This is a genomic window from Rhizobacter sp. SG703 (genome assembly GCF_012275445.1).
Lineage (GTDB): Bacteria > Pseudomonadota > Gammaproteobacteria > Burkholderiales > Burkholderiaceae_C > Rhizobacter.
Genome location: NZ_JAAZQK010000003.1, coordinates 230,687 through 346,029, shown reverse-complemented (window position 1 = coordinate 346,029; position 115,343 = coordinate 230,687). Strand labels below are relative to the sequence as shown.

Below are 115,343 nucleotides of genomic sequence, written 5' to 3'. Positions count from 1 at the left end.
GTCGCACTCGCGCATGGTGCAGCACATGCAGGGCCAGGCCTACTTCAAGCCCGAAGCGGTCAATTCCGCGGTGATCTACGTCAGCGCCTACCGCGAACTGGAACAGCAAGGCCTGAAGGCCGTCGTCGACCTGGTGCGCGGCGAACTGGCCCGGCACAAGGCCTCGCTGTTCGTCGTCGACGGCCTGGTCGTCGAGAACCAGGAACTGGGGCCCGACGAGCGCATCCGGCAGTTCGTCCATGGCTTGCAGAGCGTGGCGTCCGCGATGACCTGCACCGGCCTGCTGCTGACCAGCGGCGGCAACCGCTCGCTCAACGCCGAGCAGACGATGGTCGACGGCATCTTTGCGTTCGAGGACTACGTCTACCAATGGCGCGCCGAGCGACGGATCCAGATCCGCAAGTTCCGCGGCAGTGCGGTCGAGCGGGGCAAGCACACGTTTTGCATCACCGACGAGGGCCTGCGCTTTTTCCCGCGGCTCGAGGGCCTGCCCTGGACCCCGCGCGCCGATGCGCACGCAGACGAGCGGCCTGTGTCGTCGGGGATGGCGGCGCTGGATGACGCCTGCCTGCACGGCGGCTTCGTTCGCGGCAGCAGCACGGTGGTGGTCGGCGACAGCGGCGCCGGCAAGACCTTGTTCGCGTTGGCCTTTGCCGCGCAGGCCAGCCTGCAGCAGCGGTGCCTGCTGCTGACGAGCGCCGACGCTCCCGGCGATCTCGTCCGTTTCGGCGAAGCCTTCTCGCTGCCCATTGCCGACGGTATCGACAGCGGCGCGCTGGAGATCCAGTGGGAGCCGCAGGAAGACGAGGGCATGGACGAGATCGGGCACAAGCTGCTGCGGCTCGTCGACGAGTTCGGCTCGAAACGACTGGTGATCGACGGCCTGGCCGCACTCGCCGACACCGTCGCGTTTCCCGAGCGGGGCTATCGGTTCATCGGGCGCCTGCTTCGCGAATTGAAGGCCAGGGGCGTCACGTCGGTGTTCACATTGGATCCGGCTGCGCTCGGATCGGCGGCGGGCAGGTCCTCGGCCGAGGGCTTGAAGGCCTGGTTCGACAATGTGCTGGAGATTTCGCAGGCTGTCCGGGCGGAGGAGGGTCGCGAACTGGCCATCCGCAAGATGCGTGGGGTGCGCGTGACTCGCACCAGGTTTCAGTTCGGGTGTGGCGCATCCGGGCTGACGGTGTCGTAACTTTTCGGGAGCGCCATGCCGATGAAGTTGATCCTGATAGTCGAAGACGAGTACGGAAACGCCGAAGTGCTGCAGATGCTGCTGGAGGCGGAAGGCTACCGGGTGGCCGCGGCAGCGAACGGCAAGGCCGCGCTGGACTTGTTGGCCGGCGAGAAGCCGGCCGCGATTCTTTCGGATTTCATGATGCCGCACATGACCGGCAGCGAACTGGGCCTCGCGTTGCGCGCCAATCCTGCGCTCGCCGACATCCCGTTCGTCTTCGTCAGCGCCAGCGACGAGGCCGTCGTTCACGAGCTGTTCAAGGACTACGATGCCTTCGTCAAGAAGCCGATCGAGGCCGAGAGCCTGTTGCAGCTGGTGGCGCACTTCGTCGCGAACGGACGGCCGGCGGAGCAGGACAGGCGAGACCCCGAAGTCGATCGCTCGATGCGACTGCTGCTGCGCGGCGTCAAGTTTCCGCCGGCCTGAACGAGGTCGGCCGGCGTCGGGTCGCCCGACGCCTCCACGACGAAGAGCCACCACCAGCTGGTGGCTCCGCATGGCACGGCCCGCCAAAAAAATCCAGCCTCATTTCGATAATCCTCGTATAGTCGCTCAGATGAACCAGGACGAAATCATCGCCGCCCTCGCCGCCCTTGCCCATCCGGTCCGCCTGGACGTCTTCCGCGCGCTGGTGGTGGCCGGACCCGCCGGCCTGACCCCCGGCGTGATGAGCGAAGGACTGGGCATCGTCGGCACGACGCTGTCCTTCCACCTGAAGGAACTGGTGAATGCCGGTCTCGTCTCGCAGGAGCGCGTGAGCCGGCACCTGGTCTACCGCGCGGCCTATGAGCGCATGAACGGCGTCATCGGCTACCTCACCGAGAACTGCTGCGCGGGCGAATCCTGCGCAGTCCCTGCCGCAGCCACCGGCTGCGGATGCTGATCCACCCTCAGGAGTCCCCATGAAGCGTTTCCATGTCCACGCCCACGTCCAGGACCTGCAGGCGAGCATCGCCTTCTATTCGAAGATGTTTTCCGCGGAGCCCACCCGGGTCGAGAGCGACTACGCGAAGTGGATGATCGAAGATCCTCGCATCAACTTCGCCATCTCGACGCGAGGCGGCGCGCCGGGCGTCGACCACCTCGGCATCCAGGCCGACACCGAGGAAGAGCTCGCCGCGCTGAAGGCCAGTGCCGAAGCCGCCGACATGACGCTGCTCGATGTCGGCGAAACGAGTTGCTGCTACGCGCGCAGCGACAAGTACTGGGTGACCGATCCGCAGGGCATCGCGTGGGAGCAGTTCCGCACGCTCGGCAACATTCCGGTGTTCAGCGAGAAGCCGCAGGCGGCGGAGTCCAGCTCGGCCGCCTGCTGCGCGAGCAACACGCCCCGAGGCAAACCGTTGAGCATTCCGGTCAGCGCAGCGCCCTCGCCCTCCTGCTGCTGACCTTCGACCGCAATGCACAGCCTGACCCGACGGGCCTGCGCCGAGCTCCTCGGCACGGGCCTGCTGCTGGCGGTGGTCATCGGCTCCGGCATCATGGCGGAGCGCCTGGCCGGAGGGAACGTCGCCATCGCATTGCTCGCGAATGCACTGGCCACCGTCGGTGGGCTGTACGTGCTGATCGAGGTGTTCGGCCCGGTGAGCGGCGCGCACTTCAATCCGGCGGTGTCGGGCGTGATGGTCGCCCTGGGCCGGCTGTCGCGCGCAGACCTCGCCACCTACGTCGGGGCCCAACTGCTCGGTGCGGCCTGCGGCGCATGGCTCGCGCACGGCATGTTCGACCTGCCGCTGCTGCAGCTCGCGGCCAGGACACGCAGCAGCCCCGGACAGTGGCTCGCCGAAGGCGTTGCGACCTTCGGCCTGCTGCTGGTCATCCTGCGCGCGCCGCCCTCCCGCACCCCCGCCGCGGTCGCCGCGTACATCGGTGCCGCGTACTGGTTCACCGCGTCCACCTCGTTCGCCAACCCTGCGGCGGTGGCGGGACGCATGCTCAGCGACAGCTTCGCAGGCATCGCGCCGAGCAGTGCTCCCGCCTTCATAGCGGCCGAGGTGGCTGGCGCGGCGCTGGCCGTGGCTGCGCACCGCTGGCTCCTGCCACCCGAGCCTGGTTCAGCCAAACCTTCTTCGACGCAGCACCATGAGTGACATCACGATCTTCCACAACCCGGCCTGCGGAACCTCGCGCAACGTGCTCGCCTTGATCCGGCATGCCGGCATCGAGCCGACCGTCATCGAGTACTTGAAGAACCCGCCCTCCAAGGAACGTCTGCGCGAGCTGGTCGCTGCCACAGGGCAGCCGGTGCGCGCGCTGCTGCGCGAGAAGGGCACGCCGTTCGCCGAGCTGGGGCTGGACAAGCCCCACTGGACCGACGAGCAATTGCTCGACTTCGTGGTCCAGCATCCCATCCTGTTGAACCGGCCGATCGTTGCCACGCCCTTGGGGACTGAGCTGTGCCGCCCCTCCGAGGCCGTGCTCGCACTGCTGCCGGTCGAGGCGCTTCCGCCGTTCACGAAGGAAGACGGCGAACTGGTGCTGGACGACGGGGTGCGCCGTGGCTAGCACAGCGGCCCTCCGTCCGGCGCTGTCGATGGACTGGCCGGCCATCACGGACTTGCTGACCCAGTCGAAGCTTCCGACCGACGGCGCTCATGAATGCCTGCAGCACTTCGTCGTCGCCGAGGAGGCGTCGACGGTAGTGGGCTGCGCGACGCTGGAGCGGTGTCCCTCGACGCCCATGGCGAAGTAGACGGCTGTGCGAACCCGTGGGCACGTTCCGCGAGGTCGGCTTCAAACTCGGCGCATGGCGGGACGTAAGTTGGTGGCAATGCCAACTGCAAGACAACGAAGCCCCGCTGCGGATGCCGAAAGGCTTCGCTTGACTGCGCCGCATCGGCGCAAGAATCACAGTCAAATTCCAAACTTGGAATTTGAGCAGCTGCGATGCTCAAACTTTAGGCAAGCCTGGAAGCGGAAAAGCCCTTGTAAGTCGTTGACTCACAAGGGCTTTTTGTTGGCGGAGTGGACGGGGCTCGATATCGGGCCCCGGAACCCCTACGGAATACTGACCTGCTTTGTGCATCGGTGTCGCTGAAGCCTACCGTAGACAGGGTAGCGGCGCAAGGCCTTGAGTATCTGCCGGTGGTTCTAGTCTTCTTTAAATACTCGGCGAACACGGGCCAAATCGGCACCAGCTGGCATTGTGTTTTTATATCCAAGACGGCGAAAAAGATACCGTCCGCCCGACGCAGAATCGCCGGCCAAGATTTCCACCAGAGCCAGATGCCGCAGGCACTTGGCAATCGTGCCGTAGCTACCGCGTGCCAGCTCCAGCCTCAAGTTGCGCACACCGACTGCTCTACCTTGACGCTTCAGCTCGACGCATGCCGTCACCACGTCAATCGACGTGACCCCTTTTCGTCCCATAGTTCCTCCAATTTAAATGAGTGCAAACTAAAGTGCACTGTCTGTATAGGAAGAATTCAGGACTCGATTTCGTAACAGAAACTCGTTGTTCGCTTGACCGTATAAATCAACAATGGCGTCTTCAACCTCGCAAAGGAGTCGACGATGCAAGTCGCAAACAAACCGTCACAGCCAGGGGTCCGTGTGATATTTCATATCTCTCCGAGCGTTTATATCACCGGAATCCTCAGCGCGCAGCGACGAGGTTTGAAGCTGGACGAGTTCCTGGACGCGGCCATCACGGCGGCAGCCTCAGCGGAACCGACCGACCCCACACATGAGTTGCCATGGAGCAGGCACTCGATGGAGCTCTTCCTGTTGCTTGCCGACACGCTCCCCGAGTCCCTGCACGGCCCCTGGCGAGTCTTGTACGCCAAGGTGCTTCAGGAGCCGGACCTTTGGAAGGCACCAGAGGCATCACTTGATGAGGTCGAGAGCGGCACGGCCGACGATGAGTGGCGTATCAACGAGACGGCGCTTGCGAAGGCATGGCCTCGCTTGGTCAGCTCGGTTTTCGCGTGCTAGCTATCGGCGGCCCGCTGGCCCCGAGTTTCAACGTTGAAATTCTATGGTCAAGGGCGGTAGCCTTGCTGAACAGTCAGCGGCGCCCATGTACCCCAAGCCGCGCCATCGCCTGACTCCACGGGTACAGGTGACGCGGCCGAGCCGCCAAAGTTAGCTTTCACTAACTACATTCGCTATAAAGCCGCTCCGGGCTTGCTTCGCGGGCCTCACGCATACAAAAGCATGGCCGCCGGTATGCGGGCCTCCCGCCGCAAACACAGCAACGTTATGCACCGGCGCGCTCTTTCTTCGGCACCGGCTCACCCTTTCGCCAAGCGCGTCCCTCCACGATGACCTGATGCTTCAAGCCGGACCAGCCGCCAGGCCGATAGAAGCAGTCTCGACTCCGCAAAGCTTCAACCATTGCCTGAACGAGGAACCAAGAGCGCTGGAACTCAATCGCTGCGGCTGGCGGTGGTTCTTCGCCCTTCGCCAGTTGACGGTACGCAGTCTGGACCTCGACCGCCGCGCCGTTCAGTTGTTGCATCGCTGCAAGGAGCCGGTCGCCCGCGTTGGCTTGCGTACTTGATGCCGACGGCTGCAAATCTGTCGCGGTCATCGGGACCGCACCAAGGTCTGCAATGCGCGACGCAGACTGGGTGAGCAGCGTCTGCACAGTCGCGCACATCAGCGGATTGCTGCGAGCGAGAGCTTCCACTTCGGAAATCGAACGCCGTGCTCGAATAGAGATGACCTCATCGCGGTGCTCGGCAGCCAAGCGAGCCAGCGTTGGCAGACGACCATTGACGTACTCGAGTTGCACTTCAGTCAAGCCAAGCTCACGAAGTGCTTCGACGTCCCTTTCGGACAAAGCGGTGGTGCCGGACGCAAGGCGGAAGACTTCTGTGTCGTCTGAACGGCCAAACGTTCGGCCGTCGTCGCCCTTGGTAGTGCGCCACACGCAACGCAAAATGCGCACGGCCTGAGGCACCTTCCCTTTCGGGCGTGACTGCGCGACCGCGATGCTACCGGCGAGGAGTTTCGTGTCGTCGAGGTCCCGCATCGTGCGTTCTCCGTTTTGAGTTGAGGGGGTCGTCTCAACGTGTAGTCACTGAGTTCCGCGCGAGAGACCTCTCCTTTTCCAGTTCGGGCTGAGGAGGTCGGCCGATTCGAGATATTGAGAAGCGCTCGCGACGAAACGTCGGTGGGTCCATTGCGGGAAGGGAGCCCGCGTACTGGGCATCAGCCCGTCGTCGCGATTTGCGTTGTCGCCTGCGTCATGACCTTGAGAGTGTTCCCCTCTGCAAAGACGGCCAACTTCTTGTCGACGACAGAGCCAAGATTGCGTAGGTTCAGACTCGAGTGGAACGGTGCTGGGATGTCAGCACCAAGCACCAGCTCCCGCTTCTGCCGGTTGATGCCGTGAAAGCCGGGAACCTTGCGCAAATACTCGACCTGCTGCACCAGGTAATCGGGCTTGCGCTCCTTGCTGGAGCGAACGCGCCCGGCCGCCTTCTTCAAGCGCTCTTGCCAAGCCTCGTAGCTGGCGCGTGTGAGGACCCAGGTCCAGACATGATGAATCGTGCCCGAGCGGCGCCGAACGGGACGTCCAACCAGTTCGTACTGGTCGGCCCAACGGAGCCGCGTTTCGGGGTTGCGCGCATCAAACGAGTTCGGCGCGACCGGCAAATCCCCTTCGCCTTCGGTTGCCAGAAGCCAAAAGTACCAAGTCCCCGTCGCCGGCTCGCCATCCTTCGGAAACATGACCAGCCGCGCGGATGAGCGACCGCGCAAGCGTGCATGGTCCCGTGCACCGCGCGATGCCAACACGCGATAGCGGTCATCGAATTTCTCGAGCAGTGCTGCCGCCTTGTCGGAAGGAACCTCGCCATGCTGGAACAGCACGTATCCGTGCCCGGCCTGCTCGGCGAGGTACCTCATTGCGGCGGTCTTGGTGGCAGGGACCGCCAGGTCCCGCGGCGTGGTCTGGCCCACTTCTCGGGCCTCGTTGGGCGTTGTCATGCAACGTGTAGGCACCGGGAACCACGTGGACACGGTGAGCGGGCCGACAGGCCCGCGAGGCGTGTTTCTCAGTGGCTCCAGCCTGGAGCCACATAACTTCAATTGCGGTGGCGAAGCCACCTATAAAGAGGCCAGCGCGAATCGCGCTGGTGCCTATACGAAGCTGAGGACTTCTATAAGTTCGGAATTTGTAGGGGGAACGCCAACCCCGAGCCACAGCGATGCGGCTCGAGGGGGCGCCAAACCCCTCGAGCCATGAACACAGTTGGATGCCCTGCTGCTCGTGCTAGTCACACGAAACGCAGAAGCGTCGGAACCGCCGGATGCACGTAATGGTGCCCGTCCGGCGATAACGGGCAGCAGGGGTAGTGCCTCTCCCCTGCTGACCCACACCACGCTTACGCGAGCGCGCAAAGTGAGGCGCGAACGATGAGAGGGCGCGACTGTCTCAAAGGGCCGCCTCGTGAGAGTGCGGTTTGGGGGGATGACCAGGTGTTCCATGTGAGCTCCCTGCGTCTGAAACTCGATTCAGACTTCAATCTGAAACCGAAACTATGGAGAGACCACCACGGCGCTTCGGCGCTGACCGGTGGACTCGTATCGGCGGCGGGAAACCGTCCGCGAGCTACCCACACCTGGGACCCTGCCAGCTACCCGCAAGGGACTGGTGCACTTCGCGCAAGCGACATGTCCGTGCGTCCGGAAACGGAAGCGGCATCAACAGTGGGGCACTGGGCGGCGCAAGCCACTCAGGTCCGGGGAGAGCTTAAGGGTGTAATTGCGGCTAAAGCCGAGCGGTCAGGGATGACCGCCGGCCAGGCATTGCTGCATTGGGTAGAGCTGGGAAAGGGACCATGAGGTCCTTGCCGTGAGTCGTAGGGTTGGTACCCCAATGACTGTGCGAACCGTTGGCACTTGAAGGAAGCGTAGGCGTTTGGGCCTCTTGGCTACGCGACGGGGCACCCCACAAGGGAGCTCGCCGGCTGGAAACCGGACTTCATGATGCTTAGGCGCGGCTACTTGCTCGCAAAAACTCCATGGTGAAGACAGGAAGGTTGACCAAGTTCAGATGATTGCGTTAATCGAGGAGTGACTTCCCCGAGCAACATCGAAACTTGAGTCGTGGGTAACCACGGCGTGTCGACGGCTGCAGGATGACTAGGTTTGGCGCAAGCCAGACGACGGGAGGGTTCGCACGAAAACCCCGCTCGTTCGCTCTCGCAAGAGAGTGGCCCGAAAGTCCTAACCGACGCGAAATGCGTCCGACTGTGTTTGTTCGATGGCTGATGGCCCAAGTTGCTTGGCGGCGACGAAGGGCTGTGCTCTTCCCTTGGCGGGGAAGGCACGTGGAAGCTGGCTTGGCAGCCGGCTGTGACGTGAGGTGTTCTCGATTTGCTTTCGGGGGAAGGTTCGCCAACCCCATTTCGGAAGCAAGACTTGTTCATTCATCATTCACAGAGGGGGCGGCTCGCCCGTCCCCTCTTCTTTCGATGATGACCAAGTGCGAGTGTGTGTTAATGCCCAGACCCATGCGCTTGAGAACAACGAAATGGTCCCCTGTGCAGGGGACCATTTCTCTTTATCGGAGCGCGGTGGCGTACAGCAAGACAGTCCAGCAAGCCGCAACGCTACGCGAGCACTCGGTACCACGGCACTCGTTGGCCGCTATCGGTATACCGGTATTCAAGCCGAAAGCTCCTCGACTCGCTCAGCACCTGAGGCCATGACCTGCAGCCGTATCTGTGCGGCATTTGCTCGGGGTGGTGCTCGGCTATCCAGGCCGTAGCGTCAGCCAACTTAGTCCAACCTCCGGCGGCTGCGCTCGCCCTTGCAGCCTCACGTAGCACGCGGACGATACCTGTGTGTGGCCAGTCAGACGTTCCATCCGGCGCGATGCCGTTGAGCACCATGTCCAGAAACACCTCGCTCTGCGCGAAAGATGTTGCATGGGTGCGGGCATCGTCCATGCTCTCGGCCCACTTGCGCAACTCCTCATAGTGGCGGTCGATGCGCTCGTAGCTCCGGTTGAGGTGCTCCACCGCGGCGACGCACCCTACATCCGTCCAGACATCAAAACGCTCGATGAGGTGGTGGACAAGTTCGTTGCGCATGAGCACGAGGTCGTCGATGGCGGCCTTCACCTCGGCACGCCGCTCCTCTGCCATCTCCATACGGAACTGGAAGCTCATCGAAATTCGGTCTGTCGGAATCTTTGCATCGTCCAGCACGGGCTTCTCGGTACCCTTAACGACAACGTAGTTCTCGAACAGCGCCTTGACCAGCGTCCCGAGGCTCTTGTCCGAAAACTTCTCGACACGAGCCGCCCGTTGCGCTTCAAGTTGGTCCATGGGACCGCCGAGCTCTTGGTGAGCAAGCATCGCCTTCATGAGGCGCTCGTATTGCTGGAGGCGTAGCAGGCAACGGCCCATCAAGCGCTGAACGTCGCGTTGAAGTTCGGGGCGTGAGCTATCGGCCAACCGTGGGGCTCCTTCTAAACTGTTTGGTCAACGAGACCGACGAAATTGATGGAGCCTGTGAAATGCGAGGTACTGGCAGTGCTCTGGCCTAAGGAGCTTCGCACACCAGTGCGTCGACACCGAGAGCCGTGCTTGCGCCTCACCGAGCAACGCGTCCGAGACCAAGACGCGTCCATCGTCCGCAAAGGAAACCCAGCCGCCATCGAACAGTGCGTCTACATGGGGTGCGAGCAGCAACCCATTGAACACGTCGAGCCGCTCATCATCGCCGTCGCATGACGCCCAGGGTTTGATGTGCGAAGCACGCAGAAGCTCCGGAACGTCAAGACCAGTGACGCAGCACTGGCCCTGCCAATAGTCGAGCAACGCCGAACGGAACAAATTCTGACCAACACGCTGAACAACTAAGCGCTCTGCTTCGGTGGAACGCGGCATGCCTGCAGTGTCACGACGAAAGGCGTCGGCAACACGGTTGGGCAGCGTCCGAGCGTGCGCTGCAGCGGTTCTCAGTACGTCGTACAGAGCTCCATAGCCCTGCACCTCGACCGCAGCGGTGCCATCGGGGGCGTCCACCATGAGCGCATTTGCGGCTGTGACCTCGAAGGTCGACAGACCAACCGAACGGACCAAAATCGACTCAGGGAACGTGGCCGACCTGAGTTTTAGACCGTCGCCATGCTCAGTCGGCGTCATCTCAAAGCCACAGTCCGCCGCAGCCTTTTCGATGCGGAGCCGGTCGAGCGGAGTCATGCAGCAATATCGGGCAAGCCGATTCGGCCAAGTTCAATGTCGTTTATGAGCCCGCTGAAGTGTAGCGGACTTCATTGAACAGTGCGTCGGTCATAGGTGTCGAATCTCTTTTCAACCAAGCACTCGGAATCACAATGGCCGCCCCTTGTAGCCGGCAGGCGGCGCTTTCAGTTCCTTGCCGACCTTGGCGGGTGCCGTGGACTTGAACAGCGACGGGTCAACTTCGAAAACGCTCACGGCAACTTGGTGGCCCCCATGCACATGAGCAATGAGGCGCTCGTGCTTCGGCAGAGGAACTTGCGCCGTGGACCCTCCGAACTCCCCAGAATTGGCCAACACCACCGGCTGGTACATGTGAAAGTGCAACGCCGCAATCATGTTGTCGAAGGTCTGCACGTCTTGGTTCAGGGCAGCAACCATGAACATGTCTGACCGGTCGCGGAGGTCTGCGACAAGGTCAAGGTCAGTGGCGTCGTAACAGATGGCGGCCGCAATTCGTGTCCGCGTCTTCGCTCCGATAGGCAGTTCTACCAACGTCAGATGAGGGCGGTAGCCCTTGACACCCATTTTGGCTTCCAACTTCATCGGATGGAGCTTGCCTTGCCAAACGTATTGAAAGCTGCGTCCATGCGCAGTAGACTCGGTTCGGATGAGCCACAAACCTTGGTTCACGGTGCCGCCAGCCTTGGCCGAGTGAAGGAAGGTCAGGCCGGTGAATATGCTGGCCCGTAGGTTGTCCGCCAGCCTCCTCAACAGAAAGGTATGTTCAGGGTGAACGGCCAATTCCGGGAAGAGGACGACATCGACAACGGGACCTCCATCGTCCGAATCGAATGACCCGGCAGCCCCTGCGGATGCCCAGGTCTTCAGCTTCTGGTGCGTCAATCGGCAAACCTCTGCCAAATGACGTCGATGTTCGGCAAGCACCCCTGGCGTCCAATGTGTCGGGTCCTTGACATCAAATTCATCACGTCGAGGCCGCATCGGCTGGACTATGGCCACACGCAACGGTCGGTCCTGTAATGGTGCGCGGTCATCAACCGGCACCACGTACATCGGCGTGTTGCTTCGGCTGCCATACAGTGCACGCTGCACCGCGATGCGCTGTTCAAACAGAGCCAGCAGTTCCCCGGCCGTTCGCGCAGTGCCGGCAGCGGCAGCATCGTTGGCCCGGAACTCAACGCCGGGCCATTGCAATAGGGTGGACAACAATCCCGACACCCACGGCGACACCGGCCCCGGCTCGTCTAGCAGCCCTCGTCCGGAATTCAACAGACCGAATCGGCGCTTGAACCACGTGCTTCTCAGGCCCGTGTACCTCCCCACCTCTTCAGTGACCAGAAAGCGGCGGCTAGTGAAATCAAACTCCCCGGTCAGGGCCGCGCGCAGAATTCGCCCGAGTCCGTACAGCCACGCGCTCGCCTCGGCCACCCACGGCGGGTTCGCATACAAGGGGTTTGCCGAGTCGCTTGGCACAATCGACTCAATCGAAAGGAAGTTGTCAGGCCCTGGCATCGCATGGATGCGCGACCAATCCTCGCACCGCAGCACGATGTCATTGGCGGTCAGGGCAGACGAAAGATGAGCTTCGATGCCAGGGTGCCGTAGCAAGGCCGCGGCCAACATCAGCAAACCATTCTCCTGGCCGAACAGATTGTCTGGCTCGTTCATGAGTTGCAGAAGAGGCCGAACCTTCCTGCCCGCCCCCACGGCCCGGCGCGAAGAGCCTGGCCGCCGCCCCGACTCCACCAGCGCGCGGGGAACAAACTGGCGCCATGCAGGCGCCTTGCGTCCATGCAATGCGGCCAGCACTAACTCGGGCCGGTTTAGCGCGACGGTTCGCACAACCTCAGCCTGCGTTGTCTCCGAGGCGGTGCGTCGGAGACCGTCCGCCAACCATGCGCCAAACCTTCGAGCGTTGGGATGGAGTTGCTGCGCCACGAGCGCCAAAGGCATGACACTTTTCAAGTCACTGTCTTGAACCGGCTCATACATCGCGGCGCGTTGAAGCGCCACATAGGGCTGGAGCGGTGCAGCGTGCTCGGTCGTCACTGCAAGCGACACGTCTCCGATGGAAGCCAAGTACAGACGAGCCTGCTGGCGGAGGTACCACGGCGAATCCATGCGTTCGTTCAGCACTCTCCGAGCCAGTGACCCCAAGTCTTCTCGGTATCCAGCAATGTCGACTGCCTCCGGATACTCCTCGGAGTCGCGGAAACCGGTCTCAACGGCTCCAGCGCGCAGGAGGTCTGCAACGACGTACTCGGCCACCTTGACCTCTCGCTTCTGCGCAGAATCCGGGGCCTGCGGCGGCGAAAAGAGTTTGACGCCCAAAGCCTCGGCCACTGGAGCGAGCAGGCGCGGATGAGGAAACAGGTCCAAGCCGCATCGCAGAAGCAGCACGAGGGCTGGGTTCTCCGCCCAACACTTAATGAGCTTTCGCGCGGTCGACTCGAACTCGTGCGACAAAACCATGCCTTGTGTTATGCGCTCGCTGAGCGACTCTTCGGCCCCCGCCCGACTTTCGGTGTCTGTCATCGCGAGGCGATGGCGCATTAGCTGAGCAAGGCGCGTTGCGACGAAGCGTTTAACCGTGTCGTCCCGCACATCAGTGTTTGGCACAGCCACGGTTGCCAGTCCCAGGCGTGACGGCCTGGGTTCGTCAGCGCCTTCAATTTGCTCCGACATCCAGAGCATGCCGTCTAATCCCCCTGCCGCCTGGGCCAGCGACTCAAGGTCGAAAGTTCCACTCAGTTCCGCGTTTAGCATCTCCATCAAAGCCGACATGTGACTTTGAGCAGAAATCGCACGGTACGGGGTCACGACAGACTTGTCGGGCGACAGTTCCAAGGCCCGCTGAGCGCCGATGCGTTCGCAGTGGGCGCTCAGCACGTTCTTCACGTACTCCTGGACATGGGCCAACACGGCGCTTTGCCCCAGCCCACCCGGGCCACTCCGGGCCTCGACAACCAATCGCATGTCGTCCACGTAGCGGCAATAGTCCAGCAACCGGACGTCGTCGCCGACATTGGCACCCTGTGTCGCAGCCAGATGCAGGTCGCGGTCAAACCGAATCAGATAAGCGTTTGACAGGAACCCAGATGCCACCAGCCCTTGCGGCAAACCAAGCTCGAGCTGGCCCTGACCGTCGCCGCCTGTCAATTCGGCCAGCTGGTGGTCATCGTTCCGCCATTGCCAGTCGAAAACGCGAGCCAAGCGCTGCCAGAATACATCGTCGGCGGAAAGACGGTCCGGCAAGCCGTGCACAGTTCGATGCTCTTGTTCCGCCCCGCGCAATTCGTTCAGCAGCGCGCTTCGGTCCACTCGGTCGAAGAACGATTTGATATCGAGCGACACCACGAAAAGTTCGCGCCGAGTACCAAGTTGCGGCATGAGTTCCGCACAGACCCGTCGCGGACGCGCCAAGAACGTCCGGTAGTCCTGGAAATACTGACGATAGGTTCGACTATTGCCCCATGAGAACTTCGCCCGAGGTCGTGTGTTGGGCCTCGTCTCCCAAGAGCATTGCAGACGATTGCCGTAGCTCACCACGCCTTGAGCGCGCATTGCCAGGACGTCAGTTCCCGTCGTGTCCCCCTGCGCTGACTCCACGGCTTCGGCCAAGCACATCATCGCTGCGGTGGCCAAGGTCTGGTCACGGATGGAAAGGTGGGCCAGCGGGCGCAGCTTCTGCAGCGGAGCGGCGGCCCTACCACCCGACATCAATGGCTCGCTTTGCGCCGATGGTCTTGGACCCCAGTCGTCAAAGGTCGCCTCGGAACCCAGGCTGTCAAGGTCGACATTTAGGAGGTCGTCGAACGACGTGATGGTAGGCGCCGGCCGGAACGTCCAACGAGCATTCTTCGGTGCCGGGACGAGCATCATTTCCTGTGGTCGAAAACCCTCCTGACTGACTTCCGAGGCCCAGCGCACCAAGCGGTCCTCCAGGTCGACAGTCGATGCGTCCAGTTCGAGCACGTCCGCGTACCAGTTGTGTCGGCGGATGAAGGTATGCGACTTCTTCCAAGCTTGCGCGAGAACGACCACATCGGCGAGCTTCTCGCCTCTTGGTGGAAGGTCTTGGTATTCTTCTTTGACAACCGACACTCTGTTCCCCTTTCAGACTTGGCTTGGTCTGCTCGCGAAGTTCGCTCGCGGCAGTTGACGTTCACGCCGAATCGAAACCTGGCAGTTCCGGCGCCAGTTGCCGTTTGAATAGGAGCGCTTGGTCTGCGCCCGGAGCTAGTTCTAGGACGACGTGAGGCGCCGCCGATAGCTTGTCAGGTGGCGACGAGGTCGTCGTCACAATGAACTGAAACGGCACAGCGCCATCCTTGGAAAGTTGCTCCGCAGCTTCTGCCGCTGCGAGGAAGAACTCCCGATACAGACGCTCGCTCATGTCGGCTTCTCTCGGGCAGTCATGAACCAGGAAGCCCGGGTGGTTGCTGACATCCGACACGGCGGAGTCGAGCAGGCACACGATGTCGCCAAGCAGCACTTCTAGAACCTGGTAGGCCTCACCGCCACGTGCAACCTCGAAGGGACGAACCTCGTGTCCTCGCACAAACCGCGCGTGTCCTGCTGCACCAAGGAGTCTGGTCGAGACGGCGGCAGTCAGGGTCTTGATGGCATCCACTCTCGACGACTGCTGAGACCTTCGACTGACCTCGGCGGCTCGGAGGGAACTCAACGCCGTCTCGAACTCTTGGAGTCGCTTCCGCGCCTCGACCAGTTCAGCTGTATCGCCGCCCTGGGCCCTTTGCGTGTGCTGCACCTGAAGCTGGTCCCAAGACTGCTTCAACAACGCTCGCGTGCTCTCACTTGTGGCGACACGGACTCGCAACCGGCGCAATTCCACTTTCTTCTCGGAGATGCGCTGCACTTGGTCGGACTTGGCCTTCACGAGCCTTTCGAACTCCACCGTCCGAGCCTCGTAGCGTGCAGCCAGCTCCGGTGCCGTTGCCTTGGCCTGTCGACCGTCCTGAAACCACGTCATGTTGACCGCGCTCTTACGTTCCTGGATGTGCTGGCACTCGTTGAACTCGACATTTCCGTGGTCGCATCGCCCCTCAAGGCCTTCCAGTTGGTCCCGAACCTTGGTCAGCCGCTCGAAGTCCGCTTGGTTCGCATCGACCAGGGACTTGGCGATGCCCACCGCGAGTTCCGCCAGTGCCTGGGCCTTGGTCAGCTCATGCAGGTGGAGCTGCGCCTTTGCCAGGGCATCTTCTGCCTGCTCCACGTCGCGCTCCCATCCGCGCTCGTCCCGTTCGGCAGCTTGCAAGGCGTCTTGAACACGTGACTCGACGGACTCGCCGACCGTGGTCATGAAGACGGGCTCGTCATCTTCCGCTCGCACCCGCAAACGCAGTTGGCGCTCGGCGTGGACTAACGCAAAGGCAGGTGCCCGTTCGAGTTCAGGAATGCCCTCCTTGCATTCTTCGAGCTGTTTCTGCTTGGCCTCGATGTCACGCAGCAGCCTGTCCAACTCCAGGTCTACCAGGCCCAGCACCGAGCCGACCAACAGCGGCGGGTCGCGACGTGACCGCTTGAAGCCCAGGCCTTCGCCCTCGCGCCAGTGGTAGAAACCGTCAAAGCGAGTTCGTTGCTCCCGAATGCACCAGGCCAGCAGATGGCGCCACTCAAGCGCTTGATTTGTTCCTGGCAGAGACCGGGCCGCAAGGCGACCAATAGAGAACTGCTCCAGCGCGTCGCTGTAGCCTCTGAAGTCGTTCGCCGCCGTTCCCTGGAGCAGTTGCTCTAACGCGTCGCATCGGGCAGCCATGGAGTGGCTGTACGCGCCATACGGTCGGAAGACCAGCCAGACGGCGCCGTCCACATGGACCTTCACAGCCACCCCGCCTTTGGGGAAGCTCCCAGCGGCCTTGCCGCGCAGAGTGGCGATGGCCGGGGCATCGTCACCCAGGACATATCTCAGCAGCAGGCACAACGACGTCTTGCCGACCCCATGACCTGCGCTTGACAAGCCCGAGGCCTCGCTCGAGGTGGACTCCTTGGCCCAAACGATGTTCAGCCCGGCGTGCAATTCGATGGTGCGCGTGAACACAAGCGGTTCACGGGATTCGACGAGCCACAGGGTCTCGACCCAGAGCCTAGGTTGAGCGCGAACCCGTTCATATGCCTTGAGCCAGGTTGCCATCGCTCCCCCTTATTGCGTGCCTGTCGCCTTAGAGCTTGAGAGCGCGGTAACGCTCTTCGCTCCCTCTGATTCCATACGCCGGCCCTCGGCTCGCCACAGCAGTCGAGCGACTTCGAGATGTTCCGGCAGTTGGATGACGTCGCTAAGTGGCGTCCCTGAGCTACGCGTGAAGATAGGCTCGCCCCCACGTGTCGAACGCACTAGCACATCAATGCTCGACAGGCGCTGCACGATGGGCAGGATGCGGCTCAGCAACGACGCCACATCTGCAATCCCAAGCGAACCCCGCAGAGCATCGAAGCGCGGCCCATCGACCGGACCCAGGTGGTGTGTCGCCGTCACCAAGGCGCCCACCACTGACTGGATTTCGACCAGCGAACTTCCTTCCGTTCGCTCAGCAACCAGCGCAGTCACGAGGCCAGCCAGCCGACCTTCCTCGGCATTGCGAATCATCCCCTGTTCGGAGTACGAAACCTGCGCCGGCTGCGTCGCAGGTGACATGTTGGCCTGCTGGTCCCATGCCTCCAGCACCAGCCGCCGAGTGCGGTACTCGCCGAAGGCTCGCATTTCGACATCCTTGAGTACGCGGAAGGTCTCGCTGGGGTAGTCCTCGCCCATCACCTCCTTTGGGTCGAGGATGTAGCGCAGTTCGTCGCGGGTGAGACCGTAGAGATGGGCGTAGCAGGCGTCCAGTTCGGCGCGAAGTTGGGCGCGCCGAACAGCATTCCAGGTAAAGGGCTGGCCACGTTCAGTGGCTGGGCGCGCGTCAAATTCGGCTAGGTCATCGGCCCAGGGCTTTAAATCGTATGCGGTATAGGTCAGTTCAAGTACGCGCGAAACGATGAGCCGAGCTACACGAGGGTCATACGCGTCAGGTCGAAGCAAAGGCAGTTGCCGCATATGGAACAGCTTGAGGTGGGCGCCACCGACCTTCTGACGGGCCACATAGTCAAGTGGGAGGGCATTTAGGTTGGCCAGCAATAGAGCTGCCTGTGCAGGTTCAATGTTGGATTCAACGAAGATGCAAGGGAAGTCACCGACGATGGCAGCCCTAGGCGCAACGCCAGCAATGAGCGTACGTATGTCAGTGCTTCGGCATATGTCCCGCCAACCCATGAGCCAGCGCGGACTGCGTTGGTCCATCCAAGCGTCTAGCAGTACACGCAGCGCGGCCGAGAGCGTGGCGGCGAGCAACGCGTCAGCCAAGGCAGCCAGTTCATCATCACGAAGGCGTGCGTCGGTGTTCTGCATCGCCCACTTTGGAAACTCGACCAGCATCTTCTTCGTCGTCAGGCCGTCCCCGCGCAGCACATCTCCCAGAACCGGAAAACGCGTATTCAGCTGCGCCTCCACGGCCGCTATGTACGGCTGAGCCTGACTCGGCGTCCACCCCTTTGCAGTAGTGGGCACGCCTGCCTTACGGCGAAACAACTCTCCAGCCACCCATTGCGCGAGCGCCTGCAGCAAGTCCGCGACTGCGATGTCCAACGCTTCCTGCAACCCGTCGTCCTGCGCCGCATGAAGCGCAAGCCAAGCGCGAGATACGCGCGTGGGAACGTTTGCAATACGTGCCAGCACTTCACGCGCGCTCACCCAGTAGCGAGGTCGTACGGCAAAGGCGGGGTCGCCCTTCTGCTGCTCGGTTAGTTCCGTGGTTTCAACCTTGCCCGAGGCACCGCTAGCATCCGCGTAGGTAGCCCACCGATGGTCGTACTGGTGAAGCATCTTCGCCTCGTACAGCGGTAGATGCTGAGGCTGGCCGAGGCTGGTTGCACTATCAGCAAATAGGCCGCTGTCGCCGGACATGTGAAACATCGCTTGGAAACGGGCGCCCCATGGGTTCACCGCCGGTTGGACGACATCGCCCGCTTCGTTGGTTAACGCCTCTTGAATGAATACCGGCGCCGAGCGGTAGAGCTTCTTGGTCAATTCGGCGTCGCGCTCGCTACGGAAGACTGGGCAGGTGCGGGTATTCGGGTTAATGACGGCGAACTCAGCCGACGTCAGTTGAAATTGACGGCGCACATCGTGAATCTGCTCGGGTTGACGCGCGAAGAAAACCAATTTAGCTGGCTCAGTGGTGGGGCTGCCGCCCAGCGTCAACAAGGCGAAGCGGAACGAGTGATGTACCGAAGGGAATACGAACTCTTCGTTCTCCAGGCAAAGCAGACCACGCAAATAACCACCGACGGCCAATCGCTCGAAATAGGCCTTTGTTGAGTCGTCCGTCGCAATGCCAGTCGGCACAATGAAACCGGCCCGTCCACGTGGCGCAGTAGCCTGCAAGAAAGCCTCAGCGAACAGCGCGTAGGTATTCACATCACCTACACCGGAAAGCGGATAGCGCCGCCCATCGTGCGCATAGAGACTGGCAGCCTCGGCGCCACGCCGAGCGGAGATGAAGCCGGCGTACAACGCCATCTCGGCCCGATTGGGCGGCGTCAGTCCTTCGGCGCGTTCCAAGTCGGGGTGCACGCGGTGTAGCAGCACGCCTTCACGGAGCCATTCGATGCGCTGCGCTCGCTCAGCCTTGTGCTTTGCTTCTGCCACTAAGGGGCTGCGGGTGGCAAAGAACTCTTCCTCCTGTAGTTTGATACGCTCCCACGGTGGATTTCCCAGCATCACGCTGAAACCACCGTTTGCTGCCACCTGAGGGAAAGCCAGCCACCAGTGGAAAACTCTGTGCTGTCGGCACAGCACCTGGGCCGCACTCTCGATTTCGTTGTTGGCGGGCTCGTCACTGAGTACCCCCCACAGATAGCCCGACAGCGGAACGGTTGTGACCGTGCCCGCTAGCTTCGGGGCCAGAAAAGCCGCTACGTAGGTGTCTGCAAGCCGTGCAAAGCTGGTGCTGTGCGCAGCAGCGTCGGCAGCCCGCCAAGCTTGGCGCTTAGCGGCAAGATGTTCTGGCGTGTCATCGTCAAGCGTATCGGCCGACACCACCTGCGCGGCGAAGCGGGCAGGCGTCACCCAGTCGCCGGACGCGATGCTCTTCCAGCTCTTCAGGTCCGCCTTGTTCTGCTTCTTCAGCGCGCTGGCCACGGCCTTGTCGTCGCCCGAAAGCGCGGTGTAGGCTTCGTCGGGGATGCCGCTCTCCAGCACCTTCGGGTCCAGTACACCCAGCAGCGCGTCGCCTATGCGCAGGTGGTGGTCAACAAAACTCAGCGGACGGTCAGGCGAATAGGCCTCTAGCCACAATGCCGTCTTGGCCAGTTGGATGGCCATGGGGTTCTTGTCCACACCGTAGATGCAGCGGCTGACCACGTCTCGGAGTGCATGGCGGTAGTCGGAGGGCGTCGGGGCACCGCCTTCGCGCTCCGTAGCGGCGCGATGCAGCGCCACTTCGTCGGCCAGCCGGCGAGCAGCCGACAGCAGGAAGTGGCCGCTGCCGCAGGCTGGGTCGCAGACGGTGAGTGCTAGCAACGCCTCCACAGGGCGTTGCGGGTTGGCCTTGACGGTCTGCGCGATGACCGGCTCCAGAGCGCTCTTGATGAGCTCCTGCACCAAGCTGTCGGGTGTGTAGTAGCTGCCCGTGAGCTTGCGGGTGTTGCCCTTGGTGGAGGCGTCGGTCTCGTCATCACCAACGAAGGCCAGTCGGGCACCGGCCGGTTGGCTGAGGCCTTGCGGGTCGGGCACCAGCTCCAGCAGGCTCTCGTAGACGCTGCCCAATTCCTCGGGGCCCATGTCGCGGTAGTTGACGCGCGAGAGGCCGCCATCGGCGCGGAACCAACCGAGCTGGAACACAGCGGCCAGCAGGTGGCGGTTGTCGAGTTGGGCGGCGTCCAGGTACGGGCACTGGTCGCGGTCGAACAGCCCTCCCAGCGCGGGCAGGCCCAGCGCAGGCTCGCCACGAGCCAGGGCGCCGAATGTGATGGTCAGTGCCTGCCAAAGGTCCGCATGGCGGTCATGCTGGCTGCGGCGCACGGCGCGCTCGCGCAGCCAGGTGAGCGAGTAGCCGGCGAGGTAGCGGGCCTTGGCATCGGCCGTTGCCTCGGGCGTGAAGACGAGGTGCTCGCCGGTGGCGCGGTCGCGCCGGTCTTCTACAGTGGCCAGGAAGATGAAGCGGTAGACCAGGCGCAGCAGTTCCTCGAAGAAGGCTTGTCGGTCATAGCCGCTGTCAGCCGACTGCAGGGCCGCGCGCAGCGCGCCGTTGGTCGGGTGCGAGAGGAAACCGGTGCCCAGCGCGCGCAAGGCCTCTGCCACCTGGTAGCGCAGCTTTCCGCGCACGGTCACGCCCGCCTGCTGGCCGGCGGCACGCCAGCGTTCCCAGGGGCAATCTGTGGGTGGGGCATCGGTGCTGCCGGCGGCGCCAGCAAAGCGGCTGGCGTGGGCCAGCAACCAGAAGGCACTGAAGTCGGCCAACAACTCTTCGGTGAACAGCGCTTCGAGGTCCACCTCGATGTAGGCAGGCCGGGTGAGGCTGGGGTTGTCCCGCAGGATGCGCAGCGTCAGGCCGTTGCTGACGATGGCCCAGAGCGAGGTATCGGAGGCGTTCAGCGCCTCCTGCGCCAGCATGAAGGGGCTGCGTCGACGGGTCTTACCGGTGTCGGGGTTGGTTTCGCCAAAACGCTCGGCGGCTTCGTCCAGCAGCTGGTCGAAGCCTGCGAACACCAGAGGCACCCGGCCGTGCATCTGACCTTGCGCGGACTTGTTGAATAGGCCGGCATGGCCGATGGCGTACTGGTGGCCAGCATGCTCGATGGCTGGGCAGCGCACCGCGTCATGAAAGTGCAGCACATCGCGCAGCAGTGGCAGCAGCCATTCGCGCACGGTCACGTCATGGGCGCGCACATCTTGCCGCTGGCGCAGGGCCTGGAAGTCCTGCCAGAGGTTCAGCGCAATCTTGAAGTCGCGGGCAATTTCGTCCCGCAGCTTCAAGCCGCGAGCGATGCGGTACTGGCCTTCGGTCTGCTCGCTACCTTTAGGGTCGGTCAGCAGGGTAAGGCGGGTGAGTTCGTCGGCGGGGATGAGGCCGCCTTCGATGCGGATGGCACGGTAGGCAAGCTGGTGCGTGGTGCGCGTGGAATGCAGTTTGGCCATGGTGTCAGGCTCCCATGGAGGTGGTGGCTGCCGTATCCGGCAGCAGCACGTAAAGACCCATCACATCTACCGGCAGGCTGGCGGTGACCTGGTAGCTGCCGCGGCTGTCGGCTGCCTCACGCACGCGGCGGTGGTCCTGCAGCAAGGCCTGGGCACGAGCTTTGGCGATGGCTTCGAGCTGCGGTTGCCAGGATGGCAAGGCGTCGAGCGCGGACTGCAACTGTCGGTCGCGCAGCGGCACGGGCAGATTGCGGGTAGCTTCGGCACCCAGCAGGGCACGGGTCTGGTCAGGCAGCAATTCAGCGAAGGGCTCGGCACCGCTGGCCGAGACAGCAACGGCCTCTTCGCACATCAAAAGCCGTGAGTTGGTGCCATGCGTGACCGTCAGTTGATGCCGGATGCGCAGCAGCAGCACGGTGGTCTTCAGCGAAACCCGACCCACAAACGCGACGCCGGCACGCGCGACTTGGGCGTCGTCGGCGTTGCTCGGTGCATCGTCCAGTGCTTGCTCTAGCAGCGTGTCGGCCAGCACAGCCACCAGCGGGTGGGTGCGGTGAACAAAGGCAGCGCCTTGCGCGGCAAGCTGCTTGAAGTCGATGCGCAGAGTGCCCGCCATACCCTCAGCCGCCAGGCGCTCACGAACGGCAGCGGGCAGATGCTCGGTGAGCAGCTTGAAATAGTGCTTCACTGGCTGAAGGGGCGCCCCAAGTTGGGCGGCAGCGCGGCTGACAAAGCGCTCAACATCAGCTTCACCACCGAGCGAGACGGCAGACTTGCGCCACTCCGGCAGCACGTCTTCGGGCTTCAGGCGGCGCTGGGCGAAGATGCTGCGGTTCTGCTTGGCCTTTTCCTTGGCGCTCTGCCAGGCGAGGTCGATTTCCTTGGCAGGTTCACCCCAGAGGTCGAGTTCGGCTTGGTAAGTCGTCGCGCTGCCCTTGCGCAGCAGCACGGCATTCATGAGCGCCTGGGTCAGCTTGCCTTCGTTGTCGGGCATAGGGACCAGTACGCCCAGCTCTTTGCGGATGCTCTCGGCCTTGCGCAGGATGACATGCAACACGGCGCCATCGACAGGGTTGTCCTCGCCATACAGCATAGTGCTGCGCACTTCGCGCGCCTTCTGGCCGAAACGGTCAACTCGGCCTTCGCGCTGCTCATGGCGGGTCGGGTTCCAACTCAGGTCGTAATGGACGACGGCAGTGAAGAGGCCTTGCAGGTTGATGCCCTCGGAGAGGCAGTCCGTGGCGACGAGGACACGGGTTTCGCTCTCGCCCAGCTGTTCGACTGCGGCTTCGCGCTCGTCCGGCGTCAGCTCTCCGGTCACGGCCTTGACCATGACCGACTTGAACTTCTCTTGCAGCGCTGCCGCCAAGTAATGCGCGGTGGCAATGTAGCGACAGAAAACAACCGGCTGGAAGCCGTCCTTCAGCAGCAGTGCCAAGTGCTCCTGCAGTTTGGCGAGCTTGGGGTCGTTCTGCTGGCCAGCCAACGCAGCAGCGCTGACCATCAGTACCTTGAGGCGTTGGCTGTCCTCGGTCTGCGCACCGGGCTCGATGTCGTCGGTGGACAGCGCGTCGTCGGTGCCGTCGAGCACGCGGTCGCTGGCCGTGGCTTCGAATTCTTCAAGCGAAGCGGTGTCATCTGTTTCGGCTTCACCTTGCGCGCCCATCAGGCGCGTGCGCAGTGCGTTGACGGCGGCTGCCGGCGACGAGGAGATGCAGCGCAAAAGGGCCAGTGCCGCCCACCAGTTCATGCGCTGCTCGCGCAGGCCCTGGCCTTCGGAGCGTTCGACCAACTCGCGCGCGTAGGCCAGCACGTCGTTGAACAGCTGGCCCCACGCGCCGGTGAGCTTGTAGGTCAGCTCAGCGGTGCGGCGGTCGGGGAACATCGACGTGTCTTGCCACTCGGCGATGTCGGGCCGGCGGCGCTGGACGAAGTGGCGCGACAGGTCTTCGCGCAGGTCAGTGCGTTGGCCAACGGGCAGGTCCTTGAGCTGGGTGAAGTCAGCGCGCAGCAGGCCGAGCAGGTTGAAGAAGGCCTCATCGTCGCCGCTGTGCGGCGTTGCGGTCAGCAGCACCAGGTGTCGCTCGGGCTGCGCGGCCAGACCCTTGAGCAGTTGGTAGCGCTGCTGCCGACCCTGACCGGCCTGGGTGCACGTGTGGGCCTCATCGACGATGACGAACTCTGGACAGGAGCGCTGGAAGGTTTCGCGGCGGCGCTCTGACTTGATGTAGTCGAGGCTGACGACGGTGAACGGGTGGGCATGGAACAGCGAGGTGCCGGGCGGGAGGTCTCGCTCCAATCGGTCGGCCGAGTTTGACCGGACCACCGCTGCTTGAATATGGAAGCGCTCGGAGAGCTCGCGCTGCCACTGCTCGCACAGGTGTGGCGGGCACAACACCGTCATTCTCTGAATTTCGCCGCGGTCAAGCAGCTCGCGGGCGATGAGGGCACCTTCGATGGTCTTGCCAACGCCCACGTCGTCGGCGACCAGCAAGCGCACCGTGGGCTGCTTGAGCGCCATCAGCAATGGCACCAGCTGGTAGGCGCGGGGTTCGATGGCTATGTTGCCGAAGCTGCGGAAGGGACCCGCACCGCTGCGCAGCTTGAGTTGCAGTGCGTCGAGTAGCAGCTGACTGGCCGCGTGGTTGCGAGCTTGCGCGATGTTCGGCCAAGGAAAGGTAGCTGGCTGGACAGGCTGGCGCTCAAGTGGCAGGTAGATGAGGGTTTCGTCCCGTTCACCACCGCCCAAGGAGCGCAAGCGCAGCGTTTCGGTGTCTGACTCGGGCAGCACTATCCATTCACGACCACGGGCCGCGACGAGGCTGCCCGGAAGGAATTCCGGCGTAGGGGCATTCATGTCGTATCAGGGCTTGCCAGGACCAAAGAGGTCGGCGTTGTTCTTGAAGATGTCTGGCCAGCGAGCCGCCTCCTTGGGGAAGCGCACCACCAAAACACCCAGCTCGTCGAGCGAGCGGTCGATGGCACCATCCTTCGCGCGTTGGGCATCGGCTTCGTGATGCGGACCGTCGATGAAGACGGCGAGGTTCAGGTCGTCGTAGAAGAAGTCGGCGGAGGCCTTAGCGCCGGCCGCGCCGAGAACGACCGTGTGCTGCCCACGGTCGGGCTTGCGATAGCCCTGCTCATTCACGTGGTCCAGCCAGGCCTGTTCGAGTGAGCTGCCCGCGGTGCGCGCGAGTTGCGCATCGTGCTCGACAGGCTCCCTCCCTTGTGTTCCTTGATGGGCACGCGCCTGCGTCAGGCGGCACAGGATGTCGAGCAAGAGTCCACCGGCATCTTTGTCCTTGCGGTCGATGAGAGTGTGGTCGGGTTGGTTGTAGTACGACAGCAGGCAGCGGTAGCAGCCGGCCTCGCACAAGGGCTTGCCGTCGTGGTCGAGCTCTTCGGTCAGCGTCTTTTTGGACCAAACCTGGCCGGTCGAAGGAGGCATGAAGTGCAGAACCTCGAGGGCCTTCGCAGCAACGGCTGCTAAAGCGTCAGGCTCGGTGGCCAGGCGAGTCAGCACGCCCGCACCGCCTTCGGCAGCCTCGAACAGAAGGATGGACTGGCGGTTGTCGCGCGTGGGCAGCGGCTCGGCCATCAACTCGCTCTCTTCGAGCTGGTAGACCGCTTCAATGCCGCGCTTGAGCGCGTACTGCAGGGTGGTCAGCGTGTCGGCCGAGAGTTCGCCCAGGCGGTAGTGCGGGCGCACGATGAGAATGTTCCGCCGGTCTTCGACGTAGGGGACGATGCGCTGTGGTGGTGTCTTGTCCGGCGGTGCCTCCGCTTCGCCCTCCTTCTCTCCATTGCCGTCGTCGACACCGCCTACCCAGTGGCCCGTCACAGGATTCATCATGAATCCCTGGATGGACTTCTCTTTGCGCCGACGCCAACCGAAATTCATGCGCCAGACGGTTGCCGCTGGACCGTACTGCATTTCAAGCAGCGGCCCCTGGTCGTCCTCGACCACCGTGGTGACCATCTGCAACTTGCCTTCGGCCAGGGCGAACTGCAGCGTGGTCTGCATCTCGTAACCCTGGCGCACCCGCTCCTCCTCGTTGGCTGTGATGCGTTCGGCGCGTTTGGTCGAGACGTTTTCGATACGGTACAGGTTCTTGATTTCCTGGGCTCCGGACAGCGAGGCACCGCAGGACACACAGCGGTCGGCATCGCGCTGCGAGCGGAAGTGCCCATAGCCGCAAGCCGGGCACAGGCGAGCAATCTCGGTGGGCAGCTTGGCGCCTTCACTGACCTGGTCTGAACCCGTGATGGTCAGCAGCGCTTTGATAACGCGGTACTGGCTGCCCTCGTGATAGATGAGGCTGTAAGGGCCGAACTCGCCCAGCGCCAGGAATCGCGGGCGCGACAGAAAGCTCTCGCGGCCAATGGAGCCGCGCCGCGCAGGCAAGTAGGCCAACAGCGGCAAGCGCGGGAAGTTGTAGCCCGGCAGGAAGCCTTGGCTGGCCAGGTAGCGGTAGGTGTAAAAGTCGCTGTTAAAGGCGCTGTCACCAGCCAGAAGCAGGTCGCGCTGCTTGCGAGCTTCGTTGTGGCGCTGCTGGGCCTCGCGGCGCTCACGCTCACTGGCAGCCGGGTTGTTTTCAATCTTGAAGTTCAGCTCAATGGCTTGCGCTGTGGCGCGGTACAGGTCACGCCAGCGCTGGAGGGCTCCGCCGAACTCGTGATACGCCCGCTGGAACACCGTCTCGGCCCACTGCTCGGTGTACCAAGGCGCGTTCTGGGGCGTGAGTTCGCTGGTCAACATGCCCAGGACCTTCAGGCCACGTTGATGCGCGCGTTTCTTGGCTTCCGGTTTGTCCAGTTCGGTGGCCATCTCCTCGGTCACAGGCAAAGCCTCCGGCAGGTTCATGTCCAGCAGGTCGCGCACGCTGTTGCCCAGGCGCTTGCCGGTCTCGGCCAACCAGATGGCGTGCATGTGACTCTTGACCAGTTCCAGGTTGGCCAAGTCGAGCGTCGGCGCATTCACTTGCCCGTGCACCATGCGCACCGGGTCGCGGAAGTAGTACTGGTCGTGCGGCGACTGGCTGGCGCAATACGTGATGACCAACGCCGGTTGCCCTGCACGCCCGGCACGGCCGCTGCGCTGGGCGTAGTTGGCCGGGGTGGGCGGCACGTTTCGCATGTAGACGGTGTTCAGCGACGAGATGTCGACGCCAAGCTCCATCGTGGGTGAGCAGAACAGGACCGGCAGCCATTCAAGGTCGACGCCGTTTTTGCCGCGCCATTCCGCGCGGTCCTTATCGGTGAAGCGGAAGCGTGCCTCGCGCTCCATTCGGTCGTCTTGCTCAACCTGGGCGGTGTGCTCGCGGGCCTCGAATTCGAAGAGCTGATGCACAGGGCTGTCGAGCAGCCCGGCGATGTTCAAGTACAGGCTGCGGAAGAAGGCGTTGTCTTCGGCCTGGCGTTTGCTCTCGCCGGACCCGAGCTCCCATTGCAACGCGGTGCCGTTCAGCTGCCAACCCAACACGCCGAAATCTGTCTCCTCGCGCTTGACCATGCCGTAGGACTCTGCAGCCTTCAGCAACGCCTGGATGACATCCGGATAGGTCTGGTCGTTGATGTGCTTGTAGTAAGGGTTGCTGCCGCCCCACGTGCTGCCCTGACGAAGCAGCTTGCCCAGGCGCGAGCGGCTGGAGCCGATGACCAAGAAGTCCTCGACCAGTACGCGGCGACCCCGGCGGTCGGTCTCTTCACGCGGGCGAGAGGTAGCAAACCAACGGGACGGCACCGGCCGCTCGTCTTCGGTGAAGCCCCAGGGCTCGCACAGGTTGGCGTAGCTTTGGGTGCGTAGCTGTTCAAGTTCGGTGCGGTCGAGGTAGCGCGTGGCAATGCACAGGCCCTGGCGCATGAATTCAAATAGGGCTCGCAGTACCGTGGCCCGCTCGGCCGGGTTGGCCGCTTGCAGTACCTGTGGCGCCTCGGCCCACTCGGAGGCATCCGCCGCCAGGTCGTCGATGTCTTGGTAGCCGATGCGAATCAGGCCAAGCTGTTCCAGGTTGGGGTTGTTGAAGCGCCAACCGCGACGCAAGTCGAAGTAGCTGCGGTAGCCGAGGATGCCGCGCATGGCCTCCTGCACTTGCCGCCGCGTGTTGCCCTTGACCTCGGGTTGCTGCATGTACTCGGCCCGTACCGACGGGTCTTCGCGGTTAAACCCAAGCGCCTCGAAGACGGCGTTGGCCACCTCACTCTCCGACAGCGCGTTACTACCCGCCTTACGCACCGCCGAAAGCAGCGCCGACCGCGTCAGCAGCACCTGCAGGAAATCGTTGAAGTGACCCGCCTGCAGCGCGGCATCTTGCCGGTTATCGGAGAAGCCAAGAACCTTCTTGGCATCCGCAGACAGTTGCTGGTCCTGTTCGTACAGGTAACGCAAGGCCGACAACGTGAGCATGGTTGTCGCCGAGCTGCGGCCTTCGCCCGACAGCGACGTCAAGCGCAGTGCATCTTTGCCCGAGGTCGTGTGCGACACCCCGCAAGCAAGGCAGAAGCGGAAAGCACCGGGAATGAACCAAGCTGGCAGGCCGCTGACGGTGCTGACCCCGCCGTCCGGCCGAACCTTGAGCGCTTGGGGGACGAACTTGCGTTGACCAGACTTGATGCGCCACTCGCCGTCTGCGCGCTCCTCAAGCCAAGACTCTGGATAGCGCTCCAGGGATTCCGGGTCCCAGAGACCGCGTCCATCGGGCATCAGGAAGCCGAACTTGACCTGCTCGTCGTCGCTCTGCCGCTCTTCGATGCTGCGGACGTTGAAGGTTCGACCCTCGTGACCGTCCGTGTCCCAGACCGGGATGTACTCCTGGCCGCAGTCGCGGCAGAAGTGCACGTGGTAGTAGCGCCGTTGCCGGTCGTCGTCACCTGAAACGAACTGCTGACCATCGAGCGTGATGGCACGGCGCCCAGCCTCTTCCAGCGTGGTGTAGACCTTGCCACCGCCTGCGATGAACTGATGGAGCTTGAATGCGAACAGGCTCTTGCCTGCTCCATCGGTGACGGCATAGGCGCGCAGCATGAACTGCTGCAGGTAGGCCAGGCAGCGTTCGATGGGCTCGCTGGAGGCTTCGTGCAGCAGCTTGGCGGCATCGGCCAGCGTGCGCGGCCGGGCACGCTGTGGCTTGTCGTCTTTGTAGGACAGGCCCAGCGTCAATTCGACCCAGACCGACATCGGGTGCGCTGCCAAGGCATTGAAGTCGAGGTCGGTTGGGACACCAGCCCGGATGGCCGGGCCCAGGCTATTCCGGACGGACTCGAGCGTCTGGCTCTCTGGCGTCGTGCGTCGCAGGGTCTCGGTGATGACGTTTCGGTCGGCGATGGGGGTGCCGAACAGCCGGCGCGCCACCTTTGCGACGACTGCATTGCGCTCCATCTGGCTGCCGTCGGACGCCATCGTGGCCGACGTGCCGATGCAGATGAGCTCGTCGGCCAGCGCTTCGCGGACGCGGCGCACCAGCAGAGCCACATCGGCACCTTGACGACCCCGGTAGGTGTGAAGTTCGTCGAGCACCAGGAAACGCAAGCCCTTGGCGTTGCGCATCACGGCCTTGTCGATGTCGTTCTGCCGGGTCATCAGCAGCTCGAGCATCATGAAGTTGGTCAGCAGAATGTCCGGTGGCTTGGCGGCCATGGCCTGCCGCTCCTCGTCGGACTCCTGTCCGGTGTAACGGCCAAAGCTCACGGCGCGAGTTGCTGCGTCCGACCCCAGGAACTTCTTCAACTCTTCAAGCTGCGAGTTGGCCAACGCATTCATCGGGTAGATGACGATGGCGCGGGTTCGCGGTGTTGGGTCAGCCTTTTTCGCCTTGAGGCAGGCGTCGACGACCGGGATGAAATAGCTGAGGGACTTGCCCGAGCCCGTTCCAGTGGTCAGCACATAGCTCTCGCCGGCAAGCGCCAGGCTGATGGCCTCTCCCTGGTGCTTGTGCAGGGGCAGCGCGACACCGGCAGAACTTGCTGACTTTCCCAGACGGAAGATGGAAGAGCACTCTGGGCTGAGCTGCCCAGCCTGCACAAGCTCATCGACCGTGCCACCCGACCTGTAGTTCGGGTTGATTTGGATGAGCGGCTCGGGCCAGTACCTTTGGCTGGCGTACTGGGCGTTCACATGTTCGCGAATGTCATCGGCACGAATGCGCGTAAAACTGCGCGTGAACTGCTCGTACTCGTTGACGATGTGTTCGCGGAATTTAAAGACATCCATCCCAGCTCCCCAGATTTTTTTTAAGTGCGGCTCTGCGTCCGCTCTCGTTGCGCTCGTTACTTGTCGAGTTCGGCTGCAGCCCGCTCTCGAATTGGTTCGACTCATCGTCCGCTAGGCGACGGACTTTCGTTCGCCTCTGATTCGTCGAGGCGACTGCGCGATTCCCGTCCTCCCCTGTACCACCCCGTGAGCTTTGCAGTACTCCAACACCATCACCTCGACCATGGTGGCGAGACTTCGCCGCTCCTTTTCTGCGGCGGCTACCAGAGCGGCCTTCACGTCCGGCGGGACGCGGATGCTGACGACTTCAGTTTTGGTGACGGCCACGAGGAACTCCTGTATGGAAAACGCTAGCGTTTTGCGACAGTATCCAACACAAGCTGTTACTCGACCATCTGGTTCACCCGAAGCGGCCACGAAATGAGCGTCAAGGGGTTCAGCGTGGCTGACCGTAGGTTCGCCCCGTCCTGCTGGGCTCTTGCGAGCGTCGAGCCCGAGCGCCAACCCGGCGCAGGGTCAGGCTGCTGCTTTGGTCAGCCCGAGCCAAGCCCAACAGGGCGCCGGCTCGACGGGCGACCCGCCAGGGGCGGCCAATGGGTCGTAGAGAGGTCGTAGGCAGCACGCCCGGCAGTTGACGGTTCCAGTGTTCATGCGGGCTAGCGTCCGACTTGTAGGGGGAAACTCCCTTTCTGGAACGGGGAGCTACTCCCTTTCGAGCCGGGGAGAAACTCTCCTTCTGTGCTTGGCTGGGTCAGTCAAACGGATGCGCCGACCGCAAGATAAAACTCGGGTCTATAGGTCCAGACGACTTCTCATGGAGCGCTGGATGGCTTCCCTCTACTACACCCAATACCGCAGCAAGAGCAGCGTGACGCCCGCCGGGCTGCACGTCTACCGCTCGCGGTACGACAGCGCCATCAAGAAGGTGGTCAAAGCGAGGCTCGGCGTCATGCCGATGACCGGTGCTGGCTTGCCGCCCGACTTGGTCGGACGACTGCCACCAGACGAACTACGCGAAGTTCTGGCCAAGGCCGAAGCGGTCGCGAGCGCCACGGTTTTAGACCTGCGTGCCCGCGCCGACTTGCTTGAGCGAGGACTTCGTACGTGAGCAAGGATGGCACGCATGTCATTTTTCCGACGGGCAGGCAGGGTCGGGTCCCCTATCCGCGCAGCCTTGCGGGCGCTCCGCTCTTCTGTTTGGCCAGGCGCGGCAGCGAGAGCGAGCTGGCCACTCTGGAAGAGGTCGAGGTTCAAATGGGTGTGGCCAGCAATGTACGCATCCGGCGTTGGGGCGCGGGCCTGACTGCCGAGCACCAGGATGTGCTACTCGCAATCTTCCGGAAGCTTGCTGGCCTCGAGGCGACGCTGAACGCCGAGACCAACCATCAGCAACGGGCCTACGTGGAAGTCCAGTTCTCGGCCAAAGAACTTTTGGACATCCTCACCAAAACCTACAACAAGCAGAACCGTGACTGGTTGCGCCGCCGACTCAAGGATTTATCGCGTTCGCATCTGACTGTCTGCGCGGCCGACGCCAAACCGGACTCGTGGCCACTCTTCTCGGGATGCATCCTGCAGTTCCGCGCACGCGAAAAGCTGACCCAGGGCGTGCGCTGCAGCGTGTCCATTCCTATCGAATTCGTGCGGCTCTTTCAGCACATGGGGTACGGGCAAATCGACCTGGAGCAACGCAGAAAGCTGGGTTCCTCCCAGCTGGCCAGGCTGCTGCAGGCACACATCGAATGCCTGAAGGACCGACGGACGAACGCCTTCTTCACATATTCGGTCTCGAAGTGGATGGAGCTCACCGGAACGAAGTCGACCGAAGAGAACTTCGGCAGCGACCTGAGGAAAGCGCTTAAAAAGCTGAAGGAGGCCGAGTTCCTGGCTGACTACAGCGTGGCCCGCGGTAAGGTCCAGCTGACCCTACCGCGAGCTAGTCGCGACGCAGCTCAGCACGTTCACAGGTTGCCAGCGCCTGTCGCCTTGACGCGCCAGCCATCGGTTCGACTTGAGGGGACACGGCTGAGACTTGGCGAAGAAGTGCCGTCCATTCAAGAGCTACTCGGCGAGGCCCCATGGTCGAATCCACTGCCTGTCGAGGTCTACTTCGACGGGCAACTCAAGGCAATGATGCGGCTCTATCCCAAGGTATACGCGAATCGGACCGATTTGCCCCCCATCTTGGCGCGGGTCGAAACTGAATTGGCAAGGCGAGATGCATCGCCAAAGCATGTGCAGACGTAGAACAACTGCGTACGACGGTGGTTCAACCAACCTCCCTGTCGCTTCCCCCGACCAGAGCCCCCAACACGGACGGTGTTCTTGCGGCATCACCCCGACGGCATGAGCCGTAGGAAAGACCTTTCGGTCCATGCGCGGCGCCACCGCGTCCAACGAATCGAGCCCCTCTGCCACAAGGCAGGGGGCCCGTCGAATCAGTCGGCTGGGTCAGCTCGGCTTGCGCCCAAGGTGCCTTTCGGTACGCAGTTCCAGTGCAGCCTCGACCTCTGCCGGCAGCAGCAGCGACACGCTGACCTCAGTAGGCATTTCCGGTCGGTCGCCGTCGACTGAAGTGCTGGCCGCAGCGTTCCAGGCGACGAGCGTGAATGCTTCCTCGAGGAAGCCGACCAAGTCCACAGGGGGGTCAGTTTCACACTGCATCAGGTGCTCAATCGCTGCAAGCGGAACGTCGGATGTCGCGAGAAACGTTCGGTCCGATGCTGCGTCGGCAACCGACATCATCATCGTCCCGCCGTCGCGCAGCGAGCCCAACCATTGGGCCGTCAACGCGCCCAGCATCGGAACGCACACCCGGTGTTGCCACCCAGTAGCATTTATGGTGAAGACGATGTATGGCCGTCCGGACGGAGCTCGCGCCACCATCACTTGGTTCGGAACTCCTTCGGCACGGGCGGCGAGTGCGAGCTGCCACATCTCACCAGGCACTTCCGTGCAGAGGCACCAACTGCCTTGCAGCTGCGCCTTGAGCTCGGGACGCTCCCGAGAAACTCGCTCGAGCTGCTTGGGAGACATCAGGCGCGAGTGCGTGATGCGCCCTGCTGCCGCACCAGCGGCCATCGCCAATGCAAGTTCTTGGCGGGGGCTTGCTTCAGTCATGTTTATCCTTGATACGCGCCTCCATCGGCGCAAGACGTGTAGCAAGGGAAACTGGGGACCTGAAATTGGCGCGGGCCGGCGAGAAGCCAAACGCTTCATAGGCTTTTGTGTGAGCAGAGGGAGGAGCCATATGGGACTGGCTGTCGGCGTTGACGGTTGCAAGTTCGGCTGGATTGCGGTGACTGATGGCAAAGACCGAGAACTGCAGTACGCCCTATTCAGCTCACTTGAGGCGCTGTCGGAATACCATCGCGATGCCGAGCGGGTGTTCGTCGACATCCCCATTGGATTGCCTTGGCAAGACTGCCCAAGACGCCCCTGCGACGTGATAGCTCGGCGAACCCTGGGGCCCCGTCACGTGTGTGTCTTTACGCCCCCCTGCCGTGCCGCGACTCGGCTTAGAGACAAGCTTGATGCACGCAAGGTGAACATGAGCGAGCTGGGGCTTAGCCTGTCCGAGCAGGCGCTCGGTATCTGCCTGAAGGTGAACGAGGCTGACACCCTGATGCGCGCTGATGCCTCGGCCCGGGCCCGCTTCCGTGAGGTGCATCCCGAGGTTTGCTTCTGGGCACTGAACGGAGGCACACCACTGATGGACGGCAAGACCAAGTCAGCCGGCATCCGCGCTCGGCTGGACCTTCTCTTACGTCGAGAGCCTCGCTCGGCTCAGCTATTGCAGCTGGTCCTTCGCGAGCAACCTCGCACCCTCGTTAAGGCGGACGACGTTCTTGACGCCCTGGTTGCCTACGTCACTGCCGCAGAGGACCCGGCCAATGTGAGGTCCCTGCGGGGCGAGCCGCAGGTTGACGAGGAAGGGCTACCGATGGAGATGCTTTACATCGGTTCCGGTGGAATGGTCGGGTAGGTTCGGGAGGCTCTGTCAGCGCTGTGGCCCGGAAGCCCTCTTCCGCCTCACCGCCGGCAACCCATTGGCGAAGCCCGCATCTTGACCGAAGGCCGGCTCAACGCCTTTCATGGGGTCTGCCACGTACAGATGCTTAAGGTCGAGCCCGCCGTAGTGGAGCGACTGCATGGCCTCGACCAACAACGGGAACGGATACTGCCGCTCAGCAACCCTCATGTAGCCCCGCCCCGGCGTAGCGTCAGACACCCAATGCCCAGTCAGGGCATCACGCACCTCATCGCTGATGCCGGAATGGGTACACCATTGCCGAAACGAAAATCTGAAGCTGTGGAAGCAAAGGCGGTCGTCAGTCAGGCCGATGCTGTCGATGTAGCGAGAGAACCATTTACCCAACGCGTTTGACCATAGCTTGTACTTGTTGTCATTCCGCAGCGTCGGGAACAGTTGCTGCTTCCCTGCCCCGCGCACCGATGCGACGTAGACCAGGAACCCACAACGAATGAGCTCTTCGTGGATTGGCACGTATCGCCAGCTACCTTCGGTCTTGATGGCTTGACCCTCATCCAGTTCAGCGATTCTCAACGTCCACACTCCGTTGATGCGCGACACATCCTGCACGCTGGCTTGGCAGAGCTCTTCGATGCGCCCGCCAGTGAAAGCCGCAACCAGCGGGGCCCAGAAGCCAGCATCGGAAACCTGCCCTTGAGGACGGTAGTGCGATGTGTACAAGCGGGACGTAAAGAAGACATTGAGCTCCGCCAGTTCGTAGCCGCGACGGTCCTGACTACGCGCGCGCTTTGCGATGTCGATGTGGCAGTGTTCGAATGGGTTGAGGCTCCCTTGCGGTACGAGCCGCTGGGTGATTCCATGCCGGAAAATCGTCGCGAGCCCTCCCAGATAGTTTTCGGCGGTCTCCCGCGAGCACTCACGACCAGCAAGTCGCCCCACCAATGTGTCGGCATCCTCGCCCTGAATTGCAACGCACGGCAACGCACCAGCGACATGCTCGAACTCGGCTACAAACCCTCGGTAGGTGTCGACAGTGCGCTGATTCGTTTTATCACTCGCCCAATGCTCAAGGATGTCAAGCATCGTCGGCATTCGCCGCGGCGGCGGTGGCGCGTCCTTCGCCGTAGGCGTGACCCTGCCGCGCAGCCTCTCGAGCTGAACCTCAACGATGTGGATATCTCTTTGCAGCAGGCGCTGCAAGAAGCTCTTACGGACGGCGGAGCCTGGAGGCGCGAGCAATTGCTCCCCCGTTAAGAGCTCCTGCGCGGTCTCTTCGTACCCAGCAAAGTCTTCAGTCGCCGCTTGCTCGAGCATCTGCGCCAACGCCGATTCCAATTCCGCGTGTCGCTCAGCGCGCTCAACGACGGACAGACCGTTGCGCTCCTCGTCATCCGTAATCAGATGAGCGTGCTCGAAACGGTCGAGCAGCGGTTCGATGTGCGCATCAAGCAGGTACTTGCTTGTGCCAATGCCGCGCTGACGCACTTGTTCGCGCCTCACGACAGCGGCACCTTTCACCTGACGGGCTCTCGCCACCTCGGCGTCGAACGACTTTCGTTGAGTCTCGATAGCTTTGACTGCAACGTCGCGACTCGAGGTCTCCAGGGACTTCCAGATTTGCTTGGCCCCACCGAACGCCCATTGAATGGCGGCGGGAATCTTCCGCTTGAAGTAGTACCAGCCGTCGCGCTCATGCAGGTAAAGAACGCGCGGTATCGGAGCGGCTGGCATGCATGGCGAGCTGGCGTGAGTCTGGGTCGAAATGGCCATTGGGACTGCGTTGCAAAAGGGGGTTGAGGTCGAGGTTGGGTGACGCGCATCACTGAACGTCACTGTGCCGACCGCCCCGCGCGCTCGCAACGCCTGTTTCATCGGCTTTGTGAGCGCATTCACAGGTCAGGACCAACATCTACTCACGAATGTGAGCCGGCTCACATCCAAGGGAGCTCGCTTGCAGCTTCGACCGCGGCCACGGCGATGGCAGTCACCAGGCGGTGAGCCAACGTTCGGGAACAGGTCATCCATGCCGAGGCCCGCCGGTCGTGAAGCTGTTCACGACCGGCATCGCCAACGTCAGCGGAGCAGCGCCTCTTCGACGCCAGCCATCGGCTCCTCGACGAACAGGTGCGAGACCTGCAGTTCGTCGTAGCGCAGCGATTTCATCGCTTCCACCAGCTTCGGATACGGGTACTGGCGGTTCTCCGCCTTCATGTACGTCCGGCCGGAGTCGTTGTTGCTCACCCAGTGCCCGGTGAGAGCATCCCGCGTCTCGTTTTCGATGCCGCAAAGGCTGCACTGCTGGCGGAAGGTGTACCGGAAAGAGTGATAGTCGAGCCGTGAGTCGGACAGACCGATGCCGTCGATGTAGCGATTCCACCATTTGCCCAACGCGTTCGACCAAATGCGGTTTGCGTTGTCATTGCTCAGCGACGGGAAAACTCGCCCGGCACCGGCGCGCGCTTGCTCCGCCGCGTACTTAAGAAAACCCAGCTGAACGAGGGCGTCGTGCAGCGGGACACGACGAAAGCTACCGGGGGTCTTGATGGTTTGGTCATCGCCGAGGTCGCAGATGCGCAGAGACCAACTGCCGTTGATGCGTTGGATGTCTTCGATTCGAAGCTGAGCCACCTCTTCGATGCGCGCGCCAACGAGCGGGCCCATCAGCGGCGCCCAGTAGGCGGCCTCGGCACACTGCCCTTGCGGTCGGTCGTTCTGGGTGTACAGCCTGCTCGCGTAAATCAAGTTCAGTTCGCCGACGTCGAACGCGCGCCGGTCTTTTGGTGTTCGCAGGCCTTGCCCTCCGTAGATTTCGATGCGCTCGAACGGATTCGCAAGAACGTGCTCGACCATTTCCAGCTGACCGTGACGAACCAAGGTCGAGAGGAAGCCAATGCGGTTCTCGATGGTGCCGTCTGACAGGCGACGTTCGATGAGCGCATCGCGGTAGTCGCGCGCGTGCTGGCGATTGATGGTCTCGATAGACAGCGCCCCATGAAGCTCGTGAAACTCAAGCACCGCCTTTTGCACAGCGCCGATGGTGCGTGGTCGCGCCTGTTTGCGTTTCCAGTCCTCGAAGAGATGCAGAAGGGTTGGTTGGATTCGACCTCGCTGCGGGCCCGATGTAGCCGGCTGCTGGTTCGCCAGCACTGTTGAATGCGCTGGCACTGGTTTCGATACGGCAGTCGGCGCAAGTGGCACCTGGGGGGCCATCAGGCCGCGCAAGCGTTCGAACGCGGTCTCGATGGCCTTCAAGACATCCATGTGCGCAAGCGACGCCGACGTCGCGTCGCCACGAGGCTCTGATGCCGGGACTGTTGGCGCATTGCTTAGGGCGTGGCGCAACGGAACGACACCCGCAGCGCATGCCGCCCGCTCCCTGCGGTGCCGGGCCACTGCCAGGTCGAACTCCGTGACCTCGACGGCGAGCATGACCTTCGCCTTCTCGAGTTGGTCGGTGCCAAGACTCTTCCAGAGCTGCCGTTGTCCGCCGAACAGCTCACGACAGTCCGCAGGTACCTTGCGCTTGAAGTAGTACCTGGGTCCTCGCCGATGCAGGAAAGGAGATTTGGATGTGGATGTCGGTCTGACCAACGCCAGGTGGCCGGCGCGTGCTGCTGAGGTGCTCATGTCGATGCTCCGCTGAGGGTGGACATCGACCCCGCGGTGCAGCTCAGCGATGCAAGCTGCTGGCCTTGAGGCCTGCAACACCGCTTGCTACTCCGAAGGGTCGTCGGGGTAGCACCGATGCATGTAGGTTGGGTAGCAGCACCAAAGAAAAAGCCCCCGCAAATCAACGACTTGCAAGGGCTTTCCGAATGGTTGGCGGAGTGGACGGGGCTCGAACCCGCGACCCCCGGCGTGACAGGCCGGTATTCTAACCAACTGAACTACCACTCCAATTTCTTCTTACCGCAGCGGGTTTCCGCTTTGATCCGCAGCCTTTCAGCCGTCGACTCTCTGCGCAAGCCCCGCCAAACTTGGCGTCCCCTAGGGGATTCGAACCCCTGTAATCACCGTGAAAGGGTGGTGTCCTAGGCCTCTAGACGAAGGGGACAAAAACTCTTCACATCTTCACCACTTTGAACAGCGCACCCCGACTCGATGTCTTGGTGGAGGTAAGCGGGATCGAACCGCTGACCTCTTGCATGCCATGCAAGCGCTCTCCCAGCTGAGCTATACCCCCTTGGGTTTCCTGTCGGCCGCTCTTTCGAGCTACCTTCAGACGCTGCGCTGTTCTCACTAGCGAAGACCACGATTATAGGCAGATTTTTCAGGCCTTCTGGAGACGCTCCAGAATTTTTTCGCGCGCGAACAGCTCGAGCACCGCATCGACCGACGGCGTCTGCGCACGCCCGCACACCAGCACGCGAACCGCATGCGCCAGCTGCGGCATCTTCAGGCCATGCGCCGCAAGCGTCTCCTTGATCGCGGCCGCGATCGCGGGCTTGCTCCACTCGCTCAGCGCAGCGAACTTGTCGCGCAGCGTCGCGAGCGCCGGCCTGACCGCATCGGTCACGTGGGCCGCCAGGTCTTCGGCACTCGGCGCCACGTCGGCGAAATACATCTGCAGCCAGTCGGCCAGTTCCACCGTCGTCGAGCAGCGGTCCTTGAACAGGCCGCAGCGCGCGGCCACCTCGTCTTCCGACACGCTGATGCCGCGGCGCGCGAACTGCCCCACCACCAGCGCGGCCAGGCGGCGCTCGTCGATGGTCTTCAGGTAGTGCGCGTTGACCCATGCGAGCTTCGCTGCATCCCATTGCGCGGGACTCTTCGACAGGTGAGTGCCGTCGAACCACGATACCAGCTGCTCGCGCGTGAACAGCTCTTCGTCGCCATGGCTCCAGCCCAGGCGCGCCAGGTAGTTCAGCATCGCTTCCGGCAGGAAGCCGTTCTCCTCGTACGCCGTCACGCTGACCGCGCCGCGCCGCTTCGACAGCTTCTGCCCGTCGTCGCCGAGGATCACCGGCACGTGGCCGAACAGCGGCAGCGGCGCCTTCAGCGCATTGAAGATGTTGATCTGCCACGGCGTGTTGTTCACATGCTCGTCGCCGCGGAACACGTGGCTGATCGCCATGTCCCAGTCGTCGACGACCACCGCGAAGTTGTAGGTCGGCACGCCGTCGGCCCGCATGATGATCAGGTCGTCGATCTCCTTGTTCGCGATGCTGATCGGGCCCTTGACCAGGTCGTCCCAGCGGACGATGCCGTCCTGCGGGTTCGCGAAGCGGATCACCGCGTCCACGCCGGCCGGCGGCGCCGGCAGCGTCTTGCCCGGCTCGGGGCGCCAGCGGCCGTCGTAGCGCGTCTTCTCGCCGCGCGCGCGCTGCGCCTCGCGCATCGCGTCGAGCTCCTCGGGCGTGGTGTAGCAGCGGTAGGCGTGGCCATCGGCCAGCATCTGGTCGACCACCGCGCGGTAACGGTCGAGCCGCTGCATCTGGTAGACCGGGCCTTCGTCGTAATCGAGCCCGAGCCAGCGCATGGACGCGAGGATCTGGTCGACCGAATCCTGCGTCGAGCGGGCGACGTCGGTGTCTTCGATGCGCAGCACGAACTCACCGCCGAAGTGGCGCGCGAAAGCCCACGAGTACAGCGCGGTGCGGGCCGTGCCCAGGTGCAGGAAGCCGGTGGGCGACGGGGCGATGCGGGTGCGGATCGGTCGGGTCATGGTGACAAGGGCCTGTTAACACTACGGGAAGGCTCGCGCCAGCGCCTTGGCAGGCACCGGCCCGAAGGGTGATCTCATCAAAAGGGCACCCACGGCGTTGCACGGCTTGTCCAGGCAGCAAGCCTGGGCTGCGCCGTGCGCCTTGCGGGTGCCCTTTTGATGAGTCACGCGAGCCTTCCCGTAGTGTCAACAGGCCCTCGATCAAAGGGAATCGAGGCCGGCCAGGCCACGCAGCAGGTCGGCCTTCAGGTCCTGCACGTCGTCCAGGCCGACGGCCACGCGGACCAGGCCCTGCGTGATGCCGGCGGCCTGGCGCAGTTCTTCGGTCAGGCGGCCGTGCGAGGTGCTGGCCGGGTGCGTGATCGTGGTCTTGGTGTCGCCGAGGTTGGCGGTGATCGAGCAGACCTGCGTCTGGTCGATCACGTGGAATGCGTTCTTGCGCGCGTTCGTGGCGTCGGTGCTCTTCACGGTGAACGACACCACAGCGCCTCCCGAGCCCGATTGCTGCGCCATCGCCAGCGCGTGCTGCGGGTGCGAACGCAGGCCGGGGTAGAACACCCGCGCCACCTGCGGCTGCCGCTCGAGCCAGCCGGCCAGTTCAAGCGCGCGATCGCCTTGCGCCCGCATCCGGATCGACAGCGTCTCCAGGCCCTTCAGCACCACCCAGGCGTTGAACGGCGACAGCGACATCCCCGCGCTGCGCATCACCGGCACGAACCTGTCGTTGATCAGCTGCTCCGGTCCGCAGACCGCACCGGCAATCACGCGGCCCTGCCCGTCGAGGTACTTGGTACCCGAATGCACGACCAGGTCGGCGCCGTACTCGATCGGCCGCTGCAGCGCCGGCGAGCAGAAGCAGTTGTCGACCGCCAGCAGCGCGCCGGCATCGTGCGCGATCTGCGCCAGCGCGCGGATGTCGCAGACCTCGGTCAGCGGGTTGGTCGGCGATTCGGCGAACAGCAGCTTCGTGTTCGGCTTCACCGCCCGTCGCCAATCGTCGGGATCGGTCTGCGACACGAACGTGGTCTCGACGCCGAACTTCGCGAACTCGCGGCCGAACAGCATGATGGTCGAGCCGAACACGCTGCGCGAGCAGATCACATGGTCGCCGGCCTTCAGCAGCGCCATGCCGAGCAGCAGGATCGCACTCATGCCGCTGGCCGTGCCGATGCAGGCCTGCGCGCCTTCGAGCGCCGCGAGGCGGCGCTCGAACATCGTCACCGTCGGGTTGCCGAAGCGCGAGTAGATGAAGGCGTCTTCCTCGTTCGCGAAACGCGCGGCGGCACTCGCCGCGTCGGGCTGCACGAAGCTGCTGGTCAGGAACAGCGCCTCGGAATTCTCGCCCCACGCGCTCGGCGGCAGGCCTTCGCGCACGGCCAGCGTGTCGCGCCGCACGTCGGCCGGCAGCTCGACGCGCGCAATGCCTCGCTTCGCCGGCGCGCCGGCCATCAGCCGCGCTCCGTCGTTGCGCTCTGCAATGCGAGGCGCGAGCGGTCGGCGTTCTCTTCCTCGTCGCCGCCCTGCGACTTGCGCTGCGTGGCGATCGCGTCGAAATCGGCGGCCGTCACGTCGCCGGTCACGTAGTAGCCGTCGAAGCACGAGGCCTCGAAGCCGTTCAGCGTCGGGTTCAGCGCGCCGACCACCTTCTTCATCGCGGCCACGTCCTGGTAGATCAGCGCGTCGGCGCCGATGAACTGGCGGATCTCCTCGATGCTGCGGTTGTGCGCGATCAGCTCTTCGCTGGTCGGCATGTCGATGCCGTACACATTCGGGAAGCGCACCGGCGGCGCGGCCGACGCCATGTAGACCTTGCGCGCTCCGGCGTCGCGCGCCATCTGCACGATCTCTTTCGACGTGGTGCCGCGCACGATGGAGTCGTCGACCAGCAGCACGTTGCGGCCCTTGAATTCCACCGCGATCGCGTTGAGCTTCTGGCGCACCGATTTCTTGCGCACGCCCTGCCCCGGCATGATGAAGGTGCGGCCGACGTAGCGGTTCTTCACGAAGCCTTCGCGGTACGGCTTGCCGATCTTCTGCGCGAGCTGCATCGCCGACGGGCGGCTCGATTCGGGAATCGGGATCACCACGTCGATCTCGTTCGGCGGCATCGTCGAGATCAGGCGCTGCGCCAGCGTCTCGCCCATGTTGAGGCGCGCCTGGTAGACCGACACGCCGTCCATCACCGAATCGGGCCGCGCCAGGTACACGAACTCGAACATGCAGGGGTTCAGCGTCGGGTTCTCGGCGCACTGCTGCGTGTGGATCTTGCCGGCCAGGTCGACGAAGATGGCCTCGCCCGGCGCCACGTCGCGGATCAGCTTGCGGCCGGTGCCTTCGAGCGCGACCGATTCGCTGGCCACCATCACGTCCGGGCCGTCGGGCGTCATCACCTCGCCGAAGCACAGCGGACGGATGCCGTACGGGTCGCGGAAAGCCAGCAAGCCGTAGCCGGCGATCAGCGCGACCACCGCGTACGAGCCCTTGATGCGCTTGTGCACCGCGCCGACGGCCTTGAAGATCTCGTCGGTGGTCAGCGGCAGGTTGCGGGCGGCCATTTCGAGCTCGTGCGCGAGGACGTTGATCAGCACCTCGGTGTCGCTCTCGGTGTTGATGTGGCGGCGATCGACGTCGAACAGCTCCTGCTTCAGCGAATGCGCGTTGGTCAGGTTGCCGTTGTGCACCAGCACGATGCCGAACGGCGCGTTGACGTAGAACGGCTGAGCCTCTTCCTCGTTGTAGGCGTTGCCGGCGGTCGGGTAGCGCACCTGGCCCAGGCCGACAGTGCCCGGCAGCCCGCGCATGTTGCGGGTGCGGAACACATCGCGCACCATGCCGCGCGCCTTGTGCATGAAGCACTTGGTGCCCTGCATCGTGACGATGCCGGCAGCGTCCTGGCCGCGGTGCTGCAGCAGCAGCAGCGCGTCGTAGATCATCTGGTTGACCGGCGTCTTCGAGATCACGCCAACGATGCCGCACATGGGAGAGTCCTTGCGTTGTTCAACCGGTCCGCGTCATGCGGGCAGGTGGGAAGAGAGTTGAGGCGGAAGCAGTGGCTTCAAGCCCGCCAGGGCCGCATTGAGCCACGGTGCGCCGGCCGATGCGCGCCAGGCCGGCGATGTCACCAGCGGTGTCATGCCCACCACCATGCCGACGGCCAGCAGCACGACCACGCCGCGCAGCAGCCCGAAGAAGCCGCCGAGCAGGCGATCGATGAGGCTCAACGGCGTCACGTGGATCAGGAAGCGCAGCAGCCGCGCCAGGATGCCCCAGACGATCAGCGCCGCGACGAAGGTGATCGCGAACGCGGCCGCCTGGTTGATGCCGGAGCCGATGCGGCCGACCGGGATGTGCGGCGCGACCATCGGCGTCAGCCACTGGGCGGCGAACCAGGCCGCGAACCAGCCGACCAGCGACAGCAGCTCGAACACCAGGCCGCGCACGAGGCCCACCAGGACGGAGAGGCCCAGGATGCCGAGAAATAGTGCATCGACCCAGCCCATCGGCGCCGTCACAGCGTCAGGATGGCCGACGGCAGGCCGGCGGTCTTGATCTTCGCGGCGGCCTTGTCGGCCTCGTCGCGCGACGCGAACGGGCCGACCCGCACGCGGATGCGGTTGCCGGCCGAGGTCTCGACCACCTGCGTGTAGGTCTTCAGGCCGAGCTTCTCGACCTTGTGGCGGGCGTCGCGCGCGGCCGTCAGCTCGGCGAACGCACCGACCTGCACGACGAAGCGGCCGGCGGCCTCGGGCGTCGCGGGCTTGCCGTCGAGCAGGGCCTGCACGCGGGCGCTGTCGCTGGGCTTGGCGGCGGGTTTGTCGGTCGGTCTGTCGGCCGGTTTGTCGGTCGGCTTCTCGGCGGGCTTCTCCGCCGGCTTGCGCTCGACCGGTGCGGGTGCGGGTACCGGCGTCGGCTTCGGCGTGACCGCGGCCACGACCGGCGGCGCGGCCACCGCGGCCGGTGCCGAGGCCGGCGGCTCGCGCCCCGCATCGGGCACGTTCTCGGTGATCACGCTCGGCGGCAGCGGCGCCGGCTTGGGAGCGGCAGCCCGCGCACCGGTCGGTGCAGGCGCGGGCGTGGGTGCGGCCGAGGTGTCGCGCCGCAGCTCCACCGGCGTGTCGACCGGCAACGGCCGCGGCTGGGTTTCGAACAACAGCGGGAAGCCGATCACGCCGGCGATCACCAGCACGGCCGCGCCGACGAGCCGCTGGCGCGCGCGCGTGCGGGCCTGAGCGACGCTGTCGGGGGAGTCGGCAACCGGGGGCGCCTTCGCCTTGGACGAGGCCTTGGCGGCGCGCTCGGGCGCGCTGTTGGACGTATTGCCCGATGTGCGCTTCAGGAAGGACAGCAGACCCATGAAGAGCTGATTCCAGGTGAGCAGAGAGCGATCAGCTCAGGTGCTTGGCAGAAAGACGGGGGATGCCGTCCTTCAGCACGCCGCCCACGGTGAAGAACGAGCCGAAGACGACGATTCTATCAGCCGGGTCTGCGGTCACTATCGTCGCGCGCAGTGCCTCGTCGGGGTTCGCGTGACGGAATGTGGTGACCGGGCCCGGGCCCTTCAGCGCAAGGCGTTCGTGCAGCTGCTGCAGGTCGGCCGCAGTGGCCGCCCGCGCGATCGGCAGGTCGGTGAAATGCCACGCGTCGACCAGCGGCGCCATGCGGCGGATGATCGCTTCGAGGTCCTTGTCGGCCATCGCGCCGAACACCACGTGCGTGCGCGGGAAGAAGCCCATCTGGTCGAGGTTCTCGGCCAGCGCGCCGACCGCGTGCGGGTTGTGCGCGACGTCGAGCACCAGCGTCGGCTGGCCGGGCACGATCTGGAATCGGCCGGTCAGCTCGACCGTCGCGAAGCCGTTGCGCACCGCCTGCGCGGTGATCGGCAGCCGGTCGCGCAGCGCCTCGAAGGCGGCCAGCGCGGCCGATGCGTTCAGCAGCTGGTTCGCGCCGCGCAGCGCCGGGTACGCGAGCCCGTTGAAGCGCTTGTCGCGCCCGCCCCAGCCCCATTGCTGCTGGTCGCCGGCGTAGTTGAAATCGCGGCCGAGCAGCCGCAGGTCGGCACCGATCTCGGCGGCACGCGCGACGATGCTGGCCGGCACCATCGGGTCGCCGACCACCACCGGCTTGCCGGTGCGCATGATGCCGGCCTTCTCGCGGCCGATCGATTCGCGGTCGGTGCCGAGCCAGGCGGTGTGGTCGATGTCGATGCTGGTGATCACCGCGCAGTCGGTGTCGATCGCGTTGACGGTGTCGAGCCGGCCGCCGAGCCCGACCTCGAGGATCACCATGTCGAGCGGCGCGCCCGCGAGCAGCCGCAGGATCGCCATCGTCGTGAACTCGAAGTAGGTCAGCGGCATGCCGGCGCGCGCCTCTTCGACGGCCTGGAAGTGCGGGATCAGCTCGGCCGCGTCGACGCTGCGGCCGTTCACCCGGCAGCGCTCCTCGAAGTGCACGAAATGCGGCTTGATGTAGAGCCCGACGCGGTAGCCGGCCTGCAGCCCGATCGATTCGAGCATCGCGCAGGTCGAGCCCTTGCCGTTGGTGCCGGCCACCGTGATCACCGGCACCTGGAAATCGATGCCCAGCCGCTGCTTGATCAGCAGGCTGCGCTCGAGGCCCATGTCGATGTCCTTGGAATGCAGCTGCTCGCAGTGGGCGAGCCATTCGGCGAGCGTGGTCGGTGTGGCCATGGTGGTGTCAGAAGAAGGAAAGGCGGCCGAGGCCGCCTTTCAGTGGGGCAGCGAGGTTCGGTGTCAGGCCACCGCGTCGGCGCTCTGGCGCTGCAGCATCGCGAGCGAACGGGCGATCGTCGTGCGCAGTTCGCGCCGGTCGACGATGCCGTCGATCGCACCGGTCTTGACCAGGAATTCGGCGCGCTGAAAGCCTTCGGGCAGCTTCTCGCGCACGGTGTTCTCGATCACGCGCGGGCCGGCGAAGCCGATCAGCGCCTTCGGCTCGGCCAGCACGATGTCGCCGACGAACGCGAAGCTCGCCGAGACACCGCCCATCGTCGGGTCGGTCAGCACGCTGATGTACGGCAGCTTCGCCTTCGCCAGCAACGTCAGCGCGGCATTGGTCTTGGCCATCTGCATCAGGCTCAGCAGGCCTTCCTGCATGCGCGCGCCGCCGGTGGCCGCGAAGCTGACGAACGGCACCTTCTGCTCGACCGCCGCCTCGACGCCGCGCACGAAGCGCTCGCCGACCACCGAGCCCATCGAGCCGCCCATGAAGTCGAACTCGAAGCAGGCCGCCACCAGCGGGATGCTGAGCACCGCGCCGCCCATCACGACCAGCGCATCGGTCTCGCCGGTGCTCTCGAGCGATTCCTTGAGCCGCTCGGGGTAGCGCTTGCTGTCCTTGAACTTCAGCGCGTCGACCGGCAGCACCTCCTGGCCGATCTCGTAGCGGCCTTCGCCGTCGAGGAAGGCATCGAGCCGCGCGCGCGCGCGGATGCGGTGGTGGTGGCCGCACTTCGGGCAGACGTTGATGTTCTGCTCGAGGTCGCTCTTGTAGAGCACGGTGTCGCACGACGGGCACTTGATCCACAGGCCTTCGGGCACCGTGCGGCGCTCGCTCGGGTCCGTCTGCTGCATCTTCGGCGGAAGCAGTTTCTCGAGCCAACTCATGCGGGAGCTCCTTTCAGGGTATCGAGGGCGGCGCGGATCTCGGCGATGAACGCCGCGGCCGCGGGGACGACATTGTCGCGCGTCTGGGTGTCGAGCAATTGCACGATGCGGGATCCGATGACCACCGCATCCGACACCTTCGCGACCGCGATGGCGGTCTCGGCGTCGCGGATGCCGAAGCCTACACCGACCGGCACGTGCACATGGGCCTGGATGCGCGGCACCATCCGGGCCACCGCGTCGGTGTCGAGGTGGCCGGCGCCGGTCACGCCCTTCAGCGACACGTAGTAGACATAGCCGCTCGCGATGCGGCCGACATCTTTCATGCGCTGTTCGGTGGAGGTGGGTGCGAGCAGGAAGATCGGGTCGAGCTGCGCCGCCTTCAGCCGCGCAGCGAAGGCCTCGCACTCCTCGGGCGGGTAGTCGACGACCAGCACGCCGTCGACGCCGGCCGCGGCGGCATCGCGCACGAAGGCGTCGGCGCCATGGCGCTGGTCGTAGCGCTCCACCGGATTGGCATAGCCCATCAGCACCAGCGGCGTCGTCGTGTTGCGGGCCCGGAAGCCGCGCACGTAGTCGAGCACCTGCGGCATGCCGATCTTCTTCGCAAGGGCGCGTTCGGCCGCCTTCTGGATCACCGGGCCGTCGGCCATCGGGTCGGAGAACGGCACGCCGAGTTCGATCACGTCGGCGCCTGCATCGGCCATCGCGAGCATCAGCTCGACCGTCGCGTCCGGGTACGGGTCGCCGGCGGTGATGTACGGGATCAGCGCCTTGCGGCCTTCCTTCTTCAGCGCATTGAAGCGGGTGGCGATGCGGCTCATGCGGCCCCCTTGACGGTCTGGCCCGCTTCGGACGGCTGCGCGTAGACCTTCTGGCCCGACAGGTCGGCGACGGTGCCGATGTCCTTGTCGCCGCGGCCGGACAGGTTGACGAGCAGGTGCTGGTCGGGGCGCATCGTCGGCGCGAGCTTCATCGCATGCGCGACCGCATGCGACGACTCCAGCGCCGGGATGATGCCCTCGGTGCGGCACAGGTAGTGGAAGGCCTTCAGCGCTTCGTCGTCGGTGATGCCGACGTACTCGGCGCGGCCGGTGTCCTTCAGGTACGCATGCTCCGGGCCGACGCCCGGGTAGTCGAGGCCGGCGGAGATCGAGTGCGTCTCGATGATCTGGCCGTTCTCGTCCTGCAGCAGGTAGGTGCGGTTGCCGTGCAGCACGCCGGGCGAGCCGGCGCTGAGGCTCGCGGCATGCTTGCCGGAATCGAGCCCCTGCCCCGCCGCTTCGACGCCGATCAGCCGCGTGCCGGCATGCTCGATGTAGGGATAGAAGATGCCCATCGCGTTGCTGCCGCCGCCGACGCTGGCGATCACCGCATCGGGCTGGCGACCGGCCAGCTCGGGCATCTGCAGCAGGCATTCGTCGCCGATCACGCGCTGGAAGTCGCGCACCATCGCCGGGTACGGGTGCGGGCCGGCCACCGTGCCGATGATGTAGAAGGTGTTCTCGACGTTCGTGACCCAGTCGCGCAGCGCTTCGTTCAGCGCGTCTTTCAGCGTCTTCGAACCGCTCTCGACCGGCACCACGCTCGCGCCGAGCAGCTGCATGCGGTAGACGTTGGGCGACTGGCGCTTGACGTCTTCGCTGCCCATGTAGACGACGCACTCCATGCCGTAGCGCGCGCAGATGGTGGCGGTGGCCACGCCATGCTGGCCGGCGCCGGTCTCGGCGATCACGCGGGGCTTGCCCATGCGGCGGGCCAGCAGCGCCTGGCCGATGGTGTTGTTGATCTTGTGCGCGCCGGTGTGGTTGAGGTCTTCGCGCTTCAGGTAGATCTGCGCGCCGCCCAGTTCGCGGCTCATGCGCGCGGCGTGGTAGACCGGGCTCGGCCGGCCGACGAAGTGCTTCAGCTCGCTGTGGTACTCGGCCAGGAAGGCCGGGTCGCGCTGCGCCTCGGCATAGGCCGCCTTCAGTTCATCGAGCGCGTGGATCAGGGTCTCGGCGACGAAGGTGCCGCCATAGGGCCCGAAATGCCCGCTGGCATCGGGCTGCTGGTATTTCGACATGGATTGACTCGCTTCAGGGTGGGGTGGCCACCGCGGTGCTGACGACAAGGGCGTCGGCTTCGCGCACGGCATGGCAGAAACGGCGGATCAGCCCGGCATCCTTGATGCCCTTGGCTGCCTCGACGCCGGAACTCACGTCAACGGCCCAGGGCCGCACCCGAAGAATTCCTTCGATCACATTTCCGGCATGCAACCCACCAGACAAAACGACTGGAGAGCGCACGTTTCGAGGAATGAGTGACCAATCAAAGACCTTTCCGCCTCCGCCATACCCGTCGACATGAGCGTCGAGCAACAGCCCCTGGGCGAGCGGGAACCGAGCCGCGAAGTCTAGCAAATCGAAATCCCCCGCCATGCGCGCGGCCCGCAGGAACGGCCGCCCGGCGGCGGCGCAGTCGGCCGGCGTCTCGTCGCCGTGGAACTGCGCCAGCAGGTTCGGGATCGCCGCGACCGCGCTGGCGATCAGCGCCGGCGTGGCATTGACGAACAGCGTGACCGGCGTGACGAAGGGCGGCAGCCGGCGCGCCAGCTCGGCCGCGCGCTCGACACTGACGTGCCGCGGGCTGCGCTCGTACAGCACGAAGCCGACCGCATCGGCACCGGCCGCGACGGCCGCATCGACATCGGCCTCGCGCGTCAGGCCGCAGATCTTGATTCGCGTGCGTGCACTCATCGGATCGGGTCAGGGGGTGGTCGACTCCGTCCCACCGGGCAGCCAGTCCATCGGCGGCGTGTGGTCCGGGATCTCGAAGCGCGCATCGTAGTACGGCCCGGTGAAGTACAGCCCGTCCGGGGAGAAGGTCGGCGCCGCGGCGCTGCGCGAGCGCGAGGCCAGCACGTCGGCCATCCAGCCCGGCGCACGCTGCCCGGCGCCGATCGCCACCAGGCAGCCCATGATGTTGCGCACCATGTGGTGCAGGAAGGCATTGCCGTCGAAATCGAAGCGCCAGTACGCGCCGAAGCGCCGGATGCGGATTTCGCGCAAGGTCTTCACCGGCGTCGGCGACTGGCATTCGGCGGCCCGGAAGGCGCTGAAATCATGCTCGCCGATCAGCAGCGCGGCGCCCTCGCGCATCGCATCGCCGTCGAGCGGGCGGAACACCCAGCCGGCCGCGCCGGCGCCGATGGCCGCGCGCACGCGCGACTCGAGCAGCAGGTAGGCATAGCGGCGCCCGCGGGCGCTGTTGCGGGCGTGGAAATCATCGGGCACCGGCCGGCACCACTGCACCGCGATGTCGGGCGGCAGGAAGCGGTTGGTGCCGCGCATCCACGACTCGGTCTCGCGCGCGACCGGTGCGTGCAGGTGCACCACCTGGTTCAGCGCATGCACGCCGGCATCGGTGCGGCCGGCGCACATCGTGCGAACGGGCGTGGCCGCGAATTGCGACAACGCCCGCTCGAGATGGTCCTGGATCGTCTGCCCGCCCGGCTGGCTCTGCCAGCCGCGGTAGGCCTGGCCCTGGTAGCTGATACCGAGGGCCAGCTTCTCTTGGCTCACGTTCCTTCGTTCACCCGAGGTCGGAGAGCATGGCTTGAGCGCGCGTCTTGGTCGCGCCGCTCGCCTTGGCAATCACTTCCTGCAGCAGGTCGCGGGCACCTTCCATGTCGCCGATCTGGCGGAATTCCTCAGCCAGTTCGAGCTTGCGCGCGATCGGGTCGGAGCCGTCGTCCGGCGTGTCGCCCAGGTCGATGTCGCCGAACTCGTTGCTCGATGCCGGTGCAGCCGCGGCGGCGCGCGGCGCGGCCGGCGCAGGGATCGTCGAATCGCCGAGGTCCAGCGAGATGCTCGACAGGTCGAAGTCCATCGGTGCGCTGGCCGGCGCGCTGCGTGCCGGGGCCGGTGCCGCGCGCGGCGGCGGGGGCGGCGGATCCAGCGGCAGGTCGAAGCTCATGTCGTCCAGCGAGTGGCCGACCTCGCCGGTCGGCAGCGGCTGGGTCTCTTCCGGCAGGTGCGGCGCCGACACGGCCGAGCCGCTCGGCAGCGCCAGGTCGAGGTCGAGGTCCATGCCACCGCCGGTGGTGTCGAACCCGCTGCCGTGCGAACCGCTGGCACCGAATTCCGAAGGCGACGGCAGCACCGATTGCGGCATCGTGCTGGCGCCCAGCACCTCGGCCGACGGTCGTGCCTGGCCCTGGCCGGTCGACGGCGCGCCGCCCGGGCGGTACATCGGGTTTTCCGGATCGATCTGCTGGCCGATCTCCTGGGCCTTGGCCCAGTCTTCGCCTTCGCCGCCGGTCAAGCCGAACAGCTGCGTCGCGAGCAGTTCGAAGCCCTTGGTGTCGCGGCGCTTCGCATAGACCTCGAGCAGCTTGGTGCGGATCGCCAGGCGCTCGGGGCTCGCGCGCATGGCCTCCTTCAGGATCTCTTCGGCTTGCAGGTCGCGGCCATAGGCCAGGTAGACATCGGCCTCGGCCACTGGATCCACGTCGCCGATGGCATCGAGCTGGCTCAGCGAGTAGCTCATCGACGACGAAGCTCCGCCGGCGTCACGCGTGTCGATGCGTTGTCCGCCGCTGGCCCCGAAGAAAGAATCCGGTTGCAGGCGACTTTCCAGGAAAGACGTCTCACCGCTGTCGCGCTTCGCGCGCTTGCTGAAGCGCCACGCCGCGAAACCGCCGAGCAGCAGCACGGCAATGCCGCCGAGCAGCGCCGGCAGGTTGTCATCGAACAGCGACGACAGGAAGCCGGGTTCGGGCGCCGGGGCAGGTGCAGGAGCCGGCGCGGGCTTCGGCGGCGCGACAGCGACGACCGGCGCGCTGGCGGCCTCGGGCGCCGACGCGGCAGCGACCGGCGCGGCTTCGGCAGGGGCCGAGGCCGGCGTCTCGATCACCGGCGCGGGTGCCGGTGCCGGGGCAGGCGCCTGGACCGGTGCCGGCGCGGGCGCAGGAACCGGTGCGGGGACCGGCGCCGGGGCAGGTGCGGGAACCGGAGCAGGTGCAGGGGCCGGCGGCGGCGTGACCGGCGGCTTCACCGGCACGTTCACCGCGGCCGGCGCGGGCGCTTGCGCCGGCGAGCCGGCCTTGGCGCCGGCCGAGGCCTGGCCGAGCTTCTTCAGCTCTTCGACGTTCTTCGAGAGTTCGGCGACGCGCGACGAATTCTCCTTGGCCTGCAGTTCCTTCGAGACCTTCGCTTCCGGCGTGGACGCGGTCCCCTTGCTCAGCGTCAGCTTGTCGGGCGTCGGGGCGGCGGCCTTCTTTCGGTCGTCGACCTCGGCCTGCACGGTGCCGCTGGTCTGGCGCGACGCGCCTTCGACCTTCGACGGTGCCACGCCGCTCGCCAGGCGCTGGCGGTAGGCGCCGAAGTCGGCGCTCTGCGCCTGGATCAGCTGGCGCGCTTCGGTCGGCGTGATGGCCTTCGCGGTCTCGGCGGACGGCACGGCCAGCACGGCACCGGCCTTCAGCCGGTTCATGTTGTTGTTCAGGAACGCGTCCGGGTTGCCCTGGTACAGCGACGCCAGCATCTGGTCGAGCGAGACGCCCTGGCGCCTGGTGTTGCCGGCAATGCGCGACAGCGTGTCGCCAGGCTTGACCTTGTACTCGTCGGCGCCCGAGCCGGTTTCGGCTCCGGTGTCGGCGGACGGTGCCGCGGCGACGCGCGGCGTGTTGCGTGCCGGTGCCGGTGGTGCATCGGCGGTGACCGCGGGGCGTGGGGCCGGTGCCGGACGGGTCGAGCGCGGTGCGGAAGCAGGCGCCGCGGCCGAAGGCGCTTCAGTGGCCGACGACAGCGCCGGCGACGTGGCCGGCGGCGCGGCGGCCAGCGTGCGCGTCGACGGCGGGTCGAACAGCATCGTGTATTCGCGGACCAGGCGGCCGGTCGACCAGGTGATCTCGAGGATCACGTCGACGAAGGGCTCCTGCACCGCGCGATCGCTGGTGACCTTCAGGAAGGCACGACCGTCGGGACGGCGCTGCAGCACGACCTGCGTGGCCGGCAGCACCTGGTTGTAGTCGACGCCGGCGGCGCGGTACGACTCCGGCGGCGCGATGCGCACGTTCAGGTTCGAGGCTTCTTCGGGCGTCAGACTGGTGACGTCGATTTCCGCGCGCAGGGTTTCACCAAGCGCCGACTGAACCGCCAGTCGTCCGAGGCCGAGCGCCCAGGCGTTGGTGGCAGACAGGCACATGGCAGCGATGGCCACGCCGGTCAGAGCAAAGCGGCGAGCGAACAGCGAATTTCTTTTCAAGGCGTCTCCCAAGTGGAGGTGGCGGGCAGTGTGCAAAGGCCCCCGTCGATTGGCATAGTTCTTATGATTTTTCAAACGGAACCAGCACGCACCCCAGGCGCAGTAGAAAACACAATAACATCAACTAGATACGAAGACAAGCTCATGCAATGGCTGACATTCCCGCCGGAGGCGGGATTCGGGCCGTCCCGGGAGTGTCCTGTTGCAGTGAGGCAACGCAACCGGACACCCCGTCTTCATTGGTAACTTCTTGTCAATGCCGCTCGTCAGTGCCCGAGCAGGATCCTCAGCATGCGGCGCAGCGGTTCGGCCGCACCCCACAGCAGCTGGTCGCCGATGGTGAAGGCGCCGAGGTACTCCGGCCCCATCGCCATCTTGCGCAAGCGCCCGACCGGAATCGTCATCGTGCCGGTCACCGACACCGGCGTCAGGTCCGCCAGCGTCGCTTCGCGCGTGTTCGGCACGACCTTGACCCAGGCGTTGTCGTTGGCGATCAAGGCTTCGATGTCGGCCAACGGCACGTCTTTCTTGAGCTTGAACGTGAGCGCCTGGCTGTGGCAGCGCATCGCGCCGATGCGCACGCAGAAGCCGTCGACCGGCACCGGCGGCGTGCCGAAGCCCGCGCCCTGGCCGAGGATCTTGTTGGTCTCGGCCTCGCCCTTCCACTCTTCCTTGCTCATGCCGTTGCCCAGGTCCTTGTCGATCCACGGGATCAGGCTGCCGGCCAGCGGTGCGCCGAAGTTGGCGGTCTCCGCGCCGGAGAGCGAGCGCTGCTTCGCGGCAACCTTGCGGTCGATCTCGAGGATCGCGCTCTTCGGGTCGTCGAGCAGCGGGCGCACCTCGGCGTTCAGCGTGCCGAACTGCGTCAGCAGCTCGCGCATGTGCTGCGCGCCGCCGCCCGAGGCCGCCTGGTAGGTCTGCGTGCTCATCCACTCGACCAGGCCGGCCTTGTAGAGCGCACCGACGCCCATCAGCATGCAGCTGACGGTGCAGTTGCCGCCGATCCAGTCGCGCCCGCCGGCGGCCAGCGCGTTCTTGATCACCGGCATGTTGACCGGGTCGAGCACGATGACCGCGTTGTCCTTCATGCGCAGCGACGACGCCGCATCGATCCAATGGCCGTTCCAGCCGGCATTGCGCAGCTTCGGGTAGACCTCGTTGGTGTAGTCGCCGCCCTGGCAGGTGATGACGATCTCGCAGCGCTTCAGCGCCTCGATGTCGTTCGCATCCTGCAGCGTGGTTTCGTTCTTCGCGTAGGCGGGCGCCTTGCCGCCGGCATTGCTGGTGCTGAAGAACACCGGCTCGATCAGTTCGAAGTCGTTTTCCTGCGCCATGCGGTCGATCAGCACCGACCCCACCATGCCGCGCCAGCCCACCAGGCCGACCAATCTCGTAGCCATCTTGATTCCTGTCGTTGAATTCGTGTCGTGAAAGAGGGAAGAAGCGAACGGATCAGCCGTTCGCTTTCAGGTGGGCGACCACGGCGTCGCCCATCTCCTTCGTCCCCACCTTCGTGGTTCCTTCACTGTGGATGTCGACGGTGCGCAGGCCCTTCGCCAGCACCGCCTTGACGGCCGCCTCGATGCGCTGCGCCGCCGCTTCCTGGTTCAGGCTGAAGCGCAGCATCATCGCGGCCGACAGGATCGTGGCCAGCGGGTTCGCGATGCCCTTGCCGGCGATGTCGGGCGCCGAGCCGTGGCTCGGCTCGTACAGCCCTTGGTTCTTCGCGTTCAGCGAGGCCGACGGCAGCATGCCGATCGAGCCGGTCAGCATCGCGGCTTCGTCGCTGAGGATGTCGCCGAACATGTTGCCGGTGACGATCACGTCGAGCCGCTTCGGCGCCTTCACCAGCTGCATCGCGGCGTTGTCGACGTACATGTGCTCCAGCGCCACGTCGGGGTACTGCGCATGCACCTCGGTGACGACGTCGCGCCAGAACTGGAAGGTCTCCAGCACGTTGGCCTTGTCGACGCTCAGCACCTTCTTGCTGCGCTTGCGCGCGGCCTGGAACGCGACGTGCGCGATGCGCTCGATCTCGGGGCGCGAATAGCGCATCGTGTCGAAGGCCTCGTCGGCACCGGCGAACGCGCCGTCGGGCGACGCGCGCCGGCCGCGCGGCTGGCCGAAGTAGATGTCGCCGGTCAGCTCGCGGATGATCAGCAGGTCGAGGCCGGCCACCACCTCGGGCTTCAGGGTCGACGCATGGGTCAGCTCTTCGTAGCAGATCGCCGGGCGGAAGTTGGCGAACAACTCCAGGTTCTTGCGCAGGCCCAGGATGGCCTGCTCCGGGCGCAGGTGGCGTTCGAGCTTGTCGTACTGCCAGTCGCCGACGGCGCCGAACAGCACCGCATCGGCCGACTTGGCCAGCGCGAGCGTGGCCGGCGGCAGCGGGTGGCCGTGCGCGGCATAGGCCGCGCCGCCCACCTTGGCCTCTTCCATCTCGAAGCGCAGGTCGAGGCAACCGAGCACCTTGACGGCCTCGGCCATGATCTCCACCCCGATGCCGTCGCCCGGCAGGATCGCAATCTTCACGAGTCAGTTCCTTGGTTGGTCGGGCTCAGACGCGTTGCGCGAGCCACGGCTTCTTCAACAGGCGCTCGGCCTCGAACGCGCGGATCTTGTCGGCGTGGCGCAGCGTCAGGCCGATGTCGTCGAAGCCGTTGAGCAGGCAGAATTTCCGGAACGGCTGGACGTCGAAAGGGATCGCCTCTCCGCCCGGCCGCTCGACGACCTGGCGCTCCAGGTCGATCGTCAGCTGGTAGCCGACGAAGGCGTTCACCTCGTCGAACAGCCGGCTCACCTCGTGCTCGGGCAGCACGATGGGCAGCAGGCCGTTCTTGAAGCAGTTGTTGAAGAAGATGTCGGCATAGCTCGGCGCGATGATGGCGCGGAAGCCGTACTGGTCGAGCGCCCACGGCGCGTGTTCGCGCGACGAGCCGCAGCCGAAGTTCTTGCGCGTGAGCAGCACCGAAGCGCCCTGGTAGCGCGGCTGGTTCAGCACGAAATCGGGGTTGCGCTTGCGGGTGGACGGATCCTGCCCGGGCTCGCCACGGTCGAGGTAGCGCCATTCGTCGAACAGGTTCGGGCCGAACCCCGACTTCTTGATCGACTTCAGGAACTGCTTCGGGATGATCGCGTCGGTGTCGACGTTCTCGCGGTCGAGCGGCGCGACCAGGCCGGTGTGGATGCGAAAGGCTTGCATGGTCCGGGTCTCCTTCAGGACAGCCGACGCACGTCGACGAAATGGCCCTGCATGGCCGCGGCAGCCGCCATCGCCGGACTGACCAGGTGGGTGCGCCCACCCGCACCCTGGCGGCCTTCGAAGTTGCGGTTCGACGTCGACGCGCAGCGCTCGCCCGGCTCGAGCCGGTCGGCGTTCATCGCGAGGCACATCGAGCAGCCCGGCTCGCGCCATTCGAAGCCGGCGCCGCGGAACACCACGTCGAGGCCTTCGCGCTCGGCCTGTTCCTTCACGAGGCCCGAGCCCGGCACCACCAGCGCCAGCTTGACGTTCGACGCCAGCTTGCCGCCGATGCGGCGCACGACGGCCGCGGCCTCGCGCAGGTCCTCGATGCGCGAGTTGGTGCACGAGCCGATGAACACCTTGTCGATCAGGATGTCGGCGATCGGCTTGTTCGGTTCCAGCGCCATGTACTGCAGCGCACGCTCCATCGCGCCGCGCTTGCCGCTGTCCTTCTCGCGGTCGGGATCGGGTACGCGGTCGTCGATCGACAGCACCATCTCGGGCGAGGTGCCCCAGGTGACCTGCGGGCGGATGGTCGACGCGTCGAGCTCGACGACGGCGTCGAAATGCGCGCCGGCGTCGGTGTGCAGCGTGCGCCAGTAGGCGACCGCGTGATCCCATTCGAGACCGGCGGGCGTGAACGGACGGCCCTTCACGTAGGCAATGGTGGTGTCGTCGACACCGACCAGCCCGGCGCGCGCACCGGCTTCGATCGCCATGTTGCAGACCGTCATGCGGCCTTCCATGCTGAGGGCACGGATCGCGCTGCCGGCGAATTCGATGGTGTAGCCGGTGCCGCCGGCGGTGCCGATCTTGCCGATGATGGCCAGCACGATGTCCTTCGCACTGCAGCCGCGCGGCAGCACGCCGTCGACCTTGACGAGCATGTTCTTCGCCTTGCGCGCCAGCAGCGTCTGCGTGGCCAGCACGTGCTCGACCTCGCTGGTGCCGATGCCGTGCGCCAGCGCGCCGAAGGCGCCGTGCGTGGAGGTGTGCGAATCGCCGCAGACCACCGTCATGCCCGGCAGCGTGGCGCCCTGCTCCGGGCCGATCACGTGGACGATGCCCTGGCGCTTGTCGTTCATCTTGAACTGCGTGATGCCGACGCGGTCGCAGTTGGCGTCCAGCGTGTCGACCTGCAGCTTCGAGATCGGGTCGGCGATGCCGTGAGAACGGTCGGTGGTCGGCACGTTGTGGTCGCTGACCGCCAGGTTGGCCGACAGGCGCCACACCTTGCGGTGCGCCAGGTCCAGGCCTTCGAACGCCTGCGGGCTGGTGACTTCGTGCACCAGGTGGCGATCGATGTAGAGGACGGCGGTGCCGTCGTCTTCGGTGTGGACGACGTGCTCGTCCCAGATTTTGTCGTAGAGCGTGCGGGCCATGACAGTTTCCGAAGTGAACGCAGGCGAACTGCGGATTTTAGGCGCTGGACAACAAAAAACCCCGGCGCCAGGCCGGGGTTTTCGCAGGGTGGGGTCCAGGCTGCTTTGCCGGCGGGGTCAGCCTCGCTGCGCAATGGGTTTCACATTGCGTTGCGTGGCACCGTGGAATAGCTGGCGCGGACGGCCGATCTTGTACTCCGGGTCGCCGATCATCTCGTTCAGCTGGGCGATCCAGCCGACCGTGCGGGCCAGCGCGAACACCGCGGTGAACAGGCTGACCGGGATGCCGATCGCGCGCTGCACGATGCCCGAGTAGAAGTCGACGTTCGGGTACAGCTTGCGGGCGACGAAGTACTCGTCTTCCAGCGCGATCTTCTCGAGTTCCATCGCGAGCTTGAACAGCGGGTCGTTCTGCAGGCCCAGCGCGTTCAGCACCTCGTGGCAGGTCTCGCGCATCAGCTTGGCACGCGGGTCGTAGTTCTTGTAGACGCGGTGGCCGAAGCCCATCAGCTTGATGCCGGAGTTCTTGTCCTTGACCTGCTTGATGAACTCGCCGATCTTCTCGACGCCGCCCATCTTCTGCACGTCTTCCAGCATGTTCAGCGCCGCCTCGTTGGCGCCGCCGTGGGCCGGGCCCCACAGGCAGGCCACGCCGGCCGCGATGGCCGCGAACGGGTTGGTGCCCGACGAGCCGCACAGGCGCACCGTCGACGTCGACGCGTTCTGCTCGTGGTCGGCATGCAGGATGAAGATGCGGTCCATCGCGCGCACCAGCACCTCGTTCGGCTCGTAGTCCTCGCAGGGCGTCGCGAACATCATCCGCATGAAGTTGCCCGAGTACGACAGGTCGTTCTTCGGGTAGATGTACGGCTGGCCGATGCCGTACTTGTAGGCCATCGCCACCAGCGTCGGCATCTTCGCGATCAGGCGGATCGCCGAGATCTCGCGGTGCTTCGGGTTGTTGATGTCGGTGCTGTCGTGATAGAAGGCCGACAACCCGCCGACCAGGCCGGTCAGCACCGCCATCGGGTGCGCGTCGCGGCGGAAGCCGCGCAGGAAGAACTGCATCTGCTCGTTGACCATCGTGTGGTTGGTCACCAGCTTCACGAAATCGGTCTTCTCGGTTTCGTTCGGCAGTTCGCCGTTCAGCAGCAGGTAGCAGGTTTCGAGGTAGTCGCAGTTGGTCGCGAGCTGCTCGATCGGGTAGCCGCGGTACAGCAGCTCGCCCTTGTCGCCGTCGATGTAGGTGATGCTCGACTGGCAGGCAGCGGTCGACAGGAAGCCCGGGTCGTAGGTGAACTTGCCGGTCTGCGCGTACAGCTTGCGGATGTCGATCACGTCCGGACCGATCGTGCCCTTGTAGACCGGCAGGTCCATCGCAGGGCTGCCATCGGAGAACGACAGGGTGGCTTTCACGTCGGACGGGGTCATGAGCGTTCCTTCAGAGGTAGTAAGACTTGATACACACGCTGTCAGTGGTTCAGCGCCGGATGCGGGATGCGCATCAACTTCAGCACTTCCAGCACGTCGTCGCGCAGCAGATCGCCTTCGGGCTCCTTGCGGGCGAGCAACAGGTCGAGCAGGTCGTTGTCCGACAGATCCATCAGCAGGGTCAACCCCTCGGCCTGCCGGACTGTCAGCGCGGACTCATGACGTGCGAAGAACCGCTCGACGAACAGATCGTTCTCGAGCAGGCCGCGGCGGCAACGCCAGCGCAGCTTGCTGAGGGCACGTTCGTCGAGCAGTTCGTTCATCGCCATCCCGGTGTCAGACGGCCCGGCGGACCATCAGTTCCTTGATCTTGCCGATGGCCTTCGTCGGGTTCAGGCCCTTCGGGCAGACGTCGACGCAATTCATGATCGTGTGGCAGCGGAACAGGCGGTACGGGTCCTCGAGGTTGTCGAGGCGACCGGCGGTGTCCTGGTCGCGGCTGTCGGCGATGAAACGGTAGGCCTGCAGCAGGCCGGCGGGGCCGACGAACTTGTCGGGGTTCCACCAGAAGCTCGGACAGCTCGTCGAGCAGCTGGCGCACAGGATGCACTCGTACAGGCCGTTCAGTTCCTCGCGCTCTTCCGGCGACTGCAGGCGCTCCTTCTCGGGCGGCGGCATGTCGTTGACGAGGTAGGGCTTGATCGAGTTGTACTGCGTGAAGAACTGCGTCATGTCGACGATCAGGTCGCGCACCACCGGCAGGCCGGGCAGCGGCTTCAGCACGACGACATCGGGCAGCGTGCGCATGTTGGTCAGGCACGCGAGGCCGTTCTTGCCGTTGATGTTCATCGCGTCCGACCCGCAGACGCCTTCGCGGCACGAGCGGCGGAAGCTGATCGTCGGGTCGACCGCTTTCAGCTTCATCAGCGCATCGAGCAGCATGCGCTCGCTGCCGTCGAGCTCGACCTCGATCGTCTGCATGCGGGGCTTCGAATCCGTGTCCGGGTCGTAGCGGTAGATCTGGAAAACACGCTTGGTCATGAAATGCTTTCGACGTTCTTGTGGCGATGGCTCAGAACGAGCGGACCTTCGGCGGGATCGATTCGGCGGTCAGCGGGGTCAGCTTGACCGGCTTGTAGTCGAGGCGGTTGCCTTCGCTGTACCACAGCGAGTGCTTCATCCACACCTTGTCGTTGCGGCCGTTCGGGAATTCCGGCGAGTCGGCGTAATCGTTGACGGTGTGCGCGCCGCGGCTTTCGTGGCGGGCGGCGGCCGAGATCATCGTCGCGAGCGCGGCTTCGATCAGGTTCTCGACTTCCAGCGCCTCGATGCGGGCGGTGTTGAACACCTTGGACTTGTCGGCCAGGTGGATGTTCTTCACGCGCTCGGCGATCGCCTTGACCTGCTCGACGCCTTCGTCCATCGACGCCTGCGTGCGGAACACGCCGGCATGCTTCTGCATCGAACTGCGCAGGTCGTTGGCGACGTCCTGCGCGTACTCGCCGCCGCTGCTGGCTTCGTACTTGTTCAGCCGGGCCAGCGTGCGCTCGGCCGCATCGGCCGGCAGCGGCTTGTGCGCCTTCGCCTTCAGCCCCGCGTCGACGATGTGGTTGCCGGCCGCGCGGCCGAACACCAGCAGGTCGAGCAGCGAGTTGGTGCCCAGGCGGTTCGCGCCGTGCACGCTGACGCAGGAGCATTCGCCGACCGCGTACAGCCCGTTGACCACCGCGTTCGGATCGCCGTCCTTCGGCACGACCACCTGGCCGTGGATGTTGGTCGGGATGCCGCCCATCTGGTAGTGGATGGTCGGCACGACCGGGATCGGCTCCTTCGTGATGTCGACGTTCGCGAAGTTGTGGCCGATCTCCAGCACGCTGGGCAGGCGCTTCATGATCGTCTCGGACCCGAGGTGGGTCATGTCGAGCACGACGTAGTCCTTGTTCGGACCGCAGCCGCGCCCTTCCTTGATCTCCTGGTCCATGCAGCGCGAGACGAAATCGCGCGGCGCCAGGTCTTTCAGCGTCGGCGCATAGCGCTCCATGAAGCGCTCGCCGTCGCTGTTGCGCAGGATCGCGCCTTCGCCGCGGCAGCCTTCGGTCAGCAGCACGCCGGCACCGGCCACGCCGGTCGGGTGGAACTGCCAGAACTCCATGTCTTCCAGCGGGATGCCGGCACGCGCCGCCATGCCCAGGCCGTCGCCGGTGTTGATGAAGGCATTGGTCGACGCCGCGAAGATGCGCCCCGCCCCGCCGGTGGCCAGCAGCACGGTCTTGGCTTCGAGGATGTGCAGCTCGCCGGTCTCCATCTCGAGCGCGGTGACGCCGACCACGTCGCCGTCGGCGTCGCGGATCAGGTCGAGCGCCATCCACTCGACGAAGAAGTGCGTGCGCGCCTTGACGTTCTGCTGGTACAGCGTGTGCAGCATCGCGTGGCCGGTGCGGTCGGCGGCGGCACAGGCGCGCTGCACCGGCTTCTCGCCGTAGTTGGCGGTGTGGCCACCGAACGGACGCTGGTAGATGGTGCCGTCGGGGTTGCGGTCGAACGGCATGCCGAAGTGTTCGAGCTCGTAGACCACCTTCGGCGCCTCGCGGCACATGAATTCGATCGCGTCCTGGTCGCCGAGCCAGTCGGAGCCCTTCACGGTGTCGAAGAAGTGGTAGTGCCAGTTGTCTTCCGACATGTTGCCGAGCGACGCGCCGATGCCGCCTTGCGCGGCGACCGTGTGCGAACGGGTCGGGAACACCTTGGACAGCACGGCGACGTTCAGGCCGGCGCGGGCGAGCTGCAGCGAAGCGCGCATGCCCGAACCGCCGGCACCGACGATGACGACGTCGAACTTGCGCCTGGAGATCGAAGAGGAAGAAAAGCTCACGTCACAGTCTCCAGAGCACTTGAATCGCCCAGCCGGCACAGCCGACCAGCCACACCAGCGTGAGCACCTGCAGCGCCAGCTTGACGCCGACCGGCTTCACGTAGTCCATCAGCACGTCGCGCACGCCGACCCACACGTGGTAGGCGAGCGAGACGATCACGACGAAGGTCAGCACCTTCATCCATTGGCGCGAGAAGATGTTCGCCCATTTGTCGTAACCCATCGGGCCCGGCAGCAGCACCTGCACGATCAACGCGACCGTGAACAGCGCCATCACCAGCGCGGTGGCGCGCTGGGCCATCCAGTCGCGCAAACCGTAGTGCGCGCCGACGACCAGGCGCTTGGAACCATAGTTTTGTGTCATGGTGTGGCGCCTCAGAAGAACAGCTTGTAGCCGAGGACCAGCGTCAGCGCGATGCTCAGCACCAGCGTGACCAGTGCCGACTGGCGGCCGAATTCCTTGCTGACCGAGTGGGTCGCGTCCATCCACAGGTGGCGCACGCCGGCGATGAAGTGATGCAAGTAGGCCCAGATCAGCGCGAGCGTCGCGAGCTTGACGAACCAGGCCGGCACGAAGCCGAAGCCGCCCATGAAGACGCCGGTGAACTGCGAGTACGAGACCTCGGAGGTGAGGCTCGTGTCGAACATCCAGATGATGAACGGGAGCAGCACGAACATCAGCAGGCCGCTGACGCGATGCAGGATCGACACCCAGCCCGCCAGCGGCAGCCGGTAGTGGGTGGCATCGATCAGGCGCATCGTTCCTGGCCTCCGTGAGGAGATTGGCTTGGAAATCTCTGTCATACCCACCTTGTTTGCATGTTGTGTGCGAGACGAAACCGGAAGATTTTATTGCAACGCAGCACGTTCGCGTGCGGCTCGGCGAAGCAACCGCGGGCGAATGATGCGCCTTCGCGGCTAGCTGAGTTCGTTCCTGTAGTAATGCGAGCGCGTGTTGTAGAGGCCGCGCCGCAGCTCGACCGGCTTGTCGCCATAGGTGCGCGACAGCCGCTCCACGCTGAGCAGCGGCTCGCCGACCGGCACGCCCAGCAGCCCGGCCGCGCCGGCGTCGGCCGCGACCGCGCGCAATTGTTCTTCGGCGCGGATCATGCGCACGCCGAATTCGGTTTCGAACAGGCCGTACAGCGGCCCGCGGTAACCGGTGAGGCGCTCGGCCGTCAGCCCCTTGAACAGCGAGGCCGGCAGCCAGATGTCGTCCAGCACCACCGGCACGCGCTTGAACTGCAGCAGCCGGCGGATCTGGATCGCCGCGTCGCCGGCCTTCAGCTCGAGCGCGCGCGAAATCTCGGCGCCCGGCCGCTGGCGGCGGCAATCGATGACATGGCGTGTCGCGCCGCCGATCTCGCCGTCGTCGGGCATCAGCCGCAGGAAGCGGTACTGGATCTTCTCTTCGGCATGCGTCGCGACGAAGGTGCCCTTGCCCTGGCGGCGCACCAGCAGGTTCTCGTCGGCCATCGCGTCGATCGCCTTGCGCACCGTGCCTTGGCTGACCTTGTAGCGCGCGGCCAGCTCCATCTCGCTCGGGATCGCCTCGCCCGGCTTCCATTCGCCGCTCTGCAGGCTGCGCGTGATCAGGCCCTTGATCTGCTGGTACAGCGGGCTGAAGGCCGGCCCGCCGGTGTCGGCAGGCGGCGCTTCGCCGGCGGCAGCGGCAAGCGCGGCGACAGCGGAGGAAGGGGGCGAGGTGGCCATGAGACCGCGATTGCAGCACAGCTCGCCCCTTGCCGTCCATGACTGCTGGAAGATGTCTTATATAAGACATAAGATCCTTGACAGAGGGCGGGGTCGCCACCTAGACTCCCCTACACTTCGGGCTCGCACAGCAGGCTGCACCAAGCCTCTTCTTGCAGCGCTGTCATCGACCACTGAACCCTGCGGAGACTCCCCATGAGCAAGAAACCCGTTCGCGTTGCCGTCACCGGTGCCGCTGGCCAGATCGGCTACGCCCTGCTGTTCCGTATCGCCTCCGGCGAGATGCTGGGCAAGGACCAACCGGTGATCCTGCAGCTGCTCGAGATCCCCGACGAGAAGGCCCAGAAGGCGCTGAAGGGCGTGATGATGGAACTCGACGATTGCGCGTTCCCGCTGCTGGCCGGCATGGAAGCGCATGGCGATGCCAACACCGCCTTCAAGGACACCGATTACGCGCTGCTGGTCGGCGCCCGTCCGCGCGGTCCCGGCATGGAGCGCAAGGACCTGCTGGCCGCCAACGCGCAGATCTTCACCGCGCAGGGCAAGGCGCTGAACGCCGTCGCGTCGCGCAACGTCAAGGTGCTGGTGGTCGGCAACCCGGCCAACACCAACGCCTACATCGCGATGAAGAGCGCCCCCGACCTGCCGCGCAAGAACTTCACCGCGATGCTGCGCCTGGACCACAACCGCGCCGCGTCGCAGATCGCCGCGAAGACCGGCAAGCCGGTGTCGAGCATCGAGAAGCTGGCCGTGTGGGGCAACCACTCGCCGACGATGTACGCCGACTACCGCTTTGCCACCATCGACGGCAAGTCGGTCAAGGAGCTGATCAACGACGACGTGTGGAACAAGGACACGTTCCTGCCGACCGTCGGCAAGCGCGGTGCAGCGATCATCGAAGCCCGTGGCCTGAGCTCGGCCGCGTCGGCCGCCAACGCCGCGATCGACCACATGCGCGACTGGGCGCTGGGCAGCAACGGCAAGTGGGTCACGATGGGCATCGCGTCCGACGGCCAGTACGGCATCCCGAAGGACACGATGTTCGGCTTCCCGGTCACCACCGCCGGCGGCGAGTACAAGCTGGTCGAGGGCTTGGCGATCGACGCGTTCTCGCAAGAGCGCATCAACCTCACCCTCAAGGAACTGCAGGAAGAGCAGGAAGGCGTCAAGCACCTGCTGTAAGCACGGCTGCGGGCCCGAGAGAAGGCCGGACTGCATCCGGCCTTTTTTTCGGCTCGATTTCGACGGAGCACCCGATGAGCGACTGGAATCCCGACCTCTACAAGCAGTTCGAAGACGAGCGCACGCGCCCGGCGCGCGATCTGCTGGCGCAGGTGGGTTCCATTCCGTCCGGCACGGTGTTCGACCTCGGCTGCGGTCCGGGCAATTCGACCGAGCTGCTGGTGGGTCGCTTCCCCGGCGCGCAGGTCGTCGGCACCGACACCTCCGAAGCGATGCTCGCCAGCGCCCGCGAACGCCTGCCGGGCTGCGCTTTCGAGCAGAGCGACATCTCGGTGTGGCGGCCCGCGTCGCCCGCAGCGCTGATCTACGCGAACGCGTCGCTGCAATGGGTGCCAGACCACGCGACGCTGCTGCCGCGGCTGTTCGCCGAGCTGGCACCCGGCGGCACGCTCGCGATCCAGATGCCCGACAACCGCGACGAGCCGACGCACCGCTTGATGCGGGAGACCGCCGCGCTCGCGCCGTGGGCCGAACCGATCGGCAACGCCGACGCCAGGCGCACGCCGATGCTCGGCGTCGGCGGCTACTACGACCTGCTCGCGCCGCTGGCTGCGCGGGTGCAGGTGTGGCGCACCGCGTACCAGCACCCGATGGCCGACGCCGCCGCGATCGTCGAATGGGTGCGCGCCACCGGGCTGAAGCCGTTCGTCGATCCGTTGTCGCCGGCGCTGCGCGCGTCGTTCCTCGATGCCTACACCCGCCGCATCGCCGAAGCCTACCCGGCGCATGCCGACGGCCGGCTGCTGCTGGCGTTCCCGCGGCTGTTCATCGTCGCGACGAAAGGTGCGGCATGAGCGGGCCGAGCGCCGGGCCGCTCCCAAGCCGGCCCGCCTTCCCCTCGGGGGAGTGGCCGACGTACGCGTCGGACGAGGGGTCGTCATGACTCACCCGCGCGACATCCTGTTCGGCGCCGGCGAGATGCTGCCGGCCTTGCCCGTCTGCGACCACTACGCCGGCGTCGAAGCCCGCATGCACAAGAGCCTTGCGCTGCAGGCCGAGCTCGGCCCGGTGTTCGACATCACGCTCGACTGCGAAGACGGCGCGCCGGTCGGCGGCGAGGCCGAGCATGCACAGATGGTCGCGTCGTTCGTGATGTCGGCGGCCAACCGCCACGGCCGCGTCGGCGCCCGCCTGCATGCGCCCGACGAAGCGGCGTTCGACGGCGACGTCGACACGCTGGTCGGCCGGGCCGGCACGCGGCTCGCCTACCTGATGGTGCCGAAGGTCGAGAGCCTCGCGCAGCTGCAGGCCGCGGTCTCGTCGATCGACGCCGCGTGCGTGCGCCACGGGCTCGAGCGGCAGATCCCGGTCCATGCGCTGGTCGAGACGCACGGTGCGCTGCGCGAGGTCGACGCGCTCGCCGCACACCCGCGCATCGAGTCGCTGTCGTTCGGGCTGATGGATTTCGTCTCGGCGCACCGCGGCGCGATCGGCCACCAGGCGATGAGCGCGACCGGCCAGTTCGAGCACCCGCTGGTGCTGCGCGCCAAGCTGGCGATCTCGGCCGCCTGCCACGGCCACGGCAAGGTGCCGTCGCACTGCGTGGTCACCGAATTCCGCAAGCTCGACCTGCTGCAGGCCGCGGCGTCGAAGGCGGCGCGCCAGCTCGGCTACCTGCGCATGTGGAGCATCCACCCCGACCAGGTCCGCACCATCGTCGATGCGTTCGCGCCGACCGCCGCCGAAACCGACCTGGCGACCGAGATCCTGATGGCGGCCCAGGCGGCGCAGTGGGCGCCGATCAGCCACCGCGACACGCTGCACGACCGCGCCAGCTACCGCTATTACTGGCACGTGCTGGAGCGCGCCGCCCGCACCGGGCAGCCGCTGCCGATCGAGGTGCGGCAGGCCTTCTTCGCGGAGGGGCCGTGACGTTTTCCACGACCTCGCGCGGCAAGTGCGCAACAAGCCATCAAATTGTTTCAAAGACGCGGGTCGGCCCACGATGTGTGCCACCACCCACCTCCACAATCGCTCCTTCTCACAAACTGTTGGAGCGACACGATGTCCCGCAACCTGATCATCGCCCTGGCCTTCGGGCTGACTTCGGCCGCTGCCATGGCCGCCGATCCCGCCACGCCGGCCAAGCCGGCCGCGAAGCCGGCTGCTGCCGCCGCGAAGAAGGCGCCGCCCAAGAAGGTCGAAGCGACGCTGCCGGCCGCCGACCAGGCCCAGCTCGATGCGGCCGAGCGCACGCTGTACGGCCCGTACGAATGCGAGTTCGACCAGAAGATCGACGTCTCGATCAACCCGAAATTCCCCGGGTATGTCGACGTGGCCTTCGGCAAGAAACTGTTCACGATGAAGCCGGTGTCGTCGTCGACGGGCGCGCTGCGCCTGGAAGACGTCAAGGGCGTTGCGCTGCTGCTGCAGATCGCCAACAAGTCGATGCTGATGGACACCAAGGTCGGCCAGCGCCTGGTCGACGGCTGCGTCCACGAGAAGCAGCGCGCCGCCGCTGCGGCCGCCGGCAAGTAAGCGCCGGTCTCCGGAGATCGAGCCAGCGCCCTGCCCCCGTTTTTTCGTTCCTTGTGCCCCGGGGTCGCGACGACGACCGGTGGCCGGCGCCTGGCAGATCCGCGCAATGCGGCTGCAGGGCTTTTCCTTTCCTGACCTGAACCTCGTTGCCCCCGGAGAACCGCATGCTTCAAGCCTATCGCCAACACGTTGCCGAACGCGCCGCCCTCGGCATCCCGCCGCTGCCGCTGTCGGCCGCGCAGACCGCCGAACTGATCGAGCTGCTGAAGGTGCCGCCGGCCGGCGAAGGCGCGAACCTGGTCTACCTGCTGACCCACCGCGTGCCCGCCGGCGTCGACGACGCGGCCAAGGTGAAGGCTTCGTACCTGGCGGCCGTCGCACACGGCACCGAATCCAATTCGCTGATTTCCCGCGAGCTGGCGACCGAGCTGCTGGGCACGATGCTCGGCGGCTACAACATCAGCCCGCTGATCGACCTGCTGGACGATGCCGCGGTCGGCGCCGTCGCCGCCAAGGGCCTGAAGGGCACCTTGCTGATGTTCGACCAGTTCCACGACGTGAAGACCAAGGCCGACAAGGGCAACGACCACGCCCGCGCGGTGCTGCAGAGCTGGGCCGATGCCGAGTGGTTCACGTCGCGTCCCGAGGTGCCGGCGTCGATCACCGTCAGCATCTTCAAGGTGGGAGGCGAGACGAACACCGACGACCTGTCGCCGGCGCCCGACGCCTGGAGCCGCCCCGACATCCCGCTGCATGCGCTGGCGATGCTGAAGAATGCGCGCCCGGGCATCACCCCCGAAGAAGACGGCAAGCGCGGCCCGATCAAGTTCATCGAGGACCTGCGTGCCAAGGGCCACCTGGTGGCCTATGTCGGCGACGTCGTCGGCACCGGTTCCAGCCGCAAGTCGGCCACCAACTCGGTGCTGTGGTTCACCGGCGAAGACATTCCGTACGTGCCGAACAAGCGCTTCGGCGGCGTGTGCCTGGGCAACAAGATCGCCCCGATCTTCTACAACACGATGGAAGACGCCGGCGCGCTGCCGATCGAGCTCGACGTCAGCCAGATGGCGATGGGCGACGTGGTCGAGTTGCGCCCGTATGAAGGCAAGGCGCTGAAGAACGGCCAGGTGATCGCCGAGTTCAAGGTCAAGAGCGAGGTGCTGTTCGACGAAGTGCGCGCCGGTGGCCGCATTCCGCTGATCGTCGGCCGCGGGCTGACCGCGAAGGCCCGCGAGGCGCTCGGCCTCGCGCCGTCGACGCTGTTCCGCCTGCCGCAGAGCCCGGTCGATACCAAGAAGGGCTACTCGCTGGCGCAGAAGATGGTCGGCAAGGCCTGCGGCCTGCCGGTCGTCAACGGCCAGCAGCAGGGCGTGCGCCCGGGCACCTACTGCGAGCCGCGCATGACCAGCGTGGGCTCGCAGGACACCACCGGCCCGATGACGCGCGACGAGCTGAAGGACCTGGCCTGCCTGGGCTTCAGCGCCGACCTGGTGATGCAGAGCTTCTGCCACACCGCGGCATACCCGAAGCCGGTCGACGTGAAGATGCACCACGAGTTGCCGGAGTTCATCAGCACGCGCGGCGGCATTTCGCTGCGCCCTGGTGACGGCGTGATCCACAGCTGGCTGAACCGCTTCCTGCTGCCCGACACCGTCGGCACCGGCGGCGACAGCCACACCCGCTTCCCGATCGGCATCAGCTTCCCGGCCGGTTCGGGCCTGGTCGCGTTCGCGGCCGCCACCGGCGTGATGCCGCTGGACATGCCGGAGAGCGTGCTGGTGCGCTTCAAGGGCACGATGCAGCCGGGCGTCACGCTGCGCGACCTGGTCAACGCGATCCCGCTGTACGCGATCAAGCAGGGCCTGCTGACGGTCGACAAGAAGGGCAAGAAGAACATCTTCTCGGGCCGCATCCTCGAGATCGAAGGCTTGCCCGAGCTGAAGGTGGAGCAGGCCTTCGAGCTGAGCGATGCGTCGGCCGAGCGTTCGGCGGCCGGCTGCACGGTGCACCTGAACAAGGAACCGATCATCGAGTACATCAACAGCAACATCACGCTGATGAAGTGGATGATCGCGCAGGGGTATGCCGATGCGCGCACGCTGGAGCGCCGCATTGCCGCGCAAGAGGCCTGGCTCGCGAACCCGCAGCTGCTGAAGGGCGATGCGGATGCCGACTACGCGGCGGTGATCGAGATCGACCTGGCCGACGTGCACGAGCCGATCGTCGCGTGCCCGAACGACCCGGACGACGTGAAGACGCTGTCCGAGGTGTCGGGCGCGAAGATCGACGAGGTGTTCATCGGTTCGTGCATGACCAACATCGGCCATTTCCGGGCGGCCAGCAAGCTGCTCGAGGGCAAGCGCGACATCCCGGTGAAGCTGTGGGTGGCGCCGCCGACCAAGATGGATGCGCACCAGCTGACCGAGGAAGGCCACTACGGCGTACTCGGCACGGCGGGCGCGCGCATGGAGATGCCGGGCTGCAGCCTGTGCATGGGCAACCAGGCGCAGGTGAAGGAAGGCGCGACGGTGTTCTCGACCAGCACGCGCAACTTCCCGAACCGGCTGGGCAAGAACAGCAACGTCTACCTCGGCTCGGCCGAGCTGGCGTCGATCTGCTCGAAGCTCGGGCGGATCCCGACGAAGGACGAGTACATGGCCGACATGGGGGTGCTGACGGCGGCCTCGGACAAGGTCTACCAGTATCTGAACTTCGACCGGATCAAGGAGTATTCGGAGGCTTGAGTTCTGCGCGCGCGCAAGCGCGTGCAAAGGCGCGGGTGGGGAGGGGATGGGCTGGGGGCGATTTCTGGGGTGACGGAGAAGATCGGCTTGGGGGATGGCGTGCGCCAGCGCGCTTCGTGGACTGACTCATCGGACCCGCCAACCATCAGTCCCGCTCAGGCGCAATCTCCGTTGCGTAGTCGACCAGCGCCCCAAGGATGTCCTGCGCCCGCTCGTCTTCTGCCAGCGCTTCCGATTCCTGCAGCCCGTCGATCCGGTCGAAGAACGCCTGCAGCGTCAGCGCGCCTCCTGCCCCGTCGTGCAGCTTGTGCACCCGGTGCTCCAGCCACTGCGCCTGTTCGGCTTCGCTGAGCGTCTCGGGGAAATTGCGCGCCCGATAGCGGAACAGGATCTCCGACAGCCGCGGATCGGCAAACGCCGGTCGCTTGTCGGCCAACTGCTGCGGCGACAGCCCGCGCAGCCGCTGTAGCGCCTTGCGGTCTTCGTTGCCAACGAAGCCGCCATACAGGTCTTCGTCAACATCCGGCTTCCGGTCGGCCGGCGGCCGCTCGAACACGCCCGGCCACATGCCGGCCAGCAGCTGCCCCTGCTTCGCGGCGATCTCGGCATGCGCCATGACTTGGGGGATGTCGATGCCCCACTTTGCGGCCACCGCATCGCCCAGCGTCTTCAGGTTGCCGATCACCATCGGTGACTTGTTGATGTGGATGGTCTTGATCGGCAGGCGCGTCACGCCCTCGGGCAGGTCGTCGGCCTTGCTGAACATGCGCAGCCGGATCGTCTCGACATCCAGCGTGAACAGCTCCGACGGGTCGCTCGCCAGGTCCCACACGATCACTTCGTTCTTGTTGCTCGGATGCGGCGCCAGCGGCCACACCAGCGCCATGCAGCCACGCTCGACGCCGTACATGCCCGAGATGTGCAGGAACGGCCGGCCCACGCCCATCTCCTGGATCACCTCGTCCTTGCGGCGCAGCTTCAGTGCGAAATCCCACAGCCGCGGCTGGCGCGACCTGATCAGCTTCGCCAACGCGATCGTCGCCCGCACATCCGACAACGCATCGTGCGCCGCCTCGTGCGCCAGTCCGTTCGCGGCCGTCAGGTGCTCCAGCTTGAACGACGGCCGGCCGTCGTCATGCGTCGGCCAGGTGATGCCTTCCGGCCGCAACGCCCAGGTCAGCCGCACCACGTCGAGCAGGTCCCAGCGCCCGCACTGGTTCTGCCACTCGCGGGCATACGGGTCGATCAGGTTGCGCCAGAACAGGTGGCGCGTCACCTCGTCGTCGAAGCGGATCGTGTTGTAGCCGACACCGATCGTGCCCGGCTGCGCCAGCTGCGCCTCGATCGCATCGGCGAACGCATGCTCCGGCACGCCTCGTTCCAGGCAGGTCTGAGGAAGGATGCCGGTCAGCAGGCACGACTCCGGATCGGGCAGGTAGTCGGGCGCCGGCTGGCAATACACCATCAGCTCGCCGCCGGGCAGCTCGTTCAGCTCGGCATCGGTGCGGATGCCGGCGAACTGGGCCGGCCGGTCATGGCGCGGCACGCGGCCGAAGGTTTCGTAGTCGTGCCAGTAGAACGTGAAATCGGTCATGGCGCGCAATCTAACAGCACCGGCCCAACCCGGACGGATTGCGCGAACAACGCGGTATCGCTGCCTCATTTGCAGCTTAAGGGCCCCGTCCATCCATCCGATATTCCCGTTTGACTGGGTCCGGTCTGGAGCAGGTGTACGCACACCGGCCGAACCCCGCAAACGAATTCCACACAAAGGACGCCCTTCATGGCCAGCATCATTCAGTTCCTGACGACCGCTCAGATCGCCGGCTTGTCGACCAAGTCCATTGCCGGGCTGACGACCGAGGACTGGGCCGCGTTCAATACCGCGCAGTTCCAGGCACTGACGACGACCCAGGTCGCCGCGATCCCGTCGACCAACGTGTCCGCGATCGGCACCGCCGAACTGGCCGTGATGGAAACGCAGGACCTGCGGGCCCTGAGCTCGACCACGCTGCGCGCGCTGAACTCCGACCAGCTCGGCGCCTTCGGCTCCGACCAGTTCGCCGCGCTGACGACCGCGCAGGTCGCGTCGCTGACGACCACGCAGATCTCGCAGCTCGGCACCGACGACCTGAACGCGCTGACGACCAACCAGTTCGCCGCGCTGACCACCGCCCAGGCCGCCGCGCTGACCACCGACCAGATCCCGACGCTCGAATCGTCGGACCTGCGCTCGCTGAGCTCGGCCGCGATCCGCAACCTGTCGACCGCGCAGATCGATGCGCTGACCTCCGACCAGATGGGCCAGCTGACCACCTCGCAGGTGGCCGCGATGACGACCGCCCAGCTGGCCAACCTGGTCACCGACGACCTGAACGCGATGAACACCGCGCAGTTCGCCGCGCTGTCGACCGCGCAAGTCGCCGCGCTGACCCCGACCCAGGTCGCCGGTCTGCAGTCCGATGACCTGCGCGCGCTGAGCACCGCGCAGTTCGCCGCACTGACGACCGCCCAGGTCGCCGCGCTGACCACCGACCAGCTGCCGAACCTCGAGTCCTCGGACCTGCGCGCGATCAGCACCACCGCACTGCGCCAGTTGAACTCCGACCAGCTCGGCTCGCTGACCAGCGACCAGTTCGCCGCACTGACCACCGGCCAGGTCGCCGCGCTGACGACGACCCAGCTGTCGACGCTCGGCACCGACGACCTGAACGCACTGACGACCACGCAATTCGCGACGCTGTCGACCGCGCAAGCCGCCGCGCTGACCACCGACCAGATCCCGACGCTCGAGACCAACGACCTGCGCGCGCTGAGCACCGCCGCGCTGCGCAACTGGACCACCGCGCAGATCGATGCGCTGACCTCCGACCAGATGGGCGCACTGACGACCGCCCAGGTCGCCGGCCTGACCACCGCTCAACTCGCCAATCTGACCACCGACGACCTGAACGCACTCAACACCGCGCAGTTCGCCGCGCTGTCGACCGCCCAGGTCGTCGCGCTGACGCCGACGCAGATCGCCGGCCTGCAGACCGACGACCTGCGCGCACTGAGCACCGCCCAGTTCGCCGCACTGACCACCGCGCAAGTCGGCGCGCTGACCAGCGACCAGATCCCGCACCTCGAATCGGCCGACCTGCGGGCCATCAGCACCGCCGGCATCCGCGGCTTGAACAGCGACCAGTTCGGCGCGCTGACCTCGGACCAGGTCGCCTCGCTGACGACCAGCCAGATCTCCGCGCTGACGACCGGCCAGCTGTCGTCGCTGACGACCGATTCGCTGAACGCGCTGAGCACCACGCAGTTCGGCGTGCTGTCGACGGCGCAAGCCGCCGCGCTGACGTCCGACCAGATCCCGCACCTGGAATCGGCCGACCTGCGCGCGCTGAGCACCGCCGCGATCCGCAACTGGAGCACCGCGCAGGTCGACGCACTGACCTCCGACCAGATGGGCACGCTTTCGACCGCCCAGGTCGCCGGCCTGACGACCGCCCAGCTGAGCAACCTGGTCACCGACGACCTGAACGCGATGAACACCGCGCAGTTCGCTGCGCTGAGCACCGCCCAGGTCGCATCGCTGACGCCGACCCAGATCGCCGGCCTGCAGTCCGATGACCTGCGTGCGCTGAGCACCGCGCAGTTCGCCGCACTGACGACCGCCCAGGTCGCCGCGCTGACCACCGACCAGCTGCCGAACCTCGAATCGTCCGACCTGCGCTCGATCAGCACCACGGCGCTGCGCCAGTTGAACTCCGACCAGCTCGGCTCGCTGACCAGCGACCAGTTCGCCGCGCTGACCACCGGCCAGGTCGCCGCGCTGACGACCACCCAGCTGTCGACGCTCGGCACCGACGACCTGAACGCACTGACGACCAACCAGTTCGCGACGCTGTCGACCGCGCAAGCCGCCGCGCTGACCACCGACCAGATCCCGACGCTGGAATCGGCCGACCTGCGCGCGCTGAGCACCGCCGCGATCCGCAACTGGAGCACCGCACAGGTCGATGCGCTGACCTCCGACCAGATGGGCCAGCTGACCACCTCGCAGGTGGCGGCACTGACGACCGCCCAGCTGGCCAACCTGGTCACCGACGACCTGAACGCGATGAACACCGCGCAGTTCGTCGCGCTGTCCACCGCGCAGGTCGCCGCGCTGACGCCGACGCAGATCGCCGGCCTGCAATCCGATGACCTGCGTGCGCTGACCACCGGCCAGTACGCCGCGCTGACGACCGCGCAGGTCGCCGCGCTGACCTCCGACCAGATGCCCAACATCGAGTCCTCGGACCTGCGTGCGATCAGCACCGCCGGCATCCGCGGCCTCAACAGCGACCAGTTCGCTGCCCTCACGTCCGACCAGATCGCGTCGCTGACGACCACGCAGGTGGCCGCGCTGACGACCACGCAGATCGCGTCGCTGGCCTCCGACGACCTGAACGCGCTGAGCACCGCGCAGTTCACCGCGATGTCGAGCGCGCAGACCGCCGCGCTGACCACCGACCAGATCCCGCACCTGGAGTCGTCCGACCTGCGCACGCTGAGCACCGCCGCGCTGCGCAACTGGACCACCGCGCAACTCGACGCGCTGACCTCCGACCAGATGGGCACGCTTTCGACCGCGCAGGTCGCCGGCCTGACGACCACCCAGCTGCAGAGCCTGAACACCACCGACCTGAACGCGATGAACACCGCGCAGTTCGCTGCGCTGTCCACCGCCCAGGTCGCGTCGCTGACCACCACCCAGATCGCCGGGCTGCAATCCGATGACCTGCGTGCGCTGAGCACCGCGCAGTTCGCCGCGATGAACTCGGCCCAGATCGGCGCGCTGACGACCGACCAGATCCCGAACCTCGAATCGGCCGACCTGCGCTCGATCAGCACCACCGCACTGCGCGCGCTGAACACCGACCAGATCAATGCGCTGACCTCCGACCAGATGGCCCAGCTGACGACCGCCCAGGTCGCCGCGCTGACCTCGACGCCGCAGGTCGACGGCCTGAACACCAGCAACCTGAACGCGCTGACGACCGCACAGTTCGCCGCGATGACGACCGCCCAGGCCGCCGCCATCACGACGACGCAGATGTCGAACCTGGAGACGCAGGACCTGCGTGCGCTGAGCACCGCCGCGATCCGCGCGCTGAACAGCGACCAGCTGGCCGCCCTGAACAGCGACCACATGGGCGCGCTGACCACGGCCCAGGTCGCCGCGCTGTCGACGACCCAGGTCGCCAACCTGACGACCGAAGACCTGAACGCACTGAACACCGCCGACTTCGCCGCGTTGTCGACCGCCCAGGTCGCCGCGCTGAAGGTCGCCCAGGTCGCCGGCCTCGAGACCGACGACCTGCGTGCGATGACGACGGCCCAGTTCGCCGCGCTGTCGACCGCCCAGGTCGGCGCGCTGACCAGCGACCAGATCCCGCACCTCGAATCGGCCGACCTGCGTGCGATCAGCACCGCCGGCATCCGCGGCCTGAACAGCGACCAGTTCGCCGCGCTGACCTCGGACCAGGTCGCGTCGCTGACGACCGCGCAAGTGGCCGCGTTGACGACCACGCAGCTCGCCTCGCTGAGCTCCGATTCGCTGAACGCGCTGAGCACCGCGCAGTTCGCGATCCTGTCGACGACACAAGCCGCCGCGCTGACCACCGACCAGATCCCGCACCTGGAATCGTCGGACCTGCGCGCGCTGAGCACCGCCGCGATCCGCAACTGGAGCACCGCGCAGGTCGATGCGCTGACCTCCGACCAGATGGGCCAGCTGACGACTGCCCAGGTCGCCGGCCTGACGACCGCCCAGCTGGCCAACCTGGTCACCGACGACCTGAACGCGATGAACACCGCGCAGTTCGTCGCGCTGAGCACCGCCCAGGTCGCATCGCTGACGCCGACGCAGATCGCCGGGCTGCAGTCCGATGACCTGCGTGCGCTGAGCACCGCGCAGTTCGCCGCACTGACGACCGCCCAGGTCGCCGCGCTGACCACCGACCAGCTGCCGAACCTCGAATCGTCCGACCTGCGCTCGATCAGCACCACGGCGCTGCGCCAGTTGAACTCCGACCAGCTCGGCTCGCTGACCAGCGACCAGTTCGCCGCGCTGACCACCGGCCAGGTCGCCGCGCTGACGACCACCCAGCTGTCGACGCTCGGCACCGACGACCTGAACGCGCTGACGACCAACCAGTTCGCGACGCTGTCGACCGCGCAAGCCGCCGCGCTGACGACCGACCAGATCCCGCACCTGGAATCGGCCGACCTGCGCGCGCTGAGCACCGCCGCGATCCGCAACTGGAGCACCGCACAGGTCGATGCGCTGACCTCCGACCAGATGGGCCAGCTGACGACTGCCCAGGTCGCCGGCCTGACGACCGCCCAGCTGGCCAACCTGGTCACCGACGACCTGAACGCGATGAACACCGCGCAGTTCGTCGCGCTGTCCACCGCGCAGGTCGCCGCGCTGACGCCGACGCAGATCGCCGGCCTGCAGTCCGATGACCTGCGCGCGCTGACGACGGCCCAGTACGCCGCGCTGAACACCGCGCAAGTCGCTGCATTGACCACCGACCAGATTCCGAACCTGGAATCGGCCGACCTGCGGGCGATCAGCACCGCCGCGCTGCGCCAGCTGAACTCCGACCAGCTCGGTGCGTTGACCAGCGACCAGTTCGCTGCGCTGACCACCGGCCAGGTCGCTGCGCTGACGCCGGCCCAGCTGGCCGGCCTCGGCTCCGACGACCTGAACGCGCTGACGACCAACCAGTTCGCGATCCTGTCGACCGCCCAGGCTGCCGCGCTGACCACCGACCAGATCCCGCACCTGGAATCGGCCGACCTGCGCGCGCTGAGCACCGCCGCGATCCGCAACTGGAGCACCGCGCAGGTCGACGCACTGACCTCCGACCAGATGGGCACGCTTTCGACCGCCCAGGTCGCCGGCCTGACGACCGCCCAGCTGAGCAACCTGGTCACCGACGACCTGAACGCGATGAACACCGCGCAGTTCGCTGCGCTGAGCACTGCGCAGGTCGCGTCGCTGACGCCGACCCAGATCGCCGGGCTGCAGTCCGATGACCTGCGTGCGCTGAGTACCGCCCAGTTCGCCGCGCTGACGACCGCCCAGGTCGGCGCGCTGACCACCGACCAGATCCCGAACCTCGAATCGGCCGACCTGCGGGCCATCAGCACCACCGCGATCCGCGCGCTGAACTCCGACCAGCTGGCCGCCCTCGACTCGAGCCAGATCGGCGCGCTGACGACCGGCCAGGTCGCCGCGCTGACGACCACGCAGCTGTCGACGCTGAACAGCGACGACCTGCGCGCGCTGACGACGCAGCAGTACGCCGCGCTGTCGACCACGCAGGTCGCCTCGCTGACCACCGACCAGATCCCGGTGCTCGAATCGGCCGACCTGCGCACGCTGAGCACCGCCGCGCTGCGTTCGTGGAACACCGACCAGCTGAACGCGCTGACCTCCGACCAGATGGGCCAGCTGACGACCGCGCAAGTGGCCGGCCTGACGACCACCCAGCTGGCAAACCTGACGACCGAGGACCTGAACGCGCTGAACACCGCGGACTTCGCCGCGCTGACGACCGCCCAGGTCGCCGCGCTGAAGGTCAGCCAGATCGCCGGCCTCGAGACCGACGACCTGCGGGCGATGACGACGGCGCACTACGCCGCACTGTCGACCGCGCAAGTCGGAGCCCTCACCAGCGACCAGATCCCGCACCTGGAATCGGCCGACCTGCGTGCGATCAGCACCGCCGGCATCCGTGGCCTGAACAGCGACCAGTTCGCTGCGCTGACCTCGGACCAGGTCGCCTCGCTGACGACCGCGCAAGTGGCCGCGCTGACGACCACCCAGCTGTCGTCGCTGACCTCCGATTCGCTGAACGCGCTGAGCACCAGCCAGTTCGCGATCCTGTCGACCACGCAAGTCGCATCGCTGACCACCGACCAGATCCCGCACCTGGAATCGGCCGACCTGCGCGCGCTGAGCACCGCCGCGCTGCGTTCGTGGAACACCGACCAGCTGAACGCGCTGACCTCCGACCAGATAGGCCAGCTGACCACCGCGCAAGTGGCCGGCCTGACGACGACCCAGCTGGCCAACCTGACCAGCACCGACCTGAATGCGCTGAACACCGCTGACTTCGCTGCGCTGTCGACCGCCCAGGTCGCATCGCTGACGGTCGGCCAGATGGCTGGCCTGGAGACCGACGACCTGCGGGCGATGACGACGGCGCACTACGCCGCGCTGTCGACCGCGCAAGTCGGCGCGCTGACCAGCGACCAGATCCCGCACCTCGAATCGGCCGACCTGCGTGCGATCAGCACCGCCGGCATCCGCGGCCTGAACAGCGACCAGTTCGCTGCGCTGACCTCGGACCAGGTCGCCTCGCTGACGACCGCGCAAGTCGCCGCGCTGACGACCACCCAGCTGTCGTCGCTGACCTCCGACTCGCTGAATGCACTGAGCACTGCGCAGTTCGCGATCCTGTCGACCGCCCAGGCCGCGTCGCTGACCTCCGACCAGATCCCGCACCTGGAATCGTCGGACCTGCGCGCGCTGAGCACCGCCGCGATCCGCAACTGGAGCACCGCACAGGTCGACGCGCTGACCAGCGACCAGATGGGCCAGCTGACGACAGCGCAAGTGGCCGCGCTGACGACCGCCCAGCTGAGCAACCTGGTCAGCGACGACCTGAACGCGCTGAACACCGCTGACTTCGCCGCGCTGTCGACCGCCCAGGTCGCTTCGCTGACGGCCGGCCAGATCGCCGGCCTGCAGTCGGACGACCTGCGTGCGATGACCACCGCGCACTTCGCCGCGCTGTCGACCGCGCAAGTCGCTGCGCTGACCAGCGACCAGCTGCCGAACCTGGAGTCGGCCGACCTGCGGGCGATCAGCACCACGGCGCTGCGCCAGCTGAACTCCGACCAGCTCGGCTCGCTGACCAGCGACCAGTTCGCTGCGCTGACGACCGCGCAGGTGGCCGCGCTGACGACGACCCAGCTGTCGCAACTCGGCACCGACGACCTGAACGCGCTGACGACGACGCAATTCGCGACGCTGTCGACCGCCCAGGCCGCCGCGCTGACCACCGACCAGATCCCGACGCTGGAATCGGCCGACCTGCGTGCGCTGAGCACTGCCGCGATCCGCAACTGGACCACCGACCAGCTGAACGCGCTGACCTCCGACCAGATGGGCCAGCTGACCACTGCGCAAGTGGCCGGCCTGACGACGACCCAGCTGGCCAACCTGACCAGCACCGACCTGAATGCGCTGAACACCGCCGACTTCGCCGCGCTGTCGACCGCCCAGGTCGCATCGCTGACGGTCGGCCAGGTGGCTGGCCTGGAAACCGACGACCTGCGTGCGATGACGACAGCCCAGTTCGCCGCGCTGTCGACCGCGCAGGTCGGCGCGCTGACCAGCGACCAGATCCCGCACCTCGAATCGGCCGACCTGCGTGCCATCAGCACCGCCGGCATCCGTGGCCTGAACAGCGACCAGTTCGCTGCGCTGACCTCGGACCAGGTCGCCTCGCTGACGACCGCGCAAGTGGCCGCGCTGACGACCACCCAGCTGTCGTCGCTGACCTCCGACTCGCTGAATGCGCTGAGCACCAGCCAGTTCGCGATCCTGTCGACCGCGCAGGTCGCGTCACTGACCTCCGACCAGATCCCGCACCTGGAATCGTCGGACCTGCGTGCCATCAGCACCTCGGCCATCGCCACCATGAGCACCGCGCAGATCGATGCGCTGAGCTCCGACCAGATGGGCCAGCTGACGGTGGCGCAAGTGGCCGCGATGACCACGGCGCAGCTGAGCAACCTGGTCACCGACGACCTGAACGCCTTCGGCACCGCGCAGTTCGCGGCGATGTCGACGGCCCAGGTGGCGTCGCTGACGCCGACCCAGATCGCCGGCCTGCAATCCGACGACCTGCGCGCGCTGACGACCGCCCAGTACGCGGCACTGACCACGGCCCAGGCGCATGCGCTGACGTCCGACCAGATGCCGAACCTGGAATCGTCCGACCTGCGCGCGCTGAGCACCAACGCGATCCGCGCGCTCGACTCCGAGCAGCTGGCGGCGCTGACCTCCGACCAGATGGCGGCGCTGACCACCGGCCAGGTGGCGGCCCTGTCGGCCAGCCAGGTCGGCACGCTGACCACCGACGACCTGAACGCGCTGACCACCAGCCAGTTCGCGGTCTTCTCGACGGCGCAGGTGCAGACCCTCACGTCCGACCAGATGGCGGCCCTGCAGACCGACGACCTGCGTGCGCTGAGCACCGCGGCGCTGCGTTCGCTGAGCACCGCCCAGCTGGACGCGATGGGCTCCGACCAGTTCGGCGCGCTGACGACGGCGCAGGTCGCCTCGCTGACCACCACGCAGATCTCCAGCCTGTCGAGTGACGACCTGAATGCGCTGACCGGCACGCAGTTCGCTGCGCTGACCACCGCGCAGTCGGCGGCGCTGACCGCGTCGCAGATCGGCACGATGGCCACCGACGACCTGCAGGCGCTGACGACGGCGCACTACGCGTCGCTGTCGGCGACCCAGGTGCTCGGCATCACGACCGACCAGATCTCGGTGATCGAGACGCAGGACCTGCGTGCGCTGACCTCGACCTCGCTGCGCGCGCTGACGGATGCGCAGCTGGGCGAACTGACGACCACGCAGCTGTCGTCGCTGGGCGGCCAGGTCAGCAACCTGACCACGTCGCAGATCTCGCACCTGGCCACCGACGACCTGAACGCCTTCACTGCGTCGCAGTTCCTGGTGATGAACACCGCGCAGGTCCAGTCGCTGACGGTCACGCAGATCGGCCACCTGGAAACCGCGGACATCCATGCGCTGAGCACGGCCGCGATCCAGTCGCTGACCACCGACCAGGTGATGGCCATCACGACCGACACCTTCCAGGCGCTGAGCGCGGCGCAGATTGCCGCATTCACCACCGCCCAGGTGCATTCGCTGACGACCGACCAGATCGTCGCGCTGACGACCACGCAGACGATGGCGCTGGAGACCCAGGACATCGCGGCGATGACGATGACGCAGATCTCGGCCTTCGAAGGGGCGGACATCGCGGTGATGTCGTCGCCGCAGCTGGATGCCTTCATGGCGGCCTCGCCGATCGTGCTGGACCTGAACGGCGACGGCGTCTCGACGGTGTCGGCGGCGCACGGTGTCAACTTCGACCTGAACGCCACCGGCCATGCCAACAAGGTGGGCTGGGCGTCTTCGACGGACGGCATCCTGGTGATGGACCGCAACGGCGACGGCAGGATCAACGACGGCACCGAACTGTTCGGCGTCGCCACCGTGAAGGCCGATGGCACCCGCGCCGGCAACGGCTACGAGGCCATGAAGATCGAGGACACGAACCACGACGGCAAGCTGACCGCCGCGGACGCGAACTTCGACAAGCTGAAGGTGTGGGTCGATGCCAACCAGGACGGCATCTCGGAAGCCGGCGAGCTGAAAGGCCTGGCCGACTTCGGGATCGTCTCGCTGGACCTGCATGCCGCCAGCGGCACCACGGTGCAGAACGGCAACCTGCTGGGCCTGGTGTCGAGCTACACGACGACCGACGGCGCCAAGCACGACATGGCGGACGTCTGGTTCGGCAAGGCGGCGGCGACCGATGCGGCGGCGGCCAAGGAACTGCCGGTGCAGCTGGCCGACGTGCTGGCCGCGCCGACCGGCGACGTGCTGGCCGGCAGCAGCGCACCGACGGTGGCGGCGACGCAGACGAGCACGGCGCATGCGGCGGTGCACGTCGACCACAAGCTGCTGGCCGACGAAGAGCACCTGAAGAACATCGGCCCGCTGATCTGATCACGGCCACCGATGACGCGGCACGCACTTCCTGAAGTGCGTGCCGCGTACCCACGCCGGTCACCCGCCCCCCTGCCCTTCCCTCCATGAAATTCGGCTTCGTCAAGTGGTTGGTCAGCAAGTTGCTGCCGTCGGCCTGGCGGGACCTGTTCTCGTCCGACGGCGGCAGCGCGAGCTCGGCCACGCCGACGCCGCCGGTCAGCACCTCCAACACCACCGGGCTGACCGATGCCCAGGTGCAGGCGCTGACCACGCAGCAGATCGCCGGCATGACGACCAGCGAGCTGAATGCGTTGACGACCGCGCAGTTCGCGCTGCTGACGCCGCTGCAGGCCGGCGCGATCACGACATCGCAGGCCGCCAACCTCGAGACGGCCGACCTGCGCGCGCTGACCACCGCCGCGATCCGCGGCTGGAGCAGCGCGCAGATCGCCGCGCTGACGACGCAGGAGATCAGCCTGCTGACCACGCAGCAGGTGGCGGCGCTGACGCCGGCGCAGATCGCCGCGATGGCGACCGCGGCGCTGAACGCGATGACGACCGCCGAGTTCGCCGCGCTGAACAGTGCGCAGGCGGCAGCGCTGACGACGCAGCAGATTTCTCACTTGGAGACAGCGGACCTGCGCGCGCTGACGACGGCCGCGTTGCGCGGGCTGTCGGCGGCGCAGCTCGATGCGTTGACCTCCACGCAGATCGCGCTGCTGAGCACCGCCCAGGTCGGCGCGCTGACGACGGTGCAGATCGACGGGCTGCTGCCGTCACAGATCGGCGCGCTGACCACCGCCCAGGTGGCGGTGCTGTCGGCAGCGCAGGTGTCGGTGCTCGGCACCGACGACCTGCAGCAGATGTCGACGCAGCAGTTCGCCGCCCTCACGTCGGCGCAGGCTGCGGCGCTGAGCGCGGCGCAGTTGGCTGCGCTGCCGACGGCCGACTGGGCGGCGCTGACCACCGCCGCGATCCGCAACATCGACCCGCTGGCGCTGGCTGCGGTGACGACCGACGAGATCGCCGCGCTGACCACGGCCCAGGCCGCGGTGCTGAGCGCGGCGCAGGTTGCGGCGCTGTCGACCGACCAGGTCGCGGCGATCGAGACGGCCGACCTGCGCGCGCTGGGTTCGGCGGCGTTCCGCGCGCTGAATGCCGCGCAGATCGACGCGCTGACGTCGACGCAGCTCGCGGTGCTGACCACCGCGCAGATCGCGTCGCTGACGCCGGCGCAGGTGGCCTCGTTCAACAGCGACGACCTGCGGGCGCTCGGCACGGCGCAATTCGCGGCACTGTCGTCGGCGCAGGTCGCGGCGCTGTCGCCGACGCAGGTGGCGAGCCTCGAGACGGCCGACTGGGCGGCGCTGAACACCGCGGCGATCAAGGCGCTGGGCGCGGCCTCGGTCGCCGCGCTGACGACGGCCGAGATCGCCGCATTGACGACGGCCCAGGCCGCGGCGCTGACCGCAACGCAGGCCGCCGCGCTGACGACGGATCAACTGGTGGCGCTGGAGACCGCCGACCTGCGCGCACTGAGCTCGGCCGCGTTTCGCGCGCTGACGCCGGCGCAGGTGGAGGCGCTCGGCTCGGACCAGTTCGCCGCGCTGACGACGGCGCAGATCGCCTCGCTGACCGGCCCGCAGGTCGCGGCGCTGCCGACCGACTACCTGAACGCGCTGACCACCGCGCAGTTCGCCGCGCTGTCGACCGCGCAGGCGGCCGCGCTGACGCCGACGCAGGTGGCCGCGCTGGAGACGGCCGACCTGGCCGCGCTGAGCACAGGCGCGGTGCGGGCGCTCGGCGCCGCGGCCGTTGCCGCACTGACGACCGATGAGATCGTCGCGCTGGGCAGCGCGCAGTTCGCCGCGCTGACCAGCGGGCAGGCGGCCTTGCTGGATGCCACGCAGGTGGCCGCCATCGAGACGCAGGACCTGCGGGCGCTGAGCACCGCGGCCTTCCATGCGCTGGGCAGCGACCAGATCGGCGTGTTGAGCACCCACCAGTTCGCCGCGCTGACGACGGCGCAGATCGTCGCGCTGGGCACGGACCAGATCGCCGGATTGAGCACCGACCACATCGCCGCGCTGACGACCGCGCAGACGGTGGCACTGGAGACGGCCGACATCGCCGCCATGTCGCTGCAACAGGTGGCCGCGATCACGCCGGAGGATCTGGGCGTGATGTCCGGCGCGCAGATCTCGGCGCTGCTGTCGGTGACGCCGATCGTGCTGGACCTGGCCGGCACCGGCATCCACACCAGCACGGCGAGCGAGGGCGTGAGCTTCGACCTCGCGGCGACCGGCAGTGCCGCGCGCACCGGGTGGATCGCCGACGGCTCGGCGCTGCTGGCGCTGGACCGCAACCGCGATGGTGCGATCAACGACGGCAGCGAGCTGTTCGGCATCGGCACGCGGCTGGCCGACGGCACGCGGGCCGCGAACGGCTACGCCGCGCTGGCGCCGCTGGACAGCAACCACGACGGGTTGATCAGCGCGGCCGACGCGCAGTTCAAGGACCTGCGCGTGTGGGTGGATGCGAACCACGACGGCAAGACGGATGCGGGCGAGTTGAAATCGCTGGCCGACGTCGGCGTGGTGTCGCTGGATCTGCATGCGATCGCCGGGACGGCGACCGACCACGGGAATCTGCTCGGGCTGGTGTCGAGCGTGACGATGAGCGATGGGGCGCAGCACCAGATGGCGGATGTGTGGTTTGCGAAGGAGAAGGTCGCAGCGCCGGCGGTGCAGTTGAGCGAACTGCTGGCGGCGCCTGCGGGTGAGGTGCTGACGCACGACACGACGCAGCCGGCAACGGCGAGTGTCGCGGCGACAGTCGCCCACATGTCCGATGCCATCCTCAGCGCCGAGCAGCACCGCCTGCATACCGAAGAAAACCATCGCAGTGGCCCGTTGATCTAGCTCGTCGGTCAAACCGCGGGTCTTGCGACGGTGCGCTGCCCCTGACGCAGGCAGCTCGACTCATCGAGTTCTTTTGTCCTGAGCCGAAGTCCGCCGGAAGGCTGCGTTTCCCCCCACAGGGAACCCAATGACTTGCGACGGCACATCGAGGCTGACGCTCTGTCTCGCTTCGACGGTATCGGCAGATGACACCTTTCGGTCCCACCCCCTCCGTTCCAGCCGCGGTCATGGATTCGTTCCACCGCGGCATGAGCGACATTGCCACTTCGCAGGCCTACACGATTCAGATCGACGAGACCATCGAGGTTCATGTCCAGGCGGATCCATGCAAGCGAGTGCGCATGATGGCGATGCTGGCATTGGACTCCCACCAACTCGGTGACGACCAGTTGCAGGCGCTGCTGGTCTTGAACCAGCCAGGCGATGCGTATCCGCTGCTGACCGTCAGCATCGATTCGGGTTCTGGTCACTTGATGGTGTGGACCTCCGTCGAAGCGCACGACACAGACACCGATCAGTTCACCGACACCTTCGGTCGCCTTGTTCGGCGGGCTCGCGGGATCTTGACCCTGCTTCGCAGCGGCCTCTATGGGCAGCCTGCCGCTCGTGACCTTCCAGTCGGCGTCGGGAGCCGGGCATGATCGGAGCGCATCGCGTCAAACGCACCGTCGACCTTCATGAAGTCGGGTTGCGCCGACGCGCGGAGGATCGCGCAAAACTCGAGGTGCCCACGAAGGTGATCACGAGAGTCGTAGGATCCGATCAACTCCGACGCCTGACATTGGGCCATCTGGCCAATCACTGGACGAAGTTCGTCATGTTCGTGATGGGCAGTGGCAACCAGGCACCCGACGTTTTCGGCTCGAGGGGTGAGACACGCGAGCTGCAACGCAAGATGCGCGAACTCAAGAGATCTACGCGCATGTGGGCCGCCCTCGGTCAGAAGACGCCGAATCAGGTTCTCTGCGACATGATGAAGCTTCTGGCCGAGGGACAGGTCGGGAATTGCAATGACAACGCACAGGCTGCCGCCGTCTTTCTCGCGGCGTTCATGCCGCCTGCAGACGGCGAGGACCGACATCCGGATTACGCGTCCTTGCCGGACGCGCTTCTGAAGGAGCCAGAACTCGGAGCGCTTGCCAAGGATCTCGGAGATCTCGTCGACTTGTTCTTGCCCCCCAGTACCGAACTCCACGTGATCGAGCATCCCGAGATGCCGGACCATGCGCAAGTCTTCATGGCGACGCGCGAGGCTTTTGCCGCGAACAACGACGCAGAAGTGGTCGTCGTCGATTCCTGGCTCGTGCTCCCCCTTGTCCACCTGAAGTGCGACGAGTCGCACGGGCATCGATACCCGCTGGGCCTGCATCCTCTGGTGGTCGCAAACGCCGAAGGAAATGGCACGCGGGCTGATCACTCGATCACGCGCCACGATCCGGCGTTTGCACAGACTGCCCGCCAGATCAGCGAGGCAGGCAGGGACAGAGCCAACCCGCGACGCAATGAGTTGCTTCAATCGCCCGAACGAAAAACATGGATGAAGAAGCACTCGGGGCCGGACAGCGGCGTCTACGATGGAACGAACTGGGCCGTCAGGCGCAGTTACAAGGTTCAGTACAAGGAAAGCGAGAACTCGGAACCCGTCCACTTCTACGACTACGACCTGGACGAGTATTTCGACAAGCGCCTGAAGATGCTGCTGGTCGATCACTTCAGACTGCTTCACGAAGAGTCAGCCCTTGAGGAACTGCCCTACACGGGCGGCGGGAAATTCTCCGAGATCCTCGACGAGCTGGCAGACGGCGACCCGGCTCCCCTGCTCGAACTGCTGGGCACCTTGCCTCCGTCCATGTCATCGAGCCGACTGTTGACCGATCTTCTTGTGTTGGGTTTCCCGGATACCTGCGAAAGGGAAAGCGTCATTCACTCGCTGTGCCGGCATTGCATGATGAACTCGTCGACCCCACCAACCGGTCAGTCGAGACCCATCGAGCAGGAGGTATTGAATTCCTTGATTTGGGGGATCGTCTCGTCCCACAACGGTCAGGACATGCACCTCCTGCCGGTGGTGCTGGCGGCCATCGAGAATGGCCTCGGCTCTGGCGACAAGGCGCTGGCCAGGAGGCGTGCCATGGAGTGTCCGTCGTATCTGATGAGTCCGCTGGAGAAGGATCTGCTCCTTCTCGCAGCGGGACGTCACTGGCAGTTGAAAGCCATGTGGTCACCGACTTCGGGACTGCCGTGTGCCAGCGAGACGTTGCGCTCGGCTGCCGAGGCAGGGCATATCGGAGGCGTCAAGTTCCTGCTCAATGGAGACTGGCCTGACCTCATGGCTGGATGCGAGTTTCTCGTGTCCATCGCCGCCGAAGACAACAACTGGCAGGTTGTTCAAGCCCTCGTCGAACAGGGAGCAACAGTGCGTCATTGCAACAGCGATGGCAAGACTGCACTGCACCATGCAGCAACTCATGCCCGTCTCATCGACTTCGTGCTGAACGCTGGCGGCGACCCGAACGCACCGGACAGCGAGGGCAGGACCCCGGCCATGCACGCCACCACGGCGAAGGCGATGCAGGCCTTTGTCGCATGCGCCGACGTCGACTGGAGCCTGACCGACCGGCAAGGCAACTCCGCCTTGCTCCTCGCCATGAGCGACAAGAATCGCCGCGATGCAGCGCTCGTCCTGGCGACGATGGATTCAACGATGGTCAACCAGTCGAACAAGAAGGGGGAATTCCCGCTCCTCCTGGCCACCATCGAAGGCGATCATCCGATGCTTGAGGCCCTGCTTGCAAACAAGGTCGCCCCCAACCAACGTGACGCAAACGGGCAAACCGCCTTGATGCGGGCTGTCTTGCAAGCAGACGTTCTGACTGTCCGTCTGCTTTTGGAGCACCCTGGCACCGATGTGGAGGCCAGCAACGATCGCAGAGAAACAGCATTCTCCATTTGCGAGTCCCTTGTCGAGCAAGCATCGGACGAGCAGAAGACCAGGGAATTGATCGCCATCCGTGAGCTGTTGTCCGGGCGAACCGATCGACTGCGACTTCAAACTTTGTAGGCGCGACAGCGCCTGGCTGTGCAGATCCTGCCCGCGCTTCGCTCGGCTTTCTGGTTTAAAACCTCCCGCGGTCAACCCCACAGGTCTATCCTTGGAGCGCCCCAGCAGCACGGAGCGCGCCATGAAGCTGAACCTGAAACTGCCCCTGGCCTTCGGATTCACGCTCGCCTTGCTGCTGATCGCCGCGCTGTTCGGCATCCGCCAGCTCGACCGCTCCCTCACCGCCTACGACACCGTCGTGCAGACCCACGTGGCGCACGAGCGCGCGGCGGCCGCGCTCGAGAACAGCTTCAAGACGCAGGTCCAGGAGTGGAAGAACACGCTGCTGCGCGGCAAGGATCCGCAGCAGCTCGAGCGCTACTGGGTCGCATTCCAGAAGGAAGAACGGTCGGTGGCCGACGGCGCCGCCCGTCTGCGGGAGGCGCTGCCCGACGGCGAGAGCCGCACGCTGGTGGAGAAGTTCGCGCAGGCGCATGCGCGCATGGGCGAGGGCTACCGGCAGGGTTACGCCGCCTTCACCGCGGCCGGCTTCGACCCGGCGGCCGGCGACAACGGCGTGAAGGGCATGGACCGCGAGCCGGTGAAGCTGCTCGGCGAGGCGGCGCAGCGCATCGCGGCGGAGAGCGCGCAGATCGCGGCGCAGGCCTCGGCCGAAGGGCGGCGTGCGATCCGGCTGAGCCTGGTGGTGATGTTCGGCGTGACGTTGCTGGGCATCGTCGTCGGCATCGGCGTGAGCCGCACCATCGTCCGCCCGCTCGGCCAGGCGGTGCAGGTGGCGCAGGCGGTGGCCTCAGGCGACCTGACGGTGGCAGTGCAGGCGCGCAGCCGCGACGAGACCGGCCTGCTGCTGCTGGCGCTGGCCGAGATGCAGCAGCGGCTGACTGCGCTGGTGCGCGGCGTGCGGGCCAATGCCGAGGGCGTGGCGACCGCCAGCGCCGAGATCGCGCATGGCAACAACGACCTCAGCCTGCGCACCGAGCGGCAGGCGGCGGCGCTGGAGGAAACCGCGGCGTCGATGGACGAACTGGGCGCCGCGGTGCGTCAGAACGCCGACAACGCGGTGCAGGCGAACCAGCTGGCGAACGGTGCGAGTTCGGTCGCGATGAAGGGCGGCGAGGTGGTGTCGAACGTCGTGCAGACGATGCGGGGCATCCACGACAGCTCGAACCAGATCGCCGCGATCATCGACACGATCGACGGCATCGCCTTCCAGACCAACATCCTCGCGCTGAATGCCGCGGTGGAGGCCGCGCGCGCCGGCGAGCAGGGGCGCGGCTTCGCGGTGGTGGCCGGCGAGGTGCGCGCGCTGGCGCAGCGCAGCGCGGCAGCGGCCAAGGAGATCTCGGCGCTGATCGGCGCAAGCGTCGACCGCGTGGCGCAAGGCAGCGCGCTGGTCGACCAGGCGGGGACGACGATGAACGAGGTGGTCGACGCGATCCGCCGCGTGACGGCGCTGATGGCCGAGATCAACACCGCCACCGGCGAGCAGAGCACCGGCGTCGCCCAGGTGGGAAGCGCGATCGCGCAGATGGACCAGGCGACGCAGCAGAACGCGGCGCTGGTCGAGCAAAGTGCCGCAGCGGCGGAGAGCCTGAAGCTGCAGGCGCAACGGCTGGTGGAGGCGGTGGCGGTGTTTCGGTTGCCTGGGGTGGTTTGATTTACGCGAGGCATACGAGATGAACAACCGCCCTCGCGCAACGCACAACTGGGATTCGCCCATCCGGGTATTTGCCGCCATACGCAACGCCGACTCTCAACGTCAACTCTCAACCACGCATTGATGCGAGTGGGTGTTGCACTTCGGACTTGAGACCGCAAGTCATATAAACCGGTACGGCCATCCGAGAAAAACAATGGAGTGGGCTCCACCGTGAGAATTACCACTCCTTTCCTACTTTCGCGCGTACGGCACGGAACTGCCGCTGGCATGGCCATCACTCAGATCATCCTAACAACTCGGTAATGCTCTATGCGCGGCGTCGACAACCGGAAAGTCCATCTCGGCCAAAACTCAACGGCTTCACCCTCCGACGGCGCAACGAAACGTCCCTCGGCGATCCGAGAATTCGCCAAGCGTCGCGCCTTGGCCAAAAGGGCCATTGTTGAAATTGAAAAATATACCAATGTATCGGAGAACGCCAGGCGCGCCCTCTTCATTGGATTTGAGCAAGGACAGATTGATCTCCGAGACATTGACGGAAGTGCAATCGATCGGGTGTCACAGGAAATGTGGGCCAACTTGGCAGACTGCACTCTTTCTAAAGATGGCGAAAAGCCAAGGGTTCTTCTTCCAAATCTACCTCTTGAATCATCTGCTGCCAAGCAGATTCCCGCAGACCTGAATGAAGCCATAAAGGCAGGACTGGTAATCTACCAAGGATCACCTGGTATCGATCTTCAGAAAGAACCAATAGATTCCAGCATCAATGCAGAGTCTTCTTCTCGACACCAGAATCAACTGCAGATATGGGCAACCCCTCACATTGATCAACTGGGGATTGAAGGCTTGAAACTCAGAGATAAAATAGCATCTATCGCGCGGGATTTGAGGCAGGATGCAGTCGCTGGAATTCCGCTGATTATTGGTGCGAGCTCGGTGACTTTTGCAGGCGATCAAATAAAATTTGAGCTACGAACGAAGTCACTTCCCCCTCACAATGATATTCATCCAGTGCAAGAATGTCACGAAAATGCAGATGATCTCAAGGACTTTCATAGAAACATCCTAGAAACCACTGGGATATTGAATTTCTTGAAGGATTATCAATACTGCATCAAGAAGCCTTGGCGGATCGTCATGGAATCAGACTGCACCTTTGATAGAAAAACGTCGGACAATAAGTATCACAAGGATGGAGGTCCAATGCATCGAGCATTGTTTACGGTTCTGATCTACCTCAACGAGAGACCAATGGCAAGTCCCGAGTGGATCGCCGACCCATACCTTAACCCGGATAGCATTACCTTGCCGAGCGAAATGAAAGCGGATCTTCTCGGAATGGCAAGCATGGCCGACGGAGACATGGTCGATTGCTCAATGATTCAACCTGGAGCCGTCTTTTCCTTTTTGGATCCAGCGCTCTATCATGCCACGCCATTTCTACATCATCGCGCGACCATCACGCACTTATCAAGCAAAGATGCCAGGGAAATAATAATACAAAATATGGAAAAAGAAGATCCAGGACAAGGAGCGAAGTATTATCTTTGGGCCGAGAAGGAATCGGCCGTGCAGAAGACGATGCTGCCATCATCCCTTCTTAGCCCACTTGCCAAAACGGCTAATATACTATCATCTTCAGAACTATTTCAGTTAGCCGATCTCATTGAAACCGGTATTTCACCGGAGCTTCTGAGCGGGCTTGAAGGCGCCGGAATCGAGTCAGATCCCATGAAGGAATTTCCGCTCCCATATGGGATGCCCTATGGGATTCCGCCGTCCACGACTGAGGAGAAGTCGAAGCCTGCAAGGCATCTGACTAGAAAGCTCAGTGAGATGCTCGACACGATGACACTCGACAAAAATCAGTCAAAACGGCCTCCCTTCATAACCACTCTCGTTTATTTGACTCAGGAAGAATAGCTTGGCCCATCGGGCCATTGGATGAGATGAGCATCCTGTTCGGACAATTTCGATGCGAAATGGCGCTTGCGCCCGTCAATACATATCCGCCAACCGCAACGTATGCGCATTGCGCGAGTCATCCACCGCCCGCACCACATGCCGCTCGTCGGCAATCGTCTGGAACAGGTCGATGCCCTTCGTCGCCTTGCCGCCCGAATCCTGGTCGCCGCGGTACGAGATGGTCGAACGGGGCTGCCCGTTCATCATCTCGCCGTTGCACAGCGACAGGAACTCCCACGATGCCATCCGCGCGCCGGCGGCCCAGACGTCGCCGTCCTGGATGTCCGCGTCGTCGACCGCGCGGCACATCACCGACATGTAGCCGCTGTCGACGCCCGGCGCGAAGTTGGCCGGGTTCACGTCCGAATGCGGGCAGTAGTAGCAGTCGATCGGCACCATCTTGAAGAAGCGGATCAGCGATTCGAGCATCGGCACCGAGTGGTACCAGAAGGTGTTCGTCTCGCGCTGCAGGTTGCCGCGGTGGTTGTACTCCAGCGTGTGACCCTCGCGGCGCATCACGTTGGTCGACACGATCATCAGCCCGTTCTTCTTCAGCAGCGGCCGGATCCCCGCCAGCACGTGCATCGGCGAGAACACGTGGTACAGCACGCCCGACAGGTTGATGAAGTCGAAGCCGCCTTCGTCCTTCAGCTTCAGACTCAGGTCGTACAGCAGCCCGATCTGCTTGAAATCGAAGTTGACGCCGTAGATCGTCTTGATCGCGTTCATCTTCTTCTCGCAGTGCGGCAGCGCGTCGGTCGCCAGCACCCGCTTCGCGCCCTGGCGCGTCATCAGCGTCGGGATCAGGCCCTCCATGCTGCCGATGTCCAGGCACTCCATGCCCTGCAGGTTCGCGTTGCGCAGCAGCATGCGCGGCATCATCGGCACGCGCGGCATGTGCGTGCCCTTGGTGATCAGCCCCGGCGCCAGTTCGACGTTGTAGTACCACCAGTCGTTGGCCACCGATGCGATGAGTTCGTCGTGCATGTTTTCGTCTCCTGGTTTGTCAAACGTTTTCCTGACCCTGCACCTGCCCGACGATCACCGCCGGGTTGCCGGCGATCACCGACAGCGGCGGTGCATCGAACTTCGGCGGCACCACCGTGCCGGCCGCGATCACGCTGCCGCGCCCGATGCGGCAGCCTTTCAGCAGCGTCACGCGGCTGCCGATGAACACCTCGTCTTCGACCACCACCGGTCGCGGCTGCCGGTCCGGCAGGTGCCGCTGGCCGAGCGCCAGCTGGTGCGCGTTGGAGTCCATCACCTGGAATTCCGAGCCGATCAGGCAGCGCCGGCCGATCCGGATCCCGGCGCCTTCGGACACGATCACCGCCCGGTTGTTGAGGGTGGTGCCGTCGCCGATCTCGATCAGCGACTGCGGCGTGCGCGCCTCGATGTAGCTGCACGAATAACTGCCCGGTGAACGCGGCACGCCGAACACCACCGTCGGCGCGAGCCGGATGCGGCCGCTGCCTTTGAAGACCGTCGGCGTCAGCAGGTTGACGACGCGCGCGGCGCCGTCCTGCGTGGCCGTCACCTCGACACTCGCCTTGTCCGATACATGAAAGAAGTAATGCACCAGCAGCGCCCGCACCCAGGTCTCGAGCTCGAACGGGTTGCTGTTCGAGATCCAGGTCTTGTAGCGATCGAGCTTCAGCATGATCGCGGCGCGTTCAGAAGCCGTGCGTCGCGAGGAAGTCGTTCCAGGCGGCGATGAAGCGCTCTTCGGCACCGGCCGTGCCCGCCGCCAGGTCGGGCAGCAGCGCGCAGAACGGCTGCATGTCCGGCTGGCTGCCGTAGCGCACGTTCAACGCCGGCTGGATGATGCGGGCGCACTGCTGCAGCAGCTCGCCGCTCAGCCGGCCGATGCGGTGGCCGCCGACGGCCAGCGCGACGAAGCCCAGGTGCGCGCCCTTCATGAACGGGCTGTTGAGGTTCGACGAGTTCTGCCCCGCGCTGATGCGGAAGTAGCCGAGGTGGTCCTGGATGTGGCACAGCGGGCGGCGGATGCTGGCCGCGACGAACGCACCCAGGTCCCACAGCCCGGCGTACGACACGTCGCCGAGCGCCGGCTTCAGCAGCAGGTCGGCGCAATCGGCGCGGAAGATCGCGTTCGAGAACTCGCCGAAGTAGTTCTTGCACTCGGCCACCGTGCTCATGAACATCACGTCGTCGTTCAGCGCGATCATGCGGCTCGCATTGTTGGCGATCGCCGCCGGCACCGGCTGCCCGGTCATCGGGTGGCCCAGCTCGTTGGCCACCCAGCGCCGGCTCACCGAGCACGAGAAATCGGCGGACGCATGCGCGACCAGGTGGCGCTCGTAGAACTCGGGGTACATCACGTCGTCGTCGAGCATCACGTGCAGCAACTCGGAACGGCCGTTCCACAGCCGCACCAGGTGCTTCAGGTTCTCGTAGGCGCCGTTGCGCGGGCCCTCGTGGAACTCGATGTCGAGCCCGGCCAGCAGCGGCTTGTAGGGCTCCGAGAAGAAGACCTCGCGGAACTCGCCGTGCGGGCTGTCGTCGGAAATGATGACCTTCTGCGACGGCCGCGTCTGGTAGCGCAGCGAGTTCAGCAGGTCGAGGATGTAGCGGGTCTTGTAGGCGGGGATCAGCGTCGTGATGTTCATCGCGTTCAGCCCCCAGCCGCCATCGCCTGCACGGCGTCGCGAACCGCGTGGATCACCTGCTCGGTCTGCTCGACCGTCTGGGTCGGCCCGATCGGCAGGCTCAGCACCTGCGCGTGCATCGCTTCGGACACCGGCAGCGCACCGCGGGCGATGCCGAGCGACGCATACGCCGGCTGCAGGTGCGGCGCGACCGGGTAGTGGATCACGGTGCCGATGCCGGCATCGGCCAGCCGCTTCGCGAGCGCATCGCGCTGGCGGTGCCGCACGACGAACAGGTGCCAGGCCGGCTCGGCCCAGGCCGGCACCACCGGCAGCACCAGGTCGAGCCCGGCCAGGCCCTGCAGGTAGCGCTGCGCGACCTCGGCACGGTGCCGGTTGTCGGCGTCGAGCTTCGGCAGCTTCACGCGCAGCAGCGCGGCCTGCAGTTCGTCGAGCCGCGAGTTGTATCCGATCACCTCGTTGTGGTACTTCACCTTCGAGCCGTAGTTGCGCAGCTCGCGCAGCCGGGCGGCCACGCCTTCGTCGTGCGTCGTCACGGCCCCGCCATCGCCGAGCGCACCGAGGTTCTTGCCGGGGTAGAAGCTCCAGGCCACCGCGTCGCCATGTGCGCCCAGCCGTTCGCCCTTGTAGCGCGCGGCATGGGCCTGCGCGCCGTCTTCGATGACCCGCAGCCGGTGGCGGCGCGCGATCTCGAGGATCGGCGTCATGTCGGCCGGCTGGCCGTACAGGTGCACCGGCATGATGGCCTTGGTGCGCGGCGTGATGGCGGCCTCGAGGCGTGCCGGGTCGATGTTGTGGGTGTGCTCGTCGGGCTCGACCGGCACCGGCGTCGCACCGACGTGCGTGACGGCCAGCCAGGTCGCGATGTAGGTGTTCGACGGCACGATCACCTCGTCGCCCGTGCCGATGTCGAGCGCGCGCAGCGCGAGGCTCAGCGCATCGAGCCCGTTGGCCACGCCGACGCAGTGCGCCGCGCCGCAGTAGGCCGCGTACTCCTGCTCGAAGCGCTTCAGCTCGTCGCCCATGATGTACCAGCCCGAATCGAGCACACGCTCGAAGGCGGCCACCAGCTCGGCACGCTGCTGCAACTGCACGGACTTCAGGTCGAGGAAGGGAACCATGTCAGATGCTCACCTTGAGGGGGTCGGGCAGGAAACGGGCATAGCGCTTCATCGCTTCACGGATCGCCGCATTCGCCAGCGTGTACTCGATCTCGACCTCGTCCTGCGAGACCCGCTGCGCGCCGAAGCGCTCGTGGAAGGCGCAGACGCGCTCATTCGCGAGGTTGACCTGAAAGTGCGCGTTCGTAAAGCCCAGCGTGTCGAGGGCATACGCGTAGACCATCAGCGCCGACTCGATCGCGGCCGACGACGGCGCGGCGTCCGACAGGATCCAGCTGCCCCAGCAGAAGCTTGGCTGGCCGTCGATGGTGCGGGCGTCGTAGAGGCGCACGGTTCCGAGCTTGCCGCCGGCCAGCGTCTCGATGACGAAGTAGGCCTCGCCGTCGCGCTGCGCATAGGCGGCCAGCCAGGCCTGCTGGTCGGCCAGCGCGCCCGAGGTGCGCGACAGGTGGCGCGACTTGGCCTCGTCGGTGCGCAGGCCGAGGATGAATTCGGCGTCAGCCGGCGCCGCGTCGCGGAAGACGAGGGTCTTGCCTTGAAGGCGCCCGGCCTTGCGGAGCCGCGGCGTGGTCATGCCTGGGCCACCAGCTCGGTGAACACGCCGTAGTCGCGGATGTAGTCGGCGGCGTCGTAGTAGTCGGATGCGAAGACCATCAGCATCGCGTCCGGCGAGTACTTGTACTGGATGCCCCAGGTCATCGGCGGCAGGTACAGGCCGCGCTGGGGCGAATCGAGCACCACCTCGACGCGGCGCTTGCCGTCGTCGGCCACCACCGCGCAGCTGCCGCGCAGGCAGATCAGGAACTGGTGGCAGCGGTGGTGCGCATGCTCGCCGCGGATCTCGCGGCTGGGCACGCCGAACACCATGAAGTAGCGCAGCGGCTTGAACGGCACGTGGCGATCGAACTCGCCGACGGTCAGGTCGCCGCGCAGGTCGTGGATCACCGGGAAGTGGTGCACCGTGACGCCGTGCACCGGCGTGGTCTCGATCTTGAAGCTGTTGGCGGCGCTCGGCACATGCAGCGCGCTGGCCGGGCCCTTGTCGGTGTCGACATAGCCGACGATGGCCGCCGGGTTGCCTTCGACGATGGCGCCGGGCGGCACCGAGCGCGTGACGACCGAGCCGGGGCGCACGACCGCCTTCGCGGCGATCGTCAGCCCGCCGTAGATGGTCGAATTCGCGCCGATCCAGGCCTGGCGGCGCACCGTCGTGCCGAGCGGCTCGTGGCCTTCGGCCTCGACGAACACGACGTTGGCGCCGATCTGGCAGCCGGCCTCGATGGTCACGCCGCGGCAGATGTGGGCGCCGCTCTTGACGACGCAGTCGCCATGCACATGGGCGTCGGCGTCGATGAAGGCCTGCGGGTGCAGCGCGAGCGGGGCCAGCAGGCTGGTGTCGTTGGTTCCCATCGTTGTCGTTCCCTGTGGTTCCTGTGGAGCCGGTTCAGCCGGCGTTCATTGCAGCCAGGCGCCGATGCCCAGCCCCAGCGAGCGCAGCAGCGCATTCGCCTGCTCGCCGTCGTACAACGCGTTGACGTAGGCGACGCGCAGGCCGTAGTGATCACCCTCGGCGGCCATCACGTCGAACAGCGAACGCCGGCCGAGCTGCTGCCACTGCTGCAGCGTGAAGTTGCGCACCCGGTCGCTGTCGCGCAGCACGCTGATGACGCGCTGCGCGCGGTCGAACGCCGAGGTGGCCTGCTCGTGCACTTCGCTCATGCGGAAGCGCCGGCCTTCCAGCGCATCGGCGCGCTGCAGCCGGGCAGCCTCGGCCCGCTTGCGCGCGGCGGCGCTGGAGTAGTCGTTGCTGGCGTTGTACAGCGGGATGTTGAAGCTGACGCCGGCCGACCAGTTGGTGCCGTCGCCGGCGCCCTTGGCCTTGCTGCCGCCCACCGTCCAGTTGACCTGCGGCTTCTGGCCGGCCACCACCGCGCGGGCATAGCTGTCGGCCGCCTCGGCCTGCTGGTCGAGCTGGGCGATCTCGGCGGCGCGGTCGGCCTGGGCCAGCAGCTCGTCGAGCTTGGGCACGTCGAGCAGCACCGACGACAGGCCTTCGGTCGGCGGCAGCCCGTCTCCGACGAAGCGGCGCAGCTTGACCTCGATCTGGCGCACCATCGACAGCGTCTGCACCTGCTGCAGGTCGGCCTGCTGCTGGTTCTTCTGCGCCTGCACCAGCTCGCTGGTGCGGCCCTTGTCGGCGCGCACGATGGTTTCCAGCGCCTCGACCAGGCAGCTCATCTTGCGCGAGTACTGCTGGTAGACCTGCGCCTGCATGCGGTAGCGGCTGCGGTCGAGCGCCAGCGAGACGGTCTGCAGCGCAACCTGCTCCTGCGCGCTCAGCTGGCCCTGCCGCGCCGCCTCGGCCAGGTGGGTGCGCCAGTCGGTCAGCTGGGTGATGCGGCCTCCGTCGAACAGCGGGGCGCTGATGCTGAGGCCCAGGCGGGCCTGGTTGCCGCTGACGGATTCGGTGTTGGGCGCCGACGTGCCGACACGGCCCAGCGTGCCGGTCAGGCCGGCCTGAGGACGGCTCGACATGCGGGTTTCGTCGACATCGGCCGCGGCAGCCTCGGCCAGCAGCCTGGCGGCGCCGATCGACTGGCTGCGCCGCACCGCTTCCTGGACCATCGATTGCAGCGACACGCGCGGCCCGCCGGCATCGCCAGCGAGCGGCTTGCCGCCGTAACTGGCACCGGGCTCCAGCCCTTCGTCGTCGATGCAGCGGGCCACCGCCGGCAGCGCGACGGCGGCGGCCACCAGCACGCCGGCAAGGCGCAGGGTGTAGGACGGGCGGACGGTCATGACACGGGACTCCAAGAACGACCGCAGCTGCGGCACCCTGGAAGTACACCGCGGCCGCCCCGTGAGCGATGTCCGGAAAATGCCCGCCTTTTGCGGCCAGTTCCGCCCAGCCGTCGCTTTGGACCGTAGACGTGCCGAAGAACGGCCTCCTAAGCTGCGCGACCGATTCAGCCCCCAGGACGCGCGAATGAGCACCCAGAGCACCGTTGGCGATGCCGGCGACGACACCCTGACCGGTACCACCGCCAGCGAAGGATTCACGGGTGGCAAAGGCAGCGACACCATCATCTACAGCGTCGGCGGCGGGCAGGACACGCTGGTCGGCACGTACGACGCGGCCTCCACCAAGATCGACACGCTGCAGCTGAACGGCATCGCGCCCGACGCGCTGCAGTTCAGCCGCAACGGAAACGACCTGCTGATCGGCTTCAAGGACAAGAAGACCGACGGCGTCACGGTCAAGATGTTCTTCAGCAGCGACAACCCGAACAACGCGTTCAACCCGCTGCAGCAGATCACCTTCAAGAATGCCAACGGCAGCGCGCCCATCGCGGCCATCACCCCGCTCACCAGCGCAGACATCATCACGAAGCTGACCACCGGCGGCAGCGGCGCCGACGACCTGCTCGGCACGGCCCTCGCCGACACGCTGATCGGCGGCGGTGGCAACGACACCATCACCGGCAGCAAGGGCAACGACGAATACCGGTTCAACCAGGGCGACGGGCAGGACATCGTCTCGTCTACCTACGACAGCGACACCGCACGCGTCGACACGCTGAGGCTCGGCACGGGACTGGCCAGCGACGACCTCAGCTTCTCCAGCACCGGCACCAGCGGCACGTCGCTGCTGATCCGCTTCGCCGATTCGACCGACCAGATCACGGTCGAGAACTTCCTGAGCGGCGACAAGACCGACAACTGCTACAGCCCGCTGCAGCGGATCACCTTTGCCGACGGCGGCACGGCGCTGACGGCCGCGGACATCCTGGCGACGCTGTACAAAGGCACCGCCGGCGCCGACAACCAGCATGGCACCGTCGGCGACGATTCGATCACCGGCCTGGCCGGCAACGACCAGATCGACGGGCGCGCCGGCAACGACACGCTGGTCGGCGGCACGGGCGACGACACGCTGTACGGCGGCAGCGGCAACGACGACTACCACTACGCCCTCGGCGACGGCAACGACCTCATCAAGCTGCAGACCGACGCCAGCACCAACAAGATCAACACGCTGCACCTGGCGAGCGGCATCGTCGCTGCGGATGTCTCGCTCACCCGCTCGGGCACCTCGCTGATCATCGGCATCAAGGGGTCGGGGACGGTGCCGGCCAGCACCATCACGGTCGAGTACTTCTCCTTCGCGAGCGGTGCCGACAACAGCTTCAACCCGCTGCAGCAGATCGTCTTCGACGGCGTGCAGGTCACGGACGCAGCCGGCACGACGCCGCTCACCTGGAACCTGGCGACGCTGCAGGCCAACGTCACCTCCGGCACGGCGGGCCCGAGCAACCACCCGACGGCCCAGGCCGACCTGCTCACCGGCACCGACGGTGCCGACACGATCATCGGCGGCACCGGCGACGACACGATCAACGGCGGTCGCGGCAACGACACCTGCGTCTTCAATGCCGGCGATGGGCACGACACGATCCTCGGCTCCCCCGATACCGCTGCCGGCCGCAGCGACACGCTGCAGCTGAACGGCATTGCACCCGACAAACTGCTGCTGAGCCGCAGTGGGGCCGATCTCGTGATCGGGTTCAGCGACAAGGCGGGCGACAGCATCACGGTCAAGCTGTTCTTCAGTGGCGAGGATCCGTACAACGACTACAACCCGCTGCAGAAGATCACCTTCATGACCGCGGACGGCAGCACACCGCAGGCGCCGGTCGCTTCGCTCGACATCGCAGCGATCATCGAGAAGATGAACACCGGCGGCTCCGGCAACGACCGGCTGGTCGGCACCGTCGCCAACGACACCCTGGCCGGCGGTGCCGGCAACGACACCCTGATCGGCGGCAAGGGCGACGACGTCATCAGCTTCAGCGTCGGCGACGGCAAGGACCTGATCACGACGCTGGCGGGCGAGCCGTGGTCGGGCCGGAAAGACGTCGTGCAGATCCACGACACCGACACGCTGAGCTTCGACACCTTGGGCACCTCGCTGGTGGTCCATGTCGGCACCGGCAGCGACCAGATCACGGTCGACAAGTTCTTCTACCAGGACACGCCGTACAACAATTACAACCCGCTGACGAAGATCGAGTTCACCAGCGGCAGTCCTTCGCTGGATGTCGCGGCAATCCTCACGCAACTCTATGCGGGTACCAAAGGGGCCGACGCGCTGCGAGGCACCAGCGGCGCCGACACCGTCACCGGGCTCGCGGGCAACGACACCATCGATGGCCGGGCCGGCAACGACCGTATCGAGGGCGGCGCCGGCAACGACCTCCTCGATGGCGGCAAGGGCAGCGACAGCTACTGGTTCGGTCTCGGCGACGGCCAGGACACGCTGCTTGGCGTCTACGACGACACCAGCGACAAGACCAACAAACTGTTCCTTGCGTCCGGCATCGCGGACAACGACCTGAAGCTGACCCGATCAGGTTCGGACCTGGTCATCTCGTTCAACGCAGTCACCGCGACGAACAAGGAGTCGTTCACCGTCAAGAACTTCTCTTTCGCGTTGAACAGCGATTCTTCCTACAACCCGCTGCAGGCCATCACGTTCGACGGGATCACGACGGGGATCGATGCAAAGGGCAACCCGATCAAGCTCAGCTGGAGCCTCGCCGACATCCAGCGCAGGGTCGCCGGTTCGGGCAGCCCGGATTCATTGACCGGCGACGGCAAGGCGCAGTTGCTGAAGGGCACCGATGCCAACGACCGCATCGATGGCGCCGGAGGCAATGACACCATCGACGGCGGCAAGGGCAATGACACCTATGTGTTCGAGCAAGGCGACGGCTCGGACGAACTCTCGCTCAGCCGCGACACCTCGGTCGGCAGGTCCGACACGCTGGAGTTGAAGTACCTCAAATCCACGTCCACCCTGAGCGACGAACTCGCCACGTTCAAGCGCAGCGGATCCGACCTCATCATCGGCACACCCACCGTCGGCGACCAGATCACCGCGAAAGGGTTCTTCCTGCTCAACAACCCGTGGGGCGTCTACAACCCGCTGCAGTACGTCGTCTTCAGCGACGCGACCGTGGGCATCGACTGGATCGTCCAGCAGACCAACACCGGCACGGGCGGCAACGACAAGCTGGTCGGCACCACCGGCGCCGACACGCTGATCGGCGGCAAAGGCGCCGACACGCTGATCGGCGGCAAGGGCGACGACGTCTACAAGTTCAATGTCGGCGACGGACAGGACGTGATCACCACCGATTCGTCGGACACCACCATCGGCCGCACGGACACGCTGTACCTCAAGGACAAGGAGGTGTCGGCCAGCAATCTGGTGCTGCAGACCTCGGGCAGCTCGCTGATCATCACCTTCACCGGCGACACCACCGACCAGATCACCGTGGAGCGGTTCCTGGACGGCGACACCACCGCCAACAAGTACAACCCGCTCCAGGTCATCAAATTCGATGGCGGCAGCACGATCGACCTGAAGGCCATCCTCGCGAAGCTGTACGCCGGCACCAGCGGCGCCGACAGCCTGCGCGGCACCGTCGACGGCGACACCATCAGCGGCGGCCACGGCAGCGACGTGCTGGACGGCCGGGCCGGCAACGACACCCTGATCGGCGGGACGGGGAACGACACCATCACCGGCGGCAGCGGCGACAACGTCTACGACTTCGCGAAAGGCGATGGCCAGGACTCGCTGATGGGCTATCACGACACCGCGCAGAACAGGAACAACACGCTGCGCCTGGACGGCTACACCACCGACGACCTCGTGCTGACGCAGCTGAAAGGCGCGTTGATCATCGAGTTCAACGGCGTCACCAAGACCAACACCGACAAGATCACGGTGAACAGTTTCGACTTCACCGGCGGTGGCAGCGACTACAGCCCGTTGCAAAGCATCTATTTCAACGGCTCGCAAACCAGCTGGAGCGGCACCGCCGCGATCCTCGACCACCTGACCGGCATCGTGTCGACAGGAGACGAGAGCGACAACCGGCTGAGCGGCGGGGGAGGCAAGGACACGCTGAGCGGACTCGACGGCGACGACACGCTGATCGGCCTCACCAACGACGACGACTTCACCGGCGGCCTCGGGGACGACGTGATCAACGGCGGTCTCGGCGACGACACCTGCCACTTCAACAAGGGTGACGGCCAGGACACGCTGGTGGGCGGTGGGGATGCAAGCGACATCAACACCCTGGCGTTCGGCGACGACGTCGCCAGCACCGACCTCGCGTTGACCCGGATGGGAACCTCGCTGCTCATCTACCTGAACAAGACCGACACCGGCAACACCGACCAGATCACGGTGGAGGATTTCAGCTTCAGCGCCAGCGATGGCATCACCACGAACCCGTTGCAGACCATCACGGTGGGCGGCGCCACGTGGGACCTCGCCACGATCCGCGGCAAGGTCGGCGGACTCACGCGCAACGGCGATGGCGACGACAACACCCTGTACGGCGCAGACCTGGGGGACACGCTCACAGGAGCAGGGGGCAACGACACGCTGCATGGATATGACGGCAATGATGTCCTCACCGGCGGACACGGCGATGACGTGTTGTATGCGGGGGCCGGGAATGACACCTATGTGTACAGCGTCCAGGATGGCAATGACACGCTGGCCGCGAGCCCCGACTCGAACGCAGCGGTGGACAACCGGCTTGAAGTGGTGGGTTACCCCCAAAGCGACATGCAGTTGACTCAGCGCGGAACTTCGCTGGTGATCTATCTGCCAGGAGTCGACGCTTCGGGGCCGCACGGCTACGAGATCACAGTAGAGGATTTCAGCTTCAGCGCCGGGGATGGCAACACCTCGAATCCGCTGCAGACCATCGACTTTGACAGCTGGCAAAACCAGACCTGGTCCATTGATCAAATTCGTTCCCATGTCGGCGGGCTCGATATCACGGGCTCTTCGCACGCCGATCTGATGAACGGCAGCGATCTGGCAGACACGCTGGACGGCGATGAAGGCAACGACACGCTGGTCGGCTATGGCGGCAACGACGATCTGAGCGGCGGAAAGGGCAACGACTCGCTTCTCGGAGGTGGTGGCAACGACACCTATCGCTTCTCGCCCGGGGACCAGGACGACACCATCATCGACAGCGGTGGTACCGACACCTTGTCCATCGCGGCATCCAATATCCTCACGTTTTTCAAGCAAGACGGCGACGATCTGCAAATCTACGTGTATGGCTCGGCGACCTCCGCCTCCACGGCGGAAGTCATGCGGATCGACGATTGGTTCCTGGGCACCGACCACCAGATCGAAAGCATTGTCACGACCGGCTTCGGAACTCATACCTTGAGTTCCACCGACGTAGCGGCCTTGGTGACCGCGATGGCGGATTTCGACCTGCCGGCCACGGGAGAAGGGTTCAGCACGGCCGACGGCTGGAACGACGTCCTGGCAGCCATCGGCAAATACTGGAAGAGCTAGGCGCGTCACATGGCCCACGACACCGCCACGGGCCACCTGCCCGCCCCCGCCCGCCCCGCGGACAGCGGCCTCGCCTGCCTGCTGATGATGGCCCGCCTGCACGGCGTGGCCGCCGACGGCGAGCAGCTCGCGCATGAGTTCGGCGACAGCAGCCGCTGCTTCGGCACCGCCGACATCCTGCAGGCCGCGGCACAGTTGCAGTTGCAGGCGAAAGCGGTGCGAACCACGCCCGAACGCCTGCTCACCACCGCGCTGCCGGCGATGGCCTGCGCCGCGGGGGCCACAGGCGCCTCCCCGCGCTACTTCATCATCGCCAAGGTCGACGGCGCCAAGGTGCTGGTGCACGACCCCGAGGTCGGCCGTCCCGAATTGCTGGGCCTCGACGAGCTGCGCACGCGATGGTCCGGCGAACTGATCCTGTTCGCCTCGCGCGTGTCGGCCGGCCGCGAATGGGGCAAGTTCGACTTCACCTGGTTCATCCCGTCGGTCGTGCGGCACCGCCGGCTGCTCGGCCAGGTGCTGGGGGTCAGCCTCGCGCTGCAGCTGTTCGCGCTGGTCACGCCGCTCTTCTTCCAGGTGGTGATGGACAAGGTGCTGGTGCACCGCGGCTTCACGACGCTCGACGTGATCGCGATCGGCCTGGGCACCGTGATGGTGTTCGAGGTCGCGCTGACGGCCTTGCGCACCTACGTGTTCTCGCACACCACCAGCCGCATCGACGTCGAGCTCGGCGCTCGGCTGTTCCGCCACCTGCTGGCGCTGCCGCTGGCCTACTTCCAGGCGCGCCGCGTCGGCGATTCGGTGGCGCGCGTGCGCGAGCTCGAGAACATCCGCAGCTTCCTGACCGGCAACGCGATCACCGTCGTGCTCGACCTGCTGTTCTCCGTCGTCTTCATCGCGGTGATGCTGTGCTACAGCGGCTGGCTGACGCTGATCGTGCTGGCTTCGCTGCCGTGCTACCTGCTGCTGTCGCTGGCGCTCACGCCGCTGCTGCGCGCGCGCCTGGCCGAGAAGTTCAACCGCGGCGCCGAGAACCAGGCCTTCCTGGTCGAGACGGTGAACGGCATCGACACCGTCAAGTCGATGGCGGTCGAGCCGCAGTGGACGCGCCGCTGGGACCAGCAGCTCGCCGCCTACGTGTCGGCGAGCTTCCGCACCACCACGATCGCGAGCCTCGCGCAGGGCGGCGTCTCGCTGGTGTCGAAGGCGGTGACGCTCGCAACGCTGTACTTCGGCGCGCGGCTGGTGATCGACGGCAGCCTGTCGGTCGGCCAGCTGGTCGTCTTCAACATGCTCGCCGGCCAGGTCGCGCAGCCGGTGATGCGCCTGGCCCAGCTGTGGACCGATTTCCAGCAGACCGGCGTGTCGATGCAGCGCCTGGGCGACATCCTCGACACCCACACCGAAAGCGGCGGCGCGCGCGGCAGCCTGCCGCGATTGAGCGGCCGCATCACCTTCGACGACGTGCAGTTCCGCTACCGGCCCGACCGCGCGCCGGTGATCGAGAACCTGTCGATCGACATCGCCGCCGGCGAGGTGATCGGCATCGTCGGCCGCTCCGGCTCGGGCAAGAGCACGCTCGCGAAGCTGCTGCAGCGGCTGTACGTGGCCGAGCGCGGGCGGGTGCTGATCGACGGCATCGACCTGTCGACCATCGAATCGAGCTCGTTGCGCCGCCAGATCGGCGTCGTGCTGCAGGACAACATGCTGTTCAACCGCAGCATCCGCGAGAACATCGCGCTGGCCGATGCCGGCGCGCCGCTCGACGCGGTGATCCAGGCCGCGACGCTCGCCGGCGCGCACGAGTTCATCACCGCGCTGCCCGAAGGCTACGACACGCTGGTCGGCGAGCACGGATCGACGCTGTCGGGCGGGCAGCGCCAGCGGCTGGCGATCGCGCGCGCGCTGATGGGCAACCCGCGCATCCTGGTGTTCGACGAGGCGACCAGCGCGCTGGACGTCGAATCGGAGCGCATCGTGCACGACAACATGAAGGCGATCTGCCGCGGCCGCACCGTGATCATCATTGCGCACCGCTTGTCGGCGGTGCGCGATGCCCACCGCATCGTCGTGATGGACGAGGGCCGCATCGTCGAAGCCGGCCCGCACGCCGAGCTGCTGCAGCGCGAGGCCGGGCATTACGCGCGACTGCACCGGCTGCAGCGCGGATGAGATGGACAAGGGACTGCCGACCATGAAGACGCCCGTCAGCCTGCTCGCATTCGGCGACCTGCTGCGCCGCTACGGCCGCGCGCTGCGGCTCGCCTGGGGCGCCCGCGCCGCGCTGGCGCCGCCGCGCCGGCTGCCGCACGAGCTGCAGTTCCTGCCGGCCGCGCAGTCGCTGCAGGAAACCCCGCTGTCGCCGGCGCCGCATGTCGCGATCGGGCTGCTGCTCGGCTTTGCGCTGCTGGCGGCGGCCTGGGCCTGCTTCGGCCGGCTCGACATCGTCGCGGTCGCGCCTGGCAAGGTGGTGCCGGCCGAAGGCAGCAAGCTGGTGCAGTCGCTCGAGCCCGGCACGGTGCGCGCGATCCGCGTGACCGAAGGCCAGGCGGTGCGTGCCGGCGACCTGCTGATCGAGCTGGACCTGACGGCCACGCAGGCCGACCTCGACCGGACCGAAGGCGACCTGGCGGCCGCGCGCCTGCAGGTGGCGCGCGGGCAGGCGCTGCTCGACGCGCTGGCCGGCGGGCGCGACGCGACGCTGCCGCGGCCGCCGTCGGTCAGCGACAGCGCCTTCGACGAAGCCCGCCGGATGCTGGCCGGCCAAGTCGGCGAGCACCGCGCGCGGCTGGCCCGGCTCGATGCCGAGATGGCGCAGCGCGAGGCGAGTCGCCGCTCGACGCTCGAATCGGTGCACAAGCTGGAGCAGACGGTGCCGCTGGCGCGCCAGCGCGCGGCCGACCTGAAGGACCTGGTCGACCGGAATTTCGTCTCGCGGCACGGGTACCTCGACCGCGAGCAGGCGCGCATCGAGCAGGAGGCCGACCTGGCCGCATTGACGAGCCGCGTGGCCGAGGTCGATGCGAGCCTGCTGCAATCGCGCCGGCAGCGCGAGCAGCTGGTGGCCGAGGCGCGGCGTGGCGCCCTCGATGCGATCACCGCGGCGCAGCAGAAGGTGGCGGCGCTGGAGCAGGAGCTGCGCAAGGCGGCGTCGCGACGCGATGCGCAGCGGCTGCTCGCGCCGGTCGACGGCACGGTGCAGCAGCTGGCGGTGCACACGGTCGGCGGTGTCGTCACCGCGGCGCAGCCGCTGATGCTGGTGGTGCCGCGCGACATGCCGCTGGAGGTCGAGGCGATGATCGAGAACCGCGACATCGGCTTCATCGCGCCGGGCCAGCCGGCCGAGGTGAAGGTCGAGACCTTTCCGTACACCCGCTACGGCGTGCTGCATGCGCGCGTCGCGTCGGTGTCGAGCGATGCGATCAACGACGACAAGCGCGGGTTGGTCTATTCGACGCGGGTGCGGCTCGACAAGGGCACGATCGTCGTCGACGGGCGCACGGTGGCGCTGAGCGCCGGGATGGCCGTGACGGCCGAGGTGAAGATCGGCACGCGGCGGGTGATCGACTTCCTGCTGTCGCCTTTGATCGAGCACGCGAGCGAGAGCATGCGGGAACGTTGAGTTGTTCGTTCGCATGCTCGTTGGAAAGGCGCGTGGGGGAGGCCGTGGAGCGCCAATACGGAGGGCAGTCCTCGGCCCCCCGGGGCCGAGGACCGCACCCGACGGTGCGCCACAGCCTCCCCACCCGCGCCTTTGCGAACGCACATTCGAACGAACAATCAACGTTCGCGAAACGCTTCCTTCGACTTCAGCATCGGCCGCAGCAGAAAGCTCAGCACCGAGCGCTCCCCGGTGCGCACCTCCACCGACCCGGTCATCCCCGGCAGCACCGTCAGCGGCTTGCCGCGCTCGCGCAGCGTCGAACGGTCGGTGCGCAGCATCACGCGGTAGTAGGTCTGGTCCGGCGCGGCGGCCTTCTCGGTGTCGCCGAGCGCGTCCGGGCTGATGTATTCGATCTTGCCCTTCAGCCCGCCGTAGGTCGTGTAGTCGTAGGCCGCGAGCTTGACCTCGGCCGTCTGCCCGACCCGCAGGAAGCCGATCTCCGACGGCTTCACGCGCGCCTCGATCAGCACCCGCGACGTGATCGGCACGATCTCCATCATCGCGGCGCCCGGGCTGACGACCCCGCCCACCGTCACCGAGCGGATGTTCTTCACCAGCCCGCGCACCGGCGACTTCAGCACCGTGCGGCGCAGCACGTCCTGCCGGCCGGCGAGCTGCTCTTCGATCTGCGCCAGGTCGGTCTGCACCCGCACGAGCTCGGTGCTCGCATCCTGCCGGAAACGGTTCACGCGCTCCTGCGACTGCAGGTGCAGGTCGTTCACCTGGCGGCGCAAGCGCATCACCTCGACCTCGGACATCAGCCCCTTGGCCGACATCGCCTCCGAGACGCCGAGCTCCTTCATCACCAGCTCGATGCTGCGGCTGTTCGAGCGCACCGCTTCATCGAGCGCCCGCTTGCGGGCGTTGTAGGCATCGGTCTCCGATTCCACGACGCTCGACAACGCCGACACATCGGCCGGGAACTGCAGCGCACGGCCGTTCGCCTCGGCCGTCAGCCGCGCGACGGTGCCGCGCAGCGCCGCGCGCTTGACCTGGGCCTCGTTCTGCTGCGATTCGAAGCGCGTCGGGTCGAGCTGCGCCAGCTCCTGCCCCTCCTGCACCTGCATGCCCTCGCGCACGAACAGCTCGCGCAGGATGCCGCCTTCGAGGCTCGCGATCACCTGCTCCTTGCCGTCGGGTACCACCCGGCCGTCGGCGCGCGTGATTTCGTCGACACGCGCCGTCGACGCCCACGCGATCGCGACGATCACTGCGACGGCCATCAGGTACAGCGTCCAGGTCGCGCGCGACATGTCGTCCATCACCTGCGCGGCACGGACCTCGCTGAGGAACTTGGCATCGCCGGATTTCAGCTCGGCTTGTTTCTTCGTTCTGCCGAACATGGTCAGACTGCCGCCTCGCGTTGCACCGGCTGCGCCGCGGGGTGCAGGTGCAGGTTGCTCGGACCGTTGCCCTCCGGCGTCGCCGTCGCGGCCGGCTTCGCACCCGACAGCGCGGCCAGCACCTGCGCCTTGGGCCCGTCGAGCACGATCTTGCCGCCGTCGACCACGATCACCCGCTGCGCTAGCTCCAGCACCGCCGGGCGGTGCGTCACCATGATCAGCGTGCGCTTGCCCGCCGCTTCATTCAGCTGGCGCAGGAACATCACTTCCGACTGCGCATCCATCGAACTGGTCGGCTCGTCCATCAGCAGGATCTGCGGCTGCGTCGCCAGGCACCGCGCCAGCGCGACCAGCTGCCGCTGCCCGCCCGACAGCAGCCCGCCCATCTCGCCGACCGACAGCTCCCAACCCTGAGGGTGCGATGCGACCACGCGGTCGAGACCGGTCACGCGGGCCACCTCGGCCAGCCGCGCCGGGTCGACCGTCGCACGGCCGAGCATCACGTTCTCGCGCAGCGTGCCGTTGAAGAGCCGCGGCTCCTGCGACACGAAGCCGACCTTCGCGCGGAAGTCGGCCGGATCGATCTGCCGCAGGTCGATGCCGTCGACCTCGACCATGCCTTCCGTCGGCTGGTACAGCCCGGCCAGCAAGCGCAGGATCGTCGATTTGCCGCTGCCGATGCGCCCGAGGATCACGACCCGCTCGCCCGGCTCGAACTTCAGGTTGATGCCCTTCAGCACCTTCGGCGCCGCGCCGTCGCCGCCGGTCGCCGGGTACGCGAAGTTCAGCTCGTGCAGGCCGAGCTTGCCGGTGATGCGGTGGTTGGCGATGTAGCTCTTGCCACTCTCGCGCTCCACCGGCAGCGCCATCATCTGGTCGAGCGCGGCCATCGCGGCGCGCGCGCCCTGGTAGCGCGTCGCGAGGCTGACCACGCTGCCGAGCGGCGCGATCGCGCGGCCGGCGAACATCACCGCGCCGATCAGCGCGCCGCCGGTCACCGCGCCCTCCTTGATCAGGTACACGCCCCACACCAGCATCACCAGCGTGATGGCCTGCTGCGCGGCGGCCGAGATGTTGTTCGTCAGGCCCGACAGCGCCCGCGCGCGCAGCGACGATTCGGCCGCGGCCGCGGTGGCGTCTTCATAGCGGCGCAGGAACTGGCCTTGCGCGCCGGCCGCCTTCAGGTCTTCCAACCCTTCGACCGCCTCGACCAGCACGCCCTGCAGGTCGGCATGGAAATGCATGTTGGCCGCCATCGAGCGCCGCAGCGCGCCCTGGATCGCCCAGGCCATGCCGAGGATCAGCGGGATCGCCAGCACGATCACCCAGCCGAGCGGCCCGCCGACGATGAACACCATCGCGACGAACAGCGCGATGAACGGCAGGTCGCTGACGGCCGACAGCGTCGCGCCGGCAAAGAAATCGCGCACCAGCTCGATCTGCGCCAGGTGGTGGGCGTACGAACCGGCCGAGGCCGGACGGTGCTCCATGCGCACGCCCAGCGTCTGGCGGAACAGCAGCGAGCCGATGATCAGGTCGGCCTTCTTGCCGGCCGCGTCGATCAGGTGGGTGCGCAGCTGGCGCGCGACCAGGTCGAACACCAGCGCGAGCGCCGCGCCGGTGGCCAGCGCCCACAGCGTGACGAAAGCCTGGTGCGGGATCACCTTGTCGTAGACCACCGAGGTCACGATGCCGGTCACCATCATCAGCACGTTGCTGAGCATCGCGGCCAGCAGCGCCGAACGGTAATACGGGATGAAGCGGCGCATCGTGCCCCACAGCCAGTGGCTGTTCGGGTCGCGCAGCGCCTCGTTGTGCTCGGCGTTCGGCGCCTGCACCTTCGGCGACGCGACGAACGCGATGCCGGTGTACTCGCCGGCCAGCTCGGCTTCGCTCGCCTTGCAGGTGTGGGACTCCGGCCCCGGCATCACCACTTCGTAGGCGTCGGCGGACAAGCGCTTGACGACGATGCAGGCGTCGCCGTTGCGCAGCAGCAGCACCGCCGGCAGCAGCAGCGAATGGATGTCGGCGATCTTGCGCTGCACCAGTCCGGCGTTGAAGCCGGCCTCGCGCATCGCGCGCACCGCCTGGTCGGGCCCGAGCGCGCCAGCCAGCGGCATGCCGGCCAGCAGCGACGCAGCCGAGCGCTCGCGGCCGTGGTGGCGGGTCAGCCAGACGATGGACTGCAGCAAGGCATCGTCCGGCGGCGCGGCGGCTGCAGCAGCGCCACCGGCTCCGGGTTCGATGAAGGGCTCTTGTCGGTCCATGGATCAGCAGGCGCGCTCGTCCGGCTCGTTCAGCCGCGGTGCTGCAGCGCGAGCCGCTCGAACTCGGCCTCGATGTCGCGCACCAGGCCCGGCACGTCGAACAGCTTCGATTGCCGGCCGTGCTCGGCCAGGTAGCGCTTGTACGACGCGATGCGCGCCGGGTTGTGGCCGAGCTGCACGCCGAGGCGCTCGTAGTCGGCGAGCGAGTTCGTGATCAGGTCGGGCAGCCCGACCGCCGTCAGCAGGCTGCCGGCCATGCGCGCGATGTAGGTGCGGCCGGCGCAGGTCAGGATCGGCAGGCCCATCCACAGCGCATCGCTCGCGGTGGTACCGGCGTTGTACGGGAAGGTGTCGAGGAACAGGTCGGCCAGCGGGAAGCGCGCAAGGTAGTCGGCCGGCATCACCCGCGGCGCGAAGACCAGCCGCTCGCGCGCAATGCCGAACGCATCGGCCTGGCGCAGCATGTTCTCCTGCGCCCATTCGTTGTCGGCCAGCAGCCACAGCACGCTGCGCGGCACCTGCTGCAGCATGCGCATCCAGCTCGCGAACACCGGCTCGGTGAACTTGTGGTTGTTGTTGAACGAGCAGAACACGAAGGCGTCTTCCGGCAGCCCGTACTGCGCGCGCGTCGGCACCGCGCCGCTCTCGCGCTGGCGGTCGCTGACCTGGTAGCAGTGCGGCACGTACAGCGGCTTCTCGGTCATGTACGGCAGCAGCTCGGGCGGCATCACGAAGCGGTCGGCCAGGATCCAGTCGACCCCCGGCAGCCCCGAGGTGGCCGGCAGGCCGAGGTAGCTGACCTGCACCGGCGCCGGGCGGTGGCCGAGGATGGCCGGCCGCGCGCCGTTGGTGATGCCCTGCAGGTCGACCAGCACGTCGATGCCGTGCTGCGCGATCAGTTGCGCGGCGGTCGCGTCGTCGACGCCGGCCAGCGGCACGAACACGTCCATCGCCTTGCGCAGCCGGGCGCGCAATGGCGTGCCGTCTTCGCGCGACCAGCAGAAGCCATGCACCTCGAAGCGGCTGCGGTCGTGCAGCTCCAGCAGTTCGGCGGTCAGCAGGCCGACCGCGTGCATGCACAGGTCGCCCGACAGGTAGCCGACCTTGATGCGGCCGCTGCGCGGCGGGCGGCCGGCGTGCACCGGCACCGCCGGCGGCTTCGGCACCCGGGTGTGCACGAAGCGCTGCGCGGCCATCAGCTGCACGGCAGGGTCGTCGCTCAGCCCCAGCGTCGCCAGCGGCGAGGTGCCGACCATCAGCTGGTTCGGCGTGACCTCGCCGACCGCCTGGTAGACGGGCCATTCGCACTGCTTCTGGCGGATGTGCACGTAGTGCTGCAGCACGTCCGACTGGTCGGCTTTCAGTTCCAGGCTGAGCACCAGCGCGGCTTCGGATTCGGCAAAGCGGCGCTGCATTTCCAGCAGCCGCGCCAGGTTGTTCAGCGCATGCAGCCGGATCTCCTTCAGGCCCTGCGGGTTCGATGCGGTGACGTCGACGACGGTGCGCCATTCGGCCAGCGCCTCTTCGGGGCGGCCCAGGTGCTCCAGCTGGTGGCCCAGGTTCAGGCGCGCCTGCGGGAAATCGGCATGGAAGACCAGCGCCCGGCGGTAGGCCTGCTCGGCCTCGACATGGCGGTTCATCAGCCCGAGCACGGTGCCCCAGTTGAAGCAGGCGACATGGCGCCACGGCGATTCGGTGTGCGCGATCCAGTTCTCGTACAGCTGGGCCGAGGCCTCGGCCAGCCCGCGCTGCGCGAGGCTCTGGGCGCGGTCGAGCAGCTCGTTGAGCTGCATGCCGCCGGAACGGGCATGCGCGATTTCGCGCTCCACCTCGGCGGGGGTCGCGGCAGAGGCGGGCGAGACGGGGCGGGTGTCCATGCGTGGGGCGTCCGTGCGGGCAGGAGGATATCGGTTCGCCCCATTGTGGTCAGGACGGCCCCGGCCCGGTCAGGGCAATAAGCGCAGGATTACCGCTCACTTCACGCGGCGGCCCCGCTCACCGGCCCGGCCCGGGCACCGCCCGGCAGCCCGGCGCCTGGGGTTTTCGTGAGCCGTGTCACGGATCTTGCTGCGCCCGGGGGCACAATCGTTCGACCCGACCCCTTGCGATGACCCCTCACGGAGAGCTGCCCATGGCCCAAGACGACAAGTCCACCAAGAAGTCCGCCCGGAAATCCGCCGCCACCCACACGGCCGCCCACGCCTTCGCGAACACGCTGAAGACGCTGAAGACCGGTTCGGGCAAGGCCGGACAGTATTTCTCGCTGCCGGAACTCGCCAAGACCCACCCGAATGTCGCCCAGCTGCCGATCTCGATCCGCATCGTGCTCGAATCGGTGCTGCGCAACTGCGACGGCAAGAAGGTCACGCCGGAGCACGTCGCCCAGCTCGCCAACTGGCAGCCGACGGCCGAGCGCGTCGACGAGATCCCGTTCGTCGTCGCTCGCGTCGTGCTGCAGGACTTCACCGGCGTGCCGCTGCTGGCCGACCTGGCCGCGATGCGCAGCGTGGCCGCCGCGATGGGCAAGAACCCGAAGACCATCGAGCCGCTGGTGCCGGTCGACCTGGTCGTCGACCATTCGGTGATGGTCGACTACTACGGCACCAAGAACGCGCTCGACCTGAACATGAAGCTCGAATTCCAGCGCAACAACGAGCGCTACGAGTTCATGAAGTGGGGCATGCAGGCCTTCGACACCTTCGGCGTGGTGCCGCCCGGCTTCGGCATCGTGCACCAGGTGAACCTCGAATACCTGGCGCGCGGCGTGCACCAGAAGGACGGCATCTACTACCCCGATTCGCTGGTCGGCACCGACAGCCACACGACAATGATCAACGGCATCGGCGTGGTCGGCTGGGGCGTCGGCGGCATCGAGGCCGAAGCCGGCATGCTCGGCCAGCCGGTCTACTTCCTGACGCCCGACGTGGTCGGCCTGGAACTCACCGGCCAGTTGCGCGAAGGCGTGACCGCCACCGACCTGGTGCTGACCGTGACCGAGCTGCTGCGCCGCGAGAAGGTGGTCGGCAAGTTCGTCGAGTTCTTCGGCGAAGGCACCAGCACGCTGTCGCTGCCCGACCGCGCGACCATCGCCAACATGGCGCCGGAGTACGGCGCGACGATGGGCTTCTTCCCGGTCGACGGCAAGACCATCGACTACTTCAAGGGCACCGGCCGCAGCAAGGCCGAGATCGACGCCTTCGAGAGCTACTTCAAGGCACAGGGCATGTTCGGCGTGCCGAAGTCGGGCGACATCCACTTCTCGAAGGAAGTCTCGCTCGACCTGTCGACGGTGACGCCGTCGCTGGCCGGCCCGAAGCGCCCGCAGGACCGCATCGAGCTCGGCAAGATGAAGAGCGAGTTCACCGAGCTGTTCAGCAAGCCGACCTCGGCCAACGGCTTCAACCAGCCGGCCGAGAAGCTGCACCAGGTGTTCACGACCAAAGACGGCCTGGAGGTGCGCAACGGCGACGTGCTGATCGCCGCGATCACGTCGTGCACCAACACCTCGAACCCGGCGGTGCTGCTGGCGGCCGGGCTGCTGGCGAAGAAGGCGGTCGAAGCCGGCCTCACCGTGGCGAAGCACATCAAGACCTCGCTGGCGCCCGGCTCGCGCATCGTCACCGAGTACCTCGAGAAGACCGGCCTCACGCCCTACCTCGACAAGCTCGGCTTCAACCTGGCCGGCTACGGCTGCACGACCTGCATCGGCAATGCCGGCGACCTGACGCCCGAGCTGAACGAGCTGATCGCGAAGAACGACCTGGTGTGCGCCGCGGTGCTGTCGGGCAACCGCAACTTCGAGGCCCGCATCCATCCGAACCTGAAGGCGAACTTCCTCGCGTCGCCGCCGCTGGTGGTGGCCTATGCGATCGCCGGCAACGCGACGCGCGACCTGATGACCGAGCCGGTCGGCAAGGGCAAGGGCGGGCGCGACATCTACCTCGGCGACATCTGGCCGACCGCCGACGAGATCGCGAAGCTGATGAAGTTCGCGATGAATGCCGGGGCCTACCGCGACAACTACGAGAAGATCGACCGCAAGCCCGGCAAGCTGTGGGAGCAGATCAAGGGCGTGAAGGGCGAGACCTACACCTGGCCGCGCAGCACCTACATCGCGAAGCCGCCGTTCTTCGACGACTTCCACATGACGCCGGCACTGGTCGATGCGGGCGTCAAGGGCGCGCGCGCGATGGCACTGTTCGGCGACTCGATCACCACCGACCACATCTCGCCGGCCGGCTCGATCAAGGAGGCCTCGCCGGCCGGCCTGTGGCTGAAGGAGAACGGCGTGCTGAAGGCCGATTTCAACAGCTACGGCTCGCGCCGCGGCAACCACGACGTGATGGTGCGCGGTACCTTCGCCAACGTGCGGATCAAGAACCTGATGATCCCGCCGAAGGATGACGGCAGCCGCGAGGAAGGCGGCGTGACGCGCTTCCAGCCGGGCAACGAGAAGATGTTCATCTACGACGCGGCGATGAAGTACATGGCGCAGAACACGCCGACCATCGTGTTCGCCGGCGAGGAGTACGGCACCGGATCGTCGCGCGACTGGGCGGCCAAGGGCACGCAGCTGCTGGGCATCAAGGCGGTGGTGGCGCGCAGCTACGAGCGCATCCACCGGTCCAACCTGGTCGGCATGGGCGTGCTGCCGCTGCAGTTCCGCGGCACGGATTCATGGCAGTCGCTGGGCATCACCGGCGACGAGACCTTCGACGTGCTGCTGGGCGCCGACCTGAAGCCGCAGCAGGAGGCGACGCTGGTGGTCAAGCGCGTGGACGGCACGACGCACGACGTGAAGCTGACGCTGCGCATCGATACGCCGATCGAGGTGGACTACTACAAGCACGGCGGGATCCTGCCGTTCGTGCTGCGGCAACTCCTCGCAGCCTGAACGGCCCCCCAGTCGCTTCGCTCCTGCCTTGCAGGCCGCGCCGGGCCAGAGGCCCGGCAAAGCCGGTTCCGCGGGAGTTGCTTGATCGGCCGCCCTCCGCGGCGCGCGGGCTCGTAGCCCGGATGAAGCGCAG

At 66.0% G+C, this 115,343-nt stretch carries 72 protein-coding genes, 3 tRNA genes and 1 pseudogene (1 of these 76 cut by a window edge); 26 read left to right on the top strand and 50 right to left on the bottom strand.

Features of this window, described 5'->3' with window-relative positions; translation table 11 throughout:
- The 8 genes from FHT26_RS29495 to FHT26_RS07140 all read left to right on the top strand — a co-directional run.
- Positions 1-1,192, top strand: the 3' portion of a protein-coding gene (locus tag FHT26_RS29495; protein ID WP_210427280.1) for an ATPase domain-containing protein. It extends 215 nt beyond the left edge of the window; 1,192 of the gene's 1,407 nt are visible here — the last part of the coding sequence; its start codon lies off the left edge, out of view; it ends in the stop codon at positions 1,190-1,192.
- A 21-nt stretch (positions 1,193-1,213) separates the two neighbouring features.
- Positions 1,214-1,660, top strand: coding sequence for a response regulator (locus FHT26_RS07170; RefSeq protein WP_168559463.1), 447 nt, complete (start codon positions 1,214-1,216; stop codon positions 1,658-1,660).
- Positions 1,661-1,790: 130 nt separating this feature from the next.
- Positions 1,791-2,117, top strand: coding sequence for an ArsR/SmtB family transcription factor (locus tag FHT26_RS07165; protein WP_168559462.1), 327 nt, complete (start codon positions 1,791-1,793; stop codon positions 2,115-2,117).
- A 19-nt stretch (positions 2,118-2,136) separates the two neighbouring features.
- The gene (locus FHT26_RS07160; RefSeq protein ID WP_168559461.1) at positions 2,137-2,622 is read left to right on the top strand and encodes an ArsI/CadI family heavy metal resistance metalloenzyme; all 486 of its coding nucleotides are present in this window, start codon (positions 2,137-2,139) and stop codon (positions 2,620-2,622) included.
- 12 nt (positions 2,623-2,634) lie between these two features.
- A complete protein-coding gene (locus FHT26_RS07155; RefSeq protein ID WP_168559460.1) occupies positions 2,635-3,324 on the top strand; it encodes an aquaporin in 690 nt (229 codons plus the stop codon).
- A complete protein-coding gene (arsC, locus tag FHT26_RS07150) occupies positions 3,317-3,739 on the top strand; it encodes an arsenate reductase (glutaredoxin) (protein ID WP_168559459.1) in 423 nt (140 codons plus the stop codon). Before FHT26_RS07155 ends, arsC begins: the two co-directional genes overlap by 8 nt.
- A gap of 28 nt (positions 3,740-3,767) precedes the next feature.
- The gene (locus FHT26_RS07145) at positions 3,768-3,926 is read left to right on the top strand and encodes a GNAT family N-acetyltransferase (protein WP_168559458.1); all 159 of its coding nucleotides are present in this window, start codon (positions 3,768-3,770) and stop codon (positions 3,924-3,926) included.
- 821 nt (positions 3,927-4,747) lie between these two features.
- Positions 4,748-5,167: a hypothetical protein gene (locus FHT26_RS07140; protein WP_168559457.1), complete on the top strand. Its 420-nt coding sequence runs from the start codon at positions 4,748-4,750 to the stop codon at positions 5,165-5,167.
- Positions 5,168-5,432: 265 nt separating this feature from the next.
- Here FHT26_RS07140 and FHT26_RS07135 read toward each other — a convergent pair whose 3' ends face one another.
- The 10 genes from FHT26_RS07135 to FHT26_RS07090 all read right to left on the bottom strand — a co-directional run bounded on the left by FHT26_RS07135 (position 5,433) and on the right by FHT26_RS07090 (position 30,128).
- Positions 5,433-6,209 carry a hypothetical protein gene (locus FHT26_RS07135; protein WP_168559456.1) on the bottom strand — a complete coding sequence of 259 codons (777 nt, stop codon included), beginning with the start codon at positions 6,207-6,209 and terminating at the stop codon, positions 5,433-5,435.
- Positions 6,210-6,388: 179 nt separating this feature from the next.
- Entirely contained in the window at positions 6,389-7,087 is a 699-nt protein-coding gene (locus FHT26_RS07130; RefSeq protein ID WP_168559455.1) for a hypothetical protein, read from the bottom strand.
- A 1,709-nt stretch (positions 7,088-8,796) separates the two neighbouring features.
- Positions 8,797-9,555 (bottom strand): OST-HTH/LOTUS domain-containing protein, encoded by a 759-nt coding sequence (locus FHT26_RS07125; RefSeq protein ID WP_168559454.1) that lies wholly within the window; start codon positions 9,553-9,555, stop codon positions 8,797-8,799.
- Positions 9,556-9,672: 117 nt separating this feature from the next.
- Positions 9,673-10,395, bottom strand: a complete 723-nt coding sequence (locus FHT26_RS07120) for an HNH endonuclease (protein ID WP_168559453.1) — start codon at positions 10,393-10,395, stop codon at positions 9,673-9,675.
- 129 nt (positions 10,396-10,524) lie between these two features.
- Positions 10,525-14,502 (bottom strand): RNA-directed DNA polymerase, encoded by a 3,978-nt coding sequence (locus FHT26_RS29775; RefSeq protein ID WP_168559452.1) that lies wholly within the window; start codon positions 14,500-14,502, stop codon positions 10,525-10,527.
- A gap of 61 nt (positions 14,503-14,563) precedes the next feature.
- On the bottom strand, positions 14,564-16,552 hold the full coding sequence (locus FHT26_RS07110) for a coiled-coil domain-containing protein (RefSeq protein WP_168559451.1): 1,989 nt from the start codon (positions 16,550-16,552) through the stop codon (positions 14,564-14,566).
- Positions 16,553-16,561: 9 nt separating this feature from the next.
- Positions 16,562-21,592 carry an Eco57I restriction-modification methylase domain-containing protein gene (locus tag FHT26_RS07105; RefSeq protein ID WP_246867758.1) on the bottom strand — a complete coding sequence of 1,677 codons (5,031 nt, stop codon included), beginning with the start codon at positions 21,590-21,592 and terminating at the stop codon, positions 16,562-16,564.
- A gap of 4 nt (positions 21,593-21,596) precedes the next feature.
- Entirely contained in the window at positions 21,597-24,449 is a 2,853-nt protein-coding gene (locus tag FHT26_RS07100; RefSeq protein WP_168559450.1) for a DUF8741 domain-containing protein, read from the bottom strand.
- Between the two features lie 6 nt (positions 24,450-24,455).
- Positions 24,456-29,801: a DEAD/DEAH box helicase gene (locus FHT26_RS07095; RefSeq protein WP_168559449.1), complete on the bottom strand. Its 5,346-nt coding sequence runs from the start codon at positions 29,799-29,801 to the stop codon at positions 24,456-24,458.
- A 111-nt stretch (positions 29,802-29,912) separates the two neighbouring features.
- Complete coding sequence (locus FHT26_RS07090; RefSeq protein WP_210427279.1) at positions 29,913-30,128, bottom strand: ribbon-helix-helix protein, CopG family; 216 nt, start codon at positions 30,126-30,128, stop codon at positions 29,913-29,915.
- Positions 30,129-30,627: 499 nt separating this feature from the next.
- Here FHT26_RS07090 and FHT26_RS07085 point away from each other — a divergent pair, with 499 nt between their 5' ends.
- Together FHT26_RS07085 and FHT26_RS07080 are read left to right on the top strand one after the other, a co-directional pair.
- The gene (locus tag FHT26_RS07085) at positions 30,628-30,909 is read left to right on the top strand and encodes a hypothetical protein (RefSeq protein WP_168559448.1); all 282 of its coding nucleotides are present in this window, start codon (positions 30,628-30,630) and stop codon (positions 30,907-30,909) included.
- A complete protein-coding gene (locus FHT26_RS07080; RefSeq protein ID WP_168559447.1) occupies positions 30,906-32,048 on the top strand; it encodes a hypothetical protein in 1,143 nt (380 codons plus the stop codon). Before FHT26_RS07085 ends, FHT26_RS07080 begins: the two co-directional genes overlap by 4 nt.
- Positions 32,049-32,252: 204 nt before the next feature.
- Here FHT26_RS07080 and FHT26_RS07075 read toward each other — a convergent pair whose 3' ends face one another.
- On the bottom strand, positions 32,253-32,921 hold the full coding sequence (locus FHT26_RS07075) for a hypothetical protein (protein WP_168559446.1): 669 nt from the start codon (positions 32,919-32,921) through the stop codon (positions 32,253-32,255).
- A gap of 130 nt (positions 32,922-33,051) precedes the next feature.
- On the opposite strand from FHT26_RS07075, the gene FHT26_RS07070 reads away from it, so the two are divergent.
- The gene (locus tag FHT26_RS07070; RefSeq protein WP_168559445.1) at positions 33,052-33,786 is read left to right on the top strand and encodes a DUF429 domain-containing protein; all 735 of its coding nucleotides are present in this window, start codon (positions 33,052-33,054) and stop codon (positions 33,784-33,786) included.
- A gap of 15 nt (positions 33,787-33,801) precedes the next feature.
- Here FHT26_RS07070 and FHT26_RS07065 read toward each other — a convergent pair whose 3' ends face one another.
- The 28 genes and pseudogenes from FHT26_RS07065 to FHT26_RS06930 form a co-directional block, all read right to left on the bottom strand.
- Complete coding sequence (locus FHT26_RS07065; protein ID WP_168559444.1) at positions 33,802-35,565, bottom strand: site-specific integrase; 1,764 nt, start codon at positions 35,563-35,565, stop codon at positions 33,802-33,804.
- A gap of 1,617 nt (positions 35,566-37,182) precedes the next feature.
- Positions 37,183-37,422 (bottom strand): annotated as a pseudogene (locus tag FHT26_RS30595) (DUF6538 domain-containing protein); the annotation flags it as partial.
- A 193-nt stretch (positions 37,423-37,615) separates the two neighbouring features.
- Positions 37,616-37,692: transfer RNA gene (locus tag FHT26_RS07055), tRNA-Asp, on the bottom strand.
- An 81-nt stretch (positions 37,693-37,773) separates the two neighbouring features.
- Positions 37,774-37,849, bottom strand: a tRNA-Glu gene (locus tag FHT26_RS07050).
- Between the two features lie 53 nt (positions 37,850-37,902).
- A tRNA-Ala gene (locus FHT26_RS07045) sits at positions 37,903-37,978 on the bottom strand.
- A gap of 87 nt (positions 37,979-38,065) precedes the next feature.
- A complete protein-coding gene (gene gltX / locus FHT26_RS07040; RefSeq protein WP_168559442.1) occupies positions 38,066-39,460 on the bottom strand; it encodes a glutamate--tRNA ligase in 1,395 nt (464 codons plus the stop codon).
- Positions 39,461-39,661: 201 nt separating this feature from the next.
- Positions 39,662-40,909 carry an O-succinylhomoserine sulfhydrylase gene (locus FHT26_RS07035; protein ID WP_168559441.1) on the bottom strand — a complete coding sequence of 416 codons (1,248 nt, stop codon included), beginning with the start codon at positions 40,907-40,909 and terminating at the stop codon, positions 39,662-39,664.
- Complete coding sequence (purF, locus tag FHT26_RS07030; protein ID WP_056811754.1) at positions 40,909-42,438, bottom strand: amidophosphoribosyltransferase; 1,530 nt, start codon at positions 42,436-42,438, stop codon at positions 40,909-40,911. Before purF ends, FHT26_RS07035 begins: the two co-directional genes overlap by 1 nt.
- A gap of 33 nt (positions 42,439-42,471) precedes the next feature.
- The gene (locus FHT26_RS07025) at positions 42,472-42,972 is read right to left on the bottom strand and encodes a CvpA family protein (protein WP_349238102.1); all 501 of its coding nucleotides are present in this window, start codon (positions 42,970-42,972) and stop codon (positions 42,472-42,474) included.
- Complete coding sequence (locus FHT26_RS07020; protein ID WP_168559440.1) at positions 42,969-43,814, bottom strand: SPOR domain-containing protein; 846 nt, start codon at positions 43,812-43,814, stop codon at positions 42,969-42,971. Before FHT26_RS07020 ends, FHT26_RS07025 begins: the two co-directional genes overlap by 4 nt.
- A gap of 31 nt (positions 43,815-43,845) precedes the next feature.
- Positions 43,846-45,147, bottom strand: coding sequence for a bifunctional tetrahydrofolate synthase/dihydrofolate synthase (folC, locus tag FHT26_RS07015; protein ID WP_168559439.1), 1,302 nt, complete (start codon positions 45,145-45,147; stop codon positions 43,846-43,848).
- 63 nt (positions 45,148-45,210) lie between these two features.
- Positions 45,211-46,083 carry an acetyl-CoA carboxylase, carboxyltransferase subunit beta gene (gene accD, locus FHT26_RS07010; protein ID WP_168559438.1) on the bottom strand — a complete coding sequence of 291 codons (873 nt, stop codon included), beginning with the start codon at positions 46,081-46,083 and terminating at the stop codon, positions 45,211-45,213.
- On the bottom strand, positions 46,080-46,907 hold the full coding sequence (gene trpA, locus FHT26_RS07005) for a tryptophan synthase subunit alpha (protein ID WP_168559437.1): 828 nt from the start codon (positions 46,905-46,907) through the stop codon (positions 46,080-46,082). Before trpA ends, accD begins: the two co-directional genes overlap by 4 nt.
- Positions 46,904-48,148: a tryptophan synthase subunit beta gene (gene trpB, locus FHT26_RS07000; RefSeq protein ID WP_168559436.1), complete on the bottom strand. Its 1,245-nt coding sequence runs from the start codon at positions 48,146-48,148 to the stop codon at positions 46,904-46,906. The genes trpA and trpB overlap by 4 nt, the downstream gene beginning before the upstream one ends.
- Positions 48,149-48,161: 13 nt before the next feature.
- Complete coding sequence (locus FHT26_RS06995) at positions 48,162-48,821, bottom strand: phosphoribosylanthranilate isomerase (RefSeq protein WP_168559435.1); 660 nt, start codon at positions 48,819-48,821, stop codon at positions 48,162-48,164.
- A 9-nt stretch (positions 48,822-48,830) separates the two neighbouring features.
- Positions 48,831-49,646 carry a tRNA pseudouridine(38-40) synthase TruA gene (truA, locus tag FHT26_RS06990; RefSeq protein ID WP_168559434.1) on the bottom strand — a complete coding sequence of 272 codons (816 nt, stop codon included), beginning with the start codon at positions 49,644-49,646 and terminating at the stop codon, positions 48,831-48,833.
- Positions 49,647-49,656: 10 nt separating this feature from the next.
- Positions 49,657-52,332, bottom strand: a complete 2,676-nt coding sequence (locus tag FHT26_RS06985) for a motility hub landmark protein FimV (RefSeq protein ID WP_282597145.1) — start codon at positions 52,330-52,332, stop codon at positions 49,657-49,659.
- 266 nt (positions 52,333-52,598) lie between these two features.
- Positions 52,599-53,732 carry an aspartate-semialdehyde dehydrogenase gene (asd, locus tag FHT26_RS06980; RefSeq protein WP_168559433.1) on the bottom strand — a complete coding sequence of 378 codons (1,134 nt, stop codon included), beginning with the start codon at positions 53,730-53,732 and terminating at the stop codon, positions 52,599-52,601.
- Positions 53,733-53,784: 52 nt separating this feature from the next.
- The gene (gene leuB / locus FHT26_RS06975) at positions 53,785-54,864 is read right to left on the bottom strand and encodes a 3-isopropylmalate dehydrogenase (RefSeq protein ID WP_168559432.1); all 1,080 of its coding nucleotides are present in this window, start codon (positions 54,862-54,864) and stop codon (positions 53,785-53,787) included.
- 25 nt (positions 54,865-54,889) lie between these two features.
- Complete coding sequence (gene leuD, locus FHT26_RS06970; RefSeq protein WP_168559431.1) at positions 54,890-55,534, bottom strand: 3-isopropylmalate dehydratase small subunit; 645 nt, start codon at positions 55,532-55,534, stop codon at positions 54,890-54,892.
- 14 nt (positions 55,535-55,548) lie between these two features.
- Positions 55,549-56,958 (bottom strand): 3-isopropylmalate dehydratase large subunit, encoded by a 1,410-nt coding sequence (leuC, locus tag FHT26_RS06965; protein WP_168559430.1) that lies wholly within the window; start codon positions 56,956-56,958, stop codon positions 55,549-55,551.
- 117 nt (positions 56,959-57,075) lie between these two features.
- A complete protein-coding gene (gene gltA / locus FHT26_RS06960) occupies positions 57,076-58,389 on the bottom strand; it encodes a citrate synthase (protein ID WP_168559429.1) in 1,314 nt (437 codons plus the stop codon).
- Between the two features lie 41 nt (positions 58,390-58,430).
- The gene (locus FHT26_RS06955; protein ID WP_168559428.1) at positions 58,431-58,718 is read right to left on the bottom strand and encodes an FAD assembly factor SdhE; all 288 of its coding nucleotides are present in this window, start codon (positions 58,716-58,718) and stop codon (positions 58,431-58,433) included.
- 7 nt (positions 58,719-58,725) lie between these two features.
- Positions 58,726-59,430 carry a succinate dehydrogenase iron-sulfur subunit gene (locus FHT26_RS06950; RefSeq protein WP_168559427.1) on the bottom strand — a complete coding sequence of 235 codons (705 nt, stop codon included), beginning with the start codon at positions 59,428-59,430 and terminating at the stop codon, positions 58,726-58,728.
- Between the two features lie 31 nt (positions 59,431-59,461).
- The gene (gene sdhA, locus FHT26_RS06945) at positions 59,462-61,189 is read right to left on the bottom strand and encodes a succinate dehydrogenase flavoprotein subunit (RefSeq protein WP_246867785.1); all 1,728 of its coding nucleotides are present in this window, start codon (positions 61,187-61,189) and stop codon (positions 59,462-59,464) included.
- Positions 61,190-61,262: 73 nt separating this feature from the next.
- Positions 61,263-61,625, bottom strand: coding sequence for a succinate dehydrogenase, hydrophobic membrane anchor protein (gene sdhD, locus FHT26_RS06940; RefSeq protein WP_168559425.1), 363 nt, complete (start codon positions 61,623-61,625; stop codon positions 61,263-61,265).
- An 11-nt stretch (positions 61,626-61,636) separates the two neighbouring features.
- Positions 61,637-62,065: a succinate dehydrogenase, cytochrome b556 subunit gene (sdhC, locus tag FHT26_RS06935; protein WP_168559424.1), complete on the bottom strand. Its 429-nt coding sequence runs from the start codon at positions 62,063-62,065 to the stop codon at positions 61,637-61,639.
- Positions 62,066-62,179: 114 nt separating this feature from the next.
- Positions 62,180-62,974, bottom strand: a complete 795-nt coding sequence (locus FHT26_RS06930) for a GntR family transcriptional regulator (RefSeq protein WP_168559423.1) — start codon at positions 62,972-62,974, stop codon at positions 62,180-62,182.
- 195 nt (positions 62,975-63,169) lie between these two features.
- Here FHT26_RS06930 and FHT26_RS06925 point away from each other — a divergent pair, with 195 nt between their 5' ends.
- The 5 genes from FHT26_RS06925 to acnB all read left to right on the top strand — a co-directional run bounded on the left by FHT26_RS06925 (position 63,170) and on the right by acnB (position 69,438).
- Positions 63,170-64,156 (top strand): malate dehydrogenase, encoded by a 987-nt coding sequence (locus FHT26_RS06925; RefSeq protein ID WP_047511238.1) that lies wholly within the window; start codon positions 63,170-63,172, stop codon positions 64,154-64,156.
- A gap of 74 nt (positions 64,157-64,230) precedes the next feature.
- Positions 64,231-65,010 (top strand): trans-aconitate 2-methyltransferase, encoded by a 780-nt coding sequence (tam, locus tag FHT26_RS06920; protein WP_168559422.1) that lies wholly within the window; start codon positions 64,231-64,233, stop codon positions 65,008-65,010.
- Between the two features lie 85 nt (positions 65,011-65,095).
- Positions 65,096-66,088, top strand: coding sequence for an HpcH/HpaI aldolase/citrate lyase family protein (locus FHT26_RS06915; protein ID WP_168559421.1), 993 nt, complete (start codon positions 65,096-65,098; stop codon positions 66,086-66,088).
- A 132-nt stretch (positions 66,089-66,220) separates the two neighbouring features.
- On the top strand, positions 66,221-66,694 hold the full coding sequence (locus FHT26_RS06910; RefSeq protein ID WP_168559420.1) for a hypothetical protein: 474 nt from the start codon (positions 66,221-66,223) through the stop codon (positions 66,692-66,694).
- Positions 66,695-66,858: 164 nt separating this feature from the next.
- Positions 66,859-69,438 (top strand): bifunctional aconitate hydratase 2/2-methylisocitrate dehydratase, encoded by a 2,580-nt coding sequence (gene acnB / locus FHT26_RS06905; protein WP_168559419.1) that lies wholly within the window; start codon positions 66,859-66,861, stop codon positions 69,436-69,438.
- A 145-nt stretch (positions 69,439-69,583) separates the two neighbouring features.
- Here acnB and sbcB read toward each other — a convergent pair whose 3' ends face one another.
- Positions 69,584-71,032 carry an exodeoxyribonuclease I gene (gene sbcB / locus FHT26_RS06900; protein WP_168559418.1) on the bottom strand — a complete coding sequence of 483 codons (1,449 nt, stop codon included), beginning with the start codon at positions 71,030-71,032 and terminating at the stop codon, positions 69,584-69,586.
- Between the two features lie 189 nt (positions 71,033-71,221).
- Between sbcB and FHT26_RS30295 the strand changes: the two genes are divergently transcribed.
- The 6 genes from FHT26_RS30295 to FHT26_RS06870 all read left to right on the top strand — a co-directional run bounded on the left by FHT26_RS30295 (position 71,222) and on the right by FHT26_RS06870 (position 90,848).
- Entirely contained in the window at positions 71,222-81,301 is a 10,080-nt protein-coding gene (locus FHT26_RS30295) for a beta strand repeat-containing protein (protein WP_168559417.1), read from the top strand.
- 86 nt (positions 81,302-81,387) lie between these two features.
- Positions 81,388-84,204, top strand: coding sequence for an SPM autocatalytic domain-containing protein (locus FHT26_RS06890; protein WP_168559416.1), 2,817 nt, complete (start codon positions 81,388-81,390; stop codon positions 84,202-84,204).
- 227 nt (positions 84,205-84,431) lie between these two features.
- Entirely contained in the window at positions 84,432-84,845 is a 414-nt protein-coding gene (locus tag FHT26_RS06885; RefSeq protein WP_168559415.1) for a CesT family type III secretion system chaperone, read from the top strand.
- Complete coding sequence (locus FHT26_RS06880) at positions 84,842-87,265, top strand: ankyrin repeat domain-containing protein (protein WP_168559414.1); 2,424 nt, start codon at positions 84,842-84,844, stop codon at positions 87,263-87,265. The genes FHT26_RS06885 and FHT26_RS06880 overlap by 4 nt, the downstream gene beginning before the upstream one ends.
- 121 nt (positions 87,266-87,386) lie before the next feature.
- On the top strand, positions 87,387-88,922 hold the full coding sequence (locus tag FHT26_RS06875) for a methyl-accepting chemotaxis protein (RefSeq protein ID WP_168559413.1): 1,536 nt from the start codon (positions 87,387-87,389) through the stop codon (positions 88,920-88,922).
- A 312-nt stretch (positions 88,923-89,234) separates the two neighbouring features.
- Positions 89,235-90,848, top strand: a complete 1,614-nt coding sequence (locus tag FHT26_RS06870) for a hypothetical protein (protein ID WP_168559412.1) — start codon at positions 89,235-89,237, stop codon at positions 90,846-90,848.
- 75 nt (positions 90,849-90,923) lie between these two features.
- On the opposite strand, the gene FHT26_RS06865 is transcribed toward FHT26_RS06870, so the two are convergent.
- From FHT26_RS06865 to FHT26_RS06835, 7 genes are read right to left on the bottom strand one after another with little or no spacing between them, the layout of a single operon-like run.
- Positions 90,924-91,877, bottom strand: coding sequence for a class I SAM-dependent methyltransferase (locus tag FHT26_RS06865; RefSeq protein WP_168559411.1), 954 nt, complete (start codon positions 91,875-91,877; stop codon positions 90,924-90,926).
- A 19-nt stretch (positions 91,878-91,896) separates the two neighbouring features.
- Positions 91,897-92,550 carry an acyltransferase gene (locus tag FHT26_RS06860; protein ID WP_168559410.1) on the bottom strand — a complete coding sequence of 218 codons (654 nt, stop codon included), beginning with the start codon at positions 92,548-92,550 and terminating at the stop codon, positions 91,897-91,899.
- Positions 92,551-92,563: 13 nt separating this feature from the next.
- A complete protein-coding gene (locus FHT26_RS06855; RefSeq protein WP_168559409.1) occupies positions 92,564-93,520 on the bottom strand; it encodes a glycosyltransferase family A protein in 957 nt (318 codons plus the stop codon).
- Positions 93,521-93,525: 5 nt separating this feature from the next.
- The gene (locus FHT26_RS06850; protein WP_168559408.1) at positions 93,526-94,641 is read right to left on the bottom strand and encodes a DegT/DnrJ/EryC1/StrS family aminotransferase; all 1,116 of its coding nucleotides are present in this window, start codon (positions 94,639-94,641) and stop codon (positions 93,526-93,528) included.
- 1 nt (position 94,642) lies between these two features.
- Positions 94,643-95,215, bottom strand: coding sequence for a GNAT family N-acetyltransferase (locus tag FHT26_RS06845; RefSeq protein WP_168559407.1), 573 nt, complete (start codon positions 95,213-95,215; stop codon positions 94,643-94,645).
- Positions 95,212-96,051, bottom strand: coding sequence for a WxcM-like domain-containing protein (locus FHT26_RS06840; protein WP_168559406.1), 840 nt, complete (start codon positions 96,049-96,051; stop codon positions 95,212-95,214). Before FHT26_RS06840 ends, FHT26_RS06845 begins: the two co-directional genes overlap by 4 nt.
- Positions 96,052-96,096: 45 nt before the next feature.
- Entirely contained in the window at positions 96,097-97,440 is a 1,344-nt protein-coding gene (locus FHT26_RS06835) for a TolC family protein (protein WP_168559405.1), read from the bottom strand.
- 187 nt (positions 97,441-97,627) lie between these two features.
- Here FHT26_RS06835 and FHT26_RS06830 point away from each other — a divergent pair, with 187 nt between their 5' ends.
- From FHT26_RS06830 to FHT26_RS06820, 3 genes are read left to right on the top strand one after another with little or no spacing between them, the layout of a single operon-like run.
- The gene (locus FHT26_RS06830) at positions 97,628-103,042 is read left to right on the top strand and encodes a calcium-binding protein (RefSeq protein WP_168559404.1); all 5,415 of its coding nucleotides are present in this window, start codon (positions 97,628-97,630) and stop codon (positions 103,040-103,042) included.
- A gap of 9 nt (positions 103,043-103,051) precedes the next feature.
- A complete protein-coding gene (locus FHT26_RS06825; RefSeq protein ID WP_168559403.1) occupies positions 103,052-105,214 on the top strand; it encodes a type I secretion system permease/ATPase in 2,163 nt (720 codons plus the stop codon).
- Positions 105,215-105,236: 22 nt separating this feature from the next.
- Positions 105,237-106,664, top strand: coding sequence for an HlyD family type I secretion periplasmic adaptor subunit (locus FHT26_RS06820; RefSeq protein ID WP_246867756.1), 1,428 nt, complete (start codon positions 105,237-105,239; stop codon positions 106,662-106,664).
- Positions 106,665-106,822: 158 nt separating this feature from the next.
- Here FHT26_RS06820 and FHT26_RS06815 read toward each other — a convergent pair whose 3' ends face one another.
- From FHT26_RS06815 to FHT26_RS06805, 3 genes are read right to left on the bottom strand one after another with little or no spacing between them, the layout of a single operon-like run.
- A complete protein-coding gene (locus tag FHT26_RS06815; RefSeq protein ID WP_168559401.1) occupies positions 106,823-108,049 on the bottom strand; it encodes an HlyD family type I secretion periplasmic adaptor subunit in 1,227 nt (408 codons plus the stop codon).
- A 2-nt stretch (positions 108,050-108,051) separates the two neighbouring features.
- Positions 108,052-110,316, bottom strand: a complete 2,265-nt coding sequence (locus tag FHT26_RS06810; RefSeq protein WP_168559400.1) for a type I secretion system permease/ATPase — start codon at positions 110,314-110,316, stop codon at positions 108,052-108,054.
- Positions 110,317-110,345: 29 nt separating this feature from the next.
- Positions 110,346-112,193: an O-linked N-acetylglucosamine transferase, SPINDLY family protein gene (locus tag FHT26_RS06805; RefSeq protein ID WP_168559399.1), complete on the bottom strand. Its 1,848-nt coding sequence runs from the start codon at positions 112,191-112,193 to the stop codon at positions 110,346-110,348.
- 254 nt (positions 112,194-112,447) lie between these two features.
- Between FHT26_RS06805 and acnA the strand changes: the two genes are divergently transcribed.
- Entirely contained in the window at positions 112,448-115,210 is a 2,763-nt protein-coding gene (acnA, locus tag FHT26_RS06800; RefSeq protein WP_168559398.1) for an aconitate hydratase AcnA, read from the top strand.
- Positions 115,211-115,343 lie beyond the last annotated feature (133 nt).

What these genes read in the sequence shown, in the direction of transcription:
- FHT26_RS07065 (WP_168559444.1), bottom strand. Translation starts at nt 35,565, where the DNA reads ATGGCCATTTCGACCCAGACTCACGCCAGCTCGCCATGCATGCCAGCC.
- FHT26_RS07070 (WP_168559445.1), top strand. Translation starts at nt 33,052, where the DNA reads ATGGGACTGGCTGTCGGCGTTGACGGTTGCAAGTTCGGCTGGATTGCG.
- FHT26_RS07110 (WP_168559451.1), bottom strand. Translation starts at nt 16,552, where the DNA reads ATGGCAACCTGGCTCAAGGCATATGAACGGGTTCGCGCTCAACCTAGG.
- FHT26_RS06825 (WP_168559403.1), top strand. Translation starts at nt 103,052, where the DNA reads ATGGCCCACGACACCGCCACGGGCCACCTGCCCGCCCCCGCCCGCCCC.
- FHT26_RS07020 (WP_168559440.1), bottom strand. Translation starts at nt 43,814, where the DNA reads ATGGGTCTGCTGTCCTTCCTGAAGCGCACATCGGGCAATACGTCCAAC.
- gltX (WP_168559442.1), bottom strand. Translation starts at nt 39,460, where the DNA reads ATGACCCGACCGATCCGCACCCGCATCGCCCCGTCGCCCACCGGCTTC.
- FHT26_RS07155 (WP_168559460.1), top strand. Translation starts at nt 2,635, where the DNA reads ATGCACAGCCTGACCCGACGGGCCTGCGCCGAGCTCCTCGGCACGGGC.
- FHT26_RS07095 (WP_168559449.1), bottom strand. Translation starts at nt 29,801, where the DNA reads ATGGATGTCTTTAAATTCCGCGAACACATCGTCAACGAGTACGAGCAG.
- acnB (WP_168559419.1), top strand. Translation starts at nt 66,859, where the DNA reads ATGCTTCAAGCCTATCGCCAACACGTTGCCGAACGCGCCGCCCTCGGC.
- sdhC (WP_168559424.1), bottom strand. Translation starts at nt 62,065, where the DNA reads ATGACAGAGATTTCCAAGCCAATCTCCTCACGGAGGCCAGGAACGATG.
- trpB (WP_168559436.1), bottom strand. Translation starts at nt 48,148, where the DNA reads ATGTCGAAATACCAGCAGCCCGATGCCAGCGGGCATTTCGGGCCCTAT.
- FHT26_RS06810 (WP_168559400.1), bottom strand. Translation starts at nt 110,316, where the DNA reads ATGGACCGACAAGAGCCCTTCATCGAACCCGGAGCCGGTGGCGCTGCT.
- FHT26_RS07170 (WP_168559463.1), top strand. Translation starts at nt 1,214, where the DNA reads ATGAAGTTGATCCTGATAGTCGAAGACGAGTACGGAAACGCCGAAGTG.
- FHT26_RS07165 (WP_168559462.1), top strand. Translation starts at nt 1,791, where the DNA reads ATGAACCAGGACGAAATCATCGCCGCCCTCGCCGCCCTTGCCCATCCG.
- leuD (WP_168559431.1), bottom strand. Translation starts at nt 55,534, where the DNA reads ATGCAAGCCTTTCGCATCCACACCGGCCTGGTCGCGCCGCTCGACCGC.
- FHT26_RS07100 (WP_168559450.1), bottom strand. Translation starts at nt 24,449, where the DNA reads ATGAATGCCCCTACGCCGGAATTCCTTCCGGGCAGCCTCGTCGCGGCC.
- FHT26_RS06915 (WP_168559421.1), top strand. Translation starts at nt 65,096, where the DNA reads ATGACTCACCCGCGCGACATCCTGTTCGGCGCCGGCGAGATGCTGCCG.
- FHT26_RS06890 (WP_168559416.1), top strand. Translation starts at nt 81,388, where the DNA reads ATGAAATTCGGCTTCGTCAAGTGGTTGGTCAGCAAGTTGCTGCCGTCG.
- FHT26_RS06840 (WP_168559406.1), bottom strand. Translation starts at nt 96,051, where the DNA reads ATGGGAACCAACGACACCAGCCTGCTGGCCCCGCTCGCGCTGCACCCG.
- leuC (WP_168559430.1), bottom strand. Translation starts at nt 56,958, where the DNA reads ATGGCCCGCACGCTCTACGACAAAATCTGGGACGAGCACGTCGTCCAC.
- FHT26_RS07105 (WP_246867758.1), bottom strand. Translation starts at nt 21,592, where the DNA reads ATGGCCAAACTGCATTCCACGCGCACCACGCACCAGCTTGCCTACCGT.
- acnA (WP_168559398.1), top strand. Translation starts at nt 112,448, where the DNA reads ATGGCCCAAGACGACAAGTCCACCAAGAAGTCCGCCCGGAAATCCGCC.
- FHT26_RS30295 (WP_168559417.1), top strand. Translation starts at nt 71,222, where the DNA reads ATGGCCAGCATCATTCAGTTCCTGACGACCGCTCAGATCGCCGGCTTG.
- accD (WP_168559438.1), bottom strand. Translation starts at nt 46,083, where the DNA reads ATGAGTTGGCTCGAGAAACTGCTTCCGCCGAAGATGCAGCAGACGGAC.
- FHT26_RS06830 (WP_168559404.1), top strand. Translation starts at nt 97,628, where the DNA reads ATGAGCACCCAGAGCACCGTTGGCGATGCCGGCGACGACACCCTGACC.
- FHT26_RS06835 (WP_168559405.1), bottom strand. Translation starts at nt 97,440, where the DNA reads ATGACCGTCCGCCCGTCCTACACCCTGCGCCTTGCCGGCGTGCTGGTG.
- FHT26_RS06815 (WP_168559401.1), bottom strand. Translation starts at nt 108,049, where the DNA reads ATGTTCGGCAGAACGAAGAAACAAGCCGAGCTGAAATCCGGCGATGCC.
- sbcB (WP_168559418.1), bottom strand. Translation starts at nt 71,032, where the DNA reads ATGACCGATTTCACGTTCTACTGGCACGACTACGAAACCTTCGGCCGC.
- FHT26_RS06930 (WP_168559423.1), bottom strand. Translation starts at nt 62,974, where the DNA reads ATGGCCACCTCGCCCCCTTCCTCCGCTGTCGCCGCGCTTGCCGCTGCC.
- FHT26_RS06870 (WP_168559412.1), top strand. Translation starts at nt 89,235, where the DNA reads ATGCGCGGCGTCGACAACCGGAAAGTCCATCTCGGCCAAAACTCAACG.
- FHT26_RS06805 (WP_168559399.1), bottom strand. Translation starts at nt 112,193, where the DNA reads ATGGACACCCGCCCCGTCTCGCCCGCCTCTGCCGCGACCCCCGCCGAG.
- asd (WP_168559433.1), bottom strand. Translation starts at nt 53,732, where the DNA reads ATGGCTACGAGATTGGTCGGCCTGGTGGGCTGGCGCGGCATGGTGGGG.
- folC (WP_168559439.1), bottom strand. Translation starts at nt 45,147, where the DNA reads ATGGCCACACCGACCACGCTCGCCGAATGGCTCGCCCACTGCGAGCAG.
- tam (WP_168559422.1), top strand. Translation starts at nt 64,231, where the DNA reads ATGAGCGACTGGAATCCCGACCTCTACAAGCAGTTCGAAGACGAGCGC.
- sdhD (WP_168559425.1), bottom strand. Translation starts at nt 61,625, where the DNA reads ATGACACAAAACTATGGTTCCAAGCGCCTGGTCGTCGGCGCGCACTAC.
- FHT26_RS07125 (WP_168559454.1), bottom strand. Translation starts at nt 9,555, where the DNA reads ATGAAGGCGATGCTTGCTCACCAAGAGCTCGGCGGTCCCATGGACCAA.
- FHT26_RS06865 (WP_168559411.1), bottom strand. Translation starts at nt 91,877, where the DNA reads ATGCACGACGAACTCATCGCATCGGTGGCCAACGACTGGTGGTACTAC.
- FHT26_RS06845 (WP_168559407.1), bottom strand. Translation starts at nt 95,215, where the DNA reads ATGACCACGCCGCGGCTCCGCAAGGCCGGGCGCCTTCAAGGCAAGACC.
- FHT26_RS07075 (WP_168559446.1), bottom strand. Translation starts at nt 32,921, where the DNA reads ATGACTGAAGCAAGCCCCCGCCAAGAACTTGCATTGGCGATGGCCGCT.
- FHT26_RS07120 (WP_168559453.1), bottom strand. Translation starts at nt 10,395, where the DNA reads ATGACTCCGCTCGACCGGCTCCGCATCGAAAAGGCTGCGGCGGACTGT.
- FHT26_RS06855 (WP_168559409.1), bottom strand. Translation starts at nt 93,520, where the DNA reads ATGAACATCACGACGCTGATCCCCGCCTACAAGACCCGCTACATCCTC.
- FHT26_RS06860 (WP_168559410.1), bottom strand. Translation starts at nt 92,550, where the DNA reads ATGCTGAAGCTCGATCGCTACAAGACCTGGATCTCGAACAGCAACCCG.
- trpA (WP_168559437.1), bottom strand. Translation starts at nt 46,907, where the DNA reads ATGAGCCGCATCGCCACCCGCTTCAATGCGCTGAAGAAGGAAGGCCGC.
- FHT26_RS07145 (WP_168559458.1), top strand. Translation starts at nt 3,768, where the DNA reads ATGGACTGGCCGGCCATCACGGACTTGCTGACCCAGTCGAAGCTTCCG.
- arsC (WP_168559459.1), top strand. Translation starts at nt 3,317, where the DNA reads ATGAGTGACATCACGATCTTCCACAACCCGGCCTGCGGAACCTCGCGC.
- FHT26_RS06820 (WP_246867756.1), top strand. Translation starts at nt 105,237, where the DNA reads ATGAAGACGCCCGTCAGCCTGCTCGCATTCGGCGACCTGCTGCGCCGC.
- gltA (WP_168559429.1), bottom strand. Translation starts at nt 58,389, where the DNA reads ATGACCCCGTCCGACGTGAAAGCCACCCTGTCGTTCTCCGATGGCAGC.
- FHT26_RS06925 (WP_047511238.1), top strand. Translation starts at nt 63,170, where the DNA reads ATGAGCAAGAAACCCGTTCGCGTTGCCGTCACCGGTGCCGCTGGCCAG.
- FHT26_RS07135 (WP_168559456.1), bottom strand. Translation starts at nt 6,209, where the DNA reads ATGCGGGACCTCGACGACACGAAACTCCTCGCCGGTAGCATCGCGGTC.
- FHT26_RS06955 (WP_168559428.1), bottom strand. Translation starts at nt 58,718, where the DNA reads ATGGCGATGAACGAACTGCTCGACGAACGTGCCCTCAGCAAGCTGCGC.
- sdhA (WP_246867785.1), bottom strand. Translation starts at nt 61,189, where the DNA reads ATGCGCGCTTCGCTGCAGCTCGCCCGCGCCGGCCTGAACGTCGCCGTG.
- FHT26_RS06950 (WP_168559427.1), bottom strand. Translation starts at nt 59,430, where the DNA reads ATGACCAAGCGTGTTTTCCAGATCTACCGCTACGACCCGGACACGGAT.
- FHT26_RS07130 (WP_168559455.1), bottom strand. Translation starts at nt 7,087, where the DNA reads ATGAGGTACCTCGCCGAGCAGGCCGGGCACGGATACGTGCTGTTCCAG.
- FHT26_RS06995 (WP_168559435.1), bottom strand. Translation starts at nt 48,821, where the DNA reads ATGAGTGCACGCACGCGAATCAAGATCTGCGGCCTGACGCGCGAGGCC.
- FHT26_RS07140 (WP_168559457.1), top strand. Translation starts at nt 4,748, where the DNA reads ATGCAAGTCGCAAACAAACCGTCACAGCCAGGGGTCCGTGTGATATTT.
- FHT26_RS07035 (WP_168559441.1), bottom strand. Translation starts at nt 40,909, where the DNA reads ATGGCCGGCGCGCCGGCGAAGCGAGGCATTGCGCGCGTCGAGCTGCCG.
- purF (WP_056811754.1), bottom strand. Translation starts at nt 42,438, where the DNA reads ATGTGCGGCATCGTTGGCGTGATCTCGAAGACGCCGGTCAACCAGATG.
- FHT26_RS06880 (WP_168559414.1), top strand. Translation starts at nt 84,842, where the DNA reads ATGATCGGAGCGCATCGCGTCAAACGCACCGTCGACCTTCATGAAGTC.
- FHT26_RS06850 (WP_168559408.1), bottom strand. Translation starts at nt 94,641, where the DNA reads ATGGTTCCCTTCCTCGACCTGAAGTCCGTGCAGTTGCAGCAGCGTGCC.
- FHT26_RS07160 (WP_168559461.1), top strand. Translation starts at nt 2,137, where the DNA reads ATGAAGCGTTTCCATGTCCACGCCCACGTCCAGGACCTGCAGGCGAGC.
- FHT26_RS06885 (WP_168559415.1), top strand. Translation starts at nt 84,432, where the DNA reads ATGGATTCGTTCCACCGCGGCATGAGCGACATTGCCACTTCGCAGGCC.
- FHT26_RS06910 (WP_168559420.1), top strand. Translation starts at nt 66,221, where the DNA reads ATGTCCCGCAACCTGATCATCGCCCTGGCCTTCGGGCTGACTTCGGCC.
- FHT26_RS07085 (WP_168559448.1), top strand. Translation starts at nt 30,628, where the DNA reads ATGGCTTCCCTCTACTACACCCAATACCGCAGCAAGAGCAGCGTGACG.
- FHT26_RS06875 (WP_168559413.1), top strand. Translation starts at nt 87,387, where the DNA reads ATGAAGCTGAACCTGAAACTGCCCCTGGCCTTCGGATTCACGCTCGCC.